The 100,416-nt window shown below is 74.1% G+C and carries 75 protein-coding genes and 1 pseudogene; 23 read left to right on the plus strand and 53 right to left on the minus strand.

All coding sequences use genetic code 11. The annotated features are described in order from the left end of the window. Positions 1-102: 102 nt before the first annotated feature. Positions 103-501, minus strand: a complete 399-nt coding sequence (locus tag ACIQ9P_RS28920; RefSeq protein ID WP_402362316.1) for a RidA family protein — start codon at positions 499-501, stop codon at positions 103-105. Positions 502-573: 72 nt separating this feature from the next. On the opposite strand from ACIQ9P_RS28920, the gene ACIQ9P_RS28925 reads away from it, so the two are divergent. Further along, positions 574-1,473, plus strand: coding sequence for a LysR family transcriptional regulator (locus ACIQ9P_RS28925; protein ID WP_402362319.1), 900 nt, complete (start codon positions 574-576; stop codon positions 1,471-1,473). Between the two features lie 114 nt (positions 1,474-1,587). Here ACIQ9P_RS28925 and ACIQ9P_RS28930 read toward each other — a convergent pair whose 3' ends face one another. Both ACIQ9P_RS28930 and ACIQ9P_RS28935 read right to left on the minus strand, forming a co-directional pair. After that, positions 1,588-2,472, minus strand: a complete 885-nt coding sequence (locus ACIQ9P_RS28930) for a S1 family peptidase (RefSeq protein ID WP_402362322.1) — start codon at positions 2,470-2,472, stop codon at positions 1,588-1,590. A gap of 360 nt (positions 2,473-2,832) precedes the next feature. Then, positions 2,833-3,738, minus strand: a complete 906-nt coding sequence (locus ACIQ9P_RS28935) for a LysR family transcriptional regulator (protein WP_402362325.1) — start codon at positions 3,736-3,738, stop codon at positions 2,833-2,835. A gap of 112 nt (positions 3,739-3,850) precedes the next feature. Between ACIQ9P_RS28935 and ACIQ9P_RS28940 the strand changes: the two genes are divergently transcribed. Together ACIQ9P_RS28940 and ACIQ9P_RS28945 are read left to right on the plus strand one after the other, a co-directional pair. Then, a complete protein-coding gene (locus ACIQ9P_RS28940; RefSeq protein ID WP_402362327.1) occupies positions 3,851-4,603 on the plus strand; it encodes a GNAT family N-acetyltransferase in 753 nt (250 codons plus the stop codon). A gap of 129 nt (positions 4,604-4,732) precedes the next feature. After that, positions 4,733-5,383, plus strand: a complete 651-nt coding sequence (locus ACIQ9P_RS28945) for a hypothetical protein (protein ID WP_402362330.1) — start codon at positions 4,733-4,735, stop codon at positions 5,381-5,383. Between the two features lie 7 nt (positions 5,384-5,390). On the opposite strand, the gene ACIQ9P_RS28950 is transcribed toward ACIQ9P_RS28945, so the two are convergent. The 5 genes from ACIQ9P_RS28950 to ACIQ9P_RS28970 all read right to left on the minus strand — a co-directional run bounded on the left by ACIQ9P_RS28950 (position 5,391) and on the right by ACIQ9P_RS28970 (position 10,063). Beyond that, complete coding sequence (locus ACIQ9P_RS28950) at positions 5,391-5,891, minus strand: hypothetical protein (protein ID WP_402362333.1); 501 nt, start codon at positions 5,889-5,891, stop codon at positions 5,391-5,393. Positions 5,892-5,941: 50 nt separating this feature from the next. After that, entirely contained in the window at positions 5,942-6,373 is a 432-nt protein-coding gene (locus ACIQ9P_RS28955) for a RidA family protein (RefSeq protein ID WP_402362336.1), read from the minus strand. A gap of 656 nt (positions 6,374-7,029) precedes the next feature. Next, the gene (locus ACIQ9P_RS28960) at positions 7,030-8,250 is read right to left on the minus strand and encodes an MFS transporter (RefSeq protein WP_402362339.1); all 1,221 of its coding nucleotides are present in this window, start codon (positions 8,248-8,250) and stop codon (positions 7,030-7,032) included. A 112-nt stretch (positions 8,251-8,362) separates the two neighbouring features. Further along, on the minus strand, positions 8,363-9,367 hold the full coding sequence (locus ACIQ9P_RS28965; RefSeq protein ID WP_402362342.1) for an EamA family transporter: 1,005 nt from the start codon (positions 9,365-9,367) through the stop codon (positions 8,363-8,365). Between the two features lie 54 nt (positions 9,368-9,421). Then, the gene (locus ACIQ9P_RS28970) at positions 9,422-10,063 is read right to left on the minus strand and encodes a disulfide bond formation protein DsbA (protein WP_402362344.1); all 642 of its coding nucleotides are present in this window, start codon (positions 10,061-10,063) and stop codon (positions 9,422-9,424) included. Between the two features lie 277 nt (positions 10,064-10,340). On the opposite strand from ACIQ9P_RS28970, the gene ACIQ9P_RS28975 reads away from it, so the two are divergent. After that, positions 10,341-11,216 (plus strand): LysR family transcriptional regulator, encoded by an 876-nt coding sequence (locus ACIQ9P_RS28975; protein ID WP_402362347.1) that lies wholly within the window; start codon positions 10,341-10,343, stop codon positions 11,214-11,216. A 153-nt stretch (positions 11,217-11,369) separates the two neighbouring features. Here ACIQ9P_RS28975 and ACIQ9P_RS28980 read toward each other — a convergent pair whose 3' ends face one another. From ACIQ9P_RS28980 to ACIQ9P_RS29015, 8 genes are all read right to left on the minus strand, one after another. Next, on the minus strand, positions 11,370-12,086 hold the full coding sequence (locus ACIQ9P_RS28980; RefSeq protein ID WP_402362350.1) for a methyltransferase: 717 nt from the start codon (positions 12,084-12,086) through the stop codon (positions 11,370-11,372). Positions 12,087-12,183: 97 nt separating this feature from the next. Beyond that, entirely contained in the window at positions 12,184-13,137 is a 954-nt protein-coding gene (locus tag ACIQ9P_RS28985) for a pseudouridine-5'-phosphate glycosidase (RefSeq protein WP_402362550.1), read from the minus strand. Positions 13,138-13,238: 101 nt separating this feature from the next. Next, positions 13,239-17,339 (minus strand): amino acid adenylation domain-containing protein, encoded by a 4,101-nt coding sequence (locus ACIQ9P_RS28990; protein WP_402362353.1) that lies wholly within the window; start codon positions 17,337-17,339, stop codon positions 13,239-13,241. A 230-nt stretch (positions 17,340-17,569) separates the two neighbouring features. Further along, positions 17,570-18,247 carry an NAD(P)H-dependent oxidoreductase gene (locus ACIQ9P_RS28995; protein ID WP_402362356.1) on the minus strand — a complete coding sequence of 226 codons (678 nt, stop codon included), beginning with the start codon at positions 18,245-18,247 and terminating at the stop codon, positions 17,570-17,572. Between the two features lie 163 nt (positions 18,248-18,410). After that, positions 18,411-19,091, minus strand: a complete 681-nt coding sequence (gene upp / locus ACIQ9P_RS29000; RefSeq protein ID WP_402362359.1) for a uracil phosphoribosyltransferase — start codon at positions 19,089-19,091, stop codon at positions 18,411-18,413. Beyond that, entirely contained in the window at positions 19,091-19,792 is a 702-nt protein-coding gene (locus ACIQ9P_RS29005; protein ID WP_402362362.1) for a phosphoribosylanthranilate isomerase, read from the minus strand. Before ACIQ9P_RS29005 ends, upp begins: the two co-directional genes overlap by 1 nt. 198 nt (positions 19,793-19,990) lie before the next feature. Continuing rightward, positions 19,991-20,683, minus strand: a complete 693-nt coding sequence (locus tag ACIQ9P_RS29010) for a type 1 glutamine amidotransferase domain-containing protein (protein WP_402362365.1) — start codon at positions 20,681-20,683, stop codon at positions 19,991-19,993. Between the two features lie 132 nt (positions 20,684-20,815). After that, a complete protein-coding gene (locus ACIQ9P_RS29015) occupies positions 20,816-21,595 on the minus strand; it encodes an alpha/beta fold hydrolase (RefSeq protein ID WP_402362368.1) in 780 nt (259 codons plus the stop codon). 595 nt (positions 21,596-22,190) lie between these two features. On the opposite strand from ACIQ9P_RS29015, the gene ACIQ9P_RS29020 reads away from it, so the two are divergent. Beyond that, on the plus strand, positions 22,191-23,057 hold the full coding sequence (locus ACIQ9P_RS29020) for a helix-turn-helix domain-containing protein (protein WP_402362371.1): 867 nt from the start codon (positions 22,191-22,193) through the stop codon (positions 23,055-23,057). Here ACIQ9P_RS29020 and ACIQ9P_RS29025 read toward each other — a convergent pair. Then, positions 23,002-23,652, minus strand: a complete 651-nt coding sequence (locus tag ACIQ9P_RS29025; protein WP_402362374.1) for a hypothetical protein — start codon at positions 23,650-23,652, stop codon at positions 23,002-23,004. The genes ACIQ9P_RS29020 and ACIQ9P_RS29025 overlap by 56 nt on opposite strands. Positions 23,653-24,432: 780 nt before the next feature. Then, complete coding sequence (locus ACIQ9P_RS29030; protein WP_402362377.1) at positions 24,433-25,350, minus strand: helix-turn-helix transcriptional regulator; 918 nt, start codon at positions 25,348-25,350, stop codon at positions 24,433-24,435. 97 nt (positions 25,351-25,447) lie between these two features. On the opposite strand from ACIQ9P_RS29030, the gene ACIQ9P_RS29035 reads away from it, so the two are divergent. Then, positions 25,448-26,236 carry an NAD(P)H-dependent oxidoreductase gene (locus ACIQ9P_RS29035; RefSeq protein WP_402362378.1) on the plus strand — a complete coding sequence of 263 codons (789 nt, stop codon included), beginning with the start codon at positions 25,448-25,450 and terminating at the stop codon, positions 26,234-26,236. A gap of 103 nt (positions 26,237-26,339) precedes the next feature. Here ACIQ9P_RS29035 and ACIQ9P_RS29040 read toward each other — a convergent pair whose 3' ends face one another. Then, positions 26,340-26,783: a hypothetical protein gene (locus ACIQ9P_RS29040; protein WP_402362381.1), complete on the minus strand. Its 444-nt coding sequence runs from the start codon at positions 26,781-26,783 to the stop codon at positions 26,340-26,342. 125 nt (positions 26,784-26,908) lie between these two features. Continuing rightward, complete coding sequence (locus tag ACIQ9P_RS29045) at positions 26,909-27,943, minus strand: ArsR/SmtB family transcription factor (RefSeq protein ID WP_402362384.1); 1,035 nt, start codon at positions 27,941-27,943, stop codon at positions 26,909-26,911. 301 nt (positions 27,944-28,244) lie between these two features. On the opposite strand from ACIQ9P_RS29045, the gene ACIQ9P_RS29050 reads away from it, so the two are divergent. Continuing rightward, complete coding sequence (locus tag ACIQ9P_RS29050; protein WP_402362387.1) at positions 28,245-28,778, plus strand: RICIN domain-containing protein; 534 nt, start codon at positions 28,245-28,247, stop codon at positions 28,776-28,778. 82 nt (positions 28,779-28,860) lie between these two features. Here ACIQ9P_RS29050 and ACIQ9P_RS29055 read toward each other — a convergent pair whose 3' ends face one another. From ACIQ9P_RS29055 to ACIQ9P_RS29065, 3 genes are all read right to left on the minus strand, one after another. Then, complete coding sequence (locus tag ACIQ9P_RS29055; RefSeq protein ID WP_402362390.1) at positions 28,861-29,631, minus strand: hypothetical protein; 771 nt, start codon at positions 29,629-29,631, stop codon at positions 28,861-28,863. A 92-nt stretch (positions 29,632-29,723) separates the two neighbouring features. Then, positions 29,724-30,326 carry a PadR family transcriptional regulator gene (locus ACIQ9P_RS29060; RefSeq protein WP_402362393.1) on the minus strand — a complete coding sequence of 201 codons (603 nt, stop codon included), beginning with the start codon at positions 30,324-30,326 and terminating at the stop codon, positions 29,724-29,726. A 78-nt stretch (positions 30,327-30,404) separates the two neighbouring features. Next, positions 30,405-32,459, minus strand: coding sequence for an FAD-dependent oxidoreductase (locus ACIQ9P_RS29065; protein WP_402362396.1), 2,055 nt, complete (start codon positions 32,457-32,459; stop codon positions 30,405-30,407). Between the two features lie 241 nt (positions 32,460-32,700). Between ACIQ9P_RS29065 and ACIQ9P_RS29070 the strand changes: the two genes are divergently transcribed. Next, complete coding sequence (locus tag ACIQ9P_RS29070; protein ID WP_402362399.1) at positions 32,701-33,996, plus strand: FAD-dependent monooxygenase; 1,296 nt, start codon at positions 32,701-32,703, stop codon at positions 33,994-33,996. A 96-nt stretch (positions 33,997-34,092) separates the two neighbouring features. Here the strand turns inward: ACIQ9P_RS29070 and ACIQ9P_RS29075 are convergent, their stop codons facing one another. Continuing rightward, a complete protein-coding gene (locus tag ACIQ9P_RS29075; protein WP_402362402.1) occupies positions 34,093-34,668 on the minus strand; it encodes a TerD family protein in 576 nt (191 codons plus the stop codon). A gap of 54 nt (positions 34,669-34,722) precedes the next feature. Further along, positions 34,723-35,751: a LysR substrate-binding domain-containing protein gene (locus tag ACIQ9P_RS29080; RefSeq protein ID WP_402362405.1), complete on the minus strand. Its 1,029-nt coding sequence runs from the start codon at positions 35,749-35,751 to the stop codon at positions 34,723-34,725. A gap of 71 nt (positions 35,752-35,822) precedes the next feature. Here ACIQ9P_RS29080 and ACIQ9P_RS29085 point away from each other — a divergent pair, with 71 nt between their 5' ends. Continuing rightward, entirely contained in the window at positions 35,823-36,563 is a 741-nt protein-coding gene (locus tag ACIQ9P_RS29085) for an SDR family oxidoreductase (protein WP_402362408.1), read from the plus strand. 104 nt (positions 36,564-36,667) lie between these two features. Here the strand turns inward: ACIQ9P_RS29085 and ACIQ9P_RS29090 are convergent, their stop codons facing one another. Further along, positions 36,668-37,060 (minus strand): hypothetical protein, encoded by a 393-nt coding sequence (locus ACIQ9P_RS29090; protein WP_402362411.1) that lies wholly within the window; start codon positions 37,058-37,060, stop codon positions 36,668-36,670. Positions 37,061-37,085: 25 nt separating this feature from the next. Continuing rightward, entirely contained in the window at positions 37,086-45,125 is an 8,040-nt protein-coding gene (locus tag ACIQ9P_RS29095) for a DNRLRE domain-containing protein (RefSeq protein ID WP_402362414.1), read from the minus strand. Between the two features lie 310 nt (positions 45,126-45,435). Between ACIQ9P_RS29095 and ACIQ9P_RS29100 the strand changes: the two genes are divergently transcribed. Beyond that, positions 45,436-45,726 carry a hypothetical protein gene (locus ACIQ9P_RS29100; protein WP_402362417.1) on the plus strand — a complete coding sequence of 97 codons (291 nt, stop codon included), beginning with the start codon at positions 45,436-45,438 and terminating at the stop codon, positions 45,724-45,726. 51 nt (positions 45,727-45,777) lie between these two features. Here the strand turns inward: ACIQ9P_RS29100 and ACIQ9P_RS29105 are convergent, their stop codons facing one another. Further along, complete coding sequence (locus ACIQ9P_RS29105) at positions 45,778-47,349, minus strand: glycerol-3-phosphate dehydrogenase/oxidase (RefSeq protein WP_402362419.1); 1,572 nt, start codon at positions 47,347-47,349, stop codon at positions 45,778-45,780. Positions 47,350-47,470: 121 nt separating this feature from the next. Next, positions 47,471-48,103, minus strand: coding sequence for a TetR/AcrR family transcriptional regulator (locus ACIQ9P_RS29110; RefSeq protein ID WP_402362422.1), 633 nt, complete (start codon positions 48,101-48,103; stop codon positions 47,471-47,473). A gap of 86 nt (positions 48,104-48,189) precedes the next feature. On the opposite strand from ACIQ9P_RS29110, the gene ACIQ9P_RS29115 reads away from it, so the two are divergent. From ACIQ9P_RS29115 to ACIQ9P_RS29140, 6 genes are all read left to right on the plus strand, one after another. After that, the gene (locus ACIQ9P_RS29115; RefSeq protein WP_402362553.1) at positions 48,190-49,758 is read left to right on the plus strand and encodes an FAD-binding oxidoreductase; all 1,569 of its coding nucleotides are present in this window, start codon (positions 48,190-48,192) and stop codon (positions 49,756-49,758) included. Further along, positions 49,755-50,684 carry a diacylglycerol kinase gene (locus ACIQ9P_RS29120; RefSeq protein WP_402362425.1) on the plus strand — a complete coding sequence of 310 codons (930 nt, stop codon included), beginning with the start codon at positions 49,755-49,757 and terminating at the stop codon, positions 50,682-50,684. The genes ACIQ9P_RS29115 and ACIQ9P_RS29120 overlap by 4 nt, the downstream gene beginning before the upstream one ends. A gap of 89 nt (positions 50,685-50,773) precedes the next feature. Continuing rightward, positions 50,774-51,178, plus strand: coding sequence for a hypothetical protein (locus ACIQ9P_RS29125; RefSeq protein WP_402362428.1), 405 nt, complete (start codon positions 50,774-50,776; stop codon positions 51,176-51,178). A 1-nt stretch (position 51,179) separates the two neighbouring features. Next, positions 51,180-52,496 carry a tetratricopeptide repeat protein gene (locus ACIQ9P_RS29130; RefSeq protein WP_402362430.1) on the plus strand — a complete coding sequence of 439 codons (1,317 nt, stop codon included), beginning with the start codon at positions 51,180-51,182 and terminating at the stop codon, positions 52,494-52,496. After that, positions 52,489-53,826 carry a Clp protease N-terminal domain-containing protein gene (locus ACIQ9P_RS29135; protein ID WP_402362433.1) on the plus strand — a complete coding sequence of 446 codons (1,338 nt, stop codon included), beginning with the start codon at positions 52,489-52,491 and terminating at the stop codon, positions 53,824-53,826. The genes ACIQ9P_RS29130 and ACIQ9P_RS29135 overlap by 8 nt, the downstream gene beginning before the upstream one ends. 895 nt (positions 53,827-54,721) lie before the next feature. Further along, positions 54,722-54,907 (plus strand): hypothetical protein, encoded by a 186-nt coding sequence (locus ACIQ9P_RS29140; RefSeq protein WP_402362436.1) that lies wholly within the window; start codon positions 54,722-54,724, stop codon positions 54,905-54,907. A 45-nt stretch (positions 54,908-54,952) separates the two neighbouring features. Here ACIQ9P_RS29140 and ACIQ9P_RS29145 read toward each other — a convergent pair whose 3' ends face one another. Together ACIQ9P_RS29145 and ACIQ9P_RS29150 are read right to left on the minus strand one after the other, a co-directional pair. Then, positions 54,953-55,282 carry a hypothetical protein gene (locus ACIQ9P_RS29145; protein WP_402362439.1) on the minus strand — a complete coding sequence of 110 codons (330 nt, stop codon included), beginning with the start codon at positions 55,280-55,282 and terminating at the stop codon, positions 54,953-54,955. 220 nt (positions 55,283-55,502) lie between these two features. After that, complete coding sequence (locus tag ACIQ9P_RS29150) at positions 55,503-57,176, minus strand: hypothetical protein (RefSeq protein WP_402362442.1); 1,674 nt, start codon at positions 57,174-57,176, stop codon at positions 55,503-55,505. Between the two features lie 460 nt (positions 57,177-57,636). Between ACIQ9P_RS29150 and ACIQ9P_RS29155 the strand changes: the two genes are divergently transcribed. Continuing rightward, a complete protein-coding gene (locus ACIQ9P_RS29155) occupies positions 57,637-58,086 on the plus strand; it encodes a hypothetical protein (protein ID WP_402362445.1) in 450 nt (149 codons plus the stop codon). On the opposite strand, the gene ACIQ9P_RS29160 is transcribed toward ACIQ9P_RS29155, so the two are convergent. Next, entirely contained in the window at positions 58,065-58,844 is a 780-nt protein-coding gene (locus tag ACIQ9P_RS29160) for a helix-turn-helix domain-containing protein (protein ID WP_402362448.1), read from the minus strand. The two genes, ACIQ9P_RS29155 and ACIQ9P_RS29160, sit on opposite strands and share 22 nt — an antisense overlap. Before the next feature lie 1,677 nt (positions 58,845-60,521). Between ACIQ9P_RS29160 and ACIQ9P_RS29165 the strand changes: the two genes are divergently transcribed. Further along, the gene (locus ACIQ9P_RS29165; protein ID WP_402362451.1) at positions 60,522-61,109 is read left to right on the plus strand and encodes an Imm1 family immunity protein; all 588 of its coding nucleotides are present in this window, start codon (positions 60,522-60,524) and stop codon (positions 61,107-61,109) included. Between the two features lie 86 nt (positions 61,110-61,195). On the opposite strand, the gene ACIQ9P_RS29170 is transcribed toward ACIQ9P_RS29165, so the two are convergent. The 7 genes from ACIQ9P_RS29170 to ACIQ9P_RS29200 all read right to left on the minus strand — a co-directional run bounded on the left by ACIQ9P_RS29170 (position 61,196) and on the right by ACIQ9P_RS29200 (position 71,294). Continuing rightward, positions 61,196-62,557, minus strand: coding sequence for a DUF2252 domain-containing protein (locus tag ACIQ9P_RS29170; RefSeq protein WP_402362454.1), 1,362 nt, complete (start codon positions 62,555-62,557; stop codon positions 61,196-61,198). 351 nt (positions 62,558-62,908) lie between these two features. Beyond that, the gene (locus tag ACIQ9P_RS29175; protein WP_402362457.1) at positions 62,909-64,522 is read right to left on the minus strand and encodes a multicopper oxidase family protein; all 1,614 of its coding nucleotides are present in this window, start codon (positions 64,520-64,522) and stop codon (positions 62,909-62,911) included. After that, positions 64,519-65,055: a hypothetical protein gene (locus tag ACIQ9P_RS29180; protein WP_402362460.1), complete on the minus strand. Its 537-nt coding sequence runs from the start codon at positions 65,053-65,055 to the stop codon at positions 64,519-64,521. The genes ACIQ9P_RS29175 and ACIQ9P_RS29180 overlap by 4 nt, the downstream gene beginning before the upstream one ends. A 647-nt stretch (positions 65,056-65,702) precedes the next feature. Then, entirely contained in the window at positions 65,703-68,321 is a 2,619-nt protein-coding gene (locus ACIQ9P_RS29185) for an FtsX-like permease family protein (RefSeq protein WP_402362463.1), read from the minus strand. Beyond that, a complete protein-coding gene (locus tag ACIQ9P_RS29190; RefSeq protein ID WP_402362466.1) occupies positions 68,318-69,160 on the minus strand; it encodes an ABC transporter ATP-binding protein in 843 nt (280 codons plus the stop codon). The genes ACIQ9P_RS29185 and ACIQ9P_RS29190 overlap by 4 nt, the downstream gene beginning before the upstream one ends. A 227-nt stretch (positions 69,161-69,387) precedes the next feature. Next, positions 69,388-70,179, minus strand: a complete 792-nt coding sequence (locus tag ACIQ9P_RS29195) for an aminotransferase class IV (RefSeq protein ID WP_402362468.1) — start codon at positions 70,177-70,179, stop codon at positions 69,388-69,390. Positions 70,180-70,226: 47 nt separating this feature from the next. Beyond that, complete coding sequence (locus tag ACIQ9P_RS29200; RefSeq protein WP_402362471.1) at positions 70,227-71,294, minus strand: GNAT family N-acetyltransferase; 1,068 nt, start codon at positions 71,292-71,294, stop codon at positions 70,227-70,229. A 418-nt stretch (positions 71,295-71,712) separates the two neighbouring features. On the opposite strand from ACIQ9P_RS29200, the gene ACIQ9P_RS29205 reads away from it, so the two are divergent. Then, positions 71,713-72,963, plus strand: a complete 1,251-nt coding sequence (locus tag ACIQ9P_RS29205; protein ID WP_402362474.1) for a glycosyltransferase 87 family protein — start codon at positions 71,713-71,715, stop codon at positions 72,961-72,963. Continuing rightward, positions 72,960-74,165, plus strand: coding sequence for a glycosyltransferase family 4 protein (locus ACIQ9P_RS29210; protein ID WP_402362477.1), 1,206 nt, complete (start codon positions 72,960-72,962; stop codon positions 74,163-74,165). Before ACIQ9P_RS29205 ends, ACIQ9P_RS29210 begins: the two co-directional genes overlap by 4 nt. An 837-nt stretch (positions 74,166-75,002) precedes the next feature. Here ACIQ9P_RS29210 and ACIQ9P_RS29215 read toward each other — a convergent pair. The 3 genes from ACIQ9P_RS29215 to ACIQ9P_RS29225 are packed head-to-tail and all read right to left on the minus strand — an operon-like array spanning position 75,003 to position 78,226. Then, the gene (locus tag ACIQ9P_RS29215; protein WP_402362480.1) at positions 75,003-75,668 is read right to left on the minus strand and encodes a response regulator; all 666 of its coding nucleotides are present in this window, start codon (positions 75,666-75,668) and stop codon (positions 75,003-75,005) included. Beyond that, complete coding sequence (locus tag ACIQ9P_RS29220; RefSeq protein ID WP_402362483.1) at positions 75,656-77,161, minus strand: sensor histidine kinase; 1,506 nt, start codon at positions 77,159-77,161, stop codon at positions 75,656-75,658. The genes ACIQ9P_RS29215 and ACIQ9P_RS29220 overlap by 13 nt, the downstream gene beginning before the upstream one ends. A gap of 9 nt (positions 77,162-77,170) precedes the next feature. Continuing rightward, positions 77,171-78,226, minus strand: a complete 1,056-nt coding sequence (locus ACIQ9P_RS29225; RefSeq protein ID WP_402362486.1) for a DMT family transporter — start codon at positions 78,224-78,226, stop codon at positions 77,171-77,173. A gap of 149 nt (positions 78,227-78,375) precedes the next feature. Between ACIQ9P_RS29225 and ACIQ9P_RS29230 the strand changes: the two genes are divergently transcribed. Beyond that, on the plus strand, positions 78,376-79,266 hold the full coding sequence (locus ACIQ9P_RS29230) for a LysR family transcriptional regulator (protein WP_402362489.1): 891 nt from the start codon (positions 78,376-78,378) through the stop codon (positions 79,264-79,266). A gap of 366 nt (positions 79,267-79,632) precedes the next feature. Beyond that, a complete protein-coding gene (locus tag ACIQ9P_RS29235; protein ID WP_402362493.1) occupies positions 79,633-80,916 on the plus strand; it encodes a carbohydrate-binding protein in 1,284 nt (427 codons plus the stop codon). 106 nt (positions 80,917-81,022) lie between these two features. Here ACIQ9P_RS29235 and ACIQ9P_RS29240 read toward each other — a convergent pair whose 3' ends face one another. The 9 genes and pseudogenes from ACIQ9P_RS29240 to ACIQ9P_RS29280 form a co-directional block, all read right to left on the minus strand. Then, a complete protein-coding gene (locus tag ACIQ9P_RS29240) occupies positions 81,023-84,061 on the minus strand; it encodes a hypothetical protein (protein WP_402362496.1) in 3,039 nt (1,012 codons plus the stop codon). Continuing rightward, positions 84,061-86,001, minus strand: coding sequence for an HSP90 family protein (locus tag ACIQ9P_RS29245; protein ID WP_402362499.1), 1,941 nt, complete (start codon positions 85,999-86,001; stop codon positions 84,061-84,063). The genes ACIQ9P_RS29240 and ACIQ9P_RS29245 overlap by 1 nt, the downstream gene beginning before the upstream one ends. Positions 86,002-86,201: 200 nt before the next feature. After that, positions 86,202-87,116, minus strand: a complete 915-nt coding sequence (locus ACIQ9P_RS29250; RefSeq protein WP_402362502.1) for a hypothetical protein — start codon at positions 87,114-87,116, stop codon at positions 86,202-86,204. 469 nt (positions 87,117-87,585) lie between these two features. Then, positions 87,586-88,467, minus strand: a complete 882-nt coding sequence (locus ACIQ9P_RS29255) for a geranyl diphosphate 2-C-methyltransferase (protein ID WP_402362505.1) — start codon at positions 88,465-88,467, stop codon at positions 87,586-87,588. A gap of 15 nt (positions 88,468-88,482) precedes the next feature. Beyond that, a pseudogene (locus tag ACIQ9P_RS29260) lies at positions 88,483-89,454 on the minus strand (family 2 encapsulin nanocompartment cargo protein terpene cyclase); the annotation flags it as partial. Positions 89,455-89,975: 521 nt separating this feature from the next. Beyond that, positions 89,976-91,562, minus strand: a complete 1,587-nt coding sequence (locus ACIQ9P_RS29265) for an APC family permease (protein ID WP_402362508.1) — start codon at positions 91,560-91,562, stop codon at positions 89,976-89,978. Positions 91,563-91,658: 96 nt separating this feature from the next. Beyond that, positions 91,659-92,375, minus strand: coding sequence for a flavodoxin family protein (locus tag ACIQ9P_RS29270; protein ID WP_402362511.1), 717 nt, complete (start codon positions 92,373-92,375; stop codon positions 91,659-91,661). A gap of 33 nt (positions 92,376-92,408) precedes the next feature. Continuing rightward, complete coding sequence (locus ACIQ9P_RS29275; RefSeq protein WP_402362514.1) at positions 92,409-93,194, minus strand: DUF5995 family protein; 786 nt, start codon at positions 93,192-93,194, stop codon at positions 92,409-92,411. Between the two features lie 132 nt (positions 93,195-93,326). Next, on the minus strand, positions 93,327-94,013 hold the full coding sequence (locus ACIQ9P_RS29280; RefSeq protein WP_402362517.1) for a TetR family transcriptional regulator: 687 nt from the start codon (positions 94,011-94,013) through the stop codon (positions 93,327-93,329). Between the two features lie 58 nt (positions 94,014-94,071). On the opposite strand from ACIQ9P_RS29280, the gene ACIQ9P_RS29285 reads away from it, so the two are divergent. Beyond that, positions 94,072-94,956, plus strand: a complete 885-nt coding sequence (locus ACIQ9P_RS29285) for an SDR family NAD(P)-dependent oxidoreductase (protein ID WP_402362520.1) — start codon at positions 94,072-94,074, stop codon at positions 94,954-94,956. A 146-nt stretch (positions 94,957-95,102) separates the two neighbouring features. Here ACIQ9P_RS29285 and ACIQ9P_RS29290 read toward each other — a convergent pair whose 3' ends face one another. Together ACIQ9P_RS29290 and ACIQ9P_RS29295 are read right to left on the minus strand one after the other, a co-directional pair. Further along, a complete protein-coding gene (locus ACIQ9P_RS29290) occupies positions 95,103-98,156 on the minus strand; it encodes an acyltransferase family protein (protein WP_402362523.1) in 3,054 nt (1,017 codons plus the stop codon). 148 nt (positions 98,157-98,304) lie between these two features. Continuing rightward, complete coding sequence (locus ACIQ9P_RS29295) at positions 98,305-100,056, minus strand: glycosyltransferase family 2 protein (protein WP_402362527.1); 1,752 nt, start codon at positions 100,054-100,056, stop codon at positions 98,305-98,307. Positions 100,057-100,416 lie beyond the last annotated feature (360 nt).

The raw sequence follows: 100,416 nt of genomic DNA on the forward strand, positions 1-100,416 counted from the left end.
GGGGGGGCGCCCCGCCGCGGGCGGCCACCCCCCCGCCCCCCCGGGGGGGGGGGGGGGGGGGCCCCGCCCCCCCCCCCGCTCCACCTCGGCGGCCACGACCCGCTACTGCCCGGCCGCACGCGGCCGGTAGGCGTCGACCTCGATCTCGATCCGCATCCGCTCGTCCGCCAGGCCGGTGACCATCATCGTCGCCGCCGGGCGGACGTCTCCGAAGCAGCGGCGCAGCACCGGCCAGCACGGCTCGAAGTCCTCCCGCACGGGCAGCAGGTAGCGGACCCGGACGACATCAGCGAAGGTGCAGCCCGCCTCCGCCAGGGCCGTGCCGATGTTGCGCAGGCACTGCTCGGCCTGCTCCACCACGTCGTCGGCGATGGTCATCGTCGCGTAGTCGTAGCCGGTGGTGCCGGAGACGTGGACGTGGTCGCCGACGAGGACCGCCCGGGCGTAGCCGATCTGTTCCTCGAAGGTCGAACCGCTCAGGATCGTGCGTCGCTCAGTCATGCGCCGCACGCTAGGTGACCTGCGGTGATACGTCCAATACCGCAAGGCCCATGGTCTGGTACCTCTAGGGATATGGACCGCCCCGAACTCCCCCTCCTCCAGTTGCACGCGTTCACGGTGCTCGCCGAGGAACTCCACTTCGGCCGTGCGGCCGCGCGTCTCGGTATCGCCCAGCCGCCGCTGAGCCAGCAGATCGCCCGGCTGGAGGCGAAGGTCGGGCACCCGCTCTTCGTCCGTGCGCCCGGGCGGGTCGCGCTCAGCCCGGCCGGGCGGGAGTTGCTGCCCTCGGCGCGGCGGGCGCTGGCCGGCCTCGCGGACGGGCTGGCCGCCGCGCGGGCGGTGGGGAGCGGGCAGGCCGGTCGGTTGCGGATCGGGTTCTCCGCCTCGCTGGCGCTGACCGTCCTGCCCGGGCTGCTGCGGACCTTCCGCGAGCGGTTCCCGGCCGTCGAACTGGACATCCGCGAGATGACCACGGTCCCGCAGCTCGCCGCCCTGCACGAGGACGCCGTCGACATCGGGCTGCTGCGGGAGCCGCCGCCCGCCGGGGAAGCGGCGGCGCTGGGCTTCCGGACCGTCCTGACCGAGCCGTTCGTCGCCGTGCTGCCCTCGGACCATCCGCTGGCCCCCCGGCGGACCGTGGAGGTGGGCGCGTTGGCGCAGGAGCCGTTCGTGCTGCTTCCCCGGGCGGTCGGGCCGGGACTGTACGACCGGATCACGGAGTTGTGCGGGTCGGTGGGGTTCGCGCCGAGGATCGTTCAGCACGCGGTGGAGTGGCAGACGGTGTGCGCGCTGGTCGGGGCCGGGCTGGGGGTCTCGCTGGCGCCGGCGAGCATCCGGCGGATCCGGCTCCGGGGTGTCGCGTTCCGGGCGGTCGAGCCGGGGACGGTCCGCACCCGGGTGGCCGTCGCCTGGCGCCGGGACGACCCGAACCCTTTGGTGGCACGGCTGTTGGAGGCCGTCGGTGCCGAGTGAGCGGCACCCGGACGAGCGGCACCCGGACGAGCGAGCTCGCGCGTGGCGCCGTCCGCCCGAGACCGGGCGGACGGCTCCACGCGGTGCGGCCCGTGGCGGGGCCGTCGGGGACGGTCAGCCCGCGGTCGGTGCGAGGCCGGTGGCGGGGGTCGACGTGCGGTTGTCCCTCAGGGTCTGCTGGATCCAGCCCTTGTAGGCGGCCGCGTTGGTGTAGAGCCCGGGGCCCTCCGAGCAGGGCACCCCGGGGGCGCCGGGGCCGGAGGTGACGCCGATCAGTTCCCAGCGCCCGCCCCGGCCCTTCTGGATCTGCGGGCCGCCGGAGTCTCCGTGGCAGGCCATGGCCCCGGGCTTGGTGGTGAGCGTGCACAGCCGGGTCGGGTCGGCGAAGCCCGGGGCGCAGTCGGACACGGCGCCCAGTCGGGTGTTCAGCTCCTGGAGCCGCTCGGGGAAGGCGAACTTGCCGTCCACGGTGGTGCCGTAGCCGAGCAGCCGGGTGGCGGTGCCGGGGCGTCCGGGCTCGGCGATCCTGATCGGCCGCTGGGTGACCGGGCGGTCCAGGCGGACGAGCGCCAGGTCGTCCTTGTTGGCGGTGGTGCCCGCGCCGTTGACGTAGCCGGGGTGGACGAAGGTGCGGTCGATCTTCCGGACGGTGCCGCCGGTCTTCCGGTGGTCGCTGCCCACCCGGACGATGCCCTCCAGTTCGATGCCCGGGACGGCGATGCAGTGCGCGGCCGTCAGCACCCACTGGGGGTCGATCAGCGAGGCGCCGCAGTTGCCGTCGAAGAGGCCGTAATCAGGGGCGGACTCCGGGATCGTCGCCATGAACGGGTAACGCTCGGTGGAGTCGCCGCCGTTGACGATCGCTCCGGCGCTGCCGGCCATGACGGTCAGGCAGGCGACGGCGGCGAGGGCGCCGACAGCGGCGCTACGGGTGGCGGCGGTTCGGGCGGTGGAACGGCCGGTGGAACGGGCAGCGGTACGGGCGGTGCGGCTGAACACGATTGATTCCCTTTGCTCGGAATTGCCTTGTGCCCAGCCTGCTCGACCAAGATCCACCGGACCACGGTGGCAGCCGGTGGGCCGGCGCTCGGGGCAGCCGCACCGCGCACGGTGGGGGTATCCCCCGGCCGCCGGTGCCGTGGACACCCTGGCCCGGGTCTCCACGAGGAACGCGGAGGTCCGGTGGTCGGGGACCGCCCGTCAGGTGGCACTCCCCCAGCGGATCGGCACCCTGGTGCCGCGCCCGCCGGAACCGCGACGACCAGCCCGCCGAGTGGGCCTCGACCGGCCGCTCGTCCTGACCGCCGAGGTGTCCGCGTCGGCGGTCATTGGGCCCCGCCGGGATCCGGCGGGGCACCGTCAGGGCGCCGACGGCCGCAGCAGGGTGAGGACGGCGTCCACCGCCGGGCGGGTGGTGGGTGCGGGGAGGGTCAGGGCGTGGATGCGGCGGGTGAGTTCGGGGCCGAGCAGCGGGCGCAGCGCGACCTCGGCGGCGGGTGTGTGGGTCCGGACCGCGAGTTGCGGCACCAGGGCCGCCCCGAGGCCGTTCGCCACCATCCGCAGGGCGAGGTGGTAGTCGTCCACCGCGTGCGCGATCCGGGGCGCGAAGCCCGCCAGCGCGCAGGCGGCGCGCACCAGGGCTGCGCTGCCGTCCTCCCGGGAGCCGACGATCCACTCGGTGTCGGCGAGGTCGCGCAGGTCGACGGCGGTCCGGTCGGCGCCGTGACCGGTGGGCAGGGCCAGCAGGACCGGGTCGGCGGCGAGCGGGTGGGCGGTGAACTCGTCGGCGGGAAAGGCGGGTTCGGGGACGACGTCGTAGGTGTAGCGGACGGCGAGGTCGCAGCGGCGGGCCCGGAGCGCGGCCAGCGCCTCGGGCGGTTCCAGCTCGTGCAGGGACACCCGCAGCTCGGGGAAGCGCTCGCGCGCCGCGGCCAGGGCCGGGACCACGTGCACGGCGGCGAAGGTCGAGAAGCAGGCCAGGCCGACCGGGCCGCGCGGGGTGTCGGCGGCCGCCCGCAGGTCGCGCTCTGCGGTCTCCAGCGCGCCCAGCACGATGCGGGCGTGCGCGACCAGCCGCGCGCCCTCGGGGGTCAGCCGGACCCGGCGGCCGTCCCGCTCCAGCAGCGCCACCCCGGCCTCGCGCTCCAGCACGGCGAGCTGCTGCGAGACCGCCGAGGAGGTCCGGCCGAGCGCGGCGGCGGCGGCCGTCATCGTCCCCCGGTCCGCCAGTTCCCGCAGCAGGAGCAGCCGCCCCGGATCCAACATCAAGCTGTCCTTACAGGTCTGTGAAGCATTACGTCGTGGACCTCAATGATCCTTCCGGGGCATCCTGCCGCATGGACCGGGCGACCCGCCCGGACGGGGACAGGAGAACACGTTGATCGACACCCGGCTGATCGAGCGGTACGCGGCCCGGGCCTGGCCCGCCGAGGAGACACATGAGGTGGACGGCTGGCTGCTGCGGCACACCCCGGGCGTCCCCCGGCGCCGCTCGAACTCCGCGCTGCCCCTCGCCGCCGAGGGCCGCGTGCTCGGCGAGGCGCTGGACCGGGTCGAGGACTTCTACGCGGCCCGGAACCTACCGGTCGCCGTCCAGGTCGCCCCCGCCGAGGAGCACAGCGCGCTGGACGCGGCCCTGGACGCACGCGGCTACCGGCTGGACGCGGCCACCCTGGTCTGCGCGGCGCCCGTCGACGTCGTCGTCGCCTTCTCCGGCCCCGGCGCGCCGTGGGAGGTCGACCTCGCCGAACACCCGACCCCCGCCTGGCTCGACGCCTACGCGAGGCTCGACGGCGAGGGCAACGAACGGGCCGCCGCCGACCGACTGTTCCACCGCATCACCGGGCCCGCCGCCCATATCGGCGTCGAACGCGACGGCCGGCTCGTCGGCATCGGGCTCGTGGTCTCCGCGCCCGGTTGCGCCGGTGTCTTCTGCATGGCCACCGACCCGGCCCACCGGCGGCAGGGCATCGCGGGCGCGATCCTGCACGTCGGCGCGCGCTGGGCCCGGGCCCGGGGCGCCGGGACGCTGTACCTCCAGGTGATGGCCGACAACGCGGGGGCGCGGCGGCTGTACGAGCGGGTCGGGTTCGAGGTCTCGCACAGTTACCACTACCGGCTGAAGCCCTGAGGTCCGTGGGGCGGCCACCGTGCCGCCCGCCGTGCCGCCGCACCAAACCGATAAGCGGAGTCGAGCCTTCCGGATCATGCCGTAGCATCCTTCCCGCATCTGCACGCGACTTCACCGGGGGCGACCACCGTGGCCGCACGATCGATCGACACACCGGCGCGAACGGCGGCCGTCAAACTCGCCGCAGGGGCCGTCGCCCTGGGCTGCCTGGCCCTCCCGGGCTGCGCGGCCGCGCGGAGCGACGCCCCTCGGGCGGACGGGGCCACGCGCGCACCCCAGCCGGTCAAGTCCCGCGACGAGGCGATGGACCGGGTCACCCAGGTGCTCGAACACCTGCGGGAGGCGGCCGTCGGCCAGGGCGGGCCGGTGAGCCAGAGCCTCGGTTACTACCGGTGCGAGGGCCCCGACATCGCGGGACCGACGGAGCCGTACGTGCTGAGTTCCGCCACCAGCCTCGACGTCCCGGCCGACGGACGCGTCGGGATCGTGCGCCGGCTGCGGGACACCCTGCGGGGCGAGGGTCTGTCGATCAGTGGCTACCAGGAGCCCGGGGCCACGGCCACGCCCTCACCCGGCGCGAACGGTCCGGCGGCGGGGAACGTCGCCGGCGCCTCGTTCCGGGCCGCGTCCACGGGCGGCCCGCCGGGCGACCACTACCTGGTCGCCGTGGAGGAGCGCCCCGACCAGGGCATCATGCTCATGGTCAGCACCGCCTGTCTGACCCCGCCGGACGCACCGCGGGTGCCACCGCTGGTGCCGCCGACGGCGGGCACGCCATGACGGCCAGTCAGGAGCCGTCCGCACAGGAGGACTTGCGGCGCTTCTCGAACTCCTTCGCGCTCAGCAGCTTGTAGTCCCAGTCCCAGCCGCCCGCCGCCCACTTGCCGGCGGGCAGGCCCAGCAGCACGTCCCCGGGCACCGTCACGGTGAGGGCCCGGTCACGGACCACCTCCACGGTGTAGCGCCGGTCCGCGACCACCTGCCCGGGCCGCTCGCCGGTGCTCGTCCACCCCGGCGGCAGTTCGCCCAGGTCCACGGTCTCTATGGCGGAACGGCCCTCGCGCGGTCGGACCTCCAGCTTCCCCGGGCCCGGGAAGACCTTCACCCGCACCGCGTGCAGCCGCTCGTCGTGACACATCCCGGTCCGCACGACCAACCGTCCGGCGTCCAGACCCACGCCGATCAGCCGGTCGGCCCGCGGTTCCGGATCGCCGCACCCGGCCACCGTCCCACCCACCACCGCCAGGGCCGCGGCCGTCACCGCCGCCCTGCGCCGCCACTGCTCCATGAGCCCCCGCTCTCCCTCCGGCCGCACAGGAAGTCGGCCACGTCGACTGCCTACTCCGTTGCCGCGGCCTGCCCGTGGTCGAGGCCCGCGTCGAGAATCGCGTCGACCTCCACCTCGACCAGCCACGCGGGGTCGATGAAGCGCGACACCTCGACAAAGGTGCAGGCGGGACGGACCTCGGCGAACCGCTCGCCGTGCGCGCGGGCCGCCTCGCGCCAGCGGGTGACATCGGTGAGCATGATCCTGGTCCGGACGACATCCGTGAGCCCGGCGCCCGCCGCCCGCAGCGCCGTCGCGGCGATGTCCAGGCAGCGCACCGTCTGCGCGTACACGTCGCCCGGGCCGACGGTCGCCCCGTCGTCCCCGATCGGCGCCGTCCCGGCGACGGCGACGTACGCGCCCTTCCGCACCGCCCGTGAGAAGCCGATCTCCGGCTCCAGCGGCGAGCCCGAACCGACGTTCCGTCGCGTGGTGTGCTCCATCGGGCCATCATCCCAGGGTGTGCGCACCACTCCGGCGGGGGGGCTGGCGGGGAGTCAGGGTGGATGGGTGTGGCGGGGGGTGAAGGGGGTGGGCGCGCGTCGCGAGCGGTGGGGGCGAAGGCGGGAAAGCCCGGCCGAGAGGCCCGGGCCTCCGGCCGACGGCACCGACGTAGCCACGCGGAAGCGGACCGCCCGAAAGCCCGCCGACCGCGCAGACCGGGACCGCACGGGGGCGCAGCCGCGGGCGCGGGCAGGGCCGAAACGGGCCCCGGGCGACCCCGGCAGGCACCCCGACCCAGGAACAGGCCCGCGCGACGCGGCTGCGGGCGTGGGGCAGGCGGCAGGCGAGCGGGCGAGCGGGCAGGGCCGAAACAGGCCCCTGGCGACCCCGGCGGGCGCCCGGGCCGGGAACAGGCCCCCGAGGGGCGCAGCCCGAACCAGGGCAAGCTGCCGGCCCCGCCCCGTCGGCCCCGGCGGGGCGCCGCCCCGAGGCAAGGGCCGCCCCAAGGGCCGCGCCCCACCCGGAAAAGAGGTGTGGGCGCGTGCCGGTCCGGCCGTCGCCGGGAGCACGCGCCCACCTCACCGGAGGGGGCGGTACGGACGTCACGACGGGGGTGGCGCGACGTCCGTACCGGGCTCCGGTGCTTCGGGGGGGGTCAGCCGGCCGCGGGGACCGCGCGGCGGCCGGTGGCCGCGCGCAGGGCGACGGCGAGGCCGACCAGGATGATGCCGAACCAGACCACGCTCTTGACGCCCGTGTGGTCGGCGAACAGGCCGCCGATCAGGGCGCCCAGGGCGATGCAGGTGTTGTAGGCCATGGTGTTGAGCGACATCGCGGCCTCGAAGGTCTCCGGCGCGGCCGCGAGCGTCATGTTGATCTGGCTGAGCTGGACGACACCGAAGGCGATGCCCCACAGCACCATGGCGACGATCACGCCGAAGTCGTTGGTGCCGATGGTCAGCAGCATCACCAGGGCGCCGATCAGCAGCAGGCCGCCGACCACGAAGCTGCCGCGCAGGCTCTTGTTGACGCTCTGGCCGCCGATGAAGTTGCCGATCGCGCCGCCGATGCCGAAGACGATCAGGACGACGGTGATGAAGCCGACGCTCGCCTCGGCGCTCTTCTCCAGGTACGGGCGGACGAAGGTGTACGCCCCGAAGTGGCCGAGGACGAAGAACACCACCATCACCAGGACCACGCGCAGCGGCACGTTCTTGACCGGGAGGCCGAAGACCTCGCGGACGGAGACCGCGTTCGCCGAGGGCAGCGAGGGGATGGTGACGGCGACGGCGATCAGCACCACCGCGCTGAGGCCGGCCCAGATCAGGAAGGTGGTGCGCCAGGAGCTGGCGCTCTCCAGCAGGGTGCCGAGCGGGATGCCGACGACGGTGGCGATCGAGATGCCGGACATCACGACGGCCGCCGCCCGGTTGGCCTGCTTCTCGGGGACGATCCGCATCGCCATGCTGACGCCGATGGCCCAGAAGACGCCGCTGGCGAAGCCCATGAACATGCGGGTGACCAGGATCAGCGGGTAGTTGGGGGCGATCGAGGTGATCAGGTTGCCCACGGCCAGCACGCCGAGCAGGGTGGTGAGCAGCTTGCGCCGGTTGACGCGGCGGGTCCAGGCCACGATGAACGGCACGCCGAGGCCGGCCGCGACACCCTGGGCGGTGACCATCAGGCCGGCGGTGCCGACGGAGACCTTCAGGCTCTCGCTGAGCGGGGTGAGCAGGCCGATCGGCATCAGCTCGGTGGTGAGGAAGACAAAGAGGCTCGCGGTGATGGCGGCTACGCCGAGCCAGCCGTCGGCCGCCGGGCCGCCCTTCCGCGGCGCCGTCGCCGCCGTGGGCAGTTCTTCTTCTTGAGTGGTCATGTCATATCTCCGGATGTGGTGGGGCGCGGTGCCCGAGCGGTCGGGCGCGGTACCCGGCGCCGGGTGGCGCCGGGTCCGACAAGGTGATGAGCGTGGTGCGGTGCGCCCGCCGCTATCCGCTGCGTTCCTCCGAGAGGGCGCGTTCGCCGGTACCGCGTTCGCCGTTGCCCGACGAGCCGGCGCCCGGCGAGCCCGTCCCGGGTGGGAGCGATCCGGGTGAGAGCGATCCGGGCGGGGCAGCCGCCGCGGGCGCCTTGGCCGGTGGACGGGACTGGCCGAGCACGACCGCCAGGAAGATCACGACGATGCCGAGCAGCTGGAGCAGCGACAGCGTCTGGTCCTTGAAGAGGTAGCCCAGCAGCGTCGCCACCACCGGACTGCCCAGCGCCAGGAAGGACACCGCCGTGGCCGGAAGCAGCCCGATCCCCCGGAACCAGACGATGTAACTCAGCACCGCGCCCAGCGAGATGAGGTAGGCGAAGCCGAGCACGTTGTCGCCCGTCAGGCCGTCCGGCATGTCCTCCAGCGACAGCCAGAACGGCAGCAGGACCAGACCGCCCGCCGTCAGCTGCCACCCGGTGAAGGTCAGCAGACTGACGCCCTCGGGACGGCCCCACCGCTTGGTGAGGGTGATCCCCGAGGCCATGCACAGGGCGCCGCCGACCGCGGCGAGGACGCCGACCCCGTCCAGCGACACCCTGCCCTTGAACACGAGCAGCGCCACACCTCCCGCGCCCAGGGCGCAGGCCAGCGCGTGCACGCCTCTGACCCGTTCACCGAGGAACAGCGCCGCCAGGATCACCACGAACATCGGCTGGGCCGACATGATCACGGCGGCGATGCCGCCCGGGAGGCGGTAGGCCGCGACGAACAGCAGGAAGTTGAAGGCGCCGATGTTCAGCACCCCCAGCGCCAGCGCGCGCAGCCACCAGACGCCGACCGGCAGTTGCCGGCCGAGGGCCAGCAGGAACAGGCCGCCGGGCAGGGCGCGCATGGTGGTCGCCAGCAGCGGCCGGTCCGGGGGCAGCAGCTCGGTGGTGATCAGGTAGGTGCTGCCCCACACCGTCGGCGCCAGGCCGGTCAGGGCCACCGTGGACAGATTCCGTCTGCTCGTCATGTCGATCTCGCCTCACATCCGGTGGGAAGCACCGAGGGATTACGTCCGGCCGGCTCAGTCGAAGATCGGGTCGCGGTCGCGGCCGCGCTTCAGCTCGAAGAAGCCGTCGGTGCCCGTCACCGCCAGTACGCCGTCCCAGAGCTTCCCGGCCGCCTCGCCGCGCGGGGCGGGGGTGAGCACGGGGCCGAAGAACGCCAGCGGCTCCCCGTCCGGGCCGGGCACGTGGATCACGGGGGTGCCGACCTCGGAGCCGACCGGGTCCATGCCCTCGTGGTGCTGGATCCGCAGCTTCTCGTCCCAGGAGTCGTCGTCGGCGGCCGAGACCAGGTCGATCGGCAGCCCGGCCTCCTTGAGGGCGGCGGTGATCATGTCGTGGCCGAGCCCGGCCTTCTCGTGGTGGATCAGCCGGCCCATGGCGTTGTAGAGGGGGCGCAGCACCTCCGCGCCGTGCTGCTCCTGGGCGGCGATGCACACCCGCACGCAGGCCCAGCCGTCGATCATGCCCTGGCGGTACTTCTCCGCCACCTCGCGGCCCTCGTTGAGCACGGACAGACTCATGATGTGGAAGCGGGTCTCCACCGCCCGGACCTGCTCCACCTCCAGCATCCAGCGGGAGGTGATCCACGCCCAGGGGCAGCGGGGGTCGACCCAGATGTCGGCGGTGATCGTGTCGGGACTGGCCGGCGTGGCGGTCATGGCGGTCGCTCGTCCTTTCGTCTGACGGGCGGCACGGGCGGTACGGGCGCGCGCGGGCACGCCTCGGCGGGGTGCGCCCAGGTGCGGGTGAACGGGGAGAGGTCGACGGCGGCACGGCGTCCGGGCAGGACGGACGGACCCCTGGTCGGGGCCCGCCCGGCGGAACCGGCCCGGGGGCGGCTCCGGCCGTGTGCGGTCGCCTTCAGTGTCGGGCCGCGCGCATCGATGAGTCCAACACATGCTTGTCACCCGATGCATCGCGGATCACGATGGACGGATGGAGCTCCAGCAGATGCGGTACGTGATCGCGGTGGCCGAGACCAACAGCTTCACCCGCGCCGCCCAGCGCTGTCTGGTGGTGCAGTCCGCGCTCAGCCACCAGATCGGGCGGCTGGAGAAGGAGCTGGGCGCGCGGCTGTTCGAGCGCACCAGCCGCCGGGTGCGGCTCACCCCGGCCGGGGCGGCCTTCCTGCCCGCCGCCCGGCAGTGCCTGGACGCGGCGGAACGGGCGGCCACCGAGGTCGCGGCGGCCGTCGGGGAGGTGCGCGGCCTGCTCAAGGTGGGGCTGATCCCCACCGTCGCGGCCGTGGACATCCCCGCCGTGCTCGGCGAGTTCCACCAGCGGCACCCGAAGGCCCGGATCAGCCTCAGCGTCGGCGCGAGCGACGAACTCGTCGAGCAGATCCGGCAGGGCGAGATCGAGGTGGCCTTCCTCGGTATCCCGGTCACCGCGCACCCCCGGGGGGTGATGGCCAGGGAGCTGGCCCGGGAGCGGCTGGTCGCCGTGGTCTCCCCCGACCACCCGCTGGCGGGCGAGAGTTCGGTGGACCTGCGGCGGCTGGCCTCGGAGGTGTTCGTCGACCTCCCGGCGAAGACCGCCGGGCGGGCCCAGTCCGATCTGGCGTTCGCGGCGGCCGGCCTCACCCGCGAGGTCGCCTTCGAGGTGACCAACGCGGACTACCTGGCCCGGCTGGTCGCGGCGGGTCTGGGGGTGGCGCTGCTGCCGCCCCGGTACGTCGCGGGCCTGACCGGCCTGGTGACGATCGAGGTGACGGACGCGCCGTCGCGGGCCGAGTACGTGATCTGGGGCCGGGAGAGCCCGCACCCGGCGGCGGCGGCGTTCCTGGAGCTGCTGGGCATCACCGAGGACTGACGGCGGGGCACCTCGGTCCGAGGACCGTCCACCGGCGCGGTGGGACCGGGGCCTCCCCGAGGGGAGGGAGGCCCCGGCGGCGGGGGTCCGAAGCGGCGGCGGGTCCGGAGCGGCGACCGGTCGGAAGAGGCGGCGGATCCGGAGCGCGACCGGTCAGGAGAGGCGGTGCACCGTGAAGTCGACCGCCACGTCCAGGACCGGCTGGGTGGTGGTGAAGACCTTCTTGTGGGTGAAGCCGCTCTCGGCCACCAGCTTCTCGAAGTACGCCACGTCGCCCATCGTGCTGAAGAACATGACCATCCGGCCGTCAGCCGTCAGGTGCTCGCGGGCCTCCTGGAAGAAACGGGTCAGCGCCCGGTAGCCGGCGTCGGTGCCCGCGACGTCCGCGTAGTCGGCGGCGGCGAACCACTGGAACGGCGGGTTGAAGACGATCAGGTCGAACCGGCCCTCGACCGCCGAGAAGACATCGCTCTCGCGCGCCTCCACCCGGTCGGCGACCTGGTTCAGCCCGGCGTTGACCCGCACCGCGGCCACGGCGTCCGGGTTGAGGTCCACCGCCAGGACGTCGGCGCCCTTCTTAGCCGCGATCAGGGCCAGCGAACCGCTGCCGGTGCCCATGTCGAGGACCCGGTCACCGGGCGCGACCTCGGCGAACACCGCGCCGCCCAGCATCGGGGAGACCGGGCAGGGGGTCATCACGGAGGCGGGCACCCGCAGGGTCAGGCCGAGGAAGGGGACGGTCTGCTCGCCCTCCTCGCCACCCAGCTCGCCCAGGGCGCGGCGCAGCTCGGTGATCTCCTTCACCTGCGCCTCGGGGACCAGCGGGCGGTAGGACTCGGCCTCGGACGTGAACTGCTGCTGAAGCGTCATGTCGTCGTATCCATTCGTCTGTCGTACGCGAGGGTCGCGTTCGTCCGGTGGGGGTGGGGGTGGAGGTGGAAATGGGGGGGTCGACGGAGCGGGAGGTTCAGCGCGCGTCGGCCCGGAGCCGGGCGTACGCGGCGGCCAGTCGGCCGCCGACCTCGGCGGTGCTGATCAGCACCGCCATGTTGGCGCGGGAGGAACGGCCCTCGGTGGCCGCGTCCACCGCCCGCATCAGGTACTTGGTGATCGCCTGGCCCCGGATGCCGTCCCGGTCGGCGGCCGCCGTCGCCGCGACGATCGCGGCGTCCACCTCGTCGCTGTCGATCGCCTCCTCCGGGCGGACCGGCGTGGTGACCAGGAAGCCGCCCCGGTTGCCCAGCGCCCAGTGGTTCTCGATCGACCGGGCCACCACCTCGTCCTCGTCCAGCCGCAGCGGGCTGCGGAAGCCGCTGGACTCGCAGTAGAAGGCCGGGAAGTCGTCCGAGCGGTAGGAGACCACCGGGACGCACTGGGTCTCCAGGTACTCCAGCGTCAGGCCCAGGTCCAGGATCTTCTTCGCCCCGGCGCACACCACCGCGACCTTGGACCGGGTGAACTGGATCAGGTCCGAGGACACGTCCATGGTGGTGGCCGCGCCCCGGTGCACCCCGCCGATGCCGGCCGAGGAGAAGAACGGGATGCCCGCCAGCTCGGCCGCCACCAGGCAGGAGGCGACCGTCAGCGCGCCCGTCCGGCCCTGCGCCAGCACCACCGGCAGGTCCCGGCTGCTGACCTTGGGGATGCCCGGGGTGGAGGCGAACCGCTCGATGTCGGCGTCCGTCATGCCGACCACGATCCGGCCGCCCTCGACCGCGATCGTGGCGGGGACGGAGCCGCCCGCCCGGACGGCCTGCTCCACCTTGCGGGCGGTCGCCGCGTTGTCCGGGTAGGGCAGCCCGTGGGTGATGACGTTGGACTCCAGCGCCACCACCGGGCGGCCCTCGTGCAGCGCCTCGGCCACCTCCTCGCTCAGGACGAGCGGCACGGGCCGGTGGGAGAGGGCGGTCGTCGGGGTCACGGCCCAGGGGGTCGCGGTCGAGGCGGTCACGGCCCCGGGGGTCGCGGTCGAGGCGGTCACGGCCCCGGAGGTCACGGTCGAGGCGGTCACGGTCGTCGCCATCAGAGCGCGTCGGGGCGGTAGTTGGGCACCTTGCCGAGGATGTCCCGGCGGTTGACGATCTCCGGGATGTAGACCTGCTCGGTCCAGTTCTCCTCGGCGATCGACTCGACCGCGATCGACACCACACCCTCGTCGCAGCCGAAGGCGTCGGTGATCGCCTTGGTCACCGCCGAGAACAGCTCGGCCTGCTGGGTGTCGCTGAGTTCCATCGGGAAGTGCTTGATGTTGACGTGCGGCATCACGGTGTCCTTCCGGAGGTGCAGGCGGCGGTGGACGGCCGTCACCAGCTCGTCGACGTCCGGCGCCCGGAGCAGGGAGTAGTGGTCGGCCGTCAGCTCGACGACGGTCGGCGGCTCGGCGGAGTAGCCGCTGCTGCCGTCGAGGAACGAGTACTCGTCCCCCCGCGCCTTGAAGACGGTGATGGGTGCCGAGACCCGGCGCTCCCGCAGTTCGCGGAAGGTGTAGCTGAACTCGAAGGTCGTCCCCACGATCCGCACGATCCGGCGTACCAGCTCCGGGTCCAGGCCGGGGACGCCCTCGCCGACGAAGCGGGCGAAGCTCTCGTCGTCCCGGGCCGCCGCGAGGCAGCGCTCCAGCAGCGGGCTGTCGATCGCGCCCGTGAACACCGAGAGCAGGATCGCCACGAAGGTCCGGCTGGTGTAGCTGGCGGTCCGGTCCTCGGGGCGGGTGCCTGCGGTACGGACCCGGGGCGAGCCGGGGGCGATCAGGAAGACGTGGTCGACCGTGTGGCCGGCCTGCTCCAGCTGGTACGCCGTCTCGAAGGCGACCCGGGCCCCGAAGGAGTAGCCCCACAGGGTGTACGGGCCCTCGGGCTGGAGCTCCAGCACCGCCCGGACGTCCTCGGCCGCCATCTCCCTGATCGTCGGGTACGGGACCTCGCCCGGGTTGACGCCGTGGGCCTGCACACCGAGGAACGGCCGCCCGGAGCCCAGGCGTTCGGCCAGCGGCCGCAGGTTCATCGGATAGCCGCCGAGGCCGGGCCAGCAGAAGACGGGCCGGCCGGCCGGCGAACCGGGCGAGCCCGGGCCGGTCAGCGGCACCAGCCGGGAGGCGCGCCCCGCCGGACCGCCGGAGAGCCGGCGGGCCAGGCTCTCCACCGTCGGCGAGGTGAAGACCACCTCCAGCGGCAGCGACGCCCCCAGCGTCCGGTTGATCCGGTTGACCAGGGTGACGGCCAGCAGCGAGTTCCCGCCGCAGGCGAAGAAGTCGTCCTGCACGGAGACGCTCTCCTGCTTCATCACCTCCTGCCACAGCGCGGCCACCCGGCGCTCGGCCTCGCCCCGGGGCGCCACGAAGGGACGGTCGGCGGCCCCCGCGGTGACCCGGTCGGAGGCGGCCAGCGCCTTGACGTCGATCTTGCCGTTGGCGGTGGTCGGCAGCGCGTCCAGCACCACCACCTTGTTCGGGATCATGTAGTCCGGCAGGTAGTTGACCAGGTCGTCGCGGATCAGCTCGGCCGGGCCGCGCATGTGGACGGCGTCCTCCCGCATGCCCTCGTGCCGCCGCTGCTCGCCGCTGACCCGCCCGCCGAGCAGGAAGTACGAGGCGCCGCCCGGCCGTTGGAGCTCGCGCAGGATCCCGTCGAAGCGCCGGGCCGAGGGCAGGTCGTCGCCGCCCCGGGAGCTGTAGCCGGAGGACATGAAGCCGAGGTCGAGGCCGTTCAGCGACAGCCGCTGCGCCGTCCGGCCCAGCTCGATGTAGCGCCGCCACCGCTGCGGGCCGCGGCTGATCACGGTGACGCCGAAGGACGCCCGGCCGTAGACGGCCTGGTTGATGGCGATGACCTGCTTGCGCAGCACCAGGTCGGGCGAGACCAGGCGCAGCCGGCCGTCCTCGTACAGGTACTGCCCGGCCGGGAGGTCCACGCCCTTGCCGGGGTGGACCTGCACGAAGAGGTCGAGGTCCCGGTCCTCGCGCGGCCCGCGCCAGGGCGTCAGGTCGAAGCTGCCCAGGTAGTGGTCCTCCTCGGCGACGCCCAGCCGGGACCGGACCTCCGGGGTGAACGGGGCGGGACCGATGTCGAGGCCGTGTGCGGGCAGGACCTCCTCCAGCAGGCCGACGATGTGGCCGGTCTCGATCTCCAGGACCTCGGTGATGTTGGTCCGGTAGACGGGCTCGATGGCGCCGCGGCGGCCGAGGAAGTGCAGCCGGACCCGGGGGGTCCCGGCGTCGTCGGGTCCGTCCTCCGGCGCCGCGGAGACCAGGACGAGGCGGTGGTCGATCGGCTGGTGGTAGTGGATGCCCGGCCGGATCCCGGGGATGCCCGCCACCTCCAGGTACACCTGCGTCGCGTAGAGCGAACCGGGCGAGGCGTAGGCGTACTTGGGGAGCAGCCGGTCCGGGCTCAGGTGCGGCCCGAGGGTGCGCAGGATCACGCCGAGCGTGCCGGTGCCCAGCTCCGTGAGCGGCCGCGGACGCCCGGCGCCGGCCGGACGGCGGGCCAGCAGCGCCAGCAGGTCGCGTTCCGAGACCGGCGCCTCGCCCTCGTAGAAGCGGTACGTCTTGCGGGCGAAGGCGAGGGCGCGCTGCGCCTCGGTGGCCGTCCGGCCGGGCAGGTCCAGGGAGGGCAAGCCGGCCAGCTCGGCCGGGGTCCGTACGCCCGGATTGGACAGCTGGGCCTTGACCTGGAGCTTGCTCTCCTTGGACTGGTGGTGCGCGCCGTGGCTGCCCTGGTCCATCAGGGCGGCCTCCCTCGGGTCGAGTTCGACGCAGGCGATCAGGTTCTGGAAGCCCGTTCTCGGGTCGTCCTTGACCAGGACGGCCGCGTGCCGGACCCAGTCGTGGGTCTCGATGGCGAGCCGGATCTCGTCCAGCTCGACCCGGAAGCCGCGCAGCTTCACCTGGTTGTCGGCGCGGCCGGTGAACTGGACGGTGCCGTCGGCGTTCCAGTAGGCGAGGTCGCCGGTGCGGAAGAGCCGGCCGCCGCCGGCCGGGTCCGTGCTGAAGCGCTGCCCGGTCAGGTCCGGCCGGTGCAGGTAGCCACGCGCCACCTGGACGCCGCCGATGGTGAGTTCGCCGATCTCGCCCACGCCCAGCCGGGCTCCGTCGCGGCCGAGGACGCGGTACTCGGTGCCGTCGACCGGGGCACCGATGGAGACCGAGTTGGGGCCGTCGCCGACGGAGGACTTGGTCACCACGAAGGAGGAGGAGTTGATGGTGCACTCGGTCGGCCCGTAGAGGTTGACCAGCTCGCAGCCCGGCATGGTCTCCAGGAAGGTCCGGGCCAGGGATCTGGACAGCGCCTCGCCGCCGGTGAAGACCTGTTGCAGGGCGTGGCAGGACTCGAACTCCTCGGTCTCCAGCAGGGCCTGGAGCAGGGTCGGCACGCACTGCACGGTGGTGACGCCGTGCGCCTTGACCGCCGCGACCAGCCGCTCGGTGTCCCGGTGGATGCCGGTCCCGCCCACCACCACGGTGGCGCCGACGGCCGGGGCGAGGATCTCCCACTGCGCGGCGTCGAAGCTGATCGGCGTCTTCTGCAGCACGACCCGGGTGCGGTCGAGCCCGTGGGCGGCGCGCAGCCAGGCCATCTGGTGGGCGATGCTCCGGTGCTCGATCATCACGCCCTTGGGGCGGCCGGTGCTGCCCGAGGTGTAGATGACGTAGGCCAGCGCGTCGGGGGCGGGGTCGGGCAGGGGGACCGGGGACGGCGGGTACTCGTCCTCGGCGCGGACGACCGCGGTGCCGGCCGGCGCCAGCGCCGTCAGCCGCTCGACCAGCCGGTCCTGGGCGACGATCACCTTCACCCCGGAGTGCTCGATCATGAAGCGCAGGCGTTCCTCGGGGTACTCCGGGGCCAGCGGCAGATAGGCGCCGCCGGCGAGGAGGATCCCCCAGGCGCCGGTCAGCACCTCGGTGGAGGGCTCGACGAACAGCCCCACGCACTGGTCCGCGGTCACTCCGAGGCCCCGCAGGTGCCCGGCCAGCCCCCGGCTCCGGCGGACCAGGTCGGCGAAGGTCAGCGGCTCGTCGCCGCCGGTCACCGCCGGGGCGTCGGGGTGGGCGGCGGCGGCGCGCAGGAGCAGTTCGGGCAGTAACGGGTGGGTGGCCGGGCCGCGGCCCGGCGCATCGGCAGTCATCTGGGTCCCCCTGGGTGTGCGGGTGTCCTGGTGTCCGGCTTTCCTGGTGGTCCTGTGGTCCGGTGGTCCTGACGTGCTGACGTACCGACGTGGCGACGTACCGACCTGCCGACGTGCCGACGTGCCGACGTGCCGACGTGCCGACGGCCTGTGCTGCCGGGGTCCTGGTGGCCTGCGGTCGCGGCGTCCCGCTGTCGCTGTCGCTGTCGCCGCCCCGGGAGGCCGGGGGATCACCCGTCGGCGGCGGCCCGTCCCCGGCGCAGCGCGTCGGCGACGTCGAGCATGCGGCGGGTCTGGTGGGCGACGGCGGCGAGGTTGTCCTCGGTGACGTTCTCCGCCAGCCGGCCCGGGACCGCCTGCCGCCCGGAGACCGAACTGACGCCGTAGGGGTTGCCGTTGCTGGGGGCCGTCATGATCTCGTCGGTGACGCCGGGCGGAACGATGATCCCGCCCCAGTGGTAGAAGACGGCGTTGAGGGAGAGGATGGTCGCCTCCTGGCCGCCGTGCGGGGCGCCGGTGGAGGTGAACGAGGCCATCACCTTGCCCTGGAGTCCGCCGCGCGCGTTGAGCGGCCAGGCGAGCTCGATGAAGTGCTTGAGCGGCGCGGCGATCATCCCGAACCGGCCGGGGCCGCCGAGCAGGATCACATCGGCCCAGGCGAGGTCGTCGACGGAGGCGGTGGGGACGGCCGCGATCGCGGCGGCGTTCTCCTGCCACGCCTCGGTCCACTCGGTGAACTCGGGGGCCAGGGAAGCCTGGACGTACTCGGGGACCCGGCGCAGCCGGACCGTGGCGCCGGCCTTCACGGCGGCCTCCTCGGCGGCCAGGGCGAGCTTGTGGACGTTGCCGGTGCCCGAGTAGTAGACGATCGAGATCCTCGTCGGCGCGGAGGTGTCGGCGGTGGACACGGTGGTGCTCCTCAGGGTCGGTGGCGTTGGTGGCAGCACGCGGTGACGGCAGCAGGCTTCGGTGGCAACGGGCCTCGGTGGCAACGGTCGTGGGGGCCGGAGCGGCGGGGTCGCGGGGTTACGGATCCCGGACCCCGCCCGCTCCGGCGGGTGGGGAGGGCACTCAGGCGGGGAGGTCGGTCCCGAAGTAGCGGTCGCCGAAGTCGCCGATGCCGGGCACCATGAACGCGTTCTCGTTGAGCCGCTCCTCGATCGAGGAGGTCACGATCCGCACCCCGGGGTGCCGGTCGTGCACGGCCCGGATCCCCTCCGGGGCGGAGAGCAGGTTCACGAAGAGGATGTGCTCCTCCGGCACGCCGTGGTCCCGCAGGACGCCGATCGCGGCCAGCGCGGTGCCGCCGGTGGCGAGCATGGGGTCGAGGAGCAGCACATGGCCCCCGCCGATCCCGGCCGGCAGCGCCGCGTAGTACAGGCGCGGCAGCTTGGTGACCTTGTCGCGCTGGATCAGGATCTTGCCCAGCCTGGTCTCCGGCGCCATCAGCCGCAGTTCGGACTCCATGCTGTCCCCGGCCCGGGCGACGGACACCCCGTAGACCGGGGTGGCCGGCGCCAGGCCGTGGTAGACCTGCCCGACCGGGGTGCGGACGTCGCGCGGCTCGTACGGCAGCAGGTCCAGCGCGGAGTCCAGCAGGCCCCGGATGATCCGGTTGGCGGAGCGGACGAAGTCCTCCCGGCGGGCCTCGCGGTCGCGGACGACCGCGTGCAGGGCCCGCAGGCGGTTGGTCTGGGGCACCAGGTGGGTCACCCGGGTCACGCCCCGCAGCGGCTCGGTCCCGGTGGTCATCAGGAGGCGCTCCGGCCGTCCTCCGCGGCGACCCGGGCGAACGCCGCGCGGGCCTCCTGGACGAAGGTGCGCACCTTCTGCCGGTCCTTGCGCCGGGTGGCCCGGTCCTCCAGGCCGGTGTGGGCGTCCACGGCGGCGGGGCGGACGGCCTCGATGGCGGCCGCGACGTTCTCCGGCGTGAGCCCGCCCGCCATCATCAGCGGCTTGGGGGAGATCCGGACCAGCTCGGCGCTGACCGACCAGTCGTGGGTCAGGCCGGTCGCGCCCTTGGCGCCGGTGGCCGGGTTGAAGCTGTCGGTGATGAACATGTCCACCCACTCGGCGGAGGTCTCGACGATGGCCCGAAGCTCGTCGATGTTGTCCGTCTTCACCACGAGGCTCTTGAGGACGTAGAGGTCCGGGGCGAGGGTGCGCAGCTTGCGCAGCTCGGCCGGGGTCACGTCGCCGTGCAGCTGGATCGCGCTCACGCCGATCTCGGCGCAGAAGGCGGCGATCTCGTCGGCCTCGGTCAGGTAGGTGATGATGACGCCCTTGTTGCCGGGCTGGATCGCCTTGACGATGGCGGCGGCGTCGGCCTCGGAGAGGTCCTCGTTCTTGGCCGGCAGGCGCAGGGCGAAGCCGAGCCAGTCGGCGCCCTCCTCGATGATCAGATCGGCCTCGGCCTGGTCGATGACGCCCGCGACCTGGATCAGTCCGTACATGTCTGCCTCCTCTGGCCTCGGCGGTCCTGGCCGGGGCCGGTCTGCGACGGGTTCGGCGGGACCGTCCATGGACGGCCCCGGTGGAGCGGCGCCGTCCGGGGACGGCGGTGGTGCGGCGGGCCGCGTTGCGGGGCGGGCCCGGCGGTACGGGGCGGTACCGGGGGTGAGGCTGTGCGGCCGTGCGGGGACCGGCCGGGGTCAGCGGGCTTCGGCGGCCTTGGCGAGTTCGGCGACGACGAGGCGCGCCACGGGGGCGGCGGAGGCGGGGTTCTGCCCCGTGACGACCCGGCCGTCGCTCTGGGTGTGGGCCTGGTAGACGGGCGCCTTGGTGTGCAGCGCGCCGGACTCCTTCAGCCGGTCCTCCAGCAGGAACGGCATGACCTCGACCAGGCCGAGCGAGTCCTCCTCCTCGTTGCTGAAGGAGGCGACCCGCTTGCCGCTCACCAGCAGGGTGCCGTCCGGCAGCCGGAGGTTGACCAGCGCGGCGGGGCCGTGGCAGACGGCGGAGACGACGCCGCCCCGGCCGTGGATGTCCATGGCGATGCGGGCCAGGTCCGGGGAGTCGGGGAAGTCCCACATGGCGCCGTGGCCGCCGACGTAGAAGATCGCCGCGTAGTCGGCGGGGTCGACCTCGGCCGCCCGGCGGGTCGCCACGAGCTTGGCCTTGACGGTCTCGTCGGCGAGGAAGCCGACGATCTCGGGGTCGTCCTCCTCACCGGGGAAGACGACGGCCGGCGGCTCGCCACCGCGCACGGAGACGAAGTCGACCTCGTGGCCGGCGCCGACGAAGACGTTGTAGGGGTGGGCCGCTTCCGAGACGCTGTAGCCCGTCCGGTTGCCGGTGTCCCCCAAGGTGTCGTGACTGCTGACGGCGAGCAGGATCCTGGCCATGGTTCCTCCTGGAGTCGCCGCGGAGTGCTCCGCGGGTGGTCGGGCGAGTGATCGGGCGAGTGTGGGGCGAGTGGTGGGCCCGGCGGCGACCGGCCGGGTGGGGCGCCGGGCCGGTCGCCGCCGGACGGAGGATCAGGCGCGGTGGATGAAGTCCTGGATCAGCCGCACCAGCTCGTCCGGACGCTCGAAGATCACCATGTGGCCGCTGTCGATCTCGGTGTAGCTGGAGTTGGGGATCGCGGCGGCCAGCTCGCGGGAGTGCTCGGCCGGCACGGCGGCGTCCGGGTACGGGGCCAGCACGAGGGTCTCGGCCTCGACCTTGCCGACGATGTCGCGGATGTCGACCTGGACCAGCAGCTCCAGCTGGCGGATGCGGCCGCTGGAGGGGCTCAGCTCGGAGCCGAGGTTCTCGACGTCGCTCAGACTCGGCCGGGTGCGGATGTAGCGCGGGCTGAAGGCCGTGGTGCTCAGGACCCGCCCGAACGCCTTGGCGTCGTGCTTCTGACTGAGCGTCAGACCGATCAGGTTCTCGATGTAGAGGTCGGACTTCACCAGGCCGCCGATCGGCACCAGGCGGCGCACCAGCCCGGGGTGGAGCGCGGCGGTGGCGGCCACGACGGCCCCGCCGAGCGAGAAGCCCACCAGGTCCACCGGGCCGAGCCCGGCGTGCTCGATCACGGCGGCGACCTCGTCGGCGAGCTGCTCGACGGTCAGCGCCGTGCCGTCGTCCTCGGCGGTCTCGCTGCCGGACAGCTCCGGCAGGATGACGGTGTTGCGCCGGGCGAAGTCCTCGACGAGGTGCCCGAAGGTGACCTGACCCCCCTTGCCCACGCCGTGCACCAGGACCAGGGCCGGCCCCTCGCCGGTCACGGTGTAGTGGACGCGCGAGTTTCCGACGGAGATCGTGGGCATGGCGGATCGCCTCCTGTGACGATGCGGAAAGGAATACCCCGACGGAACCGGCCGGGGAATCGGAAAATGCGTTGCGGGCCTGCGTACGGAAATGTGCACGGAGAATTCCGCCGACCCCACCGGACACACACGGGTGCGGCCGCCGGATTCCGCGGGTGCAGCTGCGCGGGATTTCGACAACGCCGCCCGACTTCGCCGCGGGGCGGCCGGACGGATGGTGCGGGTCCGCACGACGGAGCGCGGGGCCAATGACGACGCGGACACGACATGACGGAGCACGGGAAAGGGGCACCTCCGCACCCCTGCCCTCTCGATCACTCGAAGGAGAATTTATCTACTTCCAGCGATCCGGTCAAGCTCTCGGATCGCCTTTGAGTGATCCTCCGCTCGACCCGTAGCAGTCAAAGGTGGACATCAAATGGTGAGAAATATTAGTTAATGCCAACAAATCGGACACTCGGTATGCGGGAGGAGTGGCACCGGCAGCAGCCACGGGGAACTCCGGCCGCGGTCACGAGCTCATGCCGATGCCCCGGATGCCGGGATCTTCCGCTGCTCGGGCACTATCATTCTTTCAGACCCCATCCAGTGGAGTATGCCCGTGCCCGACCGCGTGTTCGACGGCAATAAGCTGCGCAACCTCCGAGCCGTCAAAGGAATGTCGCAGGCCACTCTGGCGGCGGGGCTCCATGTGAAAGTGAACGCCGTGTATCGCTGGGAGAACGGGCTGGCAGCACCCCCGCCGGAACGACTGCCGACGATTGCCGCATTCCTGGACACCGACCTGGACGAGCTCTTTCCGCGCGGCGGACCACCGAATCTCGCCGACCTGCGGTGCGACGCCGGGATGACCCAGACCGACACCGCTCGCCACACCAACACCGCTTCCCCGATGCCGGTGCGGGCCGCCGAGCAGGGCAGACGGCCGCTCTCCGAGCAGGCCGTGACGGCACTCGCCGCCGCCTACGGGGTGACCCGGGCCGAACTGCTCGCGGCGCAGCGGCGTTCCTTCGGCCTGCCCGAGGAGCCGGCGGCGGAACCCACGGCCGACGGCGCCCGGGTGGCCCGCAAGCTGGAGTCGCTGCGCACCGAGGTGTACGGCGGGGTGGCGCCCTCGGACGCGCACCTCGCGGCCGAGGGGAACCGCCGCGGCGGCTCCGCCGCGCTGACCGAGGACCTGGTCCGGTCGCTGCGCGCCGGGGAGGTCGCCGAGCCGCCGGACGCGGCGCTCGACGCCCTGGCGCTCGCCCTCGACGTACCCCCGGTCTACTTCCGGCAGGAAGATCCGGAGGTGGACGCGCTGATCGTCTCCACCCGGGCCGTGCGGAACCGGTTCACGGTGATGGCGGCGCGCGGCGCGGGCCAGGAGCTGCCGAAGGAATCCTGGGACCAGCTCCGGGACTTCATCAGCGGGACGATGGCGGAGATCTTGGCCGACGAGGGGAACGCGCGCCCGGAGTGAGGTGTTCGGCCGCCGGCTGCCGGGGCTCCCGCCCGGGGGGCTCCGCCGCCGCCCCGGCCGGGGCTCGGTGGTCCGGACCATCGGGGGCGGGACGGTCGGCCCCGGGAGCGGGACGGTCGGCCGCGGGCCCGCGCCGGCGACTGATCAGCCGGGCCGCGTGGTCGGCGCGCAACTCGATGAAGGCGTCCCGCTTCAGGGACCTGGCCGTCGCCGGGATCCCTCCGACCGGAGCCATCCCGCGCGCCCGCAGGACGTCGGGCGGGCCGACCAGCCCGGCGCCGTCCCCCGCCCACAGGTGGACCAGCTGATGGACCTTCAACTCGACCTCGTGGGAGAGCGAACGTCCCTCGCGGTGGAGGATCAGGTCGACCGGGCGGGTGTCGTGCTTCACCAGGAGGCCGCAGGTACCGTCGAGACCGGTCAGCTGGGCCGCCGGGATCGGACGCAGCACGATGTGCCGGCCGCTGGCCTCCGCGAGGTTCCCGACCAGGCGGTCGAGGTCGAAGGGGTCCGGGAGGGGCATGGAGGCGATGAGGCGTTCGCTGTCCTGCTCGGCCTGGAGGTGCAGCAGGCCGGCGCCTCGGTGCCGGTACATCCCCGCGAGAATTCCGGGTGCGTCGTGACCACGGCGAGGAGCCCCGCTCATTTCGGGGATCCCGTACCGCCGATCCCTCTTTCCAGAATTTGGCACCGGGTGTGTAAGTAGCCTACTCTGCGCATTCTACATTCCCCCTTCTGTGCACGGCTCATAAAGTCGTCGCAAAGGCGCACGGAAACGTTCGGAATCGATCACGAATTCGCTCGTGGATATGCGACGGGCGCGACGCGATGCTATCTTTCTATCGGCCGCAGCAGTTCGCCGTCGAGTCCTCGGGCCGTGAAGTCCGCCCCAACGGGCAGGTTGTCGGCCCGGAATCCCCCCGCTTCCCGCGATCACCGGGCCCGGTGTTCACACCGACCCGGCGCGCGAGGCACGATTCCGATGCCCCCCGTTCATGCCTGTCTGATACTGCTCCCTCCTGAGGGGCGCCGGCCGACCCCCAGTCCCGGCGTACCGAGGTGCGAGCGTGCCGAGGCTACGATAAATCTCAGTCATCCACCATGGTGCATGGTTTACGACATGTGGCCGAAACTCACCAGCCGTCGCGCGGTGAATTCCGGACCCCCTCGGGCGCGCAGTGGAGGGCCACCGGCCGGCACTCCCGGCCCGTCCACCGGTCCCTCCCGCATCCTCCGACGTCATGCGGCGTCACCCGGCGCCGGGCGGCCGCCTCCGCACCGCCGGGCCCGGCGGTGCCACCCCGCCGCCCGGTTCCGGGCCCGCCCGGCGTCACCGGGACAGGGCCCGGATCAAGTCGTGATCGATCTGCCGGATTCACCGTAGCGGTACGGCGGGAAGCGGTGGAGCCTCCGCGCCCCGCGACGGCCGCCCGGCGCCCACCGCCTCGCCGAGGCGGGCCAGGGCGACGGCCGCGCCCGGGTCCGGCCCCGCCGAGAAGACGTGCACCACGAGGCCCGTCTCGCCCGGCCCGGCCGGGACGTGCAGGGCCTCGAAGTCCAGCGTGAGAGTCCCGGTCACCGGATGGTGCAGCCGCTTGCGGCCCGAGGTGCAGTTCATCACCTCGCCGGAGTCCCAGATCCGGCGGAACTCCTGGCTCGCCGCCGACAGTTCGGCGATCAGCCCGGTCAGCTCCGCGTCGTCCGGCCAGGTGCCCGCCGAGGCCCGCAGCTGCCCGACCGCCTCGGTGGCCCGGTCCGACCACTCCGGGTGGACGGCGCGGGCGGCCGGGTCCAGGAACAGGAAGCGGGCCTGGTTGCGGTCCCGCCGGGCCCCCGACTCCCCGAGTCCGCCCAGGAGTTCGGCACCCAGCGGGTTCCAGGCGACCACGTCGAGCCGGTGGTCGGTGACGAAGGCCGGCATCCCCGCCCCCAGCGCGTCCAGCATTCCGCGCAGCAGCGGACTCACCCGGGGCGCCGGCGGCGGGAGCCGACGGGAGCCGGCCAGGGTGTCCAGGTGGCGCCGCTCCGCCGCCGACAGACCCAGGGTCCGGGCCAGCGCCTCCAGCACCTCGAAGGACGGCTGGGTGGACCGCCCCTGTTCCAACCGCACGTAGTAGTCGACACTGATCCCGGCCAGCTGCGCCAGCTCCTCCCGGCGCAACCCCCGCACCCGACGCCGCCCGCCGGCCGTCAGCCCCACCAGTTCGGGGGCGACCCGGGCCCGGCGGGCCCGCAGGAACTCCCCCAGCGCGGGGCGGGGAACAGCGGAACGAGCGGCGGCGGTGGTCTCCATACGCTCCAGTATGGTGGCCCTCGCGTTACCAGGATCGGGAGTCCGCCGGAACAGCAGGGACCTGGCTGCGGACCGCCGCCCCCGCGAGGGTGGAGCCATGAGCAACCACACCCCGCAGCAGCAGCCCCGGCGCGTCCTGGTCGTCACCGCCCACCCCGAGCCCCGCTCGCTCACCGCCGCGCTCGCCGACTTCGCCGTCACCCGGCTGCGGGCCGCCGGGCACGAGGTGGAGGTCTCCGACCTGTACGCGATGAAGTGGCACGCCGCCCTCGACGCCGACGACTTCCCCGACCACCCGGCGGACGCCCGGCTCGGGGTGCTCGGCGCCCAGGACGAGGCCACCCGCGCCGGGCGGCTCTCGTCCGACATCGCCGCCGAGCAGGAGAAGCTGCGCCGGGCCGACGCGGTGGTGTTCCAGTTCCCGCTGTGGTGGTTCTCGGCGCCGGCGATCCTCAAGGGCTGGATCGACCGGGTGCTCACCTTCGGCTTCGCCCACGGTCCGGACCTCCCCCCGCCGTACAGCGAGGGCGCGTTGGGCGGCAGGCGCGGCCTGCTCGCGGTGAGCGTCGGGGGCCGCGAGTCCGCGTTCACCGACCGGGGCGCGCACGGGCCGCTGGCGGACCTGCTGTTCCCGCTGCAGCACGGGGTGTTCTGGTTCAGCGGCATCGCCGCCCTCGAACCGTTCGCCGTGTACCGGTCCGAGGGCCTGTCCGCCGAGGAGTTCGAGGCCGTCGCGGAAGCCTACGGGCGGCGCCTGGACGGGCTGTTCACCGAGGAGCCGGTCCCGTTCCGCCGCCTCGACGGCGGCGACTACGCGCGCGACATGCGCCTGCGCGACGGCCTGGAGCGGCCGGGCACCACCGGCCTCGCGCTCCACCGGAGCTGAGCCCCGGTCCCCGGGCCGACGCCGGCCGCACAGGGGTCGGCCGGCGGACCCGGGGGCCGGACCGGCGGACCGGCGTGGTCGGTCGGGCCCGGGACCGTGCCGGTCAGAAGGTCGCGAGGTCCAGGGCCTCGCGCAGCGAGGCATAGCCGACACAGGCCACCAGCCAGAGCCCGAACCCGGCCGTACCGGCGGCCAGGACCCGGCCGGCGCGGCCCCGGCCCTCCCTCGGGCGGCGCAGCTGCCGCAGGCCGAGGAACAGCGGCAGGACGGCGGCGGCGCCCATGGCGTACGCGAGCAACGGGTCGCGGCGGTGGGCGAGTTCGGCCAGCACGAGAACGCCGGTGAGGGAAGCCGTGGTCAGCAGCGTGAGCAGGGTGCCGAGCACCAGCTCCCCGAGCAGTTCCCTGAAGAACTCTCCGATCGCCGCCAGGCAGCCGCGCACCGGTCCGTGCGCGGGGTCCGCGACCGGCGTCGGGTCCCCCGGCAGATGGACCGGCCGGGGCACCGGACAGCGCGGGTCCGGTGCCCCGGTCTCCCCGTCGATCATGCTCCCCACCGTCCCCTCCCCCGGCCGGACCACCGCCGCCGATCAGGCCGCCAGACTACCGACGGCGGGCGGGGCCGCCGGAGGGCCCCGGGGGAACGGGGAGACGAGGAGGCGGGGGCGGACCGTCAGGGCGTGCCGGTGGTGGGCGTCGGCGGGGTGGGGCGGTCGTCGAGGAGGGCCTGGCCGAGCGGGGTGAGGGCGTGACGGACGCCCGGGCCGGAGCGTTCGGTGGTCAGCAGGCCCGCGGAGCGCAGAACGGTGGCATGGTGGCTCGCGGTGGCGGCCGAGGTGCCGATGCGGCGCGCGAGTTCGGCCGTGCCCGCCGGGTCGGCCACCGCCCGCAGGGTGCGGGCGCGGGTGGCGCCGAGCAGGGCGACGAGCGCGCCGTCGGGCTCCACCGAGGCGGCGGCCGCGGCCGCCCACACCGTCCGGTAGGTGGCCAGGTCGCGGGCCAGCGGGTAGTGCAGCACCACCGGGTAGTCCGGGCCCCGGTTGTCCGTCAGGACGATCGGCTCGGGCCAGAAGAAAGTGGGGACCAGCAGCATCCCGGCACCCCGCAGATCGAGGTCCGCGTCGACCGGACAGGGCACCGACAGCACCGGCGACTCCCAGCGCACGTCCGGGTGCAGCGTGCCGAGCAGGCCGTCCAGTCCGGTGTCGACGGCGGCCATCGCCCGCCCGGTGCGCTCGGTGTGGGTGGCAGCCAGCAGCTGCGACCAGTACGGCGCCACCGCGAAGGCGTGGTACTCACGGAGCCTGCGCTGGACCAGACCGCGCCACTCCCGGTCGCCCCGGTGCAGCTCCCGGACCCAGCGGGGCGCCGTCGGGCGCAGGTACTCCAGCGCGGACAGGTCCGCCGCCCACAGCTGCCGGGGCAACGACCAGGTCTGTTCGAGGCTGTCCGCCAGGCTGCCGGTGCCCACGTGCAGGAACGCCTCCGGCGCCTCCGTCGCGCCCGCCGCGGTCGCCAGCTCGAACAGCACCCGCAGTTCGGGGCGCAGGCGTTTACGGGTTCTGCTGCGCCACCCCTCCAGTGCCACGCCGCCCACGTCGCGGGTCTGCACCAGCGACAGGCTCAGTACGGTCTCCGCGAGCGGGTCGGGTGCCCGCGCGATCCGTACCCTGGTCAGGTCGTCGTGGGTGAAGCGGATACGCAGCAATCCGGTCCTTCCGTCGGCTTCCCCGGCGAGGCGCGGCGGCGGTGGTGGTGCTCCGGTCCCGCCCCGTCCCCCGATCGGGTGACCGACACCGCCGCGTCTCGCGCCCACCGTATGCGGCCCCGACCGGCCGGACGGGGGCGTTGCCCGGCTCTGACCGGTTCGTGGCACGGCGCGGACATTGCGACGCCCGAATTCGATGGCACCCGAAGGGCCTTGGGCGGAACGCTTCCGGACCCCGAGACTGGCGGCCGAGGCGCCCCGGCCGGGGCGTCCGGGCCACCAGACCGGGAGTGCACCGATCATGCGATCCAGCCGCCAGTCCCCCGTCCGCCCCGCTCTCCGCCCCGCCGTCCGCTCCGCCGTCGTCGCCGGGTCGGTGCTCGCCGCCGCCGCCGTGCTGGCCGCGCCCGCGCAGGCGGCGCCGGTGCTGCACGGCTACGCCAATGTCGCGGCGGGCAAGTGCCTCGACATCCGGGGCGACTCCACCGCGGACGGCGCGCTGCTCCAGGAGTTCAGCTGCAAGAACGCCTCGAACCAGCGGTTCTGGACCGACACCGACACCGCCGACGGATACACCGAGATCCGGGTGCAGAGGTCCGGGCTCTGTCTCGAACCGACCGGCGCGCACCCCGGCAGCGTGGTCCTCCAGCGCGCGTGCACCGGTGCGGCCGGCCAGCGCTGGGAGGTCCTCCCGAAGGGGCCCGGCGGAGTGGTGCTCCGGCACCCGGCGACCGGCCAGTGCCTGAACGACTACGCCTCCGGCGTCGGCAGCGAGCGCACCGCCAACATGTGGACGTGCCTCGACAACGCCTGGCAGACGTGGACGGTGCGCTGACCCCGGTGCGGCGCATCCCGCCGGGGCGGCCCCGGCGGGGTGCGCCGGGGCCGCCCCGGGGGTCGGGCGGCGGCGCCCGGGGTCAGACGGCCGCGCCCGGGGCGGCGGTGGCGCCCGCCTGGACGCCCAGGGTGCGTTCCGCCTTGGCGACGGCCGCGCGGTAGTAGAGCGAGGCGAGCTGGGACTCGCCGGACTCGCGCTGGAAGTACCCGTAGGAGAGGGCGACGTCGCCGAGGCGCTCGACCCCGAGGTAGCCGTTGAGCCGGACACCGGCGAGGGTGCCGTCGAGGCGGACGGCGGGGGCGTCGGCGCGGTCGCCGAGGGCGATCGGGGACACCGAGAAGGTCACGGCCGCACCGGTGTCGTCGGTGAAGGTGATGCTGTGGCAGTCGGCGAACGCGGCGCCGACGGTGGCGAAGTCGGCGTCCAGCCGGGACGCCTCCTCGGCGGTGAGGGACTCGGTGATCATCGGGTTTCCGTCCGGACCGTCGAACTGCGCCTCCTGGTGCGGTCCTTGGGCGGAGGCGCCGGCCGGGTTCCGGTTCAGCAGCGCGCGCAGGGCGTCGCAGCCCGCCACCGGGGAGGCGTCGGCCTCCGGGGAGGGGTTCGGGTCCGCCGGGATCTCGGTGAAGTCGGGGCCGAGCTCGGCGGCGGTCAGCAGGGCGGCCCGGAGCCGCTCGTCGGTCGGCAGCCGGGGTACCGACGCCGTCCGCGCGGTGTCGGCGGTCCCGGTGGAGGCGGACCCGGACTCGGAGGCGTAGGCGAAGGCCGGTGCCAGCTGGGCGGTGCCGAGGGTCAGCACGAGGGCGACGGCCGCCGCGGTGAGCGCGGGGAGAGGTCTCGGGAGGGACATACGGGCCCCCGATCGATGAGGTCGGGCAGGGACAGGCGTCCAGTCTCCCACCGGCCCCCGGGGAGCGCCCGCCCGGAGCACGGAAGCGCAGGTCAGGAGGGGTTTTCCGACCCCTCGACCGACCGGACCCCGGCTGCGGGGCCCGGAGCCGGAGGCAGGGCCGGGGCCGGGGGCAGGCTCTCGACGGTCTCGGCGAGCCACCGCACCCAGAAGGACTCCAGCCCGACACCGGCCCGCAGCACCGCGTACTGGAGCGGATCGGCCCCGTCCCCCTCCCCCGCCGGGAAGTCGCGGCGCCCGATCGCCTCGTAGTGGGCCAACTGGGCCCGGTGCAGGTCGAGGTGGCGGCGCAGCTCCGCGTCGAGCCCGGCCGTGCCGACCACGGCGGCGGCGCGGAGCCGCAGCAGCAGCGGGTCGCGGATCGGTCGGGGGTCGTCCTCGGCGCCCGTCCAGCGCGCCAGTTCGGCGCGTCCGGCGGGCAGCACCTCGTACTCCTTCTTCTGCCCGCGCACCGGACCGGACTGCGGGAGCGCCCGGATCAGCCCGGTGGTCTCCAGCCGGCCCAGCTCGCGGTAGATCTGCTGGTGGGTGGCGGACCAGAAGAAACCGATCGACCTGTCGAACCGCCGGGTCAGCTCCAGCCCCGAGGACGGCTGCTCCAGCAGGGCGGTGAGGATGGCGTGCGGCAGCGACATGGCACCGATCCTAGGGGGCCGCCCCGCGCGGCCGTGGTGGCTCGTGCGGGGCGGTGTCCCGGGGGCGGCACCCCGGGCTCAGAGCGCGGCGGCCAGCTCGGTGCCCTGCTTGATGGCGCGCTTGGCGTCGAGTTCGGCGGCCTGGTCGGCGCCGCCGATCAGGTGCGGGGTGACGCCCAGGGCGCGCAGGGCGGCGTCGAGGTCGCGGCGCGGCTCCTGGCCGGTGCACAGCACCACGGTGTCGACCGGCAGCAGCTGCGGCTCGCCGTCGACGGTGACGTGCAGACCGGCGTCGTCGATCCGGTCGTAGGTCGCGCCGGCGACCATGGTGACGCCGCGGTGCTTGAGCTCGGTGCGGTGGATCCAGCCGGTGGTCTTCCCGAGCCCGGCGCCGACCTTGGTGGTGCGGCGCTGGAACAGGTGGACCCGGCGCGGCGGCTCGGGCCGTTCGGGGCGGGCCAGGCCGCCGCGCTCGGTGTAGTCCCCGTCGATGCCCCAGTGCCGACGGTGCACGGCCGGGTCGAGGCTCGGCGCGTCGCCCGCGTCGGTGAGGAACTCGGCGACGTCGAAGCCGATGCCGCCCGCGCCGAGGATCGCGACCCGCTCGCCCACCACCGCGCCGTCGCGCAGCACGTCGAGGTAGCCGAGCACGCTGGGGTGGTCGACGCCGGGCAGATCGTCGGGACCGGGGACGCGCGGGGTGACGCCGGTGGCGAGCACGATCTCGTCGAAGCCCTCGGCGGCGAGCGCGGCCGCGTCGACCCGGGCGCCGAGCCGCAGTTCCACGCCGAGCTCGTCCAGTCGGTGGCGGTAGTAGCGCAGGGTCTCCGCGAACTCCTCCTTGCCGGGGATCCGGCGGGCGATGTCGAGCTGCCCGCCGACGGTGGCGGCGGCGTCGAACAGGGTCACCCGGTGGCCGCGCTCGGCGGCGGTGACGGCGCAGGCGAGGCCGGCCGGTCCGGCGCCGACGACGCCGATCCGCCCGGCCCGCCGGGTCGGCGAGAGCACCAGCTCGGTCTCGTGGCAGGCGCGCGGGTTGACCAGGCAGGAGGTGATCCGCCCGCTGAAGGTGTGGTCCAGGCACGCCTGGTTGCAGCCGATGCAGGTGTTGACGGCCTCGGGGCGACCCGCGGCGGCCTTGGCGACGAAGTCCGGGTCGGCGAGCAGCGGACGGGCGAGCGAGACCAGGTCGGCGCAGCCGTCGGCGAGCAGCCGCTCGGCCAGTTCGGGGGTGTTGATCCGGTTGGTGGCGACCAGTGGCACGGACACCGAGCCCATGACCCGCTCGGTCACCCAGGCCCAGGCGCCGCGCGGCACCGAGGTGGCGATGGTGGGGATGCGCGCCTCGTGCCAGCCGATGCCGGTGTTGATGATGGTGGCGCCGGCCGCCTCGACCGCCTGGGCGAGCAGGACCACCTCGTCCAGGGTGGAGCCGCCGGGGACGAGGTCGAGCATGGAGAGCCGGTAGACCAGGATGAAGTCCGGTCCGACCCGTTCGCGGACCCGGCGGACGATCTCGACCGGGAAGCGCATCCGGTTCTCGTAGCAGCCGCCCCACTCGTCCTCGCGGTGGTTGGTGGCGGCGGCGACGAACTCGTTGATCAGGTAGCCCTCGGAGCCCATGATCTCGACGCCGTCGTAGCCGGCCCGGTGGGCGAGTTCGGCGCAGCGGGCGAAGTCCTCGACGGTGGCCTCGACCTCGTCGGCGGTGAGGGCGCGGGGCGGGAACGGGCTGATCGGGGCCTGCACGGCGCTGGGGGCGACCAGGGCGGGGTGGTAGGCGTAGCGGCCGAAGTGCAGGATCTGGAGGGCGATCCGGCCGCCGGCGGCGTGCACGGCGTCGGTGACGACGCGGTGGCGGTCCGCCTCCTCCTCGGTGGTGAGCTTGGCGCCGCCGTCCCAGGGGCGGCCGGCCTCGTTGGGGGCGATGCCGCCGGTGACGATGAGGCCGACGCCGCCGCGGGCGCGTTCGGCGTAGAAGGCGGCCATCCGCTCGAAGCCGTTCTCGGCCTCCTCCAGGCCGACGTGCATGGAGCCCATGATCACGCGGTTGGGGAGGGTGGTGAAGCCGAGGTCGAGCGGGCGCAGCAGGTGCGGGTAGGGCGGCGGCGGGGTGCTGGCGGTCGTCGTCATCGCGGCTTCTCCTGGCGGCGGGGGCGGGGCGGGCCGGTGGCAGGCCGGGGCCGGGGCGGGCCCGGCCGCCGGGTGGGTGGCCACCACACGGTAGGCGAGCCCGAGCACGCTATGCAACCAGTTGCATAGGTGATTCAGGGAACACCTCGGGATCATCACTGACGGGCCGTCAGCCCACGGCGTATGGTCGTCGGGGACGACGGACGGGGCCGCGGGCGCCCCGGCGAGGAGGGGAGCGATCGTGCGGGGTGGATCGGTCGCCGTGGTCGGCGGCAGCATCGCGGGAAGCGCGTTCGCCCGGGCGGCCGCCCGGGGCGGCGCCGAGCGAGTCACCGTGCTGGAACGCAGCCCGGGTCACCTGGAGGACCGCGGGGTGGGCCTGTGCGTCGTGCTGGAGCGCTACGACGAACTGGTCCTGGCCGGCCACCTGGACGACGGCATCCGCCACCATCCGCTCACCACCCGGCACTGGGTGACCAAGGACCCGGCGGGCACCCCGCGCGGGCGGGCGCTGTGGGTGCAGCCGCTGGCAATGCACTCCTTCCACTGGGGCGTGCTGTGGCAGGGGTTGCGCGAACGCACGCCCGAGCGGGTGGAGTTCCGCCCCGGGACGGCCGTCACGGCGGCCGGCGGCACCGGCCCGGGCGACACCGGCCCCGGCGGCACCGGCCCCGGCGGGTCGGCCTGGGTGGAGACGGCGGACGGCGGGCGCGAACCGTACGACCTGGTGGTGGGCGCCGACGGGCACCGGTCGGTGGTGCGCGCCGCCGTCTGCCCGCAGGCCCGGGCCGAGTACGCCGGGTACGTCGCCTGGCGCGGCAGCTTCGACGCCCGGCTGCTCGACCGGCTCCCGGGCGGCGCGGCGCACTGGCCCGAGGCGGAGGTGATCACCGCCTGCTACCCCGGCGGCCAGGTCGTGCTCTATCGGATCCCGGGGCTGACGCCCGGCACCACCCTGGTGAACTGGGTCTTCTACGCCCCCGCGCCCGACTGGCTGCGGACCGCGGGCGGCACCGACCCGCTCGGCTTCGCGGTCGGCTCGCTCGACTCCGCCCGCCACGGCGACCTCTCCGCCCTCGCCGAGCGCGTCCTGCCGCCGTACTGGGCCGGCGTGGTCGGCCTGACACCGGTCGGGCGGATCCTGCTCCAGCCGATCCACGACCTGGAGACCCCCCGCCGCACCGCCGGGCGCCTGCTGCTCGCCGGGGACGCCGCGACCCTCGTCCGCCCGCACACCACCAGTGGCGCGGCGAAGGCGCTGCAGGACGCCTGCGCCTTCGAGGACGCCTGGCGGGCGGCCGAGGACTGGGCCGACCTGCTGCCCGGCTACGACCGCGAGCGCGGTGCGGCGGGGCGGGCGCTGGTGCGGCTCAGCCGACGGCTCGGGCGGGCGCAGGTCACCGGGGCGCCGGACTGGTCGGCCGTCGACGGGCCGGCGATGGCCGCGTGGTGGCGCGACCAGCTGGGCGCCTCGGGCGGGTTCGGGGGAATGGCGCTGGAGCGCGGGGCGGACCCGCGGGGGCCGGAAGCGCGCTGACCGGGGGCCGACCACCGGGCGGCGACCCGCTCGGTCGACCGCCCGGTGGCCCGTTCAGGTGCTCCCGGCGCCCCGGGCATCCGCTGTCGGACGATGTCAGACGTTGACGCCGTAGTCGGTCGCGATGCCGCGCAGGCCGGAGGCGTAGCCCTGGCCGATCGCGCGGAACTTCCACTCGGCACCGTTGCGGTACAGCTCGCCGAAGACCATCGCCGTCTCGGTGGAGGCGTCCTCGGTGAGGTCGTACCGGGCCAGCTCCTGGCCGTTCGCCTGGTTGACGATCCGGATGAAGGCGTTGCGCACCTGGCCGAAGCTCTGGAACCGGGCGTCGGCGTCGTAGATCGACACCGGGAAGACCACCTTGGCCACGTCGGCCGGGACACCGGCCAGGTCGACCTTGATCTGCTCGTCGTCGCCGTCGCCGCCGCCGGTCAGGTTGTCGCCGCTGTGCTCGACCGAACCGTCCGGGCTGCGCAGGTTGTTGAAGAAGACGAAGTGCTGGTCCGAGACCACCTTGCCGAGCGCGTTGCAGAGCAGCGCGCTCGCGTCCAGGTCGTAGTCGGCGCCGGTGGTGGTGCGGACGTCCCAGCCGAGTCCGACGATGACGGCCGTCAGGCCCGGCGCCTCCTTGGTCAGCGAGACGTTGCCGCCCTTGGCCAGCGAAACTCCCACGATTGCCCTCCTCGGTTGCTCTCCCTGCCAAACGAATCTACAGCACTGTAGAGATCACGAGAATCCGTCGGCCGACACATCCGCCGATCCGGTCGGACCGCCCTCCGGCCCGCTCTCCGGCCCAACGGCCGCTCCACCGGCCGTTCCACCGGCCGTTCCACCGGCCGTTCCACCGGCCGCGACATCGGGCAGCAGCCGGACCCGACGGGACAGCAGCTCGACGAACGCCGCCGTCAGCGCGTCCGGCCTGGTCCTGGTGTACGCCACCAGCGGCCGCCGCACCGGCGGTTCGGGGCGGCGGACCACGCCGTCGAATCCGGGCGGCACAATGTTCGCGGGCACCAGCGCCGGGCCCAGCCCGGCGGCCGCGAGCAGCGGCGCCGCCGCCGTCTGCTCGGTGCGCACCGCCACCCCGGGCCGGAACCCGGCCTCCGCGCAGGCCGCGTCGAGCACGTCCGCCAGGCCGTTGCCGGGGGCGTAGTGCACCCAGTCGCACCCGGCCAGGGCCGCCAGCGGCACCGGGGCGTCCTCCGGCTCCTCCGCCCCCTCCGGCCCGTCAGCCCCTCCGGACGGGAGCACCAGGACGAACTCCTCCGTCCCCAGCTCCCGGATCGGCCCCTCCCAGCCGGTCGGCAGCGGTCCCACCGCCACGTCCGCCTGACCCGCCGTCATCGCCGCCCGGAGGTCCTCGGTGTGCGCGAACTCCCGCAGCCGGATCCGCACCTCCGGGTGCGCCGCCCGCCAGGCCCGCAGCACCGGCGGCAGCAGGCCCAGGCTCACCGAGTACACCGTCGCCAACTCCAGCTCCCCGCCAGCCAGTCCGGCCGCGCTCAGCGCCGCCGCCCGCAGCCGCTCGGCGTCCGCCAGCGCGGCCCGCGCGTGCGGCAGCACCGCCCGCCCCATCGGCGTCGGCCGCACCGCCCGCGGCAGCCGCTCCAGCAGCCGCCCGCCGACGGCCTTCTCCAGTGCCCGCACCTGGTGCGACAACGCCGGCTGGGTGACGTGCAGCAGCTCGGCGGCACGGGTGAAGGACCCGGTGTCGACGACGGTCACCAGGTACTCGAACTGTCGGAGCGTGGTCATGCAGACAGTTTATGGAAGACTTAGAAAACAAGTCTTGGACGCATCATGCCTGGTCGGAACAGGCTTGCCCCATGACCGACAGCACTCTCCCCCTCGCCTCCCGCCGCGTCGTCGTGATCGGCGCCGGCTCCCGCACCGGCCGCGCCCTCGCCCACGCCGCGTCCGCCGCCGGGGCCGAACTCGTCCTGGCCGGCCCCGACCCGCGCAAGCTGGAGTGGACCGCCGGCGAACTCCCCGGCCCCGCCCGCACCGTCCCCGTCGACCTCGCCGACGAGGCGTCCGTCGCCGCCCTCGCGGCCGCCACCGGCCGCTTCGACCACCTGGTCTCCACCGCCGCCATGCCCGCCAACGGTCCGCTCGCCGAACTCGAACTCGCCGACATCCACCGGGCGTTCGCCGCCAAGGTCTACGGCCCGCTGCTGCTCGCCAAGCACCTCGCCCCGCAGGCCGCCACCGACACCCCCGACGGCGCCTCCTTCACCTTCTTCTCCGGCGTCGCCGCCTGGCGCCCGGCCCCCGCCCGTACCGTGATGGCGACCACCAACGGCGCGCTCGCCTTCCTGGTCCAGGCGCTCGCGGTCGAGATCGCCCCGGTCCGGGTCAACGCCGTCTCCCCCGGCATCGTCGACACCGGCGCCTGGGACGGCCTGGGCCCCGGCAAGGCCGACTTCCTGCGCTCCGTCGCCGAACGCAACCCGGCCCGCCGCACCGGCACCGTCGACGACCTGGTCGGCGCCGTCCGGTTCGCCATGACCAGCCCCTTCGTCACCGGCACGGTGCTGCACGTCGACGGCGGCGGCCGCCTGGCCTGAGCCCCCGACGTCGAAAACGGGACCGGGACCGGAAAACGGTCGGTGCCGTGGGCGGCTGCAGCCGCCCACGGCACCGGTCCTTCCTCACTCGGTCCCGCGCTCCGTCAGGACGAACCCCTTCCCTTCCGGGCGAGGGCCCGCCGCTCCCACGGCGACACCTCGGCGGTGACACGCCGCGTGTCCTGCCAGACCCCCTGCGAGGTGGAAACCCCCAGGGTCAACCAGGTGCCGTCACCGGACGCGGTGACCTCGATCCGCTCATGGACGACCGCGTCGACGAACTCAAGGACGGCCGGGACCGGAACGGCCTCGAAGACGTAGCCGTCACAGAGCACCCGCGCCTTGTCCTGGCCTTCGGCCAGGGACACGCAGAACTCCTGCCCCGCCACCGAGTCCGCCCACGCGTCGACGATGCGGGGCGCGTCCATCACGGGCACCGCCTCGACCGACACGAACAGGCCGGACGCCGTCATCTCCTCGACGAACGCGTCGATCACCGTCGGTCCACCTTTCCTCTCTCCGTCATCGCCAGGTCACCGGCGGGTAGTTGCGCTGGCGGCCGGGGCGCCATGGTCCGAACCCGACGTCCACCTTCTTACCAGCGACCTTGAGCCGGAAGACGGTGCGCGCGTTGGACTTGCGGTGGCTCTTCACCAGGCCCGCGTCCCTCGTGGTGGCGACGCTCCAGCCGGCGGACCAGCGGGCATCCCGCCCGCCCCGGTTCAGCAGGCCGGCCTTCCTGGCCCCCGAGTGGACATCGCCGAACAGCTTCGACTTCGCGCCGATCACCGGCATGCTGTACGCCCGGATCGCCATCTTCGAACGCGAGATCTTGATCAGGCGCGGATTCGGGGTCGCCTTGACCGCGGCCTTGACGGCCCTGGCCGCCTTGACCGTGTGGACGGCCGACACAGCCGCCTTGACGACCGGTCCGGCCCCGACCGTGGCCGCGACCGCGGTGACCGCCATCTCGGCGGCCTTCGCCCAGTTGCCGGTGGCCGCGTAGGAGACCGCGGAGACGACGGCCGATATCGTGCCGATCGGACCCGGGATGTTGGATGCCACCTCGGCGACCTTGGCGACCACCTCCACCGTCTTCTTCAGCCACTTGGGCATGCCCCAGTTGCCGTCGAGGTCGGTGCAGTTGACCGGGTCGCCGGTGCAGTAGTCGTAGGCGCTGGCGTTGCCGCCGGGCACCGGGTCGACCTGGAGGAAGCGGCCGAGGGCCGGGCTGTAGAGCCGGGCACCCATCAGGATGTCGCCGTCCTGCGCCTCGGCGGAGCGCTGCTTGCCGCCGAGCCAGCCGTAACGGACCCCGGCCTGGCCGTCCTGCGGGATGCCGAACTCGTCGAAGTCCAGCACCACCGGCCTGGTCAGCGCGGTGTCGGTGACGAGCACCACCGAGCCGAACAGGTTGGTCAGCTGGAGCTGGACGTCACCGGTCCTGCTCGTGGTTGCCACGAGGTCGGCGTCGGGGCCGGACACGTTGCGGGTCAGGGTGCCCTGGGTGGTGTCCTCGACGGTCCAGCGGACCTCGTCGGAGTCGTCACCGTAGTGGTTCAGCTTCGACGCGGCGCCGGCCCAGGAGCCGTCGGCCTGCTTCTTGCTGGTGGTGAACGCGGTCAGGCGGTGGGCGGCGTCGACGGCCCACTCCTGCTTGGTGTCCCCCTTCTCCTGGGCGGCGACGCGGTCGTTCGCCCAGTAGGTGTTGGTCGCGCCGGTCGCGGTCTTCACCGTGCGCCCGAAGGCGTCGTAGGTGAAGCCGGGGTCGGTGAGGCGGTCGGCGCTGTCGTAGGTGTGGTTCTCCGCCGTGGCCCCGGCCGTGCTGCACTCGCCGGCCGCCCCGCGCGGGGAGGTCTGCTTGGACAGGCGGTTGGAGTGGACGTCGAAGGCGTACTGGCGGGTGACGCAGCCGGTGGCGACCGTGGACTGCTCGGCCTTCACCAGCCGGCCCAGCCGGTCGTAGTGGTAGGTACGGGTGGCGGTGGAGCTGGTGTCCTTGGCCACCTGGCCCTGGGTGGACATGTCGGTGCTCTGGGCCCAGACCACCTTGTTGTCGCTGGTGCGGGTGTAGGTGCGGCCGGTGGCCTCACCGACCGCGTTGGTGGTGTCCTTTCGGACGATGCCACCGGGGTAGGTCTGCTCGACCAGTTGGCCGTCCGGGCCGTACTTGGCGGTGAACTCGCCGGCCACGCTGTCGTTGACCGAAGTGACCAGTCCGCGCGGCTCCTTGGCGCGGTCGTAGGTGTAGGCGGTGGACCCGGTCGGGTCGGTGACCTTGACCGGCTTGCCGAACCGGTCGAACTCCGTGGTGGTCGTGGCACCGTCGGCGTCCGTGTAGGAGAGCAGTCGGCCGAGCTGGTCCAGGACGCGCACGAGCGACTTGCCGCCCGCCGTCGTCCTCACGCTGTCGCCGGTGGCCGGGTCGTACTCGGTGGTGACCTTCGGCAGCGGCTTGCCCTCGTCCGAGGTGATCTCGGTCGAGGTGATCCGGTCGGCGCCGTCGTACGTGACGACGGTCTTCCGGGACTTGCCCGCGTTGGTCTCGGTGGTCTCCTCCGGCTCGCCGAACGGCGAGTAGCGGGTGACCCGCTTGACCGACAGGGTGGTCGGCATCCGGGTGCCGTCGGCACCCGTGATCGCGCCGCCCGGCAGGGTCACACAGGGCAGACCCGCCCACTCGGGCCGGTTGGCGCATGCCGCGTCGTCCGGGTTGGCGCCGGCGGTGTAGAACACCGACTTGACGGTGCCGGCGTCGCCGCCGTCGGAGCCCGCCTTGCGGGACTCCAGCGCGTGGCCCTGCGCGTCGTACTTGACGGTGGCCGTCGGCTTACTGCCGAGCGCGTCGGTGGTGACCGAGGTGGGCTTCTTCAGCGTCCAGCCGGCGGTGCCACCGAGCGGCGCGTCGTAACCGGTCCTGGTGACCCGTACCTCGGCGTCGTCGGCGTAGCCCTCGACGCGGGCGCCGTCGGTGCTGGTGGTGACCAGGTGGTACGCCTGGCCGTCGGGCCTCCCCTCGTCGTAGGTGTTGGTGTTGTGGTCGCGTGCGACGACCGACGCGCCGGCGGCGAGGGTCGGGTTGAGGGTGGCCTTGGTCAGTGTGACGGTGTCGATACCGGTGTGGTAGCGGGCGCCGGTGCTGGCCGGGTTGGCGTCGACGACGGTGATCCGGAGCTCGTGGTCACCGCGGGCGAGCCGGACCGCCTGGCCGGTCGCGTACGGGACGACGGCCGGGTCGGCGGACCAGGTGTCGATCGGCTGGCCGACGTTCTTCCCGTCGATCGCGAACTGCACGATGCCGTGGTCGCTGTACTTGGTCAGCTGCCCGGAGAGCAGGTAGTCGCCCTCCTCCGGCACCTTGACGCGCACGGCGTCGAACGCGCCCGCAGCGGTGGGCCTGATGCTCAGGTGGGCACCACCGGACCAGGTGAGGCCGCAGCAGTCGGTGTCGATCTGGGTCGGCGCGGTGCCGCCGAGCTGCGGGAGCTTCTCGGCCTCCGAGAACACGGTGACCGGGGTGCTCTGGCCGACCACCTGCTCGGCGAGCGAGGCGCGGTACACCGGACCGAGCGTTTCGACGACGTCGAGGCCGTCCGCGCTGTAGGTGGTGCGCGAGTCCAGCAGCCGGGCCCGGGACTTGGTGATCTCGGCCTTGCGGGCCTTCTGCTCGTCGGTCAGGTTCGCGACGAGCAGTTCGGCCGGGATCTGCGGCAAGCCCAGTTCGGCCGTGAACCGGTCCCACTCGGGGTGGGTGCCGAGCACGACGGTGCGGTTGGTGGCCTCCAGCGAGCGCACGACGTGGCCGTAGCGGTCGTACTCCTTGGTGTCGATGTCGCCACCCGGAGTGACCGACGGGCTGGCCGTGTTGACCTCGTTGCCGTTGGCGTTGAGGTAGTGGACGACGGCCGGCTTGTAACCGTCCCGGCCCGGCTTGGCCGCGGTGGCGCTGTTGGTGCCCGGGTCGTCCTCGGGGCCGAACACGGCGGTGGCGTCGGTGGGCGCGTCCAGCTGCCCCCACGTGGCCACGTCCGAACCGCCCAGATCGTACGGGCCGCCCGTACCGCGAGTGAGCGGCACGTCGTAGAGCAGGTTGGTCGCGACCTCACCGGCGACCTGGTCCTTCGACCCCTGGGCCAGGGTGGCACGGCGGACCTTCAGCAGGCGTCCCGGGTCCTGGTCGGCCGCGGCCCTGCCGTAGTCGAAGTTCCACGGCAGCTCGCCGGACGGGGTGATCCGGGTGACCCGGCCCTCGGTGTCGTAGCCGTACGTGGTCTTCAGCGGCTGCGCCAGGCGCGGGTCCCAGACCTGGGCGATGCGGCCCTTGTCGTCGTACGCGTAGTGGGCGACCTCGACGGCCGCCTGCTGGGAGGTGGCCGGGTTCCACGACCACACCTTGACCGCCTTGACGCGGTCCGGGTAGTCACCCGGCGTGGTGCCCGTGGCGGTGAGGGCCCTGGCGTACTCGTACTCCATGACCTCGCAGCCGCGCGGCAGCGGGTCGACCGAGCAGTGCTTGAGGTCGTCGACGCCGGGCTCGACCGGCGGGATGACGCGCTTGACCAGCGAACGGCCGTCGGCGGTGTCGTACTGGTAGCGGGTGGTCGAAGCCGCCTGGGGGCCGCTGTCGCTGACCACCTGGTAGATGTTCGAACCGGCCTGCTGCGCGAACACCGTCCTCGAACCGTCCAGCTCGGACAGCTCGTAGGTGGTGCCGGCGGTCTGGACGTTCCAGAGCTGGTTCGGACCGGCCCAGCAGACCCAGACCGAAGCACCCTTGTCGGCGTCCAGGCACTTGTTCGAGTGGCCGTTCACCACCATGCCGTCGGTGCGGACCTCCCACTGCTGGTTGATGCCGCCGTTGCAGCTCCAGAGCATCATCCGGGTGCCGTTGTCGACCTGACCCAGCGGGTTGTCCAGGCAGTAGCCCAGCAGCCGCAGGGTCAGGCCGTCGCCGCGCGTCCACTGCTGGTTCGCCGCGCCGGTGCAGGGCGCCGGCTGCAGCCCGGCACCGTCGCCGACCGCGCCGTTCGGGGCCTCCAGGCACTGGCCGGTGCTGCTGAGCACGATCGCGCCCGCGGTCGCCGGGACGGCCTTCAGGGCGAGCGACTCGGCGCCCGGCTCCGGGAAGAACGTGCCGTCGGTGCCCTTGGCGAAGGTCAGCGAGGTGTCGTCGTTGCCCTTGATCTCGACCAGGTCGGACTGCGGGAACGACAGCGAGCGGTAGTCCGAACCGGCACCCGCGTCGGGGCCGCCGGCCCACTGCGGGCCGAACGGGGCGACGATCTCCTTCATCGAGATGTCGTCGAAGAAGACCTGCTTGTCCGCCGCGGTGAAGCCGTTGTAGAGGCGGAAGAACGCCTCGGTCGCGTCGGCGGGGACGGCCAGATCCACGCTCAGCTGCTGCCAGCCGTCGGTGAAGCCGGCCTTGGACGAGGTGGTCTTGGTGTAGCCGGCCGGGGTCTTGACGAAGCCGGCGAGGCGCAGGCCGCGGTCACCGAAGTCCGGGTTCAGGCCGGTGGAGCCCGGCACGTAGATCCAGCCGGTGAGGCGGTAGGTGCGGCCCGGCTTCATGCCGAGCGCCATGGTGTTGTCCGGGCCGACACCCGCGTAGGAGTCGATCTGCCCGGCCTGGCCGGTCGGCGTGATCAGCAGCGAGTCGGTCGAACTGTCGTGGCCGCGGACCGTGGAACGCGACAGCGACGCCAGGCCGGCCGAGAAGCCGTTGGTGTCGGTGCCCACCTGGCGCTGGTTGGCGCTCAGGCGCTCGCCCTGCGGCTGCCAGCCGCGGCCGAGGTCGCGCGAAGAGGTGGTGCGGGCCACCGACATGCCGAACTCGTCGGCGTCCGTGACATCGCTGGAGTAGTCACCGGTGAGCAGGTTGACCGAGCCCGGACCGACGTCGGCGCTCGCGGCGCCGTCGGCGTTGCGGTCGACCGTGATGGTGTTCCAGACGGTGGTGTAGCCGTTGCCGGAGCCGTCCTCGGGGAACAGCTTGGCGCGGACCTGGACGACACCGCCGACGTTGCCGAGGGTGTCGAGCACGCTCCAGTTGGCGTGCGGGCCGAGGTCCGCCAGCCGGGGCCGGTCCTCGCCGACCGGGGTGTTGTCGGCCTTGGTCAGGTTGACCCGCGGGACGGCGTACTCGGTGGCTCCGGGGCCGCGGCGGTACTCGTAGACCACGCGCTTGAACTGCGCCTGGGCGTCCACGGCCAGCTTGACGCGCTTGGCGGACTGGCTGCCGTTGACCGGCGAGCTCAGACCGGCCTGGCCGACCTGGAAGGTGTAGGTGGTCGGCGGGGACAGGTTGCCCGCGCGGTCCTTGGCCTGCACGCTGAGTACGCGCCGGCCCTCGGTGGTCGGGGTGATCGACGTGGTCAGCGTGGCGCCCGAGTTGACGGTGACGGCGGTGCCGCCGTCCAGCGTGTAGACGTACGCGGTCACGTCGTCCGTCCCGGCCGGGGCCGAGAAGGTGAACGAACCGGCCTGGTTGGCCGCGCCGTGCCACAGCCCGTCCGACGGGTAGTCGGCGGAGGTCACGAACGGCGCGCCCGGCTTGGTGGTGTCGACCACGAACTGCGTGGTCACCCAGTTGGAACGGGACTTGCCGTCGTCCAGCATCGAGGAGATCGAGTACTGCACACCTTCGTCGAGCTTCGGCAGCCCGAAGTCGGACGCCCGGACGGACGCGACCGAGCCGTTCGGGGTGTCCCTCTGGATGGAGCCGATGAAGGTGCCGCCGCGCCACAGGTCGAAGAAGACCTTGACCGCGTCACCGTCGTCGTCCGCCGCCTGCGCCAGGAAGCGCGGGTTGGCGTCCGACACGTACTTCGGGGTGCCCGGCTGGGACGGCTGGATGTCCACCGACGCCGGGGTGGCAGGCACGGTGTTGTAGGTGATCGACAGGAACGGGGAGTGCTCGCCCTCGGAGGACTCGAACCGCTTCCAGGTGTAGGAGTCGTTCTCGTCCGCCGCCTTGAGACCCAGCGCGTACGTACCCGCACCCATCCCGGACCAGTCCCGCACCAGGTTGGTGACGTCGGCCTTCACCCAGTAGGTGCCACCCTCGCCGAGGCAGTCGTGGGTGTCGCCGTCGTTCGGCACGTCACGGGTCTCGCTGGAGACCGCGTAGCGGTTGATCATGCCGGGCTGGTTGCCCCAGCGGTTGCCCGTGTCCGCGTACTGGGCGGACCAGACCTCCCACTGCTTCTGCAGGCAGGAGGAGGAGTGGAAGTTCGCCAGGTACAGCTTGGCGTCCAGGATCTGCTTGCCGTTGAAGTCGCCACCGGGGAAGTGGATGAACGAACGGGCCTTGGTGGCACCGCCGTTGTACGTCCCCAGCTTCAACTCCGTGGAGGAGGAGTTGTCGGTGTTCTCGCCGGTGTGCACGTACGTGTCGAAGTTCGCCTCGACGTTGACCACCGGGTCGACCGTCACGGGGAACTGCGTCCTCACGTCGGCCAGGAAGGCCGCGTCGGGGGTGAACACCAACTCGGCGTCCCCCCCGCTGCCACGCAGCTCCATGCGGACGGGTGCGCGGTTGAGGTGTTCGCCCGAACGCTCGTCCACCGAGGCGTCCCACATGACCGGCGCCGGGATCCTGACGGCCACCTTGCCGTCGGCGCCCAGCAGATGGATCGCGCCGTCGGGCTGCCCGGCCACCTGGTAGCCGGTGGTGTCGATCGGCAGCGTGAGCGTGCCGGCCTGGGAGACCGCGCTGCGGTCCTTGACGATCAGGTACTGCTCGAAGCCGGTCCGGGTCGCCTCCAGGAGGAGGTCCACACCGGGGCGGGCGTCGACGTACGTGGCCTTGTTGCCGGACAGCTTGGGCTTGGGCAGTCGGCCCAGCCAGCCGAACTCGACCTGGCGGTCCCCGGAGCCGATCGTGACCAGCGGGCGCTCGGCGGGCTTGGGCTCGGGCTCGGGCTTGGGCTCGGACTTGGACTCGGGCTTGGGCTCGGGCTCCTGCTCGGACTTGGACTCGGACTCCTGCGTGGGGTCCGGCGCGGGTTCCTGCTTGGGCTCCTGGATGGGCTCCTGCGTGGGCTCGGCGGCCGGCTTGCCCTCGGTCGGGGCACCGGCGCGCGCCGCGCTGCGGGAAGCGTGCTCGGTGGGCACCGGCGCACCGGCGGCGGGGAGGCTGTCGCCCACCGTCACCCCGGCGTCGCCGCCCTCGAAGACCAGCCCCTCCGGGTGGGCCTTCGGCGCGACCTTGCCGTCCGGCGTCTGGACGAGGGTGGTGTCGACCGGGACCCACGCCTCGCCGACCTTCATCCGGATCGGACCGGTCGACCGCTCCGAGGTCAGCGTCCCTTCGGGGTTCGCCCACAGGGTGGTGAACTCGGTGCGGGCCTTGGTGACCTCGATCCGCTTGCCCTGAAGACGGGCCGCCAGCAGTGCCGACGCCTCGTCAGGGGCCTCGGTGGACGGTGCGGCCGGGGTGGCCGGCGCCTGTGGTGCGGGCGCCCTGCCCGCCTGGGGCGACGCCAGGGCGTCGGCGACGACACCGGCCTGCACCAGCAGACCGAGCGTCAGCACGGTGGATATTCGGCGTATCCAGCGCATGGAAAAGGCCCCGCCGGTGGAACCGGGCGAGGCCGAGAATCGTGGTGTCATCAGGACTCTCTCGAATAGTGACAGGTCATCAGACGGCTCCGTTCGGAGCCTGGGAAAACCTCTCACCTCACGCGAACTCTCCGCCGCAACCCCGGATGACAATCATGTAACAGATCGCCTACGTAGCGTTATTTCGGCATGCTTTCTGCATGAAGGAGATGATCATGACATTCACCCTGATCACCCCACCGCGAGGGGAATTCACCCGAATCGCGACGTACACTGACCGTGACTCGGGGGGCACCACCGGAGGTCTCCCATGCGCCAGCGGCACAGCTTCCATCTCGACCGGGGCGGGCACTCCGTCACGGTGAACGTGCGGTCCGGGTGGATCACCGAGACCGAGGTACTGGTGGACGGCAAGGAGGTGGCCTTCCACCGCGTCCACGGGCACGGGGCCTACCCGCTGGTGCTCGCCGCGCAGCTGCCCGAGGAGCCGCCGCGGCCGCTGTCCGTCCGGCTGGAGCGGACGGGCGCGCCGGAACGGCCGCTCGGCTGCACACTGGAGCTCGGCACGGACGTGCAGCCGATGGCGGAACGGACCGGGTGAGTCCGGGTCCGTGTCCGTGTCCGTGTCCGTGTCCGTGCGGATCGAAGCAGGTCAGGCCAGCTTCGCCGCGATCCCCTCGACGGCCGCCCGGGCGCGCTCGGCGTCCGCCGCGACCAGCCCGATCCGGGTACGCCGGTGCAGTACGTCCTCCACGTCCAGCGCGCCCTCGTGGGTGAGCGCGTACGCGATCTCGGCTCGGCTGACGTCGATCCCGTCGGCGACCGGCGCCCCGTACCCGGCGCCGAGGTGTTCCTCGCCCACCGCCAGTACCTCGGCGGCCGCCCCGCCGTGCCGGGCCAGCAGCGAGGCCGCCACCTCGCCCTCCGGCACCGGCCGGCTGTCCCGGTGGTTCGGCGCGCCGACGAGCGGCAGCCGGGCCGTCCAGCAGGCGCGGGCGGACAGCTCGCGCAGCCGGACGGCGGTGTCCACGGCGTCCTCGGCCATCCGGCGGTAGGTGGTGAGCTTGCCGCCGACCACGGTGATCACGCCGTTCGGCGACTCCAGCACGGCGTGCCGACGGGAGATGTCGGCGGTGTCGCCGTCGCCGGTGTCGATCAGCGGACGCAGCCCCGCGTACGCGCCGCGCACATCGGCCCTGGTCAGCGCCGTCTCCAGGGCTCCGTTCACGGTGTCGAGCAGGAAGTCGAGCTCGGCCTCGGAGGGCTGCGGCTCGTCCGGGACCGGGCCGGGCGCGTCCTCGTCGGTGAGGCCGATCGCCACCCGGCCGAGCTGCTGCGGCAACGCGAAGACGAACCGGCTGGTGGAGCCGGGCACCGGGACGGTCAGCGCGGCGAGCGGCCGGCCGAGCGCGGCCGCGTCCACCACCAGGTGGGTGCCCCGGCTGGGCCGCAGCCGGATCGACGGGTCCACCTCGCCCGCCCAGACGCCGGTGGCGTTGACGACGGCGCGGGCATCCAGGGAGAACGAGGCCCCGGTGAGGGTGTCGACGAGCCGGGCGCCGGTCCCGGTGACCTCCTCGGCCCGCACCCGGGTGAGCACGGTGGCCCCGTACTGGGCCGCGGTGCGGGCCAGCGCCACCACCAGCCGGGCGTCGTCGACGAGTTGGCCGTCGTGGGCGACCAACGCGCCGGACAGGCCGGTACCGCGCAGGCCCGGCACCAGGGTCCGGGCGCGGTCGGCGCCCACCCGGCGGACCCGGGGCAGCAGTGCGCCCGGGGTGCCGGCGCTCAGCCGCAGCGCGTCGCCCGCGTGGAAGCCGGCCCGGACCAGCGCGGCCTGCCCGGGGCGGAACAACCCGTCCAGCAACGGAACCAGTTGGGGCAGCGGCCGGACCAGGTGCGGGGCGGTGCGGGTCATCAGCACCCCGCGCTCGACGGCGCTCTCCCTGGCCACCCCGATCCGGCCGGAGGCGAGGTAGCGAAGACCGCCGTGGACGAGCTTGGAGCTCCACCGGCTGGTCCCGAAGGCGAGGTCGCGGGACTCGACCAGCACCACGCACAGTCCGCGCGCCGCCGCGTCCAGGGCGACCCCCGCGCCGGTGACGCCGCCGCCGATCACCAGCAGGTCGACCGACGGGCGGTCGGCGAGCGCGTCGAGCTCCAACGCGCGGCGGCGGGCGGTGAGTCGGGCGGTCCCGGCGAAGGGCCCGGCGGTGGTGGTCATCTGCGGCCTCCGAGGCGGTCGGTCTGGTGGCAGTGCGCGGGAGCGGGCGTGCGGGACGTACGGCGTGCGGGAGTTACGGCGTGCAGGGCTTACGGCACGAGGCGGTTGCGGCGCGAGGCGGTTACGGCGCGAGGTAGCCGTCGAGGGCCCGGGCGAGCTCCCGCCGCCAGGCGTCCTCGGGCAGCACCGGCGCCACCATGCGGTGCGACTGGACGGTGGACTGGGCGATCAGCAGCACCATCGCGGCCAGTTCGAGCGGCTCCCCGGCCCGGATCGAACCGTGTCGCTGCCCCTGCTCGATCCCCGACCGCAGCGCCTCCAGCAGCCCGCGCTGGCTGGCGCCCAGGCGGTCGACCACGTACTCGAAGAGCGTGTCCGAGTCGCCGGAGCGCAGCAGCGCGCCCAGCACCGGGTGGTCGCGCAGCCGTACGGCCACCTCGACCACGCCGTCGACGAACGCGACCCGGTCGGTGCCGGTGAGCCGGACGGCGTCCCGGGTGGCGGCGATCTCCCGGGTGAGCAGCGCGCCGATCACGGCCCGGACGTCCGGCCAGCGCCGGTAGACGGTCGGCCGGCTCACCCCGGCACGGCGGGCGATCTCGGCCAACTGGGCTCGACTGACGCCGAGTTGGACGATCAGTTCGGCGGCGGCGTCGAGGATCGCGTCATCGGTGCCACGCTCGGTGGCGCGCTCGGCGCTCGGCTCGGTGGCGCGCTCGGCGCTCGGCTCGTGGGACTCGTTACTACTTGACATGATGTGTAAAACTGTAACGCATGACCCCCGAGAAGCAAGCGGCACCGGCGGCCCCCACCGGTACGGCCACCCTGCCGCTCCCCCCGATGAAGTGGGACGCCTGGGGCGACCCGGCCCTCGCCAAGGAGCTGTCCGCCGACATCAAGGGCCTGCTCGCCGCCGCCCTCGGCGTCACCGGCGACGCCGCCCCCGGGCCCGACGCCTCGGAGGTCGTCCTGCGGCCGTCCGCCCTCACCCCCGACGACCTCGCGGCCCTCGCCGCCGTCGTCGGCGAGGCCCACCTCAGCACCGCCGACGCCGACCGCCTCCCCCGGGCCGGCGGCAAGTCCACCCCCGACCTGCTGCGCCGCCGCTCGCGCGACCCGCAGGACGCGCCCGACGCCGTCGTCCTGCCCGGCGGCGAGGACGAGATCACCGCGCTGCTCGCCGTCTGCACCGAACGCCGGATCGCCGTCGTGCCGTTCGGCGGCGGCACCAGCGTCGTCGGCGGACTCACCCCGGAGCGCGGCGCGTTCGCCGCCGTCGTCTCCCTCGACCTGCGCCGGCTCGACCGACTCCTCGATCTCGACGAGACCTCCGGCGAGGCCCTCCTCGGCGCCGGCCTCACCGGCCCGGACGCCGAGGCCCTGCTCGCCGGGCACGGCTACGAACTCGGCCACTACCCGCAGAGCTTCCGCTTCGCCACCATCGGCGGCTTCGCCGCCACCCGCTCCTCCGGCCAGAACTCGGCCGGCCACGGACGGTTCGACGACATGGTGCGCGGCCTGCGGGTGGTCACCCCGACAGGCGTGCTCGACCTCGGCCGCGCCCCGGCCTCCGCCGCCGGGCCCGACCTGCGCGAGCTGTTCCTCGGCTCCGAGGGCGCCCTCGGCGTGATCACCGCCGTCCGGGTGCGCGTCCACCCCGTGCCCGCTGTCAAGGCGTACGAGGCATGGTCGTTCCCCGACTTCACCACCGGCGCCGCCGCGCTGCGCGCCGTCGAGCAGCAGGGCACCGGCCCGACCGTCATCCGGCTCTCCGACGAGGCCGAGACGATGATCAACCTCGCCATGACCGAGAAGATCGGCGGCGAGGCCGCCGTCAGCGGCTGCCTCGCGGTCACCGTCTTCGAGGGCACCGCCGAGCAGGTCGCCGCCCGCCACCAGCTCACCCGCGCCGCCCTGCTCGCCGCCGGCGGCACCTCGCTCGGCGAGGCCCCCGCCCGGGCCTGGGAGCACGGCCGGTTCAACGCCCCGTACCTGCGCGACTCGCTGCTCGACGCGGGCGCGCTGTGCGAGACCCTGGAGACCGCCGCCGGCTGGCGCGACCTGCACGCGCTGCGGTTCGCCGTCACCACCGCGCTGACCGAGGCCCTGCCCGGCTCGCTCGTGCTCTGCCACATCTCGCACGTCTACCCGACCGGCGCCTCGCTCTACTTCACCGTGGTCGCCGCCCTCGGCGAGGAGCCGCTGGAGCAGTGGGGCGCCGCCAAGCGCGCCGCCTGCGACGCCATCGTCCGCTCCGGCGGCACCATCACCCACCACCACGCCGTCGGCACCGACCACCGCCCCTGGATGGCCGACGAGATCGGCGACCTCGGCGTGCGCATCCTGCGCGCCGTCAAGGCCGAGATCGACCCCGCCGGCATCCTCAACCCGGGCAAGCTGATCCCGTGACCGACCGGAGAACCATCGCCCGCGTCGTTCTCCTCACCAACCCGGCCGCCGCGGCCGGCCACGCCGAACCGGCCGCCCACCGCGCCACCGCCCGCCTGCGCGCCCACGGCATCACCGTGGACCCGCGGGCGGGCGGCTCCGCCGCCGAATCGCTCGCGCTCGCCCGCGAGGCCGTCGCCTCGCCGTCCTGCGACGCCCTGGTCGTCGTCGGCGGCGACGGCATGATCAACCTCGCCCTCCAGGCCGTGGCCGGCACCGACACCCCGCTCGGCCTGATACCCGCCGGCACCGGCAACGACCACGCCCGCGCCCACGGCCTGCCCCGGGACACCCCCGAGGCCGCCGCCGACACCGTCGCCGCCGGCCACGTCCGCACCGTCGACCTCGGCCGGATCACCGCCGCCGACGGCACCACCCGCTGGTTCGGCTCCGTCCTCGCCAGCGGCTTCGACTCCCTCGTCAGCGACCGCACCAACCGACTGCGCTGGCCGCGCGGCCGGATGCGCTACAACCTCGCGATCGCCGTCGAGTTCGCCAACCTCCGCCCGCTGCCGTTCCGGATCACCCTCGCCGACGGCACCGAGATCGACCGTGACCTCACCCTCGCCGCCGTCGGCAACACCAGCAGCTACGGCGGCGGCATGCTGATCTGCCCCGACGCCGACCCGGCCGACGGTCTCCTCGACGTCACCCTCGTCGACGCCATGCCCCGGCGGCGGATCGCCCGCTTCTTCCCCACCCTGCTCAAGGGCACCCACACCGCCCGGCCCGAGGTCACCACCCACCGCACCGCCTCGCTGCGCCTCGACTCCCCCGGCATCACCGCCTACGCGGACGGCGAGTTCATGGCACCGCTGCCGGTCGAGGTCACCGTCGTGCCGGCGGCGCTGCGGCTGCTCGCCCCGGAACCCGGTCCGGATCATTGATCCGAACCTCCCTCGGCTGTCCGCCGAATCAGTAGACTGACCGCTCTCGACTCCGTCCAAAACCAGCCTTGTGGGGGGCACCTGTGGACGTGCACATTTCCGTGATCGGTGGGGAGACCGGTCGGGAGAACGGTTCGGGCACCGCCGCGGAGGCCGAGTCGCTGACGGACTGGCTCCGGGGGGAACCGGGCCTGACCCGGGTCACCCTGACCGGGCGTGCGCCCGCGCCCGGGGAGATGGGCTCGGTGCTGGACGCCGTCACCGTCGCCCTGGGCGCCGGCGGCGCGCTCTCGGTACTCGCCTCCTCCCTGCGCGTCTGGTTCGCCCAGCCCAGGCGCGGCGACGTCCGACTGAAGATCCGTCGGGCCGACGGCGGGACGCTGGAACTCGACGCCAAGCGGGTGCGCGCCGGGGACCTGGAAGACCTCCTGCGGACCGCGCTGGAGGTCCCCGCGCCGGCGGCCCCGGAGGCGTCCGGTCCCGAGCAGGGCTGAGGTGCGTCTCCCGGACCCCCTGCGGTCCCGGATCGTGCTGGTCGGCGCGAGCGCCTACACGGACCCGGACCTGCCGGACCTCCCGGCGGTCCGGGCCACCGTGGCCGACCTGGCGGCCGTGTTCACCGACCCGGACCACGGGGTCGTCCCGGAGGATCACTGCACGGTCCTCCTCGACGACGCCGACCTCGGCCGGGTCGGCCGGAAACTGCGCGAGGCCGCCCGGGCCGCCGAGGACCTGCTGCTGGTCTACTTCACCGGCCACGGACTGGTCGGCGGCCGCCGGCACGACCTCTACCTCGCGCTGCCCGAGAGCGAGTACGGGGACCCGGACTTCACCTCGATCGAGTACGACAAGCTGCGCGGCGCGGTGCTCGACAGCCGCGCCACCACCAAGATCATCGTGCTGGACTGCTGCTTCTCCGGCCGCGCCGTCACCGGCACCATGGCCGGCGTCCCCGGCACGATCAACCGGTTGGAAGTCTCCGGCACCTATGTGCTGACCTCAGCCCAGCGCGACCAGGTCTCCCTCTCCCCGCCCGGCGAGGACCACACCGCCTTCTCCGGACGGCTCATCCGACTGCTGCGCGAGGGCATGGCCGGCGGCCCGGAGTACCTCACCATCGACGACATCTACCATCGCCTCGTCAGCCTGATGGTCGCCGAGGGCCTGCCCGTCCCCCTCAACAGCACCACCGAGAACGCCAACCTGATCGCCCTCGGCCACAACCGGATCTACGCCGACAACGTCGCCCCCGCACTGCGCGAGCGGCAGGTGGCCGCCGAACAACGGGCCCTGGAGGGCGACTGGGCCGGCGCCGCCGCCTCCCTGGGGGACGTCGTGGCCGAGCAGACCCGCCTCCTCGGCGCCGAGCACGAGGACACCCTGCGCTGCCGCCGCGCCCACGCCCACTGCGTCGGCGGCGCCGGCGACCCGACCGAGGCCGCCCGCCTGCTGCGCCCCCTCCCCGCCGCCCACGCCCGCCTGCTCGGCAAGGACCACCCGGAAACCCTGCACACCCGCCAGTTCCTCGCCGTCAACCTCGGCGAGGCCGGCCACCGCGCGGAGGCCATCGCCGTGCTCCGGGTCCTGCTCGCCGACCGCAGCCGCGTCCTCGGCGGCGAACACGAGGACACCCTGCGCACCCGGCACATACTGGCCCGGAACCTCGCGCTGACGGGAGCCGAGGAGGAGGCGACGGCACTGCTGCGGCAACTCGTCGCGGAACGCGACCGGGTGCTGGGCACGCAGCACCCGCACACGGTACGGGCGCGGAAGGACCTGGCGGTACTGGAGAGGGCGTTACAGCATGGGTAAGAAGTTCACCCAGGGAGCCAGGACGGCTCTCCACCTGGCTGATCAAGAGGCATTCCTGCTCGGCTTCCCCATCGTCCACCCGTATCACTTGTTGCTGGGCCTCATGCGGGAGGACCAGGGCGTCGCCGCCCAGGTCCTGCGGCGGCTCGGGTGCTCGCTCAGCGGCCTGCGCCAGCTGCAAAGCGCCTACACCGGATCAGACCGGCCGCTCGATTCCAACGACCTGCCGTACACCGACGCGTCCAAGCGGGTCATCGAAGTTGCCTGGTCCACGGCCGAAGTCATGGGTCTCGACCGCATCGAAACCGAGCACATTCTCCTGGGCCTCATCGGCGACCCGACCGAATCCACCGCCCTGCTCCTGGCCGACTACAACGCCGACCATGCCGTCCTGCATCAGCTGATCCGGGACGTCCGCACCGGACAGCCCCCAGTGGAGATCGATCCGGAACCGGTACCCCCCGGCATTCTCTCCACGGTGACCCGGAACCTCACCCGGGAAGCTGCCGGCCGGCCGACCGTACTCGGGCGACAACCGGACATCGACCGCGTCCTCCAAGTACTCAGCCGACGGGCCCGCAACGTCGCGCTGCTGGTGGGCGATCCCGGAGTGGGCAAGACCAGCGTCGCGGTCGGGCTGGCCCAGGCCGTCGCCGGCGGGGAGGTGCCCGAGCGCTTCCGGGGCCGGAGCGTGCTCCGGCTCGACGTCACCGCGCTGTTCACCGACCCCCGGCACCACGGGCGCTTCACCGAGGTGATGGCCGAACTGGTGGGGGACATCCTCCGGTCGTCGGATCTCGTCCTCTTCCTCGACAACGCCCTCTCCCTCGTCCGCACCCGGGAGGGGCAGGCCGAGGCGCTGGCCTTCTTCCGGCCCGTGTTCGACGTGCCCGGTGTCTCCGTGGTCGCCGCCGCCGGCTCCGCCGACCACCGGCGGTGGGAGCGGGACTCGGGCCTGGACCGGAGGATCCAGCCGGTACCGGTGGCCGAACCGTCGCCGGAGGACGTCCTGGAGATCCTGCGCGGCGCCCGGCAGCGGCTGGTCGACCACCACGATGTCGTCATCACCGACGAGGCGCTGGCAGCGGCCGCCCACCTCGCCCATGGTTACCTCCCCGGCCACGCGCTCCCGGGCGCCGCGATCGACCTGCTGGACGAGGCGAGCGCGCACGTCCGTTCCGTACCGGTGACTCCCGGCACCACGCCGAACGTCACCGAGGACGTGGTGACCCGGACCGCCGGCGCGTCGGCCACCCTCCCGGTCGCTCCCCGCCCACCGGTGCTCTCCCCACCCGTCCCGCACGACCCGACCGTCTGGTCCATGAGCTGAACCGGTACCACCCGGCTCCGGCGCCTCCTGGGCGAACCGCTTCCCCGGAGGGACGTTCCGCACCGACTCTGTCACCCGGCCGAACACTGCCGCCCGTGCAGCGCACGACACACACGATGCGATCGGGTGACTTTTCGAGAATGTGATCCACGAAGAGGGACCCACTGGCCTCCAAAGCCTCTGACCGCCTTGACGAATTGCCCAACCCGACCCAACCCGACCCAACCAGACCCAACCAGACCCAAGCCGACCCGGCGCCAAGGGCCGAGCCTCATCGAGCGGCCCGGCATTCGGGCCCGCCCCGGTAGTACGCCTCGTGGTCCAGGTCCGGTACGGCGGATCCTGGCAGGTCGCGTCGCCGTATGCCGAACGATGCTGCTCGCCGCCGTCCCGCGCACCCGGCTGCCCGCTGCCGGCCGGCCGTCGACACGCCGTTCGGCCGGCTGACCTTCACCACGACCGTCGGGACCAGGAACCTTCCGCCGGAGCCCGACGAGCTGTTCCGGCTGCCGGGTCACCGTCTGCTCGCCCGCCGGGTCACTCCCGAGGCCCGCGTCGAGCTGCTGCTGACCCCGTACGGTCCCGAGCTCGACCCCGGGACCTGGGGGCCGCTGACCGACTGTCGCGCGGCGGCCCGGCGGATCGACGCCCTCGCGCCGCTCGGGCGGGTGCGGTTCGCGGCCGAGCTGCCGGTGCCGCTTCCGGAGGGTGCCGGCTGGCGGCGATCACGGTCGAGGACGACGAGACCCGGCTCACCATCGGGGGCAACGACGAGGAGGCGATCTGCTGGGCCGCCGAGGCGCGGGAGGTGCCCCGGCGGTGGACCGCACTGATCGACGAGCCGCACCGGCCTTCGTCCGGCGCGTGGGGCGTGGACTACTGACCCTCCCCCGGAATGTCCTGGACGCCGCCCCCACTGGAGGCCGGCGACCACTGCGAACTCCCGGTGGTGGCCGCCTGGTCCCCGGCCGCCGACGACAGCGCGAACACCTGGTACGCCGTCGTGCCGTCGCCGACGGTGCTGCTCCGTCAGGTCGCCGCCGATCCGGCGACGCGGGCCGACACCCTCGTCGGAGGCTGAACGCGGCCCGAGCCGCGACGACGACGGCACCGTGGAGGAGCGGTCCTACTCCAGCTCCAGTGCCTCCCAGGCAAAGCCCTCGCCCCAGCCCGGCTCGCCGCGGGCCCAGGCGGCCATGGCGGCGATCACCGGCTCGGGGGCGTCGAGCTTCACCTGGAAATGCCGGTCGGCCCCGCCGTCCCGGTACTCGAAGGCGTACTCGCCCCCGCTCTCGTGCCACACCTGCACGTAGACGTCGGGCTCGTCGGGTATCCGCTCGACCACCAGGAAGCGGTCCCGCCTGCCCCCGATCCGCCGCACCAGCCCGGCCAACGCCTCGGCGTCCGGCCGGGGGTGGCTCCGGTCGTCTTCCGTCCGCACCGTGATCTCCAGCATGAACCGGATCCTGGCACGGACCACTGACAACACGTCCGGCGGGCGGGCGCCCCGCCGGGCCAGCGGGGCGCCCGCCGACACCTCGGCCGTGCACTCCCTGCCGCAACAACCAACCGAAGCAGCATCCGTGGGAAGTCGGACCCGCCGACTTCCCACGCAGCAGAGCCATGGATCCCCGCGAGCGCCCCTCGACCGCGAGGGGCGCGACAGAGGGTGCGTGTCAGCCCTTCGGGGCGGCCGGGGTGGGCAGGGTGCCGGTGAGGAGGGGCCACTCGCGGTGGAAGGCCGGGAGGGGGAGCCGGCCCTCGATCAGCGGGGTGCCGAAGATCCTGAGGTGGGCGAGCAGAGCCCCGGTGAGGTCGATGCCGCCGGTCAGGCTCCAGTCGCCCTGGAGTCGGGGCGTGCCGCCGGGTACGTCGACGGCGAGGGAGCCGTCGGCCCTGACCCGGAGGTAGGGGGCGACGGTGGCCTCGACGCCGACCGCGTCGTAGAGGCCGACGCTGACCTCGGCACCGAGGGTGGCACGGACGGACGCCTTGCCGGTGACAGCGAGGTGGACCGGGGAGACCTTGGTGTCGGGAGCGTCGGCGGTGGAGGTCCAGCCCCGGCCGCCGCCGGTCCAGTCCGCGCGGACCGCCCAGGTGCCGGTGGCCTCCTGTTCGGCCTCGACGTGGACCTGGCCGTCGGCGCCGACCTCCAGGTAGCAGGTGAGGGCGAGGTTGACGACGATCGGCAGCCCGGCGACGTTCAGCACCGGGCTGGCCTGGAGCTTGGCGAAGGGGACCCGGACCGGCGCGGCGGTGGCGCGGGCGAAGTCGCCGGTCACCTTCCAGTGGGCACGGGCGCCGAGGTCGAAGCCGATGGAGGCGGTGCGCGGGGTGCCGGCACCCGCTCCGTGGTAGGCGAAGCGGACGGACGGGTGGAGGGCGAGTTCGCCGGTGGCCTCGGCGGTGGCGCCGCCCGGCAACGGGATCGGGGCCCTGGCGCCGACCTCCAGGGTGCCGGAGGCCCCGGCCGTGGTGGTGCCGTTCTCCTGGCCGACCGTCACCGTGACGTCCTTGACCAGCGGAGTGACCTTGATCGCCTTGGGGTCGACGGGGACCGTGCCGTCGGCCTCGGCGCCGCCGAGCAGTTCGGGCAGGGTGGCCGGGCGGGTGGCGAGGCTCAGGGTGTTGCCGGCGCCGGGACGGACGGCGGTGACGGCGAGGAGCGCGCCCTGCGGGGCGGCGTCGGTGGGCGGGCTGGCGAGCAGGCGCCCGGGCTGGACGGCCTGGGTGAGCGCCTGGAGGGAGGAGGGCGACGGCCCGACGGAGGCGGGGGCCGATGATACGGCGGGGGCCGAGGACGCGGCGGGGGCCGAGGACGCGGCGGGCGCCGAGGACGCGGCGGGCGCCGAGGACGCGGCGGGCGCGGACAGGACGGCGGTGCCGCCGGCCGGGTCGTAGGCGGTGAGCCGGAGGTCGGTGGCCGCCGCCGGGGTGGCCGCCGAGCCGTCGGTGGAGGGGGTGCCGACGGCGACGGTCTGCGCGCCTGGCTGCGCGGCCGCGACCGGCAGCGGGGTGGTGCCCGTCGGCGGTGCGACGGCGGCGGCCGGGGGCGCGGCGGCGGAACCGGCGGCGGCCGGGGTGGCCGCCGCGCCGGCGGGGCGGGCGGCAGCGGCCGCCGAGGTGTGGGCGGTCGGGACGGCTCCGGACGCGGGGGCGGCCGGGTTCGCCGCGTTCGCCGGGTTCCCCGGAGTCGCCGGGCCGGTGGCCGCGACGGGCACGGCGGACGGCGCGTCGACGGCGACCGACACCGTCAGGCCGCCGCCGGAAGCCGGCCCGCAGGCGGCGACGCCGAGGAGGAGCAGGGAAGCGAGGGCAGGCCGGACGGCCGGGACGAGAGGACTCTTCACCGGGGCTCTTTCAGCGGCGTGTTCCACGCGGGCGGCGGCGCACGGACGGTGCGCGTCCGCCCGGGAACGAGGGTGGGTGGTGGCAAGGGGGAACGCGGCACGCACGGCCGCGCGGATCGTCATGTTACTGACGAGAAATCAGGTTGTCGAAGACATGTCCGAAGAGTGAACAGAGGCCCGATCACCCCTCAAGTGCGTTGATTCCAATGGTTGTTAGTACACGTCTTGAGTCCGGCCACCGCCGTTCGGCGGGGGCCCGGCGGTTCGCAATCCACCACTCGGCGGGGCCGCTCCCCCGCCGGTGGACGGGTCCCGCGTCGGGCCTGCGGCATTCCCCACCGGGAATTGTCGGGCCTCCCACCACCTCGCAGGATGGGTGGCGAAGGCGAGCCGCGAGGACCACGGCGGCTGCGCAGGCCACGAAGGCCGCGAAGACCACAAGGGGAACGGGGAGAGCACGATGAGCACGAAGACCAGCACCGACACGGGCAGCACCGGCACCGCACAGCGGATCGCCGACCGCTACGTCGCACTCTGGAACCAGCCCGACCCGGAGCGGCGGCGCCGGGCGATCGAGGAGCTGTGGGCGGCGGACGGCGTCCACCTGCTCCAGCCGCCCGCGGACCTGCGCGAGCGCGCGGCCGAACTCGGCTTCACGGAAACCGTGTTGGAAGCGCGCGGCCACGACGCGCTGGAGCGGCGGGTGACCCGTGCGTACGAAGAGTTCGTGGGCGGCGGCGAGTACGCCTTCCGCGGGCACGGCGAGGCGGTCCGGGTCGGCGACGCCGTCAGGCTCACCTGGGTGATGGTGCGCCCGGGCGAGGACGAGGTGCTCGGCGGCGGGGTCGACCTGCTGGTACTGGACCGGGACGGCCGGATCGCGACCGACTACCAGTTCCCCGGACTCTGATCCCCCGGCTCCCGCTCCGCGTAGGCGCGCAGGGCGGCGGCCGTCGGCTCGTCGACCGGCAGGAATGCCTCCAGTCGCAGTTCGGCGAGCGTGACGTCGACGGCGGTGGCGAAGGTGGTCACCGTCGTCATCAGGTGCAACTCGCCGAACGGGCTGCGCAGATGCAGTGGGACGGCGAAGCCGAGGTGGTCACCGGCGCCCGGCGGCTCGTCCAACGGCGGTACATAGCCGGCCAGTTCATTGTGCAGCTCGGCCAGATGGGCGGTCGCCGCCAGGACGTGCCGGGACCACGCGGGGAAGTTGACGATCCTCGGCGCGAGCCCCGCCGGGTGCAGGGCGAGCCGGTAGGCGTTCGCGCCGGCGCCGAGCAGTTCCGGCGCAGCCCCCTCGGTCAGCAGTCCGAGCGCGGCATTGGCGGCGACGATGCCGCCGCGCCCGTCCACCACCACGGCGGGGTAGGGGAGATGACCCTCCAGGATGTGGCCGAGCGCGGACCGGACGGGGGCCAGCTCGGGCCCGTCGAGCGGGCACTCCGCGTACACGGGGGCGTAACCGGCCGCCAGCAGCAGCTCGTTGCGCTCCCGCAGCGACAGGTCGAGCGACTGGGCGAGCCGGACGACCATGCCGCGCCCCGGCGCCGACCGGCCCGACTCCATGAAACTGAGGTGGCGTTGGGTGGTGCCCGCCCGGCCGGCGAGTTCGAGCTGGCTGAGGCGGCGGCCGGTGCGGCGCTCGCGGAGTGCGCTGGGAAAGTCCACGACAGCCAGTTGTAGCCGGAGCGGGGCCGCCGGGCCATTCCCCGGCGGGAATCAATCGGTCAATTCTCTGGCGGGCCGATCCGGCCGGGGTCGTGTTGGTCGAGTGCCCAATTGCCCGCACGGCACATTGGCCGGACGCCCAACTGCCCGCACGCCATGTTGGTCGGGCACCCAACTGTGCGCGCACCGCGTTGGCCGAGCGCCCAATCCCTCGCGCACCCCACTGGTGCGCCCAGCCCCTCACGCGGCGCATTGGCCGGACGCCCAATTGCCTGCACGGCACATTGGCCCGATGCCCAACTGCGCCCGCACCGCATTGGCCGGACGCCCAACCCCTCGCACACCCCACTGGTCACGCACCCCACTGGTCACGCACCCCACTGGCCACGCACCCCGCTGGTCACGCGCCCAGCCCCTCACGCGGCGCATTGGCCGGACGCCCAATTACCTGCACGGCGCATCGGCCCGATGCCCAACTGCGCCCGCACCGCGTTGGCCGAGCGCCCAACCCCTCGCACACCCCGCTGGTCCCGCACCCCACTGGTCACGCGCCCAGCCCCTCACGCGGCGCATTGATCGGACGGCATTCTGGCGATCGATCGAGTCACTGAGGGCTGTCCCGCAACTGATCGGGAGAGTCGACGAGCCCTCCGCTCAACACCCAGATGGTGGAGTCGACGATCCGTTCGTCCATGGCACGGGGGCAGTTCGTGAGCCCGATGCATCGAGCACGGGTGGCGGCGCTGCTCGCCGACTCGCCACTCACCTCGGAGGCGGTCATCACGGATGCGCGCCATCCTCCGCCCACGGCGAGCAGGCGCTGGCGTTCGACACCATGTGCTCGTGGATCTGCGAGGACGCTCCGCCCGTCACCCGGCAGTACCACGCAAGCCCGGTGGTCATGACTGATGAGCTGGACACGCCGCGTTCGGTCCGGCGCCTTGACGAGCTACTGCTCGACCGACTTCCGTCGCCGCCGGTCCTGGCAGGGGATGATCCCCATCGTGGCTGGTGCGTCAACGGCGTCGGACCTTCGCGGGCAGTCCCCTTCGCCGGGCCGAGCCCGCGACAGCTCGGAGGGTGGATCACCGTATTGCGGCGCGAGGGAGGAACCGCCATCTCAAGGGCGACGGCGTCCACCACGCCACGCCCGGCACCGCCCGGCACCGCTCGGCATCGCTCGGCATCGCTCGGCCGCACGACCCGATCCTCGCCGATGGTGTTCCTGCCTGCGCGAACGTGGGATCCGGCACGTGAGCCCGGGCCCGGCCCCCTGGTCGTTGGCGTACCGCCAGTGGCGGGCTTCGGCCGGGCACGGGGTCCGGCTGCTTCGCGGCGCCTCCGCGCACGGCCGAGCGGATGGCGTTTCCCACTCCCGCGGGACGTCTGCATTGCGCTGATGACAGCCGATCATTTCACCTGGTGGTCCGATCCCGTGGAAGCGATCCAGCGGCCTTCCGACCCGAGCACGAGAAATCGCTCGCGAGGCTCATCCGAAATCTCCGCCAAAATCTTGAACACGCCGGCCCACCCACCGTCCGCACGGTATCGCCCCCGATCGACGCAATGCCAATCCGCCGTCCGACAAAACATGGAAATGAATTACCACACCCACGAAGGGAAAACATCCCCAATGGTAGGATTCACCAATAACTGACACACGAAAGGCATGAGCCAGTGATCTTGAGAGTCTCCCATCCGTCCCGCCCGGCATACACCCCCAGCGGAACCGTTGAGCTCGCGGAGGCTGTCGACATTGCCATCAAGTCCCTGGAGCCGCGCCGGAACTTCGACGATGGCACCTTCTTCCCTGGCAGCATGGCCTCGTTCGCCTTCTTCGCCGAAAGGGAGAACGTCGCCGACTGCCGGCTCTACCTGTCCGCAAATCAGTCCCTCGGGTACGGCGCCATCGTCTGGGAGGTCGACGGAAACAGTGAACGATGCCGCAGCGGCGGGATCTACACCTCCACGTGGATCTCGGACAATCCGACCCCACCCGATTTCGACCCGAAGCTGGTCGCGGACACCGGATATCCCCGCTACCACGCCCCGGAAAGCGCCCTTCCCCTCGAAATGATCCGCAGCGCCGTCCTGGAATTCTGTGAATCTCCGACCGGCGAGCGACCTTCCTGCATCCAATGGACCGAAGGATTCTCCGACGGCCAGCGGTTCGACCAGGGCGCACTCGACGAGGAAGAGCTCAGTGACGGACTCCCGGGATGGCTGGTAGAGATTCAGCGCATGAAGGACGAGGGCATCATCTGAGCCGAAGCCGGGCACCAACCCCTCACGCGACGTGTTGGTCAGGCGACCAACACCTCCACCGCACTGTTGGTCGGACACCCAACCGCTCAGACACCCCGCTGCGCCGTCACCGTGCCGTCGGCGATCGCCGCCAGCAGCTCGGCGTGGTCGGCGACGGTCCGGTCGACGTACCGGACCGAGAAGTCGGCGACGGCCTCGGCGAACACGTCCGAGCGGCCCAGGTAGCCGGCGACGGCGATCCGGTCGCCGGAGCGGGCGTGCGCGCGGGCGAGGGTGCGGCCGCAGAGGTCGGCGTACCGGCGCAGGTCGGCGGGCGACATCCGGGCGACGTCCGCCGAGCCCTTCATGTCGCGCAACTGGCGCCCGTAGAAGTGACGTCCGGCCCGGCCCGTGGTCCAGCCGAGGAAGATGTCGCTCGCCGCCTGCATCAGGTGCTGGCCGGTGACGACGCGGCGGCCGCCGTGGGCCACCGGGGCCTCGGCGGACGGGCGGGACACCGGCAGGTGCTCCTCCAGCACGGACCGCCCGGCCTCCTTGAGCTGCAGGAACAGCGGGTCGTTCGCGTCCCGGCCGGACAGCAGCAGGATGAAGCAGCGGGTGCCGACACTGCCGACGCCGACCACCTTGCGGGCGACGTCCACCAGTTGGAACCGGTCCAGCAGGACCCGGCGGTCCTCGGCGAGGGTGGCGCGGTAGTCGCCGTAGATCTTGCCGACCTGGCGCAGCTCGTCCTCCGGCACCGGCTCCAGCAGTGGCGGGTCGTTGATGATCCGCCGCCGCCCGTCCTCACCCTTCTCGGTGAGCTTGCCGAGGGCCTGCAGGCTGGTGCGGTGGCGGGCCTTGTCGAGGTTGGCCTCCAGCCGCTTGCGGCGGCCGCTCTTGCCGACCAGCGGCAGGATGTCCTCGGCGTCGAGCCGGGCGTACCAGACGTCGAGTTCCCCCAGCCCGGCGAGGCTGCGCACGGCGGTGGCGTAGCCCTGCGCCGCGGTCAGCGCGGCCCGGCGGACCTGCTCCTTGCCATGGCCGTTGTCGCGGGCGGCGACGGCCACACTGGCGGCGAGGCGCTTGACGTCCCACTCGAACGGGCCCGGGTAGGTCTCGTCGAAGTCGTTGACGTCGAAGAGCAGGGCACGCTCGGGCGAGGCGTACACGCCGAAGTTCAACAGGTGCGCGTCACCGCAGAGTTGGACGGTGATCCCGGTGTCGGGGACGGCCGCCAGGTCGGCGGCCATGACGGCGGCGGAGCCGCGCAGGAAGGCGAACGGCGACTCGGCCATCCGCCCGTAGCGGATCGGTACCAGGTCGGCGAGCCGGTCCTCGGCCTGCCGGGCCAGGACGGCCAGCGGGTCGGGGCGGTCGGCGGCGGGGATCCAGGGGCCGTGGGCGGAACGCGGGACGCGGTCGCGGGCGGCCCGGCCGCGCCGTCGGCGTTCGGTCGGACTGGTCATGCGCGGCTCCTCGGTGCGTCCGTCCTGCGGTTACGTCGCGGGTCCGTCGTACTGCCGCACCGTCGCGGTGCGCGGACCGGCGGACGGGGCGGGGCCCGGACGGTCCGGCGCTCCCGCAACCCTCCCCGCGACGCTAGATCACGCCCGGCCACGCGGCATGTCGGGACCGGACGGCCCGCGCCGGGAGCGGGGCGCGGACCGGGGGGACGGGCGCCGCCGCCCCCGTCCCGTCCGCACGCCCTCGCTCCGCCGAACGGGTAGGACGGCGGGCGCCGGACCGCACCGCACAGGCACAAGCCCCCGCACAGGCACCCGCACAAGCACCGGCACCGGCACCGGCACCGGCACCGGTCACTCGACCACGAAGTCCGCCATCATCGCCATGTCCTCGTGCTCCAGGTTGTGGCAGTGCAGCATGTACGCCCCCGGGTAGTCGAGGAACCGCACCAGCACCTCCACCGCCTCGGCCGGCCGCAGGTCAACGGTGTCCTTCCACCCCGCGTCGTACGGGCCCGGGTCCTTGCCGTTGCGGGACAGCACCTGGAAGGCGTCCAGATGCACGTGGACGGGGTGGTGGACGTCCGAGAAGAACCGCCAGATCTCGGTGGAGCCGAGCGCCGGCCGGGCGAGCGCGCGGCCCGGCTCGTAGGGCTGGTTGTTGATCGTCCAGCCCGCGTTGCGGCTGCGCCGGAAGCCGAAGACCCGGGTGGTGACGGCCGCCGCCGGGTCGAGCCGTTCCAGGGTGCAGAGGCGCTCGGGGACGGCCGAGTCGTCGCGCACCGGCCGCGAGGAGACGTCGAAGCACATGACCTCCTCCGTCCGCCCGCTGCCGAACCGGTTCATCAGCCGCACCCGGGTGCCGGGCGGGTAGCGGGAGAAGTCGACCACCAGGTCGAAGCGCTCGGCCGGCGCGATCTCGACCGCGTCGTGCGCGACCGGCCGCTCCAGCAGGCCGCCGTCGCCGCCGATCTGGACCAGGGCGCCGCCGCCGGACGGCTGCGGGTCGAGTTCGAGCCGGTAGAGGCGCGTGTTGGAGGCGTTGAGCACGCGCAGCCGGTAGCGGGCCCGGTCCACCGCGGTTCGCGGCCAGGGGGCGCCGTTGACCAGGACGACGTCGCCGAGGACGCCGTTCATGTAGTCGTCGGTGACGCCGGGCACGGCGAGGGTCGCGTCGGCGGCCGGATAGGCGAAGGAGCCGTCGGCGGCGAAGGACCGGTCGGCGAGCATCAGCGGGAGCTCGCGCTCGCCGCGCGGCAGCGGCAGGGCCTCCTCCTCGTCGTCGCGGACCAGGTGGAAGCCCGCCAGGCCGCGCCAGACGCCGGGGCCGGTGAAGCCCATCCGGTGGTCGTGGTACCAGAGGGTGGCGGCGCGCTGGCGGCACGGGTAGGCGTAGGGGCGCTCGCCGGTGACGGTCCGGGAGGGCGCCGCCGTACTGGTCGTCCCGGCCATCCCCGCCATCCCCGCCATCCCGGCCATCGGGTGGTCGGTGTGGGCGGCCCAGGTGGAGCGGTCGGCGGACGAGCCGACCGGGAGCAGCAGGTCCACCGGGTAGCCGTCGCTGTCCGCCGGGGTGTGGCCGCCGTGGAGGTGGACCACCGACGGCACCGGCAGTTCGTTGCGGTGCCGCACCACCATCTCCCGGCCGGAGCGGGCCACCAGGGTCGGGCCGGGGAAGGTCCCGCCGTACGTCCAGGCTTCGGTGCGCAGGCCGGGCAGGATCTCCAGCCGGGCGACCTGCTGGGTGATCTCGTAGTGGTCCGAGGTGGCGTCGGAGCGGACGGGGGCGAGGACCGCGGGGACGGGCAGCGGCACCTGGAACGCCGCCGGCAACGGGACCTCGCTGCTCAGCAGCCGGCCCGGCCGGGCCTCGGCCAGCAGCCGGGCGGTCGCCGGACCGGCGAAGGCCCCGACGGCGCCCGCGCCGAGCACGGCCGCACCGGCGCCGAGGAACCGGCGGCGGTTCACGGCGCCACCTCCACCGCGTCGGCCCCCGCGCCGGTGGGCCGGGGCAGCCGGCCGGAGCCACCGTCGCCCTCGCCGGTGCCGGTGCCGGGTTCGGCGGCCGGTCCGGTGGCCGTTTCCGGCCCGGCGCCGGTCGTCGCGGACACGGCGTCCGACGTCGTCCCCGACGACGGCGACAGCGACGACGTCACAGGCAGCCGCCAGGCCCCGACCAGACCGAACAGCAGCCCGCTGACCAGCAGCACGCCCAGGGTGACGTGCACACCGACCGCCCGCTCGTAGCCGGCCCCGGTCTGCGCCCCGGACGCGGCCAGCAGCAGCGCGGTGGCGCCGAGCGGCCACCACGGCCCGCGCGCGCCGCCCGCTCCCCCGCCCCGGCGGACCAGCGCGGCCACCGGCAACTGGGCGACCAGCAGAGCGCCCAGGGCCATCGCGGCCAGCTCGTGCGCCCGGAGTGCCTCGTAGTGGCCGTTCAGGAAGCTACCGGCCAGCACCGTCTGGGTCAGTCCCAGCGCGGCCGACACGGTCGCGGTCACTCGCAGCAGCAGGCGCGGCAGGCGGCCCCCCGGAGGAACCGCCCGGGACGGGGCCGCCGGGCCCGACCGGGGCGGCGACGACAGGCGGGGCGTGCGGGCCACGGGGGGACTGCTCAACGGTCGGCCTTCTCTCTGCCGGGCACCGCGCCGGAGCGGGAGCGGGCAGGCCGGGACGACGGGCATGCCGGACGCGCTCGGCGCGGGGTGGGTGGGTGTGACGTGGCGCCACGGGCGCGCGCCGCCTGGACGGACGCGGCCGTGAACGTCACTGATCACACATCACTATCGGTGCGGATCAACACCTTTGCGGCCGCCGACCGCTCCCGCGCGGCGGTTCGGCGCGGCTTTGTCACCCGAACGGACGGTGTGCCGCCCCCGCGCCGACCTCAGCCCCGAGCCCCTTCCACGCTCCCGCGCGCCCCCGCGCGGGCGGGGCCGCTCACGCGGGGGCGCGGGCGCTCGCGCGGGCGCGGGCGGAGCGGACACCCGGCCAGGCGGAGCGCCACCGCCCCGCCCGCGTGCGGCCCCGGCGTCCGGCCCCGCGCACGCGAAGGGCCCCGGTCCGCCGGCGACACCCCCGTCGCCCTCCGGTGGACCGGAGCCCTTCACCCGCGCCGCACCACGGCGCACCGCACCACGGCGCGCCGCTACTGCTTGCCGCCGCCCATCGCGATCGGGCGGGACCGCAGCAGCGCCCTGGCCGGCAGGGCCGTCGCGGCGAGGCAGAGCGCCACCGCCCCGGCCGCCAGCGGCAGTGCCGTCCCCGTCGGCACGTACGGCGCGGCGCCGGTCAGACCCCGGGTGATCGGCACCAGGGTGACCCAGGCGATCACCGCGCCGACCCCCAGACCGGTCACGGCCACCAGCAGCGCCTCCCAGCGCATCATGTGCCGCACCTGCCCCCGGGTGGTCCCGGCCAGCCGGAGCAGCGCCACCTCGCGCCGCCGGTCCAGCACCGTCATCACCAGGGTGTTCGCGGCCGTGACCGCGGCGAACCCACCGAGCACCCCGGCCATCACCGCGTTCGCCCAGGCGCCCAACTCCTGGTCCTTGTCCGCCTGCGCCGCGAAACCCGCCCGATCGGTGACGGTCAGCCCCGGCACGCCGAGCCCCGCCAGCCCCCGGGCGACCGCCGCCCGGTCCGCGCCGGGCGCGTCCGCGACCAGCACCTGCTGGTCGAACGCCGCCGTGACGTGCTCCACGACCGCCGCCCTCGGCAGCAGCACGTGGCCGAAACCGAGCCCCCGTCCGTACGTGGCGACCACCAGCGACTCGGTCTCCGTCCCGTCGCCGAGCCAGAGCCGCACCCGCTCGCCCACCCCGGTGCCCAGGGCCGAGGCCAGCGTGGCGTCCAGCGCCACGGTGTCCGGGGAGCGGCCCAGATCCGCCAGCGAACCGGTGCGGACGTCGAGATCGAGCACCCGGGGCAACCGGGACGGGTCTCCGGTGACGCCCAGCGCGGTGACCGAGTCCAGCGAGTTGCCCTCGCGGTACAGGACGCCGGTGCGCAGCACACCGACGGCCGCCTCAACGCCGGGCACCCCGGCCGCCCGCTCGACGACCCCGGGGGTGCCGGCGGCACCGGCGGCCCCCGGCACGGCGGCCGGCAGTCCGGCGCCGGTGGAGCCGAGCACGTGATCGGCGGTGAGACCGGCCCGCACCTGCTCGACGCTCTCGTGCCGGACGGTGCTCTGCATGAACAGCAGGGTGCCGCAGAAGGCGGTGACCATCGCGATCGGCGTGATCGCCGAGGCCAGCCGGCGGGAGTTGGCACGGGTGTTGTCGGCCGCCAGCGAGCCGGGCGCGCCGCCCGCCCGCAGCGGCACCCCGAGCAGTCCGGCCGCGGCCCGGGCCACCCAGGGCCCGAGCAGGGCAACCGCCGTCAGGAAGCACATCACCACGCCCAGCGCGGTGTTGGCGGCGTCGGTGCCGTTCAGCCCGGCGGCGATCCCGGCGAGCACGATGCCGCCGGCGGTGAAGAGCAGGCCCACGCCGGTGCGGATCCACCCCGGCCGGGACGGCTCGACGGCGGCCGCGCCCAGCGCCTGGGCGGCCCGCATCCGGGCCGGGCGGCGGGCCGCGAAGAACCCGGCGCCGAGGGCCGCGAGCGTGCACAGCGCCACCGCCACCAGCATCGGCAGCGGCCCGACGGACAGTTCGACCGCCTCGGGCACGGCTCCACGCTCGACCATCCCGTCGAACCACCAGCGGGCCAGTCCCAGGCCGGGCAGGATCCCGCCCGCGGCGGCGATCGGCGCGACCAGCATCGCCTCGGTGGCGATGGTGCGGCGGATCTGCCGGGGCGTGGCGCCGACGGCGCGCAGCAGCGCGAACTCGCGGGCGCGCTGGCCGGTGGCGAGGGCGACGGTGGAGACCACCACGAACACGGCGGTCATGGTGGCGGTGCCGCCGAAGGAGCCGCCGATCCCGGCCAGCGCCTCCCGGGCCCCGGTCAGCGCCGGCTGCTCGACGGTGCCCCGGTCCCGGCCGGTCCGCACCTCGGCGGCGCCGCCCACGGCCTTGCCGACCTGCGCGGCGAGAGCGTCGGCGGTCACCCCCTCGCGCGGCTGGACGGCGATCGCGTCCACCCGGCCGGGGTGGCCGGAGAGCCGGTCGGCCTGCTGGTCGGCGAACCAGGCCGTGGGCCCGGCCGACTGCGGGGCGGCCAGGCCGGAGATCCGGTAGCCGCCACCGCCGCCCGGCGCGGTGAGCTGCACGGTGGCGCCGGGGGCGAGCCGCGCGGCGCGCGCGGTGTCGGCGTCGAGCACGACCTCGCCGGCGCCGGGGGCGCGGCCCTCGATCAGGCGGTCCTGCGGGCCCGCGATGCCGAGCGCGGCAAAGCCCCGGCCGGTGAGCGGGCCGGTCTGTGCGGCCGGTCCGGTCTGCTGGCCCTGCTGGCCCTGCGTGTTCTGCGTGTTCTCTCCGCTCTGGACCGGGAACGCGGTGTCCGGGCGGGCGGCCGCCACCCCCGGCAGGGCGGCGATCCGGGCGGTCAGCGCCGCGTCCACCCGAGCCCGGTCGGGGACGGGCTGCTCGTCGTTGTCGGTGTCGTCCCCCTCCCGGAAGGTGATGCCGACGGTCGGGTCGGCCGCCACCACGACCGGGGCCTCCGCGTACCGGACGGCCGGCACCGAGGCCGTGATGCCGGTCTGCAGCAGCGTGCCGCAGGCCGTGACCACGGCTGCGGCGAACAGCAGCGCGACGAAGGTCCCGACGAAGGAGGCGGGACGGAAGCGCACCGAGGCGCGGGCGAGTCCGTTGCTCATGCCGCCGCCCCCAGCGGGCGGGTGGTCAGCGACACCATCCGGTCGGCGACGGTCTTCGGGTCCGGCCGGTACAGCTCGTCGGCGAGCGCGCCGTCGGCCAGGAAGACCACCCGGTCCGCGAACGAGGCCGCCACCGGGTCGTGGGTCACCATGACCACGGTCGCGTCCATGCCGTCCACCGCGTCCCGCAGCAGGCCCAGCACCTCGTGCGCGGTGCGGGTGTCCAGCGCGCCGGTCGGCTCGTCCGCGAACAGCACGTCCGGGACGGTGATCAGCGCCCGGGCGATCGCCACCCGCTGCTGCTGGCCGCCGGACAGTTGCCCCGGCCGCCGCCCCGCGTGCTCGCCGAGGCCGACCCGGGCGAGCAACTCCCTTGCCCGGGAACGGTCCTGGCGCTCACCGGCGAGACGCAGCGGGAGCAGCACGTTCTGCAGCACCGTCAGCGAGGGCAGCAGGTTGAAGGACTGGAAGACGAACCCGATCCGGCCGCGGCGCAGCTTGGTCAGCCGGTCCTCGCTCAGCCGGGTGATCTCCTCGCCGCCCAGGTGGACCTCGCCTGCGGTCGGGCGGTCCAGGCCGGCCGCGCACTGCAGGAAGGTGCTCTTGCCGGAGCCGGACGGTCCCATCACGGCGGTGAACGTGCCCCGACCGAGCGCCAGGTCGATGCCGCGCAGCGCGTGGACCGCCTCAGCACCACGGCCGTAGCTGCGCCGGACACCGCGCAGCTCGATCGCGGCGTGCGCGGCGGGCGCGGCGTTCCCGAAGGACGCGGTGCTCCCGAGGGACGCGGCGGGGTGGCCGGTCGGCTCGGGCCGGGGGCGGGAACGGCGGGGTGACATGGTGGGCCTTCCTTCGTGGATCGTCGCCGGTGGTCGACGTGTTCCAGGCTAGGAAGGCGGGGTGCGGCAAACCATGGAGTCCGCTGGCGGACGCGGGGTGGGGTTATCCCCCCGGGCCGCCCGGGGGTGCGGCCCGGGGGGGGTGCGGCCGAGTGCCGGGCCCCGGGCCGCCGGGACCGTGCCGGGGCTGCCCCGGGTGGCCCGGCGCGGGTCGCTCCGACGGTGGGTCAGATCTCCTCCTCCGGCACACCCTCGTAGGCGGCGCGCAACTCGGCGACCGCCGGGTGGTCCGGGTCGAAGGAGGTGCCGTCGATCCCCGCGATCGGGCGGACGCCGACGCCCGCGTTGACGGCGACGGCGGCGAAGAAGCGGTCCAGGCCGTCCGGGGTGAGCGGCTCGCGGCGCTGCGGCCCCGGGTGGGCGCGGGCCAGCAGGGCGGCGGTGACGCCGGGCAGCGCGGCGTCGGTGTCCGGCCAGACCAGCGTGCGGCCGTCGTGCAGGGCGAGGTTCCAGGTGGCGCCCTCGGCGAGGCGGCCGACGTCGTCCAGCAGCAGAGCGTCGTCGTAGCCGTCGAGTTGGGCGAGGCGTCGCTGATGGAGCAGGCCGAACAGACCCACGTGCTTCACCCCCGGAAGCTCGCGCCGGTACCCGGTGGTGCGGACCCGCAGCGGGCCCGGCGCGGCGACGGGCGCGGGGCGGGTGGAGACCAGCAGGTGGGGCGTGGCGGGGGCGGCCGGGCGCTCCAGGCCGAGCGCCGGATCGAACACGGTCACCCGGGCGATCACCGGCGCGCCGTCGGCGGGCAGGACCCGGCGGATCCGGTCCCGGACCTCGGCCGGGTCCAGTTCGGCACCGAAGAGGGTGCGGCAGTCGCGGGCCAGGCGGTCCAGGTGGAGCGCGAGACCGCGGGCACGGCCGGACTCGGCGCGCAGGGTGGTGAAGTGGCCGTAGTTGAGCAGGCCCAGGGCCGCCAGCCGGGCGGGGTCGGCGGGGCCGCCGTCGATCTCGATCTCTGCCATGGCGTCGAGTCTCGCAGGGCCGGGGCCCCGCCTCCCGGCGGCCGGAGCTACGGTGCGACGGCGCCGGGGCGGGGAGCGGGGGCCGGGGCGGGCAGAGCCGTGCCGGGTACGGCGGGGCCGAGCAGGTCCGTTCCGGGCACGGAAGCCGTGCGTTCGTCGGCCGTGTGTTCGTCGGCCGTGCGGTCGGACGTCGTCCGCGCGTCGACGCCGCGGCGCCGCTCGAACCGCTCGATCCGGTAGGCGAGCCCCTCCGGCTCCCCGCCGTCGGACCAGCGCCAGGCTTCCGCCCACCACTGCGGGCCGCGGACCAGCGGACGGCCCGCGAGCGCCAGGTGCAGCGCGAGCGTCGAGCGGGCGTAGTCGTGCACCCAGCCGTCCGCCTGCCGGTAGGCGGCGGTCTCGTCCAGTCTCAGCCAGCGGCCCTCGCGACCGGCCGCGAGCAGCGGCGTCCAGACCTCCCCGGAGGGATCGCCCGACGGCCGGTCGGCGACCAGCAGCACCACCCGGCCCTGCTCCTCCCGGACCCGGTAGGGCGGGAGTTGAGTCATCCGGGTGAAGCCGACGGCGTGCTTCCAGGACCGCACCCAGAGACCGCGGCGCAGGTAGTAGCGGACGGCGTGCGGCCAGGCCCAGTCCGCTTCCAGCCGGTAGCCGGACAGGCCCTCGGCCGCGGCGGCGCGGTAGACCCGGTCGAGCGCCTCGGCGGCCAGGCCCCGGCCGCGCGCGCCGGGGCACAGATAGAGCGAGGAGACGGCCAACTGGCCCGCGCCCCTGGTCCAGTTGTCGACCGCGACGGTCCCGACCGGGTCGCCCCGACCGTCCCTACCGCCCCGACCGTCCGAGCCACCGTCGCCCAGCAGCCAGTAGCGGCGGCGGTAGAGCTCGCCGCCCGGCCAGTCGCGGCCGGACTCGCCGAGCCGGGCCCGCAACCGGGCCTCCTCGGCCGGGCCGATCGCCGTCGGGTCGACCCGCTCGCCCAACTCTCCTTCGGCGCAGGCCGCGAGGTCCCAGAGCGCGAACTCGCGCCCCTCCTCGTCGGCCACCGCCCGCAGGCCGGGCGCCGCGGCCAAACGTTCCTGCGCGCGCCCGACCGCCATGTCCCAGGACTTCACCACGACACCCACGATAGCGAGTGATCGGCACTGTGTGTAATTCGATGGACACCGAACGTCAGATCGGATACGAATTCCCTTGTTCGGAAAGCCCGCTGCCCAGGAGGTGGCCACCACCGTGCCCGTCGTCCGCACCGCCCGCACCCCCCGGGGAGCCCGGGGGCCGCCCGTCGTGCCCGCCCGGTGGTAGGGGAAACCCGACCGAAGGACTCGACCTGACCGCCATGACCCCGCCGACCTGCGCCGCTGCAATGAAGTGGTGCTGATTCACCGCCTCCGTACCCCACGTCCACCCGTTCCCGGCCCCGCCGTTCGCCCCTCCGTTCGCCCCTCCGTTCGCCCTGCCCGGCACTCCACCCGTCGGGTCCACCGCGTCCCCCGCCCTTCCGGCGGGCGGCGGGCGCTGTGGTGCGGCGGGTGGGTGATCGCCGCCGGGTGGGCGGGGGCGTTCCCGCTCGTCTCCGGGATCGGTCCGCACCGGAGTTGGGGACTGTGCGCGGCGACGGGGTACCTGGTGGCGGCGGTTGCCGTGCTCGTCCTGCCCCGACGGTGGGCACGCGAGGGCTCGGTGGCGGTCGCGCTCCTCGGCGCGCTCCTCGTGCCGCTGCTCGTCCTGGTCGTGGGCGGGCAGGGGCAGAGCGAAGTCGCCGTCATCGAGCGGTCGGGCGAACTGCTGCTCCGGCACGGGACGCCGTACTTGGCCGAACCCAGCACGGTCGCCGAGTACACGCCCTACCTCCCCGGGATGGCACTCTTCGGGCTCCCCCGCGCCCTGCTCGGTGCGGACGGCACGGCGGCCCGGGTGGCCGGGGACGCCCGACTCTGGTGCGCCGCCGCGTTCCTCGGCTGCCTGGCCGCCGTCCTCCGACCGGTCCGCCACCGCCCCGGGCGGCCCGGAACCGCGGCGGCGCGCACGAGCGCGCTCCCGACACTGCTGCTCCCGGGCACGCTGCTCCCCGGCACGCTCCCGGTGGCGGCGCTGCTCGCCTCACCTGTGGTCGCGCTGCCGCTGTGCGTCAGCGGGGTCGACCTGCCGCTGACCGGCCTCTGCGTCCTCGCCCTGGTCCTGGCCGGGCGGGGCCGGCCGATCGCCACCGGGTCGGTGCTCGCGCTGGCCTGCGCGCTCAAGTGGACCGCCTGGCCGGCGGTCGCCGTGGCCGTCGCCCTGCTCGCGGCCACCTCCGGCCGGCGCGCCGCGCTGCGGGCCGCCGTCACCGCCGTCGCCGGCACGGCCGCCCTGGTACTGCCCTGCGCGCTGCGCTCCCCGGGGCCACTGCTGCAGCAGGTGTTCGCCTTTCCCACCGGGCGCGGCGACCTGCCCACCCCGGCCAGCAGTCCGCTGCCCGGACGGCTGCTCGCGGACCTCGGTCCTGTCGGCTGGTACGCGGCCCTCGTGCTGCTGCTCCTCGCCGGCGCCGCCGTCGCCCACTCGCTCGTGCACCGCCCGCCCCTGGACACCCGCGCCGCCGCCGACCGGCTCGCCCTCGGCCTCGCCCTGGCGTTCCTGCTCGCACCCGCGGGCCGGTTCGGCTACCTCGCGCTGCCCGCCCTCCTGGTGCTCCTCCCCCGGCTCTCGCTCCTCCCCCACCTCCCTCGCCTCCTCCTCCACCGGCTCCCCCGGCTCCCGTTCCTCCCCCGTCCGCACGCACCCCAGGTGGTTCCCGCCCCATGACCGGCACCCTCATCGTCACCAACGACTTCCCGCCCCGACAGGGCGGCATCGAGACCTTCGTCCACGCCATGGCCACCCGGTTGCCCGCCGACGAGGTCGTCGTCTACACCTCGGCCGAACCCGGTTCGGCCGAGCACGACGCCGCACTGCCGTTCCCGGTGGTCCGCGACCGGTCCCGGATGCTCCTGCCCACCCCCCGGGCGACCGCTCGGGCCGCCGAACTCGCCCGGGCGTACGGGTGCGACCGGGTCTGGTTCGGCGCCGCCGCCCCGCTCGCCGCGATGACCCCGGAGCTGCGACGGCGGGCGCCCGGCATACGGCGGACCGTCGCCACCACCCACGGCCACGAGATCTGGTGGGCCCGCACCCCCGTCGCCCGGCGCCTGCTGCGGCGGATCGGCGACAGCGTGGACGTCGTCACCTACCTCGGCGCCCACACCCGCGAGCGGATCGCCCCGGCGCTCGGCCCGTCGGCCCGGCTGGAGCGACTGGTCCCGGGCGTCGACGCCGACCTGTTCCGCCCGGGTGCGCGCGAGGCCGCCGACCCGCGCGCGCCCGTGATCCTCTGCGTCGCGCGGCTCGTCCCGCGCAAGGGGCAGGACACCCTCGTCCGGGCGCTCCCGCTGGTCCGGCGCAGCGTGCCCGGCGCGGTCCTGGTCCTGGTCGGCCGGGGGCCCGCCGAACGACGGCTGCGCGAACTCGCCCGGCGGCACACCGAGCCCGGCACCGTCGTCTTCGCCGGCGGCCACGAGCACGCGCAGACACCCGCCGACTACGCCGCCGCCGATGTCTTCGCGATGCCGTGCCGCACCCGCCGGGCCGGGCTGGAGGCGGAGGGCCTCGGCATCGTCTTCCTGGAGGCGGCGGCGGCCGGTCTGCCCGTGGTCGTGGGCCGCTCGGGCGGCGCGCCGGACGCCGTCCTCGACGGCGTCAACGGCACCGTGGTGGACGGCCGCGACCCGGCCGCCGTCGCGGCGGCCATCACCGGGATCCTGCGCGCCCCCGCCGCCGAACGCGACCGGATGGGCGCCGCGGGCCGCCAGTGGGTCCGCACCCAGTGGTCCTGGGACACCACCGCCCACCGCTTGGCCACCCTCCTCACCCCGAACAGCGGCCGACCTGGCCACCGGCCGAGCGGGATAACACCCGGCCCGACCCGCTCCCGCGCACCCCGCCCCACCGTGAGCCCCACCTCACCCTGAGCCCCGCCTCACCCTGAGCCCCGCCCCGATTTTGCAAAACCCACTCGGCACCTTGGCCGGACTTTGCAAAGTCCCCCGAAGCCCCACCCCCAGTCCGACTTTGCAAAATCGCCCGACGCCCCATCAGGACTTTGCAAAACCCACCCAGCGACCCGGCGACCCGGGGCGCTGGGATCCGGGACCCGGGGCGCCGAGGCCCGGGGCGCCGAGGCCCGGAGCCCGGGGTGTCCGGGGCACCCGGAGCCCGGGGTGTCCAGCGCGCTCGGGGAGTCCAGCGCGCTCGGGGAGTCCAGGGTGTCCGGGGCACCCGGAGCCCGGGGAGTCCAGGGCGCCCGGGGCGAACTTTGCAAAACCGTCCGAGTGTCCGATACGGCTTTGCAGAACCACTCACATCCTGGCGCGACTTTGCAAAGTCGCGCCGAGCCCTCGGACACTCCGTCGTCCAGCAACGATCGCCGCCCCGCGCGGCGGCCCCGAACGGCCGAGGACGGCGCCACCACTGCCCCGCTGCCCCGGACCGGCGGCCTTCGGTGTGGCCGCCGAGGCACGGGCCCTCCGCAGTGGCGCCGCGACTCGTTCGAGCTCCTGCGCGGGCGCGAGCCCGCACGTGGGCACGCTCCCGCCTCGCTCGTCGAGTTGCTGCTCACGCCGAGCCGCCCGCCCCGGAACCGCCGCCGGAGCACCGTGCGGCGGTAGCACCGTGCGGCGGTAGCACCGCGCGACGGTCCGGCGGATCGACGCCCGTACGAAGCGGGCGGACGGAGGGCAACGGCCCGGCCCGCCCTCGGGGCGGGCCGGGATCCGTGGTCGGCGCCGGCCGGTCCGACGACCGGGCGGCTACTCGCCGTGGAGGTCGGCGAGATGGGCCAGGACGGCGAGGACACGGCGGTTGCCCTCGACCGGGTCGAGGTCGAGCTTCATGAAGATGTTCCCGCAGTGCTTGACCACGGACGCCTCGGTGATGTTCAACCGGGCGCCGACGGTCTGGTTGTTGAGGCCCTCCGCCATCAGTCCCAGCACCTCGCGCTCACGCGGGGTCAGCCGGGCGATCGGGCGATCGGCGGACTGCTGCCGCAGCAGCACCCGCACCACGTCCGGGTCGATCACCGTCTCGCCGGCCGCCACCCGGCCCAGCGCGTCCAGGAACTCCGACACCTCGCCGACCCGGTCCTTGAGCAGATAGCCGAGCCCGCCCCGTTGCGCGCCCGCCGCCCCCAGCAGCCGGGTCGCGTAGGGGGTGGCCACGTACTGGGAGAGGACCAGCACGGGCAGATCGGCGTGGCGGGTCCGGAGGTCGAGCGCGGCCCGCAGCCCCTCGTCCCGGAAATCGGGCGGCATCCGGACATCGGTGACGACGATGTCCGGCCGGTCGGCGTCCACGGCGGCGGCGAGGGCGTCCGCGTCGCCAACGGCGGCGATCACCGCGTGGCCGCACCGGGTGAGCAACTCGACCAGACCGGCCCGGAGCAGCACGGCGTCCTCGGCGATGGCTATCCGGAGCACGGCACCTCCAGCCGCAGGCCCGTAGGCCCACCCGTCGGACTCGTCACCATCAAGCGTCCTCCCAGAATCGCCACCCGGTCGGCCAGTCCCTGGAGTCCGGCCCCGGCGGCCGGGTCGGCGCCGCCGCAGCCGTCGTCGGTCACCCGGAGCACCAGCCGGCCGGCCGTCACCTGCCCGTGGACGGTGACGGCGGTGGCGCCGCTGTGTTTGGCGGCGTTGGTGAGGGCCTCGGTGACGGTGAAGTAGGCGGTGGTCTCGACCGGGCCCGGTAGTCGGCCCGGCAGGTCGAGGTCGACCTCGACGGGGACCGGGTGACGCTGCGCCACCTCGGCGACGGCGGCGGCGAGACCGTGATCGGTGAGCACCTGCGGGTGGATCCCCCGGACCAGGTCGCGCAGTTGCTCCAGCGCCTGCCGGGCCTCGCCCCGGGCCCGGTCGACCAGGGCGAGCGCCCCGGCCCCGGCCCCGGCCCCGGCGTCCTCGGCCCCCGCACCCGCACCCGCAGTACCCGCACCCGTGCGCAGCTCGTGCGCGGCCAGGCCGAGCGTCATGGTGAGGGCGACGAGCTGCTGCTGCGCGCCGTCGTGCAGATCCCGTTCGATGCGGCGGCGCTCGGCCTCGAAGGCGTCGGCCAACCGGGCCCGGGAGCGGGTCAGTTCGAGCACCTGGTGCCCGGAGTCCTGTTCGCGCGGCCCGAGCAGGAGCCGGGCCAGTCGGACGTGGGCGGTGGTGAGCAGCGCCCCGGCGTAGCTGGCGAGGAGCAGTCCGGCCAGGCCGACGGCGGTCGCCGGGAGCGCGTGGAGCGGTCCCGGTACCGGGTGGCCGGGAATCAGCATGACGGTCTCGGGGGCCAGCGCCCAGACCACGACCGGGCTGACGACCAGGGCCACCGAGAACGCCAGCAGGGCGGTGAGGCCGAGTCCGGCGGCGGTGAGCGGCGGGCCGACGAGCAGGGTGTGGGCGAGTTCGCGCCAGGTCGCGCGCTCGCGCAGTCGGGTGCGCAGCCGGGCGCGGCGGCCCGCCCCGGGGAGTGCGCGGTGCGGGTCGGGCACCGGGGTCGGTTCGACGGTCCGGAGCCGTCGGCGTTCCAGGGCGCCGGCGGGCAGGCCGGAGAGGGCGACGGCGAGCAGCAGCGGCAGGCCGATGCCGATCACGGAGAGTCCGAGGCCGAGCAGGGCGAGGGCGGCCAGCAGCACGGTGGCGACGAGGCCGAGCAGGGTGCCGCTGACGAGGTAGGCCCAGCAGCGGAGGTTGAGGCGGGTGAACGGGTAGCGGAGCGGGTGGGCGCACAGCGCGGACCGCACTGTCACCGTGGACGGCGGGTCCGCGCCGGGAGCGGGCGGAGAAGCGGCGGCGGGGCCGGTGGCGGGAGCAGCGGCGAGGGCCTTCGCCCCCGCGCCCGCGCCCTCGTCCGCCCCCGCGCCCGCGCCCTCGTCCGCGCCCTCGTCCGTGTCCTCGTCCGCGACCGTGCGCGTTGCCCGCCCCGTGACCATCGTTCCACCTTAACCGACCGGCTGACGCCCCTTCCGGCCCCGACCGCGGCCCGCCCGCGCCGCCGCGCCCCCGGCGCCCCGCGGTCGGGTGAGCGCGACGGCGGCGATCACCGCGAGGCCGCCCACCAGGGTGTTCCGGCCGACCGGTTCGGCGAGCAGCAGGGCGCCGAGCGCCGTCGACCAGAGCGGGGTCACGTAGGTGACGGCGGCGGCCACGGCCGTCCCGGCGGTGCGGACCAGGGCGAGGTTGAGCACGTAGGCGACGCCGGTGCCGAGCGCGCCGAGCACCAGCAGGGCGGTGGCCGCCCCGGCGCCGGGCCAGTGCGGGGCGCCGGCGGCGAGCGGGGCGGCGACGGCGAGTTCGGCGCCGGCGCAGGTGATCTGGACAGCGGACAGGGCGGTGGCCGAGTGCGGGCGGTCGGAGAGGTGGCGGCGCAGGTAGGCGAATCCGGCGCCGTAGCAGAAGGTCGCGGCGAGGCAGGCGAGTCCGCCGAGCAGTTCCTCCCGACCGCCGGGGAAGGCGGCGGAGCCACCGGCGAAGGCGGCGGCCCCACCCGCCCGGCCGACGCCGTCCCCGTGGCCGGCGCCCAGTACGGTGACGACCCCGGCGAGGCCGAGGGCGAGGCCGGCCAGTCGACGCGGTCCCGGGCGTGGTTCCCCGGCTCCGGCGGCCAGGGCGAACAGCAGGGCGAACAGGGGCGTGGTCGCGTTGAGCACTCCGGCGGGCACCGAACCGACCCGGGTCTCGCCGTAGGCGAAGAGCACGAACGGCACCGCGTTCAGCAGCACCGCGACCACGGCGCAGTGGCCCCAGGTGGCGAGGTCGCGGGGGACGGCCTCGCGGCGGACGGCAAGGATCGCCCACAGCGCGCCGGCGCCGAGCGCGCAGCGCCAGGCCGCCACCCAGACCGGGGGTACTCCGGCGTCGACCGCGACCTTGATCAGCGCGAAACTCGCGCCCCAGATCGCGGACAGCGCGACGAACCCCGGCCACCAGCGTCGTCGGGCCACCCCCGGCCACCAGCGTCGTCGGGCCACCCCCGGCCACCAGCGTCGTCGGCCCATGCCCGGCCACCCGGCCTTCCCTCGTCCGGTCCGGCCGTCTCGCGCCACGGCCTCTGCCGTACGCCGCGGGCGTCCCGATGGACAGAGGGTGACGGCCCGGCCGATCATGAGTCCAACAAGTGGTGGTGCGACATGGATGAGGAAGTCTCATGGCCCAGGAGGTGAACCTCGCCCAGCTCAGGGCGCTGGTCGCGGTGGCGGACGCGGGCGGCTTCGGGTCGGCGGCGGTCGAGCTGGGCGTGAGCCAGTCGGCGGTCTCGCACGCCGTGGCGGCGCTGGAACGGGTGCTGGGCGCGCCCGTCCTGCACCGGGGCTCGCCCGCCCGGCCGACGCCGCTGGGTGAACGGGTCCTGCCGCACGCCCGGACGGCGGTCGCCTCGGCGACGGCGGTCGGGTCGATCGCCGAACACCACCGGGGCGGGCTGACCGGCACCGTCCGGCTGGCCGCGCCGACCACCGTGTGCCAGGGGCTGCTGCCGTCGCTGCTGCGCGACTGGCGGGCCGAGCACCCCCGGCTGACGGTGCGGGTCTTCGAGGGCGAGGACGACGAACTGGCCGTCTGGCTGGAGGCCGGCACGGTGGACGCGGCGGTCCTGGTGGACCCGGGTCCGCTGCCGCCGGGGGCGGTGCCGCTCGGCACGGACTCGATGCACGCGCTGCTCCGCCGCGACCACCCGCTCGCGGGCGAGGCGACCGTCGACGTGGCGGAGTTGGAGGACGACGACTTCCTGCTGTCGGAGGGCGGCTGCGAGCGGCACATCCGGGACGCCTACCGCCGGGCGGGTGTCCGTTTCGCGCCCCGGCACCGGATCCGTGACCTCAACACGCTGATCGGCATGGTGCACGCGGGGGTGGGGGTCTCGGTGATGCCCGCGCTGGCGCAGCCGATGCTGCCGCCGGACTGCGTGCTGGTGCCGATCCGCCCGGCCGCACACCGCACGCTGACGCTCACCGGTCCGGTGGGGCGGCCGTGGTCCCCAGCGGTGGCGGGGCTGCTGGCCGAGGTGCGGGGCGGCGGGGCACCGGCCGTCCCGCGCTGACCACCGACGGCGTCCACGGGCCGGACCCGCACCCGCACCCGCACCCGCACCCGCACCCGCCCGAGCGGCCCCCTCCCCGGCCCGGATCGCACGCGGAGCAGTGGTCGGATCGGTTGACGGGCCCCCGGGACAGGTCTATACCAGTGAGGGCCTCGTGGCGGCCCGGCCCCGGTGCGGGGCGCCGTCGGCCCGGCGCGCCTCCCCCACTGTTGGCGCGGGTGGGCCGTAGTCCGCCGTTTCCTGGAGAGGCAGATCCCGATGGAACGTGCACTTCCCCCACAACCGGACCGAAAGCCGAACCCGCCCCAGCCTCCGCACCCGACCGGCCGGAGGCCCCGTCGGCGCCTCGTCACCACCGTCGCCGCCGTGGCCGGGGTACTCGGCCTGGTGGCCGGCGGGCTGGTCGCGGCCGCCGCCAACGCCACGCCCACCACGAGCACCGGCACCAACACCGGCACGAACGGCGGCACCGACACGGTCGCCGCCGCCGCGGGCGGCATCGGCAGCAACTGGTACGCCTCCGCGCCCTATCTGATGCCCGAGGACAACAGCCCGCCGGACGTCTCGACGGTGATGGACGCCACCGGGCAGAAGGCATTCCAGCTCGCGTTCATCCTGGACAAGGGCGGCTGCGTCCCGGCCTGGGGCGGAACGTCCCCGATCGACACCGACACCACCATGCCCGCCGTGATCCGGACCGTCCGGGCCAAGGGCGGCGACGTCTCCGTCTCGATCGGCGGCTACGGCGGCACCAAGCTCGGCCAGACCTGCGGCACGCCGGAGGCGACCGCCGCCGGCTACCAGAAGGTCGTCGACAAGTACCAGTTGAAGGCGATCGACTTCGACCTGGAGGAGCCGGAGTACGAGAACACGGCCGCGATCCACAACGAGATCGGCGCGGCCCGCATCCTGCAGCGCAACAACCCGGGGCTGTACATCTCGATCACCACGGCCGGCACCACGGCGGCGGGCACCGGCTGGTTCGGCCAGCAGATGCTGAACGAGGCCAAGGCGCAGGGCTTCACCCCGGACAACTACTCGATCATGCCGTTCGACGGCGGCTTCAGCGGCGCGGCCGCGCAGACCGACGCGCTGGTGAAGTTCAACCAGATCCTGCGCACCACCTTCGGCTGGTCGGAGGCGGACGCCTACGCGCACGAGGGCGCCTCGCTGATGAACGGGCGCACCGACGCCGCCGAGTACTTCCGGCAGGCGGACTTCCAGGCGGTGCTGGACTTCGCGCTCGCGCACAAGCTCGCCCGCTACACCTACTGGTCGGTCAACCGGGACCGGCAGTGCCCGGGGACGGTCGACCCGGGGCTCTCCGGTTCCTGCTCCAGCGTGGCGCAGAACGACTGGGACTTCACCAAGTTCACGGTCCGCTTCGCCGGGGCCACCCCGCCCACCGACCCGCCGACCACACCGCCCACCACCCCGCCGACGACGCCCCCGACCACCCCGCCCACCACGCCGCCGACGACGCCCCCGGGCACCTGTGTCGACCGGCCCTGGGACAGCGCCACCGTGTACACCGCCGGCGCCAAGGTCTCCTACCAGGGCCACAAGTACCACGCCAAGTGGTGGACCCTGAACGAGGTGCCGACCGCGAGCGGCCAGTGGGGCGTCTGGGGTGACGACGGCCCCTGCTGAACCGCGACCCGACCGACGGTGGGGCGGGCCGCACCGGCCCGCCCCACCCGCCGTCGACCCGTGCCCACGGCCCCCTTGCCGGAGGTCGGACACCCCCCGCCGGACGTCAGTCCGCGAGCCGCTCCCGCAGGTCCGCCAGGATCTCGGCGGCCTCCTCCAGCCCGTACCGGCGGCAGCGCCCGACGGCGGCGGCGAGCCGCTCCCGGGCCGCCGCCCGCCGGCCGAGGTCGGTGCCCTCGATCAGCGCGGCCAGCCGGACGGCCTCGGCGCGCGGGGTCTCGGCCGACTCGCCGCCCGCCTCGTAGGAGGTGATCGCCAGCTCGGCCTCGGCCAGCGCCTCCTCGTGGCGGTCAGCCACCGCGAAGGCGCGGGCCCGCTCGTAGTGGACGGAGGCCCGCAGGTACCAGACGTCCGCCCCGGGCTCGGCCTGCTCGGCCCGCCCGCGCACGGCGTCCGCCTCGGCGAGCCGGGCCAGCGCCTGCTCCAGCCCGTCCGCCCCCTCCTGCTGGACGACGAGGCGGGCGAACTGCCGCAGCATCGCCGAGACCGGACCGGTCTGCGGCCACCGCTCCTGCGCGGCGAGCGCCCGGGACCGGGCGGCGTGCGCGGCCTCCCAGCGATCGGCGAGGGCGAGCGCGACGGCCGCCTCGGCGGCGACCATGGTCCGCAGGTGCAGGTCCTCGGTCCAGCCCTCCAGGGCGGTGGCCAGCCGCAGGTACTCCTCGGCGGCGTCCCGGTACTCGTCCAGCGTGTACAGGCCGCGCGCGAGGTCCAGCCTGGCCTGGGCGAACAGCCGGTCGTCCGGTCCGGCGGCACCCGCGTCGGCGAGTACCGACTCCAGCACGGCCACCGCGTCGGCGGTCCGGTCGGCGCCGGTCAGCAGGTCGGCGAGCTGCAGCCTGGTCCTGGCCGCGTCCCCGGCGGCCGCCGGGCCCTTGCGGTCGAAGCGGCCGGCGGCCTCGGAGAGCGCCCGGATCGCGGCACCGGTGTCCCCGAGGTGGGCGCTGGCGTGCCCGGCCATCAGATAGGTGGCGGCGAACGGGTAGGAGTCGTCGGCCCAGCGGGCGGCGGCCGCGAGGGCGCGGTGGAGCACCTCCACGGCCTCGGCCTGCTCACCGTTCTGCAGCAGCGCCTGCCCCAGCAGGCCGTACGCGCGGGGCGTGTGCCAGGGCTGCCCGGCCCGCTCCAACTCGGCTATGACGGTGCGAAGTTCCTCGGCCGCCTCGGTGATCCGGCCCTGCCGGGCGGCGACGTCGGCGGCGTACTGGCGGGCCACCGTCAGCCGGCGCACGGAGCCCCGGGCGGCGGCCGCCTCGCGGTAGGCGGTGACGGCGAGGGCGAAGCGCCCGGCCTGCTCGGCGGGCGGCTCCTCCGGGGGCTCGGGCAGTACCCGGACGAGTTCGTGGTGCGCGGCGTAGGCGCGGCACTGGAGGACGACGAGGTAGTCGTCGTCGGCGAGGGCCGGACCACCGGACGCGGCGGCCAGTTCGTCGGCCCGGGCCAGCGCGGCGTCCAGGGCCGCCCAGTCGACGACCGTCCCGGCAACGGCTTCCGCAGCCCCGGAGTCGTCCGCACCCCCGGAGCCGTCCCCGTCCCCGGAGCCGTCCCCGTCCGCGGAGTCGTCCGCGTCCGCGGGGCCGTCCATGACGAGGGGGGCGACCAGGGCGCGGGTCCGGGCGGCCAGGGCGCGCCCGACCAGCCCCTCCCGTTCGAAGAGGTCACCGGCGTCGCGCAGTTCGGCGGCGGCCTCCTCCCAGTCCTCCCGGTCGAGCGCCGCGTGCGCCCGCCGCTCGGCGAGCTCGGCGCACAGCCGCCCGACCGTGCCCAGCCGGTCCGCGTCGGCCGCGCCCGTGAGCACGGCCTCGCCCTCGGCGGTGAGCCGCTCGTCGATCCGCCGCCAGAGCCGGTCCGCGTCGGGATGCCCGAGCAACTGCAGTTCGCGGGCGCGGAGCACCAGCGCGGCGAAGTGCTCCGGCTCCGGCTCGGCCTCCCGGACCGGCACCGCCGGCACCACCGGGACGGCGGCCAGTTCCGGCGCGGCCGAGGCCCGCACGCCGAGCGCGAGCGGCTCGGCGAGCAGGGGCCGGCGGGCGAGCCGGTCGCGGCGGCGGGAGCCCACCGCCCCGGTGCCGTTGCGGGCGTCGAAGCGGGCGGCCAGCGCGTCGGCCTCGGTGCGCAGATGGGCGAGCAGGGTGTCGACGGTCCAGCTCGCGCCGGGCGGGCCACTCACGGTGAGCGCGCCGTGGCCGGCCCGGGCCAGGCCGGCGATCAGCACCTCGACGCCGGTGAGGAAGTCCAGCCGGCCGATCGGATCGCCGGTGACGCCGAACAGGTCGCGGTTCTCGGCGAGGATCTCCAGCCCGCGCGGCTCGTTGCCGGACAGCGCGCAGAACTCGATGTGCTGGCCGACCGAGCGGGCCAGCCCGCTCTTGCCGCGGGCGAAGCGGTAGCCGACCAGGTGGCTGGAGCGGGCCTCGTCCAGCCGGCCCTGGCGCAGCAGCGGGAGCAGCGCCTGGGCGTGGCTGACGTGGGGTTCCTCGGCACAGGTGCTCTCCCCGCTGAGCACGGGCCGCCAGGCGGTCAGCGCGGCCTCGTCGTCGCCCTGGCGGACCAGGTGGGAGGCCGCGGCGCGGACCTCGCAGGCGTGGCAGTCGCTCAGTTCGGTGCGCGGCCGGGCGGCCCACAGCTCGTAGGCGTCCTGGACGTCCTCACCGATGTGCGCGGCGAGGTGGAAGCGCTGGGCGTAGTAGGGCTGGAGGCCGTGACCGGCGGCGCGGTAGCGGTCCCGCATCTCGCCGTGCCAGCGGCGGACCGAGGCGAGCGGCACGTCGGGGGTGCCGAGCAGGGAGGTGGCGACCCACTTGAAGCGCCAGAACACCTGCTGCTTCGCCCATTCGCCGAAGCTGTCCGGGTCGGTGTCCCAGAGCTTGAGGACGCGGGCGAAGACGACCGGGGCCTTGCTCCGTTCGCCGTCGTACTCGTACGCCTCCATGAGTTCGAGCAGGGCCATGGCGCGCAGCCCGGTGTCGTCGAACTGGTCGGCGGCGTCGACGAGTTCCTCGGCGGTGACAGTCCGCTGCCGGCCGTAGGGGCGGGCGTCGTTGTCGCGCAGCGCGGCCATCACCGCGTCGATGGTGTCCAGCATCACGCCTCCTTCTGCGGGCCGTACGGGTCCTGCCGGTCCTGCCGGTCCTGCGCACCCGGGGTGCCGCCGGTGCCGCCGCCGGAGTGTCCGCCGGAACGGCCGGCGGCCTCGTGGCCGAGCATCGCGTGGTCCAGCAGGCTGATGAACGAGCGGTTGAGCAGGGCGCTCTCGCTGGAGGTGAGCGGCCGGCGGGTGAGCAGCACGGCCTGCCCGTAGAGCGTCTCGACGGCGGTGACGGCGAGTTCGCGGTCCACGATCGAGGCGGCCCGGCGGACCAGCGGGTTGAGGTGGTTCAGGACCAGCTGGGCCCGGGGCACCTCGGCGCGCAGCGAGCCGAGGATGTCGGCCCACAGTCCGTCGGCCTCCTCGGCGAGTTGGGCGCGGCCGCGTTCGTGCCTGGCCTCCCGGTTGTCCAGCAGCAGGGCGGGCGCGCTGGTCGGATGGAAGCTGCGCAGGGCGACGTCGCAGTCGAACCGGCCGACGACCTCACGGGCCACGGCGAGGAACGCCGAGGCGGCGAGTTCGGCGGCCGGGTCGACGGAGTCCAGGTGCGCGGTGACGGTGCTGGGGTCGAGGTCGGCGACGGAGGTGCCGGGCCGGATCTCGGGCAGCCGGTGGACGAGGTCGCGGTCGTAGGTGTAGCCGCCGTTGACGACGCCGAGCCCGGCGGCGCCGGCGATCGGGGCGACCTGGCGGAACTCCTCGACGGTGCGGGTGACCAGGACGACCGGGTGGGCGCGGGCGAACTCGTCCAGGGTGACATTGCCGTCGGTGGTCTCGAACGGCAGCCAGGGCAGCAGCATCCGCAGCAACTCGTCGTCGTAGCGGGCGAGTTCCTTGACCGCCAGGTGGTGCACGGAGATGAAGCGGTGCAGCAGCGCCGGGTCGCTGGCGGACAGGCCGGTGAGCCAGTCGCGGATCCGGGCGCCGAGCGCGTCGCGGACGGCGGCGAGCGTCTCGTCGGCGTACAGGCCCTCGCGGGAGGCGGTGGGCCGCAGGCCGTCGGTGTCGACCACACAGCGGACGAAGAACGCCCAGTCGGGCAGGAGTTCGTCGGCGTGGTCGGAGAGCAGCATGCCCTTGAGGTGGACCCGGTGGCCGGCCCGGCGCGACGGCGGGACGGCGTCGGGCAGCACGTAGGCGACACCGCGCAGGCCGACCAGCGGCAGGTCCAGTTCGATGGTGTCGAGCGGGGTGAAGTCGAAGGTCGAGCGGCAGTACCCGGCCAGCGCCTCGCGGCGGGCCAGCGGGGAGCCGTGCCGGTCGGCCCACGGCGGGGTGTGGTTGATCCGGGTGCTCCCGCCCCGGCCGTCGACCACGGTGACCTCGTGGCGCAGCAGGCTGCCGAAGTCACGGGCGAGGGAGATCACCCGGTCGGTGCGGGTCCACTCGGCGGCGTCGGCGCGGGGGGCGAGCCGGACGGTCGTTCCCGGTTCGGGCATGGCCCCGGCCGGCAGGGTGCGGATGGTGTAGCGGCCGTCCGAGCCGCCGCGCCACTCGATGACGGGGGCGTCGGGGGTGGCGGCGGAGCGGGTGACGACGGTGATCTCGTCGGCGACGACGAAGCAGGCCAGCAGGCCGATGCCGAACTGGCCGATGAAGTCGCCCCGGGCGCGGGCGAGTCCGTCACCGTCGAGGTGGCCGTCGGCGTCGCGCTTGGAGCTGCGGCCGATGGTGGCGAGGAAGGTGTGGACGTCCTGCTCGGTCAGGCCGATGCCGGTGTCGGTGACGGTCAGGCCGTGGTCGGTGCGGACGGTGATCGCGGCGGGTGCCGTCGGGTCGAGGGCCTGCCGGGCGGAGATCGCGTCGACCGCGTTCTGCAGGAGTTCGCGCAGGTAGACGCGGGGGCTGGAGTAGAGGTGGTGGGAGAGCAGGTCGACCAGGCCGCGCAGGTCGACCTGGAAGGTGTGCGCGCTCGTCGGGTTCTCGGATGGGGACACCGGTGGCTCTTTCGATCGCAAGGGCGGTTCGGGCAGTGGGGAGGGGTGGCGGGGGCCGGCGGGGGCCGCCGTCGGCCGTGCGGACGGGCCGCCCGCGGGACCGGGGCGGCACGACGGCCCCGGCTCGGGAGCGACTCGCGCCCGGGGTCGCCGCGCCCGTGGGCGGCCGGGGCCGGACACGGGGCCGGGCGGCCGGGCCCCTAGGGTGCGCAGCGGTCGCGGTGGATGCGGAAGTTCTCGGCCTCGTCGCCGCCCAGGTAGTACCAGGGCCAGTCGGTGACCACGTCGTCGAGGGTGGCGAACACCGCGTGGGCGAGCTCGCGCTCGTCGGCGAGCGCGAGGACCATCGCGAAGATGTTGTGGGTGCCCCGCCAGTCGCGTCGGCGCCGGTAGGCGGGGTGCAGCACGGAGCGCAGCGTCGCCTCGCGCAGCGAGGCCCGGACGGCCGGGCCGGTCAGGTAGGCGTGGTCCTCGCCGTCGGGCAGGTCGAGCCAGTGCTCCAGGTGCGCGAGGGCGACGATCTCGCCGAGCGGGCCGCCCTCGGGGGCGTCGAGCATCGTCCGGCGGGCGAAGGCGTGCATCTCCTCGTGCGAGCCGCCCCACTTGGCGCAGAGCTGCTGCAGCCGCTGCTGGTGGGAGGCGAGGTGGCCGGGGTCGCGGCGCAGCGCGGCGTCGAAGCGCGCGGTGGCGACGCCGCGGCCGAGCGAGGCGCCGCGGGCGCCGATCTGCAGGAAGAACCAGGGGGCGAGCCAGGACGGTTCGCGTTCGGCCGTCTCCAGCAGTTGTTCCTCGGCGGTGGCGAGCCGCTCGCGGAAGAGCCGCCACTGCTGCTCGGTGACCTGCTGGGCGCGCTGTCCGGTGCGGGCCTCCCAGGCCCAGGCGATGTGCCGGGCGCCGGAGAACAGCAGCAGCAGGGTGTCCTCGGGGTGCTCGGCGACGGCGGGGGCGAGCCAGCGCTCGGTGCCCTCGACGGAGGAGAGCCGGTGGAGCAGCCAGGTCAGTTCGGCGGGGTCCTCGATCTCGGTGAGAACGGAGCCGACGGCGTTCCAGTCGCCGGCCTCGGCGAGGGCGCGCAGCCGGCGCAGTTCCTCGTCGCCGTGGGAGAGGTCGAGCACCGGGGTGGGACCGTGCGGAGCCTTCCGCCCGAGGCCGCGGCTCCGACGGCCGGCCGGACCCGCCGGGGCGTCATCGGCGGATCGGCGTCGGAAAAAGGACATGGTGCGGCCCCCCTGAGACCTCGTCGACCGGGACGGTCGGCGATTCGTTCGCATGACCTGGCATCGGCCACCCGGATGCACTGCATATCACGCGCCTCCGACGTTCCGTCGACCAGCCCGGTCCCGGGGCCCGAGGGAAGGCGGGCCCCGGCCCGCGCGAACGGCCCTCCCGAGCAACCCTCCCGAGCAGCCCCCGCCGTCGCGTCCGCCCTCCCGAACAGCCCCCTGCCGTCGCGTCCGTCCGCGCGAGCGGCCCCCTGCCGTCGGCGCCGTCCGCGCCGGCCCGCACGAACGGACCCGGCCCCGCCGCAGCTGCGGTGGGGCCGGGTTCCGCGCCGTGAGGCGCCGGCGGGGGCCGGAGGCCGGATCAGACCCGGTCGGCGGCGATCAGCAGGTACTGGAAGGAGCCGTCCTTGTAGGAGTTGATGAACGCCTCCTCGATGCCGGTCACCAGCGAGGGCACGGTGGCGCGCAGCTCCCAGTACGGGAGGGTGGCCGCGGTGAGGTCGATGACGGCGTTCGGCACCAGGCGGTTGTCCGCCATCGCCTTGAAGTACTCGCGGCGGGAGTGGATGTTGCACTCGAAGTGGGCGTTGATCTGCGAGACCCACTTCGAGGGCTGACCGTAGATCGGGTTCCAGCAGCCCGTGATGGTGACGTAGCGGCCACCGACGGAGAGGATCCGGGAGTGCTCGCCGAACAGGTCCTCCAGGTCCACGTACATGCTGGACTCGTTGTTCCAGGACGCCCGGATGCTGCCGGTCTCGAACGGCATGTCCAGCATGTTGCGGACCTGGGCGTGCACCGAGCCGTCGATGCCCAGTTCCTTGGCCCGCCGGTTGCCGAACTCGGCCTGCTTGGCGGACAGGGTGACGCCCTCGACCTTGCAGCCGAAGCGCTGGTGGGCCATCACCATCGAGCCGCCGCGGCCGCAGCCCGCGTCGACCAGGGTGTGCCCGGCGCCGATGCCACCGAGGTTGTCCAGCAGAACGTCGGTCTGCGCGGACTCCAGCCGGTGCAGCTCGGCGACGAGCTTCTTCTCGCGCTCGCTGTCGTCCGGCGCGCCCAGTGCGGACTGGTCGACCGCGCCGATGCCGTAGTGGTGGTGGTAGAGGCCGTCGACATCGCCGAGACGAAGGTTCACCGGCCGGGCCTCGTGGTCCCAGTACCGGGCGATGTCGCCCTGGTACGGGGTGGCCGGCCCGGGGACGGCGGTGCGGTTCACGGGGGTGGTGTCGGTGACGGACACGGTTCAGCTCCTTGGTTACCAGAAGTCGGGCAGGCTGTAACGGAAAGTGTTGGTCTGATGCCAGTTGTGGTTGCCGTCGACCCATGCGGCGACGCCGCGCAGGAAGCGCACCACGACCGGGACGGGGCAGGTGGCGACGAGTGCGGCCGCCTCCGCCTCGAAGGCGTGCATGAGTTCGTTGTGCACCTCGACGGCCTTGAGGTAGCCGTCGCGGTCGTCGAGGCCCTCGCGCTCGGAGATCACCACCGGCAGGTTCAGGTGGACGCCCGGGCTCGACAGCTCCTTGGTGTACGAGTACAGGTCGTTCACGATCGTGGTGGCGTTCGACGCGAGCGAGATGACCCGCTGCATGGCGGGGCGGGCGTGCAGGTCACTGGGCAGCTCGTAGCCGCCGACGGTGTCCGTGATGGTCGGGCAGGGACGGAAGTTGTTGAACTGACGCATCGCCAGGTACTCCCAGACCTCCGGAATGTGGCCCTCCTGGGCCCATGCGCCCTCGGCGAGGTAGCCGAGGTGCAACCGCGCCATGTCGTGCCGGAACCGGTCCGACTGGGAGGCGGTGGCGCTCCGGTCGAAGTGGTCCATCGCCGAGCGGTAGGCCCGCCGGGGCGCGTCCGCCGTCAGGGACTCCGCCCAGGCCCCCTGGTACTCCGCGGTGGTGTGCAGCGGGTCGAGCGCGGTGTGCGCGAGCAGCAGCCGACTGCCGAGGCCGATCGGCGAACCGCCGTGGTCCTCGCAGTAGTAGTCGTCGACGGCGTTCTCGGCGACCATCAGCCGGGTGGCGATCATGACGTGGTCGACGCTGGGCGCGTCGGGGTGGCAGCCGACCATGTAGCGGCTGACCGAGAATCCGTCGAACTCCTCGGCGTAGTCCGGCGGGTAGAGCTGCACCTCGTCCTCGGCCCACAGTTTGATCCGCCGACTGACCTCGGCGACCCGCTCCGCGTCCGGCTCGCCCACCGGGTGGAAGTACAGTCCCGGGATCGGGTCCCCGCTCCTCGGGCCGGCCTTCCCCGCCCCGCCCTCGGCCGGCCCCGTTTGCTGACTCGACGTCAACCTCACTCCTGAGGTGCCGATTCCGCTCGGACCGCGGAGGATCTGCTCCAGCGCCGTCCCGCTCATGACCGCACCGCCGCCCTGCGGCCGGGGTACGGGTGGTGCGACGTCTGCGGTGTCTCGCTGCTCGTGGCCACGGGCATGGGAGAACCTTCCTCTGTGAAGGGGGACACGTCATGACGGGCCGTCGCCTCGTCCCGAAGAAGGGGATCTCCCGTGCGGCGGGGCCCCGTCTCGCTTGCTGCCCAACCGTAGGCGGGGCGGAACGATCTGAGCCGCTTTGCATGATCCTGTGCACTCGAAAGGGTGAACGTTCACGTGAGTCGCGTTTGAAACGGCGCGTCCGATGATCGGTTCGGACCGCCCTCGCCGAGCGCCCCCGCCGGCCCCGCGTTCCCCTCCCGCCCCGCCGGCCCGCGTTCCCTTCCGGCCCCCGGGTCCCGCCCCGGTTCTCAGCCCCGCGGGGCGTCGGCCGGGTCCGCCGCGGCGACCGGCACGTCCGGGTGCCGGAACCAGGAGCCGTCGACCGCCCACTGGACCAGCATCAGCACCACGCCGAGCAGCAGCGCCCCGATGCCGATCACGGTCACCCCGCCCGTCTCGCCGAAGACCGGCAGGTCGATCGAGGTCGAACCGTAGTCCGGGTCGGCGTAGACGTCGAAGGCCCCGTAGCAGAAGAAGTACAGCAGCATCAGACCGCCGAGCAGCGGCATCAGGCCCTTGAAGACGAAGTCCCGCACGCTCCGGGTGAGCACCCTGCGGTAGTACCAGACACAGGCGAAGCCGGTCAGGCCGTAGTAGAACGCGATCGCCAGACCGACCGAGGCGATCGAGTCGGCGAGCACGTTCCCGCTGATCGCGGTGAGGAGCACGTAGAACGCGATCGAGGCCAGGCCCATGGCGACCGTGGACCAGGTCGGGGTGCGGTGGCGCGGGTGCACCCGGGCGAACTGGCGGGGCACGGCCCGGTGCGCGGCCATCGAGAAGGTGGTCCGGGCGGTCGGCAGGATGGTGGTCTGGGTCGAGGCCGCGGAGGAGGTCAGGACCATGAAGATCAGGAGTTTGGTCAGGAACCAGCCGAGACCCGCGCTGCCGAACACCGCGCCGCCGAGCGAGGACAGCACGTCCCCGGCGTTGTCCGCGTTGCCGAGCCCGATGCCGTCCGTCCCGATGCCCGCGAACGCCTGCGCCGAGGTGGCGACCAGGGCGTAGATGAGCAGCAGCAGGACGGTGGAGATGACGGCGGCCCGTCCCGGGGTGCGCGCCGCGTCCTCGGTCTCCTCGTTCACGGACACGGCGGTGTCCCAGCCCCAGTAGATGAAGACGGCGGCCAGGATGCCGGCGGTGAAGGCCGTCGTGGAGGTCACCTCGAACGGGTTGAACCACGACCCGCTGATGTGGATCGCCGTGGCCGGGGGGTGGTCGCCGTACACCTTGACCAGCGCGGTGACGGAGAGCAGCACCAGCATCACGACCTCGACGCACAGCAGCCAGCGCTGGAGGGCGGCCGAGATCTCGATGCCGACGTAGCAGATAGCCGTCATCACGATGATCCAGACGACTCCGGCGATCGTCGTCCACACGGTGCTCTCTGCCAGTCCGTCGAAGCCGAACAGCCGGAAGCCGTAGACGCCGGCGATCTGGGCGAGGTTCGCCATCACGATGATGTCCGCGATCACGATGCCCCAGCCGCCCATCCAGCCGGTGCGCGGCCCGAAGGCCCGCGCGCCCCAGGTGAACGTGGTGCCGCAGTCGGGGTCGGAGGCGTTGAGCTCCTTGTAGGCGTACGCGATCAGCAGCATCGGGATGAAGGCCAGGACGGTGATGATCGGCGCCTGCAGGCCGACCCCGACCACGATGATGCCGAGCGTCGCGGCCAGGCTGTAGGCCGGGGCGGTGCTGGCGATGCCGATGGCGACCGAGGAGACCAGGCCGAGGGCGCCGGTCTTCAGGCCCTTCTCACCGGCGCGGGAGCTGACGACAGTGGGCGCGGCGGGCGGCGGAGTGTGTCCGCCGTGGGGTTCCTGCACGTTTCCCACCCCCTGATCCTGCACGCAGAGGTACTGACGGGGTCGATGGATTCAGCGTACGCCCGGAAGCGGTGGCTCTCCTGCCGGGTGTCCGCCCGGTCACGGTCAGCGGTGCTCGGGGTTCTCGAAGTCGAAGCGGCAGCCGGCGTCCCATTCGGAGCGCTGGTTGCCGTGGGCCGGGATCCCGCCCGCGTCCTTGATCATCCGGGCGAGGTGGAGCAGGTTCCAGGTCATGAAGGTGGCGTTGCGGTTGGTGAAGTCGTTCTCCGGGCCGCCGGAACCCGGGTCCAGGTACGAGGGCCCCGGGCCGGCCTCGCCGATCCAGCCCGCGTCGGCCTGCGGCGGGATCACGTAGCCCAGGTGCTGGAGGCTGTAGAGGACGTTCATCGCGCAGTGCTTCGCGCCGTCCTCGTTCCCGGTGATCAGGCAGCCGCCGACCCGGCCGTAGTAGGCGTACTGGCCGTGCTCGTTGAGGATCGAGGAGCAGGAGTACAGGCGCTCGATCACCCGCTTCATCACCGAGGAGTTGTCGCCGAGCCAGATCGGTCCGGCCAGGACCAGGATGTCGGCGGCCATCACCCGGCTGTAGAGAATCGGCCAGTCGTCGGTCTCCCAGCCGTGCTCGGTCATGTCCGGCCAGACCCCGGTGGCGAGGTCGTGGTCGACCGCGCGGACCTCGTCGACCCGCACGCCCTGGCGTTCCAGGATCCCGGTGCTGACGTCGATCAGCCCCTGGGTGTGGCTGCGCTCGGGCGAGCGCTTGAGGGTGCAGTTGATCACCATGGCGGTCAGATCGTCGTACCGGGTGGGTGAGGAGGACATCGGCGGCCTTTCCAGGTCCCTCGACGGGTCGGGTCATCCACCACTCCACCCCGGGCCCGCGCCGCCCGCACGCCGGGATCCGCCGACCGGCGCCGGGGCCGGGCCCGGGGCCGGGGCGGCCCCCGGGACCGGGGTGACCAGCAGCCGTCCGGCCAGCGCCGTGCCCGCCGTGACGGCGGCGAGGGTGGCGTCGAACAGCGGCCGGATGTTGCGCTGCTGCCAGAGCGAGAGGGTGGCGGCCCAGGCCGCCTCGCGGGCCCGGGCGGTCGAGAACGCCCCCACCAGATGGCGCAGCGGCCCGGCCGCCCCGGCGGCGGCCCCGGCGATGTCCCGCTCGAACGCGGCCCGCTCCTCCGTCTCGGCCCGCACCAGCAGCTCGCCGATCAGGAGGTAGTCCTCGTGCACCGGCGGGGTGTCCGGCGTGGTGCGGCGTTCGATGCAGGTCTCGACGACGGCGAGCGGCAGGTCGTGGCCGAGATGGGCGTTGGTCCCGGCGAAGGCGAACTGGACCGGCCACACCCTCCGGTCGTCGCGCGCGTCGACCAGCGGCTGCCAGGCGTCGCCGGCCTCCCGGCCCGCCCCGGCGGCGTCCAGCACGTCGAAGTACTGGTTGGCGAGCAGGACCCCGAGCCGCTCGACGAACGCCGGGTCCCGGACCTCGCCGGCCGTGATCCGCCGCTCCACCAGCGCGGCCACCCGCAGGTGCATCCGGTTGAAGCAGGCGATCCCGTCCGCCGGGTCCAGTCCCGCCCCGATCGCCCGCATCCGCTCGACCACCTCGTCGACGCTCTGCGCGGGCCTGGCGTGTGACTGAGCCATGGTTGCGGTCCTTCCGTCGCGGTTCTCCGGCTGTCACCTATACACACCGCCGCCGCCCGGGCTCCGCCGCCCCGGTGCACGCCCCGCCACCGTCACCCGATCCGATCAGTCGGCCCGCCGGGCCGGGGCCCGTCAGCCGGTCGCCTCGTCCGCCGCTTCCCCCGCCGCCGCGACCAGGCCGGTGACGGTCGCGGTGAGGATGCGGGCCAGCCGGGGTTCGACCTCGACCACGGCGTGGGCGAGGCGGGGGTCGCCGCGGTAGAGGGCGGCGACCTCGGGGCCCGGGTTGGCGATCTGCCAGAGCGCGCCGGCGAGCGAGACGGCGGTGGCGACGAGGTCGGTGACGTCCCGCTCGTCCAGGGCCGGCAGCCGGTCGCGGACGGCCGCCGTGATCGGCTCGCGGGCGGCGAGGGTGGCGAGCTTGAAATCGCGGACGGCGCCGAGGGAGACGTTGCGCTCCAGGTTGAGCGGAGCGTGGGCGAGCAGGTCGCAGAACGGCCCGCGGGCGGCGAGGGTGGCGGCGAAGGCCCGCGCCACCGGGGCCGGGCCCGGGTCGGCGGTGTCGCGCAGGCGCGCGGACAGCGCGCGGGACCACTCGTCCCAGCCCTCCGCCGTCAGGCGCAGGAAGATCTCCTCGCGCGTCTCGAAGTAGCGCAGCAGCGCCGACTTGTGCATCCCCACCGCGGCGGCGATGTCCGTCAGCGACACCTCCCTGATGCCGCGCTCGCGGCCGAGGGAGCGGGCCGCCTCCAGGATCGCGGCCTCGCGCCGCCGCTTGGCCTCGGGCGAGCGGGCGCGCTGGAACTCCGGTGCAGTCACCCGTCCATCGTAGCGCAACGCCGTTGCACTATTAGCGCAACGGTGTTTTACTAATGGCATGGACAACGAGGACAGCAAGGTCTGGTTCATCACCGGCAGCTCCCGCGGCTTCGGCCGCACCCTCACCCGCGCGGCCCTGGAAGCCGGGCACCGGGTGGCGGCCACCGCCCGCCGCCCCGAACAACTCGACGGTCTCGCGAAGGAGTTCGGGGAGCGGATCCACCCGATCGCACTCGACGTCACCGACCCGGCGGCGGCCCGGGCGGCGCTCGCCGAGGCCCGCAACCGGTTCGGCCGGATCGACGTGCTGGTCAACAACGCCGGCTACGCCAACGTCTCGCCGATCGAGACCACCGAGGACGAGGACTTCCGGGCCCAGTTCGAGACCAACTTCTGGGGCGTCTACCACGTCACCAAGCCCGCGATCCCGCTGCTGCGGGAACAGCGCAGCGGGCTGGTGATCCAGTTCTCCTCCGTCGGCGGACGGGTCGGCGGGTCCCCGGGGATCGCCTCCTACCAGGCCGCCAAGTTCGCCATCGACGGGTTCAGCCGCGTCCTGCGCGCCGAGACGGCGCCGTTCGGGGTGAAGGTCCTGGTGGTCGAACCCAGCGGGTTCCGCACCGACTGGGCCGGCTCCTCGATGACCGTCCACGAGGTCCCGGCGGCCTACGAGGAGACGGTCGGCGCCGTCAACGCCCGGCTGCGGCAGGGGGGCGACGGCGCCGCAGGCGACCCGGTCCGCGCGGCCGGGATCCTGGTCCGGATGGCCGACCGCCACGACATCCCGGACCACCTGCCGCTCGGGGTCAACGCGGTCGAGTACTCCCTCGCCCAGGACCGCCGGCTCCTCGCCGAGGACACCAGGTGGCGCGAGGTCGCCCGCTCCGCCGACTTCGCCGAGCCCTACCCGGTCGCCTTCCCGCCGGACGCCGCCGCGGCCTGAGCCACCGGGGCGTCCGCCCGGGGCCTGCTGTCGTCCGGCGGGAAGGCGGCCGGCGGCCGGCGGCCGGGAGCCCCCGGACGACAGCGGGTCCCGGGCCGGGGAGCGCGCTGCTCCCCGGCCCGGGACCCGTTCGTTCCCGGCCTCGGCTACTGCTTCGAGGCCACCGACACGTAGTCCACCCGCATCGGGTGCCCCGGCTCGGTGGCCGGGGTGACGGAGCCGCCGAAGGCGGCCGGGAGGTTGCCGCCGACGGCGACGTTGAGGATGAGGAACAGCCCCCGGCCGACGGCCCGGTCCCAGGTCGCGCGGTCCATCTGGGCGGCGGTGACCCGGTGGTGCTCCCGGCCGTCGAGGTACCAGCGGACCGCCTCGGCGCCCGGCTTCAGGTCCACCTCGACCGCGTAGCGGTGGAAGCCGCCGCGGCACTCCGCGCCGCAGGGCTGGTCACCGGAGCCGAGGCCGCGCGGCTCCTGGCACGGTCCGCCGTCCAGCACGCCGCAGTGCATCGTGCCGAAGACCGCGTCCCGGCCGTTGACCTGCTCCATGATGTCCAGCTCGCCGATGGCCGGCCAGCCGGTGTAGCCGTTGCGCAGCTCCCCGCCCAGGGTCCAGAAGGCGGGCCAGTAGCCGGCGGCGGCCGGACCGGTGACCTCGGGCAGCGCGATCCCGGCCTCGATCCGCAGCACACCGCCGGGCGGCGGCGCGAGGTCGGCGCGGCGGGACTCGATCCGGCCGGAGGACCAACGGCCCTGCGCGTCCCGGGTGGGCACGATCTCCAGCGCGCCCCGGCCGTCGAGCCGGACGTTGTCGGTCGAGTCGGTCATGGTCTCGACCTCGCCGGTCCCCCACTGCGCGGCCGGGCAGCCCGGGTAGCAGGTGCCGAGATCGTACTGCCAGTTCACGGCGGACGGTCGACTGCCGGACGGGCCGTCGAAGTCGTCGCGCAGCAGCTGGGTCCAGCCCGACCCGTCGGGTGCCGGAGCGGCCGCGGCCGTCCCGGTGCGCGGCGGCAGGGCGCCCGTGTCCGTCAGCACCCGCTCCAGCCGGGGCGTCAGGACGACGGCCGCGACGTTGGTCAGGTGCGTGTCGTCGCGGTAGAGCAGGATGCGTTCCAGGACGGCCGGGCAACTCCGGCCGTTGCCGGGGCAGATGACGTCGTTGACCGAGACCGCGCTCACGCCCGGCAGCCGGCCGGCCGCGATCTCGTCGGCGAGCGGGTCCGCCCAGAGCGCCTTGTCGCGCGGGAACTCGCAGGACGCCGGGTCGTCGGTGTGGCCGGAGACGCAGGCCGGCACGTCCGTCCCGGGGATCGGGGTGTCGCGCAAGTAGACGATCGGGACGCCGAGTTCACGCAGCGGAGCGAGGGTCTTCGCCCAGCCCTGGAGCACCAGGTCACGGTCGTCGGTGTACCGGTTGAGGGTGGAGACCACGATCAGCCGGGGCTTGGGTCCCTCCGTCAGCCGGGTCAGGGCGTTCGCCCGCCAGGTGTCGCACTCGCGGTAGGTCCGGCCCAACTGCGGGTTCACCACGGTCAGCTCCGGCAGCGGGCAACCCTGCTTGACCAACTCCTCCAGCTCCCAGCGCCGTTCGGCCGCGATGGCGAGCAGCGAGGAGAACCACTGGCCGGCGTGCGAGTCGCCGAGCAGCACGATCCGGTCCGGGCTGCCGACCACGCCGAAGCGGCAGTCGGGGCTGGTGGTGGCCGCCGGGTCGACCTCGCACTCGCCGTCCGGCGGGAAGTCCTTGCGCGCCTGGACGGCGTCCGGCACCACCGGCGGACCGCCCTTGGCCGGGGCCGCGGCGCGCACCAGCAGCGAGGTGCCGTCCGGCGAACCGGGCGGCAGCCCCTGGAGGTCGACCGGCGCCGCCGGGCCGAGCAGCCGGAGCGTCCCGGTGCCGACGACCAGCGCCAGCACCACCGGGATGACCACCGCGGCGAGCCCCAGGGACAGTCCACGGCGCGGGAGTTCGGAGACGGTGCGGCTGTGTCGCAGCGGCTGCTCGACCCACCGCATGACGGCCGCGGCGGGCAGGGCCGCGGCGGCGGTGAGCGCCACCTTCACCGGCCAGTCCAGCGGGCCGAACTTCGCGCCGACCAGGACCAGCACCGGCCAGTGCCACAGGTAGAGGTTGTAGGAGAGCCGGCCGATCGCGCGCGGGAGGCGCAGGCCGAGCACCCGGTCCACGCCGAAGCCGGACGCCGCGCTCCCCTCCCGCCCGGGCGTGCCGGCCAGGATGACGGCCGCCGTGCCCAGGGTCGGCACCAGCGCGGCCCAGCCCGGGTACGGGGTACCGCTGTCGTACGCGAACACGCACCACACCACGGCGGCCGCACCGCCCCAGCCGACCGCCGCCCGCAGCGGGCGCGGCCCGCTCAGCAGGTGCCAGGGCAGCAGGGCCAGCAGCGCGCCGACCCCGAACTGCCAGACCCTGGAAGGCGTTCCGAGGTAGGCGAGCGACACGGCGTCGTGCGTCCAGTGCAGCGAGAGCGCGAAGGAACCGACGGTCAGGACGGCGGCGAGCGCCGCCGCGACCGGCCGCAGCGACCGTCCGCGCCCGTCCGCCCGGCCGCGCCGCAGCACCCGCAGCACCAGATAGGCGGTGAGGGCCAGCAGCGGACCCCAGGCCAGGTAGAACTGCTCCTCCACGGCCAGCGACCAGAAGTGCAGCAGCGGGCTCTCGTCCCGTCCGGCGGCCAGGTAGTCGGTCTGCTGGGCGACGAAGCGCCAGTTGCCGACCGAGAACGCCGCCGCGAGCACGTCGTACTCCAGGTCGGCGCGGCGCAGCGGCACCGTCAGCCAAGCGCCGAACAGCGCCACCGCGCCGAGCACGATCGCGGCCGAGGGCAGCAGCCGGCGGGCCCGGCGGGAGAAGAACTCGCCGAGCCGGATCCGGCCGGTAGTGGTGGCCTCGCGCACCAGCAGGCCGGTGATCAGGTAGCCGGAGACGACGAGGAAGACGTCGACCCCGACGAATCCGCCGGCCATCCCGGGGACTGCGGCGTGGAAGGCGAGGACGGAGAGCACGGCGAGTGCGCGCAGGCCCTCGATGTCGGGGCGGAACCCGGCCCGGCCACGCGCCCGGCCCGGGGCATCGGAACCCCGGGAGAGGGCGCGGCCGAAGCGGCCGCCGCGACCGGCCTGGCCGGCGGCGGTGCGCCGGCCGGGGATGGTGAAGGCGTCCGGCGCGAGCTCGGCCACGACGGCCGACGGCTCGGGCGAGGGGTGCCGTTCGGAGGACTCGGGGGATGACGAGTCGGGGGACGACGAGCCGGGAGGCGACGAGTCGGGGGGTGATGACTCGCGCGGTGACGACTTGGGAGGTGACGACATGGACGAAGGCGACCTTTCAACCCAGCCAGGGCAGCATCGGACGGACCCAGCCGGACGCGAGCAGCGCGGTGAGTACGAGCGTGGCGGTGGCGGCCAGCCCCTCCGGCCAGCGGCGGGGCAACATGCCGGACCGGGGCGCCTTCGACCCGGTGGAGACGTCTTCGCGGTGGGCGGTGCCGCGCACCTCGCGGACGAGGTCGCGGATCAGCGGCAGGCCGATCTGCGCCTGCACCGCGAGGTAGAGCCCGAGACCCCAGTTCGGGGCCCATCCGTACTGAACGACGGCCAGACCGAGACCGACGGCCGCGGCGGCGAGCGAGCCGCACAGCCAGACCAGGGAGACCAGCACGACCTTGCGCGCCATCCCGCCGGAGCGGGACTTGCTCCGCGCCGCGGGCGCGGTGGCCCCCGCCGCGTCCGCCCCGGCGGCGCCGGTCGGCACCCAGGCGGCGCTGCGCCCGCGCAGGGTGTGCCAGAAGGCGACCCCGGCGGCGACGCCCATCAGCACGTTGGAGCGGATCACCTCGATCCGCCAGCGGGTGCGACTGACCCGGGGCATCAGCACGTGCCAGAGCCAGAGCGGCGCGAGCATCGGCAGCATGTGCCAGGGCCGGATCTGCTCCGGGTACCAGAACATCATCACCAGCGGCGGCAGTGGCGCGACGAAGATGTTCACGGCGGCGGCGAGGTAGCCGACGATGCCCTCGTAGAAGCACAGGCGCATCCGCCAGGGCGCGCCGATCCGCTTGAGCTCGGGCGAGCCGAGCAGGTGCAGGTTGCCCATCGCCCAGCGGTACTGCTGGTTGACGTACGAGGAGAGGTTGTCGGGCGAGGTGCCCTTGGCGACCAGCACCGGGACGTACAGCGTCCGGTAGCCCTTGGCGTACAGGCCGAGCCCGGTGAAGAGGTCCTCGCTGTGGTCGAGCCGGGCGAACCCGCCGGCCCTGTCGATCGCGACCCGCCGGTAGACGGCGTTGCTGCCGCAGCAGATGGCGGCGTCACTGGCGTCCCGGGAGGGCTGGATCCAGCGGAAGAACCACTCCTGCGCGGCACCCGCGGCGCGCTCGATCCAGCTCATCGACTCGTCCGTGTCGAAGCACTGCGGGCTCTGGACGATGCCGATCCGCGGGTCCGCGAAGTACGGGACGAGGTGGCGCAGGAAGTCGGGCCGGGGCGCGAAGTCCGCGTCGAGGATGGCGATGAGTTCGCCGGTGCTGAGCGTGAGCGCGTGGTTGAGGTTGCCGGCCTTCTTGAGGTGCCCCCGGTCGGGCCGCACCACGTAGCGGTACCCGTGCGCGGCCGCCAGGTCGGCGACCTCCGTCCGGTCGGCGTCGTCGAGCACCCACACGGTCAGCGCGCCGGGCCAGTCGACCGCGGCCACCGCCCGGTAGGCGTTCTCCAGGATGTCCAGCGGCTCGCCGCAGGTCGGGAGGTAGAGGTCGACGGTCGGCAGTTCCTCCGGCGCCCACGCGTGCACCAGCACCTCGTGGGACTGCCGGGTGAGCCTGCGCTGCCGCAGGCTGTTGACCGAGGACAGCGCCAGCGCGACGACGTTGAGTCCCAGCACGGCGAGGAACACCCACAGGGCGGGCGTCCTCAGCGCGAAGGTGAACATCGTCCCGGCGGTGAACACGAACGCCGCCGAACTGGCGACCAGTACCCACCTGCGCTGCGGGCCGAAGTACCAGTAGAGCTCCTGGTCGTCCGGCGGTTGCGGCAGATGCGTCGGAGGAGAGGAGGAAGAGGTAGAAGAAGACGAAACGGACATTACTTGTCGGACAGTCATATGGCCCCCACAGCCGTGTTTCTGACAGCTCCAGAGGTCACAGTACCGCATTGGTATAGACCATTGGTCCACACATCCGGAGGCCGGACGTCACCTCCGGGCCACCTCTCCCCCGTCCGTGAAGCAGCAGGTCACGGGGGCGTTAACACTCCTCCAACAACCGTCCCGCGCGGGTTCCCGGACCCCCTGGAACACCACCGGAAACGCCAGTGGGGGGGGGGCCCGCGGGCCCCGGGGGGCGCCCCCCCCCCGGCGGGGCGCCCCCCCCCCCCGCCGCCCGCCCCCGCCCCCCCCCCCCCCCACCCCCCCCCCCCCCCGGGGGCGGGGGGGACGCCCGCCCCC

Origin of the sequence: Kitasatospora sp. NPDC094019 (assembly GCF_044764505.1) — a bacterium.
In the GTDB taxonomy this organism is placed as follows: domain Bacteria; phylum Actinomycetota; class Actinomycetes; order Streptomycetales; family Streptomycetaceae; genus Kitasatospora.

Coding starts and splice junctions, on each gene's coding strand:
- ACIQ9P_RS28920 (WP_402362316.1), bottom strand. CDS start 501: ATGACTGAGCGACGCACGATCCTGAGCGGTTCGACCTTCGAGGAACAG.
- ACIQ9P_RS28925 (WP_402362319.1), top strand. CDS start 574: ATGGACCGCCCCGAACTCCCCCTCCTCCAGTTGCACGCGTTCACGGTG.
- ACIQ9P_RS28935 (WP_402362325.1), bottom strand. CDS start 3,738: ATGTTGGATCCGGGGCGGCTGCTCCTGCTGCGGGAACTGGCGGACCGG.
- ACIQ9P_RS28950 (WP_402362333.1), bottom strand. CDS start 5,891: ATGGAGCAGTGGCGGCGCAGGGCGGCGGTGACGGCCGCGGCCCTGGCG.
- ACIQ9P_RS28955 (WP_402362336.1), bottom strand. CDS start 6,373: ATGGAGCACACCACGCGACGGAACGTCGGTTCGGGCTCGCCGCTGGAG.
- ACIQ9P_RS28960 (WP_402362339.1), bottom strand. CDS start 8,250: ATGACCACTCAAGAAGAAGAACTGCCCACGGCGGCGACGGCGCCGCGG.
- ACIQ9P_RS28965 (WP_402362342.1), bottom strand. CDS start 9,367: ATGACGAGCAGACGGAATCTGTCCACGGTGGCCCTGACCGGCCTGGCG.
- ACIQ9P_RS28970 (WP_402362344.1), bottom strand. CDS start 10,063: ATGACCGCCACGCCGGCCAGTCCCGACACGATCACCGCCGACATCTGG.
- ACIQ9P_RS28975 (WP_402362347.1), top strand. CDS start 10,341: ATGGAGCTCCAGCAGATGCGGTACGTGATCGCGGTGGCCGAGACCAAC.
- ACIQ9P_RS28980 (WP_402362350.1), bottom strand. CDS start 12,086: ATGACGCTTCAGCAGCAGTTCACGTCCGAGGCCGAGTCCTACCGCCCG.
- ACIQ9P_RS28990 (WP_402362353.1), bottom strand. CDS start 17,339: ATGACTGCCGATGCGCCGGGCCGCGGCCCGGCCACCCACCCGTTACTG.
- upp (WP_402362359.1), bottom strand. CDS start 19,091: ATGACCACCGGGACCGAGCCGCTGCGGGGCGTGACCCGGGTGACCCAC.
- ACIQ9P_RS29005 (WP_402362362.1), bottom strand. CDS start 19,792: ATGTACGGACTGATCCAGGTCGCGGGCGTCATCGACCAGGCCGAGGCC.
- ACIQ9P_RS29010 (WP_402362365.1), bottom strand. CDS start 20,683: ATGGCCAGGATCCTGCTCGCCGTCAGCAGTCACGACACCTTGGGGGAC.
- ACIQ9P_RS29015 (WP_402362368.1), bottom strand. CDS start 21,595: ATGCCCACGATCTCCGTCGGAAACTCGCGCGTCCACTACACCGTGACC.
- ACIQ9P_RS29020 (WP_402362371.1), top strand. CDS start 22,191: ATGCCCGTGCCCGACCGCGTGTTCGACGGCAATAAGCTGCGCAACCTC.
- ACIQ9P_RS29025 (WP_402362374.1), bottom strand. CDS start 23,652: ATGTACCGGCACCGAGGCGCCGGCCTGCTGCACCTCCAGGCCGAGCAG.
- ACIQ9P_RS29030 (WP_402362377.1), bottom strand. CDS start 25,350: ATGGAGACCACCGCCGCCGCTCGTTCCGCTGTTCCCCGCCCCGCGCTG.
- ACIQ9P_RS29035 (WP_402362378.1), top strand. CDS start 25,448: ATGAGCAACCACACCCCGCAGCAGCAGCCCCGGCGCGTCCTGGTCGTC.
- ACIQ9P_RS29040 (WP_402362381.1), bottom strand. CDS start 26,783: ATGATCGACGGGGAGACCGGGGCACCGGACCCGCGCTGTCCGGTGCCC.
- ACIQ9P_RS29050 (WP_402362387.1), top strand. CDS start 28,245: ATGCGATCCAGCCGCCAGTCCCCCGTCCGCCCCGCTCTCCGCCCCGCC.
- ACIQ9P_RS29055 (WP_402362390.1), bottom strand. CDS start 29,631: ATGTCCCTCCCGAGACCTCTCCCCGCGCTCACCGCGGCGGCCGTCGCC.
- ACIQ9P_RS29060 (WP_402362393.1), bottom strand. CDS start 30,326: ATGTCGCTGCCGCACGCCATCCTCACCGCCCTGCTGGAGCAGCCGTCC.
- ACIQ9P_RS29065 (WP_402362396.1), bottom strand. CDS start 32,459: ATGACGACGACCGCCAGCACCCCGCCGCCGCCCTACCCGCACCTGCTG.
- ACIQ9P_RS29080 (WP_402362405.1), bottom strand. CDS start 35,751: ATGACCACGCTCCGACAGTTCGAGTACCTGGTGACCGTCGTCGACACC.
- ACIQ9P_RS29085 (WP_402362408.1), top strand. CDS start 35,823: ATGACCGACAGCACTCTCCCCCTCGCCTCCCGCCGCGTCGTCGTGATC.
- ACIQ9P_RS29095 (WP_402362414.1), bottom strand. CDS start 45,125: ATGCGCTGGATACGCCGAATATCCACCGTGCTGACGCTCGGTCTGCTG.
- ACIQ9P_RS29100 (WP_402362417.1), top strand. CDS start 45,436: ATGCGCCAGCGGCACAGCTTCCATCTCGACCGGGGCGGGCACTCCGTC.
- ACIQ9P_RS29105 (WP_402362419.1), bottom strand. CDS start 47,349: ATGACCACCACCGCCGGGCCCTTCGCCGGGACCGCCCGACTCACCGCC.
- ACIQ9P_RS29110 (WP_402362422.1), bottom strand. CDS start 48,103: ATGTCAAGTAGTAACGAGTCCCACGAGCCGAGCGCCGAGCGCGCCACC.
- ACIQ9P_RS29115 (WP_402362553.1), top strand. CDS start 48,190: ATGAAGTGGGACGCCTGGGGCGACCCGGCCCTCGCCAAGGAGCTGTCC.
- ACIQ9P_RS29135 (WP_402362433.1), top strand. CDS start 52,489: ATGGGTAAGAAGTTCACCCAGGGAGCCAGGACGGCTCTCCACCTGGCT.
- ACIQ9P_RS29140 (WP_402362436.1), top strand. CDS start 54,722: ATGTCCTGGACGCCGCCCCCACTGGAGGCCGGCGACCACTGCGAACTC.
- ACIQ9P_RS29145 (WP_402362439.1), bottom strand. CDS start 55,282: ATGCTGGAGATCACGGTGCGGACGGAAGACGACCGGAGCCACCCCCGG.
- ACIQ9P_RS29155 (WP_402362445.1), top strand. CDS start 57,637: ATGAGCACGAAGACCAGCACCGACACGGGCAGCACCGGCACCGCACAG.
- ACIQ9P_RS29170 (WP_402362454.1), bottom strand. CDS start 62,557: ATGACCAGTCCGACCGAACGCCGACGGCGCGGCCGGGCCGCCCGCGAC.
- ACIQ9P_RS29185 (WP_402362463.1), bottom strand. CDS start 68,321: ATGAGCAACGGACTCGCCCGCGCCTCGGTGCGCTTCCGTCCCGCCTCC.
- ACIQ9P_RS29190 (WP_402362466.1), bottom strand. CDS start 69,160: ATGTCACCCCGCCGTTCCCGCCCCCGGCCCGAGCCGACCGGCCACCCC.
- ACIQ9P_RS29195 (WP_402362468.1), bottom strand. CDS start 70,179: ATGGCAGAGATCGAGATCGACGGCGGCCCCGCCGACCCCGCCCGGCTG.
- ACIQ9P_RS29210 (WP_402362477.1), top strand. CDS start 72,960: ATGACCGGCACCCTCATCGTCACCAACGACTTCCCGCCCCGACAGGGC.
- ACIQ9P_RS29220 (WP_402362483.1), bottom strand. CDS start 77,161: ATGGTCACGGGGCGGGCAACGCGCACGGTCGCGGACGAGGACACGGAC.
- ACIQ9P_RS29225 (WP_402362486.1), bottom strand. CDS start 78,226: ATGGGCCGACGACGCTGGTGGCCGGGGGTGGCCCGACGACGCTGGTGG.
- ACIQ9P_RS29230 (WP_402362489.1), top strand. CDS start 78,376: ATGGCCCAGGAGGTGAACCTCGCCCAGCTCAGGGCGCTGGTCGCGGTG.
- ACIQ9P_RS29240 (WP_402362496.1), bottom strand. CDS start 84,061: ATGCTGGACACCATCGACGCGGTGATGGCCGCGCTGCGCGACAACGAC.
- ACIQ9P_RS29270 (WP_402362511.1), bottom strand. CDS start 92,375: ATGTCCTCCTCACCCACCCGGTACGACGATCTGACCGCCATGGTGATC.
- ACIQ9P_RS29275 (WP_402362514.1), bottom strand. CDS start 93,194: ATGGCTCAGTCACACGCCAGGCCCGCGCAGAGCGTCGACGAGGTGGTC.
- ACIQ9P_RS29285 (WP_402362520.1), top strand. CDS start 94,072: ATGGACAACGAGGACAGCAAGGTCTGGTTCATCACCGGCAGCTCCCGC.
- ACIQ9P_RS29295 (WP_402362527.1), bottom strand. CDS start 100,056: ATGTCCGTTTCGTCTTCTTCTACCTCTTCCTCCTCTCCTCCGACGCAT.